The sequence below is a fragment of the Niallia sp. FSL W8-1348 genome (genome assembly GCF_038006745.1).
GTDB lineage: Bacteria > Bacillota > Bacilli > Bacillales > Cytobacillaceae > Niallia > Niallia alba.
On the sequence record NZ_JBBOVV010000001.1, the window covers coordinates 3,611,270 to 3,726,612 of the forward strand.

Annotated in this window: 118 protein-coding genes and 2 riboswitches (1 of these 120 cut by a window edge); of the genes, 75 read left to right on the plus strand and 43 right to left on the minus strand. The window is 35.4% G+C overall.

All coding sequences use genetic code 11. The features are described from left to right. The 3 genes from NST60_RS16960 to NST60_RS16970 form a co-directional block, all read left to right on the plus strand. A protein-coding gene (locus NST60_RS16960) for a glycoside hydrolase family 43 protein (protein WP_341099548.1) crosses the window boundary here: on the plus strand, positions 1 to 84 show its end. Its footprint begins 822 nt before the window's first position; only the last 84 of its 906 coding nucleotides appear in the window; its start codon lies beyond the left edge, outside the window; its stop codon occupies positions 82 to 84. Between the two features lie 249 nt (positions 85 to 333). Continuing rightward, positions 334 to 1,620, plus strand: a complete 1,287-nt coding sequence (locus NST60_RS16965) for a Gfo/Idh/MocA family protein (RefSeq protein ID WP_341099551.1) — start codon at positions 334 to 336, stop codon at positions 1,618 to 1,620. A 59-nt stretch (positions 1,621 to 1,679) separates the two neighbouring features. Then, on the plus strand, positions 1,680 to 2,318 hold the full coding sequence (locus tag NST60_RS16970; protein ID WP_341099553.1) for a YesL family protein: 639 nt from the start codon (positions 1,680 to 1,682) through the stop codon (positions 2,316 to 2,318). Positions 2,319 to 2,659: 341 nt separating this feature from the next. Here NST60_RS16970 and NST60_RS16975 read toward each other — a convergent pair whose 3' ends face one another. Next, a complete protein-coding gene (locus NST60_RS16975; RefSeq protein ID WP_341099555.1) occupies positions 2,660 to 3,640 on the minus strand; it encodes a LacI family DNA-binding transcriptional regulator in 981 nt (326 codons plus the stop codon). Between the two features lie 216 nt (positions 3,641 to 3,856). Between NST60_RS16975 and NST60_RS16980 the strand changes: the two genes are divergently transcribed. After that, positions 3,857 to 3,994 carry an RAxF-45 family protein gene (locus tag NST60_RS16980; protein WP_341099557.1) on the plus strand — a complete coding sequence of 46 codons (138 nt, stop codon included), beginning with the start codon at positions 3,857 to 3,859 and terminating at the stop codon, positions 3,992 to 3,994. Between the two features lie 314 nt (positions 3,995 to 4,308). Further along, positions 4,309 to 6,195: a ribosomal protection-like ABC-F family protein gene (gene abc-f, locus NST60_RS16985; RefSeq protein ID WP_341099558.1), complete on the plus strand. Its 1,887-nt coding sequence runs from the start codon at positions 4,309 to 4,311 to the stop codon at positions 6,193 to 6,195. 387 nt (positions 6,196 to 6,582) lie between these two features. Here abc-f and NST60_RS16990 read toward each other — a convergent pair whose 3' ends face one another. Then, positions 6,583 to 7,284 carry a YoaK family protein gene (locus NST60_RS16990; protein WP_016202477.1) on the minus strand — a complete coding sequence of 234 codons (702 nt, stop codon included), beginning with the start codon at positions 7,282 to 7,284 and terminating at the stop codon, positions 6,583 to 6,585. A gap of 512 nt (positions 7,285 to 7,796) precedes the next feature. On the opposite strand from NST60_RS16990, the gene NST60_RS16995 reads away from it, so the two are divergent. Together NST60_RS16995 and NST60_RS17000 are read left to right on the plus strand one after the other, a co-directional pair. Continuing rightward, positions 7,797 to 8,378 carry a class D sortase gene (locus tag NST60_RS16995; protein WP_040343070.1) on the plus strand — a complete coding sequence of 194 codons (582 nt, stop codon included), beginning with the start codon at positions 7,797 to 7,799 and terminating at the stop codon, positions 8,376 to 8,378. 261 nt (positions 8,379 to 8,639) lie between these two features. After that, the gene (locus tag NST60_RS17000; RefSeq protein ID WP_016202475.1) at positions 8,640 to 9,554 is read left to right on the plus strand and encodes a hypothetical protein; all 915 of its coding nucleotides are present in this window, start codon (positions 8,640 to 8,642) and stop codon (positions 9,552 to 9,554) included. A gap of 69 nt (positions 9,555 to 9,623) precedes the next feature. Here NST60_RS17000 and hxlB read toward each other — a convergent pair whose 3' ends face one another. Together hxlB and hxlA are read right to left on the minus strand one after the other, a co-directional pair. Next, positions 9,624 to 10,181, minus strand: a complete 558-nt coding sequence (gene hxlB / locus NST60_RS17005; protein ID WP_101729240.1) for a 6-phospho-3-hexuloisomerase — start codon at positions 10,179 to 10,181, stop codon at positions 9,624 to 9,626. Between the two features lie 4 nt (positions 10,182 to 10,185). Continuing rightward, positions 10,186 to 10,818 (minus strand): 3-hexulose-6-phosphate synthase, encoded by a 633-nt coding sequence (gene hxlA, locus NST60_RS17010; protein ID WP_101729239.1) that lies wholly within the window; start codon positions 10,816 to 10,818, stop codon positions 10,186 to 10,188. A gap of 174 nt (positions 10,819 to 10,992) precedes the next feature. Here hxlA and NST60_RS17015 point away from each other — a divergent pair, with 174 nt between their 5' ends. The 3 genes from NST60_RS17015 (at position 10,993) to NST60_RS17025 (ending at position 14,676) form a co-directional block, all read left to right on the plus strand. Then, positions 10,993 to 11,352: a winged helix-turn-helix transcriptional regulator gene (locus tag NST60_RS17015; RefSeq protein ID WP_016202472.1), complete on the plus strand. Its 360-nt coding sequence runs from the start codon at positions 10,993 to 10,995 to the stop codon at positions 11,350 to 11,352. Between the two features lie 577 nt (positions 11,353 to 11,929). Beyond that, positions 11,930 to 12,955, plus strand: a complete 1,026-nt coding sequence (locus NST60_RS17020; RefSeq protein WP_101729238.1) for a LacI family DNA-binding transcriptional regulator — start codon at positions 11,930 to 11,932, stop codon at positions 12,953 to 12,955. A gap of 56 nt (positions 12,956 to 13,011) precedes the next feature. Continuing rightward, on the plus strand, positions 13,012 to 14,676 hold the full coding sequence (locus NST60_RS17025; RefSeq protein ID WP_101729237.1) for a glycoside hydrolase family 13 protein: 1,665 nt from the start codon (positions 13,012 to 13,014) through the stop codon (positions 14,674 to 14,676). Positions 14,677 to 15,310: 634 nt separating this feature from the next. On the opposite strand, the gene NST60_RS17030 is transcribed toward NST60_RS17025, so the two are convergent. After that, positions 15,311 to 15,712 carry a hotdog fold thioesterase gene (locus tag NST60_RS17030; RefSeq protein ID WP_016202468.1) on the minus strand — a complete coding sequence of 134 codons (402 nt, stop codon included), beginning with the start codon at positions 15,710 to 15,712 and terminating at the stop codon, positions 15,311 to 15,313. Positions 15,713 to 15,921: 209 nt separating this feature from the next. Here NST60_RS17030 and NST60_RS17035 point away from each other — a divergent pair, with 209 nt between their 5' ends. Both NST60_RS17035 and NST60_RS17040 read left to right on the plus strand, forming a co-directional pair. After that, positions 15,922 to 16,377 (plus strand): MarR family winged helix-turn-helix transcriptional regulator, encoded by a 456-nt coding sequence (locus NST60_RS17035; protein ID WP_341099561.1) that lies wholly within the window; start codon positions 15,922 to 15,924, stop codon positions 16,375 to 16,377. Between the two features lie 17 nt (positions 16,378 to 16,394). After that, positions 16,395 to 19,520: an MMPL family transporter gene (locus NST60_RS17040; RefSeq protein WP_341099562.1), complete on the plus strand. Its 3,126-nt coding sequence runs from the start codon at positions 16,395 to 16,397 to the stop codon at positions 19,518 to 19,520. A gap of 167 nt (positions 19,521 to 19,687) precedes the next feature. Here the strand turns inward: NST60_RS17040 and NST60_RS17045 are convergent, their stop codons facing one another. After that, a complete protein-coding gene (locus tag NST60_RS17045) occupies positions 19,688 to 20,917 on the minus strand; it encodes an IS110 family transposase (protein ID WP_100525939.1) in 1,230 nt (409 codons plus the stop codon). 328 nt (positions 20,918 to 21,245) lie between these two features. Continuing rightward, a complete protein-coding gene (locus NST60_RS17050; RefSeq protein ID WP_016202465.1) occupies positions 21,246 to 22,637 on the minus strand; it encodes an amino acid permease in 1,392 nt (463 codons plus the stop codon). A gap of 338 nt (positions 22,638 to 22,975) precedes the next feature. Between NST60_RS17050 and NST60_RS17055 the strand changes: the two genes are divergently transcribed. After that, positions 22,976 to 24,010 carry an AI-2E family transporter gene (locus NST60_RS17055; protein WP_169189036.1) on the plus strand — a complete coding sequence of 345 codons (1,035 nt, stop codon included), beginning with the start codon at positions 22,976 to 22,978 and terminating at the stop codon, positions 24,008 to 24,010. A 63-nt stretch (positions 24,011 to 24,073) separates the two neighbouring features. Here the strand turns inward: NST60_RS17055 and NST60_RS17060 are convergent, their stop codons facing one another. Further along, positions 24,074 to 24,910, minus strand: coding sequence for an undecaprenyl-diphosphate phosphatase (locus NST60_RS17060; protein WP_016202463.1), 837 nt, complete (start codon positions 24,908 to 24,910; stop codon positions 24,074 to 24,076). Between the two features lie 368 nt (positions 24,911 to 25,278). Between NST60_RS17060 and NST60_RS17065 the strand changes: the two genes are divergently transcribed. The 5 genes from NST60_RS17065 (at position 25,279) to NST60_RS17085 (ending at position 29,651) form a co-directional block, all read left to right on the plus strand. Then, positions 25,279 to 26,214, plus strand: a complete 936-nt coding sequence (locus NST60_RS17065; RefSeq protein WP_254415634.1) for a carbohydrate kinase family protein — start codon at positions 25,279 to 25,281, stop codon at positions 26,212 to 26,214. A gap of 370 nt (positions 26,215 to 26,584) precedes the next feature. Further along, positions 26,585 to 27,130: a hypothetical protein gene (locus tag NST60_RS17070; protein ID WP_016202461.1), complete on the plus strand. Its 546-nt coding sequence runs from the start codon at positions 26,585 to 26,587 to the stop codon at positions 27,128 to 27,130. Positions 27,131 to 27,353: 223 nt separating this feature from the next. Next, positions 27,354 to 28,175: an amino acid ABC transporter substrate-binding protein gene (locus NST60_RS17075; protein ID WP_254415633.1), complete on the plus strand. Its 822-nt coding sequence runs from the start codon at positions 27,354 to 27,356 to the stop codon at positions 28,173 to 28,175. Next, positions 28,162 to 28,863, plus strand: a complete 702-nt coding sequence (locus NST60_RS17080; protein WP_254415632.1) for an amino acid ABC transporter permease — start codon at positions 28,162 to 28,164, stop codon at positions 28,861 to 28,863. The genes NST60_RS17075 and NST60_RS17080 overlap by 14 nt, the downstream gene beginning before the upstream one ends. A 53-nt stretch (positions 28,864 to 28,916) precedes the next feature. After that, complete coding sequence (locus tag NST60_RS17085; RefSeq protein WP_101729231.1) at positions 28,917 to 29,651, plus strand: amino acid ABC transporter ATP-binding protein; 735 nt, start codon at positions 28,917 to 28,919, stop codon at positions 29,649 to 29,651. A gap of 328 nt (positions 29,652 to 29,979) precedes the next feature. On the opposite strand, the gene NST60_RS17090 is transcribed toward NST60_RS17085, so the two are convergent. Further along, on the minus strand, positions 29,980 to 30,171 hold the full coding sequence (locus tag NST60_RS17090; protein WP_040343056.1) for a hypothetical protein: 192 nt from the start codon (positions 30,169 to 30,171) through the stop codon (positions 29,980 to 29,982). Positions 30,172 to 30,623: 452 nt separating this feature from the next. On the opposite strand from NST60_RS17090, the gene NST60_RS17095 reads away from it, so the two are divergent. The 4 genes from NST60_RS17095 (at position 30,624) to NST60_RS17110 (ending at position 35,672) form a co-directional block, all read left to right on the plus strand. Then, entirely contained in the window at positions 30,624 to 31,916 is a 1,293-nt protein-coding gene (locus NST60_RS17095) for a methyl-accepting chemotaxis protein (RefSeq protein WP_016202456.1), read from the plus strand. A 737-nt stretch (positions 31,917 to 32,653) separates the two neighbouring features. Then, on the plus strand, positions 32,654 to 33,799 hold the full coding sequence (locus tag NST60_RS17100; RefSeq protein WP_016202455.1) for an FtsW/RodA/SpoVE family cell cycle protein: 1,146 nt from the start codon (positions 32,654 to 32,656) through the stop codon (positions 33,797 to 33,799). 353 nt (positions 33,800 to 34,152) lie between these two features. Beyond that, complete coding sequence (locus NST60_RS17105) at positions 34,153 to 35,268, plus strand: IS4 family transposase (RefSeq protein WP_100525938.1); 1,116 nt, start codon at positions 34,153 to 34,155, stop codon at positions 35,266 to 35,268. 155 nt (positions 35,269 to 35,423) lie between these two features. Then, positions 35,424 to 35,672, plus strand: coding sequence for a DUF2573 family protein (locus NST60_RS17110; RefSeq protein ID WP_016202454.1), 249 nt, complete (start codon positions 35,424 to 35,426; stop codon positions 35,670 to 35,672). Positions 35,673 to 35,760: 88 nt separating this feature from the next. Here NST60_RS17110 and NST60_RS17115 read toward each other — a convergent pair whose 3' ends face one another. From NST60_RS17115 to NST60_RS17125, 3 genes are all read right to left on the minus strand, one after another. Further along, the gene (locus NST60_RS17115; protein WP_016202453.1) at positions 35,761 to 36,096 is read right to left on the minus strand and encodes a spore coat protein; all 336 of its coding nucleotides are present in this window, start codon (positions 36,094 to 36,096) and stop codon (positions 35,761 to 35,763) included. A gap of 173 nt (positions 36,097 to 36,269) precedes the next feature. Continuing rightward, positions 36,270 to 36,542 carry a hypothetical protein gene (locus NST60_RS17120; protein WP_101729229.1) on the minus strand — a complete coding sequence of 91 codons (273 nt, stop codon included), beginning with the start codon at positions 36,540 to 36,542 and terminating at the stop codon, positions 36,270 to 36,272. A 21-nt stretch (positions 36,543 to 36,563) separates the two neighbouring features. Beyond that, positions 36,564 to 36,698 (minus strand): YuzL family protein, encoded by a 135-nt coding sequence (locus NST60_RS17125; protein WP_016202451.1) that lies wholly within the window; start codon positions 36,696 to 36,698, stop codon positions 36,564 to 36,566. Positions 36,699 to 36,920: 222 nt separating this feature from the next. Here NST60_RS17125 and NST60_RS17130 point away from each other — a divergent pair, with 222 nt between their 5' ends. The 28 genes from NST60_RS17130 to NST60_RS17265 all read left to right on the plus strand — a co-directional run bounded on the left by NST60_RS17130 (position 36,921) and on the right by NST60_RS17265 (position 65,607). Beyond that, positions 36,921 to 39,293 (plus strand): 3-hydroxyacyl-CoA dehydrogenase/enoyl-CoA hydratase family protein, encoded by a 2,373-nt coding sequence (locus NST60_RS17130; protein WP_341099571.1) that lies wholly within the window; start codon positions 36,921 to 36,923, stop codon positions 39,291 to 39,293. Between the two features lie 53 nt (positions 39,294 to 39,346). After that, complete coding sequence (locus NST60_RS17135) at positions 39,347 to 41,101, plus strand: acyl-CoA dehydrogenase family protein (RefSeq protein WP_341099572.1); 1,755 nt, start codon at positions 39,347 to 39,349, stop codon at positions 41,099 to 41,101. 419 nt (positions 41,102 to 41,520) lie between these two features. Next, entirely contained in the window at positions 41,521 to 41,877 is a 357-nt protein-coding gene (locus NST60_RS17140; protein WP_016202448.1) for an arsenate reductase family protein, read from the plus strand. Positions 41,878 to 41,943: 66 nt separating this feature from the next. Then, a complete protein-coding gene (gcvH, locus tag NST60_RS17145; protein WP_016202447.1) occupies positions 41,944 to 42,327 on the plus strand; it encodes a glycine cleavage system protein GcvH in 384 nt (127 codons plus the stop codon). A 205-nt stretch (positions 42,328 to 42,532) separates the two neighbouring features. Beyond that, positions 42,533 to 42,886, plus strand: coding sequence for a toprim domain-containing protein (locus NST60_RS17150; protein WP_016202446.1), 354 nt, complete (start codon positions 42,533 to 42,535; stop codon positions 42,884 to 42,886). Further along, positions 42,883 to 43,194 (plus strand): thioredoxin family protein, encoded by a 312-nt coding sequence (locus tag NST60_RS17155; protein WP_016202445.1) that lies wholly within the window; start codon positions 42,883 to 42,885, stop codon positions 43,192 to 43,194. Before NST60_RS17150 ends, NST60_RS17155 begins: the two co-directional genes overlap by 4 nt. Before the next feature lie 541 nt (positions 43,195 to 43,735). After that, the gene (locus tag NST60_RS17160) at positions 43,736 to 44,071 is read left to right on the plus strand and encodes an SCP2 sterol-binding domain-containing protein (protein WP_145999652.1); all 336 of its coding nucleotides are present in this window, start codon (positions 43,736 to 43,738) and stop codon (positions 44,069 to 44,071) included. A gap of 283 nt (positions 44,072 to 44,354) precedes the next feature. Further along, positions 44,355 to 44,460, plus strand: a riboswitch (SAM riboswitch). Positions 44,461 to 44,605: 145 nt separating this feature from the next. Beyond that, the gene (locus tag NST60_RS17165) at positions 44,606 to 45,628 is read left to right on the plus strand and encodes a methionine ABC transporter ATP-binding protein (protein ID WP_016202443.1); all 1,023 of its coding nucleotides are present in this window, start codon (positions 44,606 to 44,608) and stop codon (positions 45,626 to 45,628) included. Beyond that, positions 45,625 to 46,293 (plus strand): methionine ABC transporter permease, encoded by a 669-nt coding sequence (locus NST60_RS17170; protein ID WP_016202442.1) that lies wholly within the window; start codon positions 45,625 to 45,627, stop codon positions 46,291 to 46,293. The genes NST60_RS17165 and NST60_RS17170 overlap by 4 nt, the downstream gene beginning before the upstream one ends. A 12-nt stretch (positions 46,294 to 46,305) precedes the next feature. Continuing rightward, positions 46,306 to 47,154, plus strand: coding sequence for a MetQ/NlpA family ABC transporter substrate-binding protein (locus tag NST60_RS17175; protein WP_016202441.1), 849 nt, complete (start codon positions 46,306 to 46,308; stop codon positions 47,152 to 47,154). Between the two features lie 535 nt (positions 47,155 to 47,689). Then, positions 47,690 to 48,484, plus strand: coding sequence for a Fe-S cluster assembly ATPase SufC (sufC, locus tag NST60_RS17180; protein ID WP_016202440.1), 795 nt, complete (start codon positions 47,690 to 47,692; stop codon positions 48,482 to 48,484). Positions 48,485 to 48,503: 19 nt separating this feature from the next. Next, a complete protein-coding gene (gene sufD, locus NST60_RS17185; protein ID WP_016202439.1) occupies positions 48,504 to 49,811 on the plus strand; it encodes a Fe-S cluster assembly protein SufD in 1,308 nt (435 codons plus the stop codon). Continuing rightward, positions 49,811 to 51,040: a cysteine desulfurase gene (locus tag NST60_RS17190; protein WP_016202438.1), complete on the plus strand. Its 1,230-nt coding sequence runs from the start codon at positions 49,811 to 49,813 to the stop codon at positions 51,038 to 51,040. The genes sufD and NST60_RS17190 overlap by 1 nt, the downstream gene beginning before the upstream one ends. Continuing rightward, positions 51,030 to 51,467, plus strand: a complete 438-nt coding sequence (gene sufU / locus NST60_RS17195; protein WP_016202437.1) for a Fe-S cluster assembly sulfur transfer protein SufU — start codon at positions 51,030 to 51,032, stop codon at positions 51,465 to 51,467. The genes NST60_RS17190 and sufU overlap by 11 nt, the downstream gene beginning before the upstream one ends. A gap of 39 nt (positions 51,468 to 51,506) precedes the next feature. Further along, the gene (gene sufB, locus NST60_RS17200; RefSeq protein ID WP_169189030.1) at positions 51,507 to 52,904 is read left to right on the plus strand and encodes a Fe-S cluster assembly protein SufB; all 1,398 of its coding nucleotides are present in this window, start codon (positions 51,507 to 51,509) and stop codon (positions 52,902 to 52,904) included. 207 nt (positions 52,905 to 53,111) lie between these two features. Then, positions 53,112 to 54,299, plus strand: coding sequence for an IS200/IS605 family element RNA-guided endonuclease TnpB (gene tnpB, locus NST60_RS17205; protein ID WP_341099582.1), 1,188 nt, complete (start codon positions 53,112 to 53,114; stop codon positions 54,297 to 54,299). 316 nt (positions 54,300 to 54,615) lie between these two features. Further along, positions 54,616 to 54,996, plus strand: coding sequence for a VOC family protein (locus tag NST60_RS17210; RefSeq protein ID WP_341099584.1), 381 nt, complete (start codon positions 54,616 to 54,618; stop codon positions 54,994 to 54,996). 34 nt (positions 54,997 to 55,030) lie between these two features. After that, positions 55,031 to 55,591 (plus strand): sugar O-acetyltransferase, encoded by a 561-nt coding sequence (locus tag NST60_RS17215; RefSeq protein WP_212117261.1) that lies wholly within the window; start codon positions 55,031 to 55,033, stop codon positions 55,589 to 55,591. 23 nt (positions 55,592 to 55,614) lie between these two features. Beyond that, positions 55,615 to 56,409 carry an HAD family hydrolase gene (locus tag NST60_RS17220; RefSeq protein ID WP_328019706.1) on the plus strand — a complete coding sequence of 265 codons (795 nt, stop codon included), beginning with the start codon at positions 55,615 to 55,617 and terminating at the stop codon, positions 56,407 to 56,409. Positions 56,410 to 56,546: 137 nt separating this feature from the next. Continuing rightward, the gene (locus NST60_RS17225) at positions 56,547 to 57,305 is read left to right on the plus strand and encodes an IclR family transcriptional regulator (RefSeq protein WP_341099587.1); all 759 of its coding nucleotides are present in this window, start codon (positions 56,547 to 56,549) and stop codon (positions 57,303 to 57,305) included. Positions 57,306 to 57,573: 268 nt separating this feature from the next. Next, a complete protein-coding gene (locus NST60_RS17230) occupies positions 57,574 to 58,221 on the plus strand; it encodes a bifunctional 4-hydroxy-2-oxoglutarate aldolase/2-dehydro-3-deoxy-phosphogluconate aldolase (RefSeq protein ID WP_169189027.1) in 648 nt (215 codons plus the stop codon). Positions 58,222 to 58,223: 2 nt separating this feature from the next. Continuing rightward, positions 58,224 to 59,228, plus strand: a complete 1,005-nt coding sequence (locus NST60_RS17235; protein WP_016202427.1) for a sugar kinase — start codon at positions 58,224 to 58,226, stop codon at positions 59,226 to 59,228. 22 nt (positions 59,229 to 59,250) lie between these two features. After that, positions 59,251 to 60,081 carry a 5-dehydro-4-deoxy-D-glucuronate isomerase gene (gene kduI, locus NST60_RS17240; RefSeq protein ID WP_016202426.1) on the plus strand — a complete coding sequence of 277 codons (831 nt, stop codon included), beginning with the start codon at positions 59,251 to 59,253 and terminating at the stop codon, positions 60,079 to 60,081. Between the two features lie 163 nt (positions 60,082 to 60,244). Next, the gene (locus NST60_RS17245; protein ID WP_341099588.1) at positions 60,245 to 61,048 is read left to right on the plus strand and encodes a gluconate 5-dehydrogenase; all 804 of its coding nucleotides are present in this window, start codon (positions 60,245 to 60,247) and stop codon (positions 61,046 to 61,048) included. 566 nt (positions 61,049 to 61,614) lie between these two features. Beyond that, complete coding sequence (locus NST60_RS17250) at positions 61,615 to 62,460, plus strand: DUF72 domain-containing protein (RefSeq protein WP_224427993.1); 846 nt, start codon at positions 61,615 to 61,617, stop codon at positions 62,458 to 62,460. Between the two features lie 68 nt (positions 62,461 to 62,528). Next, the gene (locus NST60_RS17255) at positions 62,529 to 63,887 is read left to right on the plus strand and encodes a bifunctional metallophosphatase/5'-nucleotidase (protein ID WP_169189022.1); all 1,359 of its coding nucleotides are present in this window, start codon (positions 62,529 to 62,531) and stop codon (positions 63,885 to 63,887) included. A gap of 95 nt (positions 63,888 to 63,982) precedes the next feature. Beyond that, positions 63,983 to 64,285: a YunC family protein gene (locus NST60_RS17260; RefSeq protein WP_016202422.1), complete on the plus strand. Its 303-nt coding sequence runs from the start codon at positions 63,983 to 63,985 to the stop codon at positions 64,283 to 64,285. Positions 64,286 to 64,512: 227 nt separating this feature from the next. Then, positions 64,513 to 65,607 carry an HD-GYP domain-containing protein gene (locus NST60_RS17265; RefSeq protein ID WP_169189021.1) on the plus strand — a complete coding sequence of 365 codons (1,095 nt, stop codon included), beginning with the start codon at positions 64,513 to 64,515 and terminating at the stop codon, positions 65,605 to 65,607. Between the two features lie 72 nt (positions 65,608 to 65,679). Here the strand turns inward: NST60_RS17265 and NST60_RS17270 are convergent, their stop codons facing one another. Further along, entirely contained in the window at positions 65,680 to 66,654 is a 975-nt protein-coding gene (locus NST60_RS17270) for a M23 family metallopeptidase (RefSeq protein WP_016202420.1), read from the minus strand. A 258-nt stretch (positions 66,655 to 66,912) separates the two neighbouring features. On the opposite strand from NST60_RS17270, the gene lipA reads away from it, so the two are divergent. From lipA to NST60_RS17295, 5 genes are all read left to right on the plus strand, one after another. Further along, positions 66,913 to 67,830 carry a lipoyl synthase gene (gene lipA, locus NST60_RS17275; RefSeq protein WP_040343046.1) on the plus strand — a complete coding sequence of 306 codons (918 nt, stop codon included), beginning with the start codon at positions 66,913 to 66,915 and terminating at the stop codon, positions 67,828 to 67,830. 337 nt (positions 67,831 to 68,167) lie between these two features. Beyond that, positions 68,168 to 68,440 (plus strand): YutD family protein, encoded by a 273-nt coding sequence (locus NST60_RS17280; protein ID WP_016202418.1) that lies wholly within the window; start codon positions 68,168 to 68,170, stop codon positions 68,438 to 68,440. Positions 68,441 to 68,707: 267 nt separating this feature from the next. Beyond that, positions 68,708 to 70,003 (plus strand): EAL domain-containing protein, encoded by a 1,296-nt coding sequence (locus tag NST60_RS17285; protein ID WP_016202417.1) that lies wholly within the window; start codon positions 68,708 to 68,710, stop codon positions 70,001 to 70,003. A 22-nt stretch (positions 70,004 to 70,025) separates the two neighbouring features. Further along, positions 70,026 to 70,463 (plus strand): DUF86 domain-containing protein, encoded by a 438-nt coding sequence (locus NST60_RS17290; protein WP_016202416.1) that lies wholly within the window; start codon positions 70,026 to 70,028, stop codon positions 70,461 to 70,463. 28 nt (positions 70,464 to 70,491) lie between these two features. Then, complete coding sequence (locus tag NST60_RS17295; RefSeq protein ID WP_341099596.1) at positions 70,492 to 71,268, plus strand: TIGR01457 family HAD-type hydrolase; 777 nt, start codon at positions 70,492 to 70,494, stop codon at positions 71,266 to 71,268. Between the two features lie 80 nt (positions 71,269 to 71,348). Here the strand turns inward: NST60_RS17295 and NST60_RS17300 are convergent, their stop codons facing one another. Then, positions 71,349 to 71,840, minus strand: a complete 492-nt coding sequence (locus NST60_RS17300) for a phosphatidylglycerophosphatase A family protein (protein ID WP_101729214.1) — start codon at positions 71,838 to 71,840, stop codon at positions 71,349 to 71,351. A 192-nt stretch (positions 71,841 to 72,032) separates the two neighbouring features. Between NST60_RS17300 and yutH the strand changes: the two genes are divergently transcribed. After that, entirely contained in the window at positions 72,033 to 73,034 is a 1,002-nt protein-coding gene (gene yutH / locus NST60_RS17305) for a spore coat putative kinase YutH (RefSeq protein WP_016202412.1), read from the plus strand. Positions 73,035 to 73,691: 657 nt separating this feature from the next. On the opposite strand, the gene NST60_RS17310 is transcribed toward yutH, so the two are convergent. Continuing rightward, positions 73,692 to 74,807: an IS4 family transposase gene (locus NST60_RS17310; protein WP_100525938.1), complete on the minus strand. Its 1,116-nt coding sequence runs from the start codon at positions 74,805 to 74,807 to the stop codon at positions 73,692 to 73,694. 284 nt (positions 74,808 to 75,091) lie between these two features. Here NST60_RS17310 and NST60_RS17315 point away from each other — a divergent pair, with 284 nt between their 5' ends. Genes NST60_RS17315 through thrB form a run of 3 tightly spaced genes read left to right on the plus strand, consistent with a single transcriptional unit; the run spans position 75,092 to position 78,365 of the window. Then, entirely contained in the window at positions 75,092 to 76,387 is a 1,296-nt protein-coding gene (locus NST60_RS17315; protein WP_169189019.1) for a homoserine dehydrogenase, read from the plus strand. Next, positions 76,387 to 77,448 carry a threonine synthase gene (thrC, locus tag NST60_RS17320; RefSeq protein ID WP_101729212.1) on the plus strand — a complete coding sequence of 354 codons (1,062 nt, stop codon included), beginning with the start codon at positions 76,387 to 76,389 and terminating at the stop codon, positions 77,446 to 77,448. Before NST60_RS17315 ends, thrC begins: the two co-directional genes overlap by 1 nt. Beyond that, entirely contained in the window at positions 77,445 to 78,365 is a 921-nt protein-coding gene (gene thrB, locus NST60_RS17325) for a homoserine kinase (RefSeq protein WP_016202409.1), read from the plus strand. The genes thrC and thrB overlap by 4 nt, the downstream gene beginning before the upstream one ends. A gap of 57 nt (positions 78,366 to 78,422) precedes the next feature. Here the strand turns inward: thrB and NST60_RS17330 are convergent, their stop codons facing one another. Then, entirely contained in the window at positions 78,423 to 78,659 is a 237-nt protein-coding gene (locus NST60_RS17330; RefSeq protein ID WP_016202408.1) for a NifU family protein, read from the minus strand. A 212-nt stretch (positions 78,660 to 78,871) separates the two neighbouring features. Here NST60_RS17330 and NST60_RS17335 point away from each other — a divergent pair, with 212 nt between their 5' ends. Then, positions 78,872 to 79,195, plus strand: a complete 324-nt coding sequence (locus tag NST60_RS17335; protein ID WP_016202407.1) for a YuzD family protein — start codon at positions 78,872 to 78,874, stop codon at positions 79,193 to 79,195. Positions 79,196 to 79,247: 52 nt separating this feature from the next. On the opposite strand, the gene NST60_RS17340 is transcribed toward NST60_RS17335, so the two are convergent. Further along, positions 79,248 to 80,321, minus strand: a complete 1,074-nt coding sequence (locus NST60_RS17340; protein ID WP_016202406.1) for an NAD(P)/FAD-dependent oxidoreductase — start codon at positions 80,319 to 80,321, stop codon at positions 79,248 to 79,250. 203 nt (positions 80,322 to 80,524) lie between these two features. On the opposite strand from NST60_RS17340, the gene NST60_RS17345 reads away from it, so the two are divergent. Continuing rightward, positions 80,525 to 80,761: a YuzB family protein gene (locus NST60_RS17345; protein WP_016202405.1), complete on the plus strand. Its 237-nt coding sequence runs from the start codon at positions 80,525 to 80,527 to the stop codon at positions 80,759 to 80,761. Positions 80,762 to 80,819: 58 nt separating this feature from the next. Here the strand turns inward: NST60_RS17345 and NST60_RS17350 are convergent, their stop codons facing one another. Continuing rightward, positions 80,820 to 81,506, minus strand: coding sequence for a DUF2225 domain-containing protein (locus NST60_RS17350; RefSeq protein ID WP_169189018.1), 687 nt, complete (start codon positions 81,504 to 81,506; stop codon positions 80,820 to 80,822). Positions 81,507 to 81,821: 315 nt separating this feature from the next. Between NST60_RS17350 and NST60_RS17355 the strand changes: the two genes are divergently transcribed. Further along, positions 81,822 to 82,187: a HesB/IscA family protein gene (locus NST60_RS17355; RefSeq protein ID WP_016202403.1), complete on the plus strand. Its 366-nt coding sequence runs from the start codon at positions 81,822 to 81,824 to the stop codon at positions 82,185 to 82,187. A 158-nt stretch (positions 82,188 to 82,345) separates the two neighbouring features. On the opposite strand, the gene NST60_RS17360 is transcribed toward NST60_RS17355, so the two are convergent. Further along, entirely contained in the window at positions 82,346 to 83,338 is a 993-nt protein-coding gene (locus NST60_RS17360; RefSeq protein WP_016202402.1) for an NAD(P)/FAD-dependent oxidoreductase, read from the minus strand. Positions 83,339 to 83,654: 316 nt separating this feature from the next. Here NST60_RS17360 and NST60_RS17365 point away from each other — a divergent pair, with 316 nt between their 5' ends. Further along, a complete protein-coding gene (locus tag NST60_RS17365) occupies positions 83,655 to 84,362 on the plus strand; it encodes a 3D domain-containing protein (protein ID WP_101729210.1) in 708 nt (235 codons plus the stop codon). Positions 84,363 to 84,994: 632 nt separating this feature from the next. Here the strand turns inward: NST60_RS17365 and NST60_RS17370 are convergent. Further along, on the minus strand, positions 84,995 to 85,471 hold the full coding sequence (locus tag NST60_RS17370) for a divergent PAP2 family protein (RefSeq protein ID WP_101729209.1): 477 nt from the start codon (positions 85,469 to 85,471) through the stop codon (positions 84,995 to 84,997). A gap of 407 nt (positions 85,472 to 85,878) precedes the next feature. Here NST60_RS17370 and NST60_RS17375 point away from each other — a divergent pair, with 407 nt between their 5' ends. Continuing rightward, positions 85,879 to 87,381: a leucyl aminopeptidase gene (locus NST60_RS17375; protein WP_169189017.1), complete on the plus strand. Its 1,503-nt coding sequence runs from the start codon at positions 85,879 to 85,881 to the stop codon at positions 87,379 to 87,381. A 348-nt stretch (positions 87,382 to 87,729) separates the two neighbouring features. Then, positions 87,730 to 88,197, plus strand: coding sequence for an IS200/IS605 family transposase (gene tnpA / locus NST60_RS17380; RefSeq protein WP_100525941.1), 468 nt, complete (start codon positions 87,730 to 87,732; stop codon positions 88,195 to 88,197). Between the two features lie 135 nt (positions 88,198 to 88,332). Here tnpA and NST60_RS17385 read toward each other — a convergent pair whose 3' ends face one another. From NST60_RS17385 to NST60_RS17395, 3 genes are read right to left on the minus strand one after another with little or no spacing between them, the layout of a single operon-like run. Further along, the gene (locus NST60_RS17385; RefSeq protein WP_169189016.1) at positions 88,333 to 89,346 is read right to left on the minus strand and encodes an alpha/beta fold hydrolase; all 1,014 of its coding nucleotides are present in this window, start codon (positions 89,344 to 89,346) and stop codon (positions 88,333 to 88,335) included. Between the two features lie 2 nt (positions 89,347 to 89,348). Beyond that, complete coding sequence (locus tag NST60_RS17390) at positions 89,349 to 89,837, minus strand: hypothetical protein (RefSeq protein ID WP_016202398.1); 489 nt, start codon at positions 89,835 to 89,837, stop codon at positions 89,349 to 89,351. Positions 89,838 to 89,880: 43 nt separating this feature from the next. Further along, positions 89,881 to 90,648 (minus strand): glucose 1-dehydrogenase, encoded by a 768-nt coding sequence (locus NST60_RS17395; RefSeq protein WP_205835646.1) that lies wholly within the window; start codon positions 90,646 to 90,648, stop codon positions 89,881 to 89,883. Between the two features lie 244 nt (positions 90,649 to 90,892). On the opposite strand from NST60_RS17395, the gene NST60_RS17400 reads away from it, so the two are divergent. After that, a complete protein-coding gene (locus NST60_RS17400) occupies positions 90,893 to 91,084 on the plus strand; it encodes a hypothetical protein (RefSeq protein ID WP_016202395.1) in 192 nt (63 codons plus the stop codon). A 194-nt stretch (positions 91,085 to 91,278) separates the two neighbouring features. On the opposite strand, the gene NST60_RS17405 is transcribed toward NST60_RS17400, so the two are convergent. The 9 genes from NST60_RS17405 to NST60_RS17445 form a co-directional block, all read right to left on the minus strand. Next, the gene (locus NST60_RS17405; RefSeq protein ID WP_205835645.1) at positions 91,279 to 91,659 is read right to left on the minus strand and encodes a hypothetical protein; all 381 of its coding nucleotides are present in this window, start codon (positions 91,657 to 91,659) and stop codon (positions 91,279 to 91,281) included. 172 nt (positions 91,660 to 91,831) lie between these two features. Then, complete coding sequence (locus NST60_RS17410) at positions 91,832 to 92,014, minus strand: hypothetical protein (RefSeq protein ID WP_016202393.1); 183 nt, start codon at positions 92,012 to 92,014, stop codon at positions 91,832 to 91,834. 108 nt (positions 92,015 to 92,122) lie between these two features. Continuing rightward, a complete protein-coding gene (mnhG, locus tag NST60_RS17415) occupies positions 92,123 to 92,485 on the minus strand; it encodes a monovalent cation/H(+) antiporter subunit G (RefSeq protein WP_016202392.1) in 363 nt (120 codons plus the stop codon). Beyond that, entirely contained in the window at positions 92,466 to 92,753 is a 288-nt protein-coding gene (locus NST60_RS17420; protein ID WP_016202391.1) for a Na(+)/H(+) antiporter subunit F1, read from the minus strand. Before NST60_RS17420 ends, mnhG begins: the two co-directional genes overlap by 20 nt. Next, a complete protein-coding gene (locus NST60_RS17425) occupies positions 92,753 to 93,229 on the minus strand; it encodes a Na+/H+ antiporter subunit E (protein ID WP_016202390.1) in 477 nt (158 codons plus the stop codon). Before NST60_RS17425 ends, NST60_RS17420 begins: the two co-directional genes overlap by 1 nt. Positions 93,230 to 93,234: 5 nt before the next feature. Next, the gene (locus NST60_RS17430) at positions 93,235 to 94,707 is read right to left on the minus strand and encodes a Na+/H+ antiporter subunit D (protein ID WP_016202389.1); all 1,473 of its coding nucleotides are present in this window, start codon (positions 94,705 to 94,707) and stop codon (positions 93,235 to 93,237) included. Beyond that, positions 94,700 to 95,038 carry a Na(+)/H(+) antiporter subunit C gene (locus NST60_RS17435; protein ID WP_016202388.1) on the minus strand — a complete coding sequence of 113 codons (339 nt, stop codon included), beginning with the start codon at positions 95,036 to 95,038 and terminating at the stop codon, positions 94,700 to 94,702. The genes NST60_RS17430 and NST60_RS17435 overlap by 8 nt, the downstream gene beginning before the upstream one ends. Continuing rightward, the gene (locus NST60_RS17440) at positions 95,038 to 95,463 is read right to left on the minus strand and encodes a Na(+)/H(+) antiporter subunit B (protein ID WP_016202387.1); all 426 of its coding nucleotides are present in this window, start codon (positions 95,461 to 95,463) and stop codon (positions 95,038 to 95,040) included. The genes NST60_RS17435 and NST60_RS17440 overlap by 1 nt, the downstream gene beginning before the upstream one ends. Continuing rightward, on the minus strand, positions 95,450 to 97,840 hold the full coding sequence (locus NST60_RS17445) for a Na+/H+ antiporter subunit A (protein ID WP_224427627.1): 2,391 nt from the start codon (positions 97,838 to 97,840) through the stop codon (positions 95,450 to 95,452). Before NST60_RS17445 ends, NST60_RS17440 begins: the two co-directional genes overlap by 14 nt. A gap of 227 nt (positions 97,841 to 98,067) precedes the next feature. Between NST60_RS17445 and NST60_RS17450 the strand changes: the two genes are divergently transcribed. Continuing rightward, complete coding sequence (locus NST60_RS17450) at positions 98,068 to 98,274, plus strand: hypothetical protein (RefSeq protein WP_224427628.1); 207 nt, start codon at positions 98,068 to 98,070, stop codon at positions 98,272 to 98,274. 315 nt (positions 98,275 to 98,589) lie between these two features. Next, entirely contained in the window at positions 98,590 to 99,204 is a 615-nt protein-coding gene (gene kapD, locus NST60_RS17455) for a 3'-5' exonuclease KapD (RefSeq protein ID WP_101729204.1), read from the plus strand. A 246-nt stretch (positions 99,205 to 99,450) separates the two neighbouring features. Here kapD and NST60_RS17460 read toward each other — a convergent pair whose 3' ends face one another. Beyond that, the gene (locus tag NST60_RS17460) at positions 99,451 to 99,840 is read right to left on the minus strand and encodes a kinase-associated lipoprotein B (RefSeq protein WP_016202383.1); all 390 of its coding nucleotides are present in this window, start codon (positions 99,838 to 99,840) and stop codon (positions 99,451 to 99,453) included. 129 nt (positions 99,841 to 99,969) lie between these two features. On the opposite strand from NST60_RS17460, the gene NST60_RS17465 reads away from it, so the two are divergent. Then, complete coding sequence (locus NST60_RS17465) at positions 99,970 to 100,485, plus strand: superoxide dismutase family protein (RefSeq protein ID WP_016202382.1); 516 nt, start codon at positions 99,970 to 99,972, stop codon at positions 100,483 to 100,485. A 183-nt stretch (positions 100,486 to 100,668) separates the two neighbouring features. Here NST60_RS17465 and NST60_RS17470 read toward each other — a convergent pair whose 3' ends face one another. The 9 genes from NST60_RS17470 to NST60_RS17510 all read right to left on the minus strand — a co-directional run bounded on the left by NST60_RS17470 (position 100,669) and on the right by NST60_RS17510 (position 108,543). Beyond that, positions 100,669 to 100,908 (minus strand): hypothetical protein, encoded by a 240-nt coding sequence (locus NST60_RS17470; RefSeq protein ID WP_169189011.1) that lies wholly within the window; start codon positions 100,906 to 100,908, stop codon positions 100,669 to 100,671. Positions 100,909 to 100,985: 77 nt separating this feature from the next. Beyond that, entirely contained in the window at positions 100,986 to 101,849 is an 864-nt protein-coding gene (locus tag NST60_RS17475) for a hypothetical protein (RefSeq protein ID WP_341099608.1), read from the minus strand. Beyond that, positions 101,786 to 102,940 (minus strand): hypothetical protein, encoded by a 1,155-nt coding sequence (locus NST60_RS17480; RefSeq protein WP_341099610.1) that lies wholly within the window; start codon positions 102,938 to 102,940, stop codon positions 101,786 to 101,788. Before NST60_RS17480 ends, NST60_RS17475 begins: the two co-directional genes overlap by 64 nt. Next, on the minus strand, positions 102,933 to 103,184 hold the full coding sequence (locus NST60_RS17485; protein ID WP_341099612.1) for a hypothetical protein: 252 nt from the start codon (positions 103,182 to 103,184) through the stop codon (positions 102,933 to 102,935). The genes NST60_RS17480 and NST60_RS17485 overlap by 8 nt, the downstream gene beginning before the upstream one ends. Before the next feature lie 379 nt (positions 103,185 to 103,563). After that, positions 103,564 to 104,838: an Nramp family divalent metal transporter gene (locus NST60_RS17490; RefSeq protein ID WP_341099615.1), complete on the minus strand. Its 1,275-nt coding sequence runs from the start codon at positions 104,836 to 104,838 to the stop codon at positions 103,564 to 103,566. 377 nt (positions 104,839 to 105,215) lie between these two features. Then, positions 105,216 to 105,764 (minus strand): polymer-forming cytoskeletal protein, encoded by a 549-nt coding sequence (locus tag NST60_RS17495; protein ID WP_224427632.1) that lies wholly within the window; start codon positions 105,762 to 105,764, stop codon positions 105,216 to 105,218. 247 nt (positions 105,765 to 106,011) lie between these two features. Then, positions 106,012 to 106,833, minus strand: coding sequence for a MetQ/NlpA family ABC transporter substrate-binding protein (locus NST60_RS17500; RefSeq protein WP_016202379.1), 822 nt, complete (start codon positions 106,831 to 106,833; stop codon positions 106,012 to 106,014). 29 nt (positions 106,834 to 106,862) lie between these two features. Continuing rightward, positions 106,863 to 107,540 carry a methionine ABC transporter permease gene (locus NST60_RS17505; protein WP_016202378.1) on the minus strand — a complete coding sequence of 226 codons (678 nt, stop codon included), beginning with the start codon at positions 107,538 to 107,540 and terminating at the stop codon, positions 106,863 to 106,865. Further along, the gene (locus NST60_RS17510; protein WP_212117217.1) at positions 107,530 to 108,543 is read right to left on the minus strand and encodes a methionine ABC transporter ATP-binding protein; all 1,014 of its coding nucleotides are present in this window, start codon (positions 108,541 to 108,543) and stop codon (positions 107,530 to 107,532) included. Before NST60_RS17510 ends, NST60_RS17505 begins: the two co-directional genes overlap by 11 nt. A 156-nt stretch (positions 108,544 to 108,699) precedes the next feature. Next, positions 108,700 to 108,806: riboswitch (SAM riboswitch) on the minus strand. A gap of 173 nt (positions 108,807 to 108,979) precedes the next feature. Here NST60_RS17510 and NST60_RS17515 point away from each other — a divergent pair. From NST60_RS17515 to NST60_RS17535, 5 genes are all read left to right on the plus strand, one after another. Next, positions 108,980 to 109,240 carry a DUF1871 family protein gene (locus NST60_RS17515; protein WP_016202376.1) on the plus strand — a complete coding sequence of 87 codons (261 nt, stop codon included), beginning with the start codon at positions 108,980 to 108,982 and terminating at the stop codon, positions 109,238 to 109,240. Between the two features lie 327 nt (positions 109,241 to 109,567). Then, on the plus strand, positions 109,568 to 110,068 hold the full coding sequence (locus tag NST60_RS17520; protein ID WP_016202375.1) for an Lrp/AsnC family transcriptional regulator: 501 nt from the start codon (positions 109,568 to 109,570) through the stop codon (positions 110,066 to 110,068). Next, positions 110,068 to 111,237 carry an aminotransferase gene (locus NST60_RS17525; protein WP_016202374.1) on the plus strand — a complete coding sequence of 390 codons (1,170 nt, stop codon included), beginning with the start codon at positions 110,068 to 110,070 and terminating at the stop codon, positions 111,235 to 111,237. The genes NST60_RS17520 and NST60_RS17525 overlap by 1 nt, the downstream gene beginning before the upstream one ends. Positions 111,238 to 111,483: 246 nt before the next feature. After that, positions 111,484 to 111,888, plus strand: a complete 405-nt coding sequence (gene yugI / locus NST60_RS17530) for a S1 domain-containing post-transcriptional regulator GSP13 (protein WP_169189009.1) — start codon at positions 111,484 to 111,486, stop codon at positions 111,886 to 111,888. Between the two features lie 412 nt (positions 111,889 to 112,300). Continuing rightward, complete coding sequence (locus NST60_RS17535; RefSeq protein WP_101729564.1) at positions 112,301 to 113,512, plus strand: ornithine--oxo-acid transaminase; 1,212 nt, start codon at positions 112,301 to 112,303, stop codon at positions 113,510 to 113,512. Positions 113,513 to 113,585: 73 nt separating this feature from the next. On the opposite strand, the gene NST60_RS17540 is transcribed toward NST60_RS17535, so the two are convergent. Continuing rightward, positions 113,586 to 113,819, minus strand: coding sequence for a DUF378 domain-containing protein (locus NST60_RS17540; protein WP_016202371.1), 234 nt, complete (start codon positions 113,817 to 113,819; stop codon positions 113,586 to 113,588). A 217-nt stretch (positions 113,820 to 114,036) separates the two neighbouring features. Here NST60_RS17540 and NST60_RS17545 point away from each other — a divergent pair, with 217 nt between their 5' ends. After that, positions 114,037 to 115,200 carry an iron-containing alcohol dehydrogenase gene (locus NST60_RS17545; RefSeq protein ID WP_224427633.1) on the plus strand — a complete coding sequence of 388 codons (1,164 nt, stop codon included), beginning with the start codon at positions 114,037 to 114,039 and terminating at the stop codon, positions 115,198 to 115,200. The last annotated feature ends 143 nt before the right edge of the window (positions 115,201 to 115,343 follow it).

The following is a 115,343-nucleotide window of genomic DNA, read 5'->3' on the forward strand; positions in this document are numbered from 1 at the left end:
CCAAATGAACGCCCATTGTTCTTAGATATAGCAATAGATAGTGATGGAAGAATCCAAGTGATGGGTAAGAGTGAGTCTAATTAATATAGAAGGTTGTTTATAATAGGCTGTTAAAAATATTGTTATTAACTCAAAAAATAATAGAAAGAACTACTGAGCAGCCTGAATCCACGAAGACTGCTGTGGAAGTTGCGAGACAGTTAAGACCTCACAGACGAAGCCGAGGAGGCTTATGTGTAGCCCCACGGAAAGCGAAGTGTATTCAGGTTGCGGGGATAATTGTAAAAATACTTTGAGGCTTACAATAAAAGGTTAAATGGAGGAGGATGAACCATGACTAAAAAAACATATGCATTAGTAGGAACTGGAGGCAGAGCAGAGTTTTTTTATGGAGCAATTGCACGTGATTTTAGAGAAACAGCTGATTTAGTAGGCTTTTGTGATATGAATCAAACTAGAATGAATTATGCCAATCATTTATTAAAAACGAAGTACGATTATAAAGATGTTCCAACATATAAAGCAGATCAATTTGAACAAATGCTGAAAGAGCTAAAACCAGATTATTGTATCGTTACAACGATGGATCGGACGCATCATACATATATCATAAAGGCAATGGAATTGGGTTGTGATGTAATCACAGAAAAGCCATTGACGATTGATGAAGAAAAAGCTCAATCAATTTTAGATGCGGTTGAACGCACAAACAGAAAACTTCGTGTAACATTTAACTATCGCTATGCCCCACATAATACAAAAATAAGAGAGTTAATTGAAGATGGTGTAATTGGGGATGTACATGCGGTGCATTTTGAATGGCTCCTTAATACCGAGCATGGAGCTGATTATTTTAGAAGATGGCATCGAGACAAACGAAATAGTGGTGGTTTACTTGTTCATAAATCAACTCATCATTTTGATCTTGTAAATTTCTGGTTGCAGTCTTACCCAGACACTGTTTTAGCAATGGGTGACCTAATGTTTTACGGAAGAGAAAATGCCGAGAAGAGAGGAAAAACGCAGTTTTATCAAAGAGCTTACGGAAGTGAGTACGCAAAATCAGATCATTTTGCCTTGCATTTAGAGAAAAATGAACATTTAAAGGAAATGTATTTGCATGCCGAAAAAGAAGATGGCTATCAGCGAGACCAAAGCGTATTTGGTGATGGAATTAGCACAGAAGATACTTTAGGGCTAATTGCTAAGTTTAAAAATAAAGCAATTCTTACTTATTCCTTACATGCTTACGCACCTTGGGAGGGCTTCAACGTTGTCTTTAATGGAACAAAAGGCAGAATTGAAGTCAAAGTCGTGGAAAAGTCATATGTTAATTCCGGTGGCAATAAAGAAGAGGAAGGTGCACTATCCACTATGAGCATTACGGTTCATCCAATGCTAGGTAAGCCTTATGAAGTGGAGATAGAAACAGGAGAAGGTGGCCATGGAGGTGGAGATCCAGTATTACTTCGGGATATATTTGGTGAGCCAGTAGAGGATCGATTTAATCGAGCAGCCACCCATATTGACGGTGTGAAATCTATCTTAACAGGAATTGCAGGGAATATTTCCATTAAAACAGGAATACCTGTGAAATTAGATGCCTTAGTGAAATTTTAGCAATAAATTAATATAGAATATAGTGATAGCTTTTGGATGTGAAGGGGGATGAAAAACAAGTGAGCGGATTTGCAAATAGTATCTATCGTGGATCAGATATAATTATGAAATTAGCCTATTTAAATCTTTTATGGATTGCTTTTTCGCTGTTAGGTGGCATTATTTTAGGAGTGTTGCCTGCTACAGTGGCACTTTTTACCATTGTAAGGAAATGGATAATGGGAGATAAGGAGATTTCTATCTTTCAAACGTTTTGGCAATGTTATAAGAGTGATTTTGTCACCATAAATGTCATTGGCCTTGTATTAGGAATAATCGGCTTTATATTAGCTGTAGATATATATTATTTTAGTACCATAAATTCGCTCCTCTCTAAAAGCATCCTAATCCTTTTTGGTGTTTTAGGTCTCTTTTACTTAATCACTATTTTATATCTGTTTCCGACTTATGTTCATTTCGAGCTCAAAGGCTTTCAATATGTGAAATATGCGCTAATTTTAGGAATAACTAATATTGTTGGGACTATACTAATCGTTTTAGGCTGTGTCGCTGTTACCTTTGTATATATCAAACTTCCGGCAACTTTATTATTTTTTAGTATGAGTGTTATGGGAGTAATTGTCATGTGGCCCGCATATCGAGGATTTATAAGGGTAAATAATCAGGGGCAAATGGATTTAGTGAAAACAAATAAATAGTATCTTTCTAGATAAGTAAAAACGAGGAGATTTCAGTCTCCTCGTCAGACTGTAGACAAACTCCTGAATTTTAGATATAGAGGTTTGTCTATAGTATATTTATTAGTCCCTTTGAATAGGGATGTTGCTTTTCGCTCCATGGGTTCGCTTTCCGTGGGGCTCGCGCTTAGCCGCGGTCTGCTTACAGCCTGCAGGGTCTAAGCTGTCTCGCTAATCCCACAGGAGTCTCACCCCTTCCACTCCAAGCAACGCATGAAAATTCAATGTAAGTTTCTAAAAATCTTTTTGTCGACAAACTGACGAGGAGATTTCATTCTCCTCGTTTTTACTTGGGGAATTATTCAATATGGAGGAGACGTACATGAAGTAGTTATTCTTAATTCCGGTTCAAGATAAATGGTAGTTTCTATTTCTTCCCCATTTATAACATTCATTAGTACCTCGATTATCTTATCACTAATTTTGTCTAATGGTACCCCTACTGTCGATAATGGAGTATCGAAACGTTCTAGTGCTGAAATATTATCATAACTAATAATAGAAATATCATTAGGGATTGATAGCTTTTTTTCATTAATGGCTTGCAGGGCACCTCGAGCAAGATCATGACTGCCAGTGAGAATAACAGTTGGTAGTTTAGTAGAAGCTAGTAATTGTTTGGTAGCCTCATAGCCATCGTATTGGTCAAAATCTTGTACCTTCACTATTTGAGCTGGAAAGGCTGGTAATCCTAATTCGGAAATAGCTTGTTTAAAACCTTTTACTTTTTCTTTCTGTAGCTCTTCATTTTCTACTTCCCCAATATAGCTAATGTAACGATGCCCAATTTTGTGAAGGTATTGTACAGCGGTGTAAGTAGCTTTTTGACGATTCACATCAATGATTGGATAAGTCGTTTTTGTGTTTGCTAGTCCATAGGTGATAATGGGAACATCTGATGTAAAGGAATCGATTGATTGACTGGAATCAAATGCTAAAATGGCATCCACTTGATAACGATTAAAGATTTTTAAAGCTGACTCTACTTCATTAATGGAGATTAATGTCGTATAAGATAGCTGCTCAAGTTGTTTGTTGATGGTTGTAATAAGAGTAGAAAGAACGGTTTGCTCTATCGTTGGCCAAACAACTCCAATTGCAAAGGATTTTTTTGATACAAGACTTCTAGCGGCAACGTTTGGCTGGTAGCCTAATTCATTGGCAACTGCTTTAATGCGATCTTTCGTAGGTTTTTTTACTAATGGACTATCACGAAGTGCCTTTGATACTGTAGAATAACTTACACCAGCAGTTTTAGCTATATCTTTAATGGTGACACTCATCTTCATTCCTCCGATTCACCAAAGTGAATAAAATAACAACGTTGTTATTTTATTATAGCTATTATTTATTCTTTTAACAAGAGTGTTAGCTCAATGTCACAAAAAATATAAATATTGCATGATTCGAATATTACTGATTTTTCTTTTTTTTTCTTGTGTGATAGATCTGAAAAAGATATAATAAAAATAACTAATAAAGAAAAGAGGTGGGGAAGGATGTTAAGTTCAACTGTTTTAGTGCAAGGTTATATGATGGAAAGTCTTTATATTAACCGTGCAAAATTTGCGATGGTAGTTGTTAACGGGATAACTATGCCCTTTTTTAAACAACTAAATAGCAAACTAAAACAGTGAAAACATCTCTTACCCACATCTATATGGACGGTTAAAGGAGTGCATTTTCATGCGCTCCTTTTTAAATGGCTTAAATGAAGGGAATAGTCATTTTTTATAGAAGGAAGTCGTGTATGCTTATGCAAAAGCATCTTTCTAATTGTACATTTAGAGGTATTTATATTTGATGAAAAAGTGAACGAACTTTTCTAAAGAATAATGTGCCATGGAGAACTTGTTTTCCCATGGCTTTTTTGTGTTGTTTTTTGTGGAGACAAAATCGTCCATTACAGACGGAGGGGAAAAGAGATAATCATAATAAAAGGAGCGGTAATATGATTATTTGCAGTGTAAATAATATAGGGAAAATGTACGGAGGAAGTTCCATTTTTGAAGATATTTCGTTAGAAATCAAAGAAAAAGAAAAAGTTGGATTAGTTGGTAGAAATGGAAGTGGAAAAACAACATTATTTCGGCTTCTAGCGGGAAAGGAAACTCCTGATTCAGGACAAATTCATTGGAAAAAAGGACTGAAAATTGGATATTTAGAGCAAATACCTGACTTTGAGCAATCATTAAAGGTTAAGGAAGTTTTAAAAAGGGCCTTTTCAAGTCTCGTTACTTTAGAGGAAAAGATGCAGCAAATAGAACAAGAAATGGCAAGAGACAATACCCTAGAGCAATTACAGCTATTAATAGATGAGTATGGTAAATTGCAGGAATTTTTTACGAATGCTGGAGGATATGAAATAGATGCAAAGATTGAAAAGATTGTTAACGGCTTAACTATCCAGCATTTAGTTACAAAAGAGTATGGAGCATTGAGTGGCGGAGAAAAAACAAAGATTGGTCTAGCAATGATTCTTCTTAAGGAACCTGATTTTCTTTTGCTGGATGAACCAACGAACCATTTGGATTTAATGGCAGTAGAATGGCTTGGGAAATATCTTAAGGAATATGATGGCACAATTTTAGTCGTTTCCCATGATCGCTATTTTTTAGATGAGGTTATCGGGAAAGTCATTGATTTAGAAGATGGGGAAGTAATTACCTATTATTCTAATTTCACCAATTATACGAAGGAAAAGGAAGAAAGACTCTTAAGAGAATTTCAGGCATATGAAGAACAGCAAAAGAAAATCAAAAAAATGAGGGAAGCAATTAAACGCCTTCGCGAGTGGGCAAATCGGGCAAACCCACCTAATGAAGGACTTCATAAACGTGCAAGAAATATGGAGCGTGCGATAGAGAGAATGGAGAAGTTATCTCGTCCTATTCTTAATAGGAAAAAAATGAATTTTGAAATGGAATCAAGTGAGCGAAGCGGGAAGGATGTTATTCAGCTTCGCAATGTATCTAAAAGCTTCGGAGAACAACTCTTATTTAATGATGTGCATATGCGGATTAGCTATAGAGATAGAGCTGCAATCATTGGAGAGAATGGGTCGGGGAAATCAACCTTATTAAAGATGATTCTTCAACAGCTGGAAGCAGATGAAGGAGAGATTAGGATAGGAAGCAATGTGAAAATCGGTTATCTTTCTCAGCATGTATTGGCAGAAATGGAAGGAGAAACAGTGATTGAAGCATTTCGCAATGAAGTGCAGGTGACAGAGGGAGCGGCGAGGCATATCCTAGCACAATTTCTGTTTTACGGACATTCCGTTTTCAAAAAAGTCTCCAATTTAAGTGGTGGAGAGAGAATGAGGCTTCGTTTGGCACAGCTTATGCATCAAGAGATAAATCTGTTGATCCTCGATGAGCCAACGAATCATTTAGATATTGATTCTCGTGAAGTATTAGAAGAGGCACTAGAGGATTTTGATGGTACTATACTTGCAGTTTCCCATGACCGTTATTTTCTAAATAAGCTTTTTCAAAAGATTTATTGGATTGAATCCCAAGGCCTGCACTATTTTGAAGGGAATTATACGTATGCCCGAGAAAAATCTAAGGAAATGCAACGGATAAAGGGGAAAGTAATCACTACTGCAAAATCAAAAAAGGAAATGCCGGTGGTTTCGAAAGACCAAAAGAGAGAAGTAACATTTAAGCAAACCTATTGGGAAAAAGAGTTAGATGTATTAGAAAAACAGATAACAGAATTAGAAACAAGAATGAAAAAGGAGTCAGAATGGGGTAAATTGGAGCAGTTATTTTCTGAGAAGGAAGAGCTCGAGAGAAAGTGGGAGGAACTATATGGACGAATAAATGAAAAGTAAAAAGAAGTTGGGACATAACTAAATAGATATGCTGTAAAGACGAACAATCTCTAATTTAGCTAGTAAATGTGGCTGCTTTTGCACACTTTTTACAAGAGGAAATATGATTAGTTGGTTAAACGGAGCAGCCGGAATACACGAAGACTCCTGTGGGATTAGCGAGACAGTCTGAGACCCCGGAGGCGAAGCTGAGGAGGCTCAGCGCGAGCCCCATGGAAAGCGAAGTGTATTCCGGCTGCGGGTAATCGCACTAAACTTCATGGGAACATCCTTTAAAAAAACAAATAAAAAACCAAACAATTATACGGAACTTTCATTAGTAGCTTCGTATAATTGTTCGGATTTATCCTTGGCTGGAATACTTATGTCCCAGCCCCTTTTATTTCATTATGATACACAACGTTTGCGTATATAACCTTTGTCTTTATGATAGAGGGCTAGTGCGATAATTAAGATGAAGGCAGATACCCATATGGCTTTATTGCCAAATTGTGTTGTAGTAAATGTGCCTAATAGTGCTCCAAATAAAAAAGAGCCGATAATAATGGAAAACTCTTTAAATTGAATCTTTGCTTCTTGACTTTGCTTTGTAAATGCAGCATAAGCAGCTTGAGTAGCAGTCCGTAAATTTCCAGTAGTCATGGTCGAATTATACGCCCATTTATCAAGCTTATTAAAGGTAGATATTTGTAATGATGACACAAAAGATATGCTAGTTGTAACAATAATATTCGGTACAGATGTTGGCAAGAAGCCGACAATAATTAAGACAATACACTCTAGAATAAGGATGGAACGTCGGTAGCTATGCAAGATTTCCCTAATGGAAGGAATTTTTACAATTTCTGAAACTAAAACTCCTAATATAAAAGCAATGAGTGGAGGAATAAAGATAAGCGATTCCTTCCATTCACCAGTTGCCGCATTGACCGCGAATAACACGATATTCCCTGTTTGTGCATTAGCGAATACCCCGTCTCTGCTTATAAATGTATATGCATCTAAAAAACCGCCAACCATCCCTAATAAAGCTGCTAAGAATACGGAGTTGGAAGATAAAGAAGGGATCGGTTTAATTTTATCAATCATATATATTACTCTCCTTGCAGGATAATTCTTTCCTGAATAAGTGCTAGGAAAACATAACTATCTTAACATAAATAACTTCATGATAATTTGAACAAAAACCGAATTTTTAAATTAGCTGTTAGAATAGCTTTTCCTCTTTTTTCTACTAATAGTGAAGTTTCCTTAAGGAAACTTCTTTTCAGAATAACGAAATATCTCCATTCCATTAATTAAATTTACAAAAAGATAGTGTGGATTTTACATTAGTCAGTTATTTTTATATAGTACCTTGCTTCTATTAAAGGGGTAATAGAGCAGAAGAAACAAAAAGGAATACAGAAACTCTTGATAAAAAAAAAGAAGAATCTTTGCCTAACAACAAAGATACGGTAAAACAGTCAGAGCTTGGAAAAGGAAATCTATTGTCAAATACTGCGACAATGACTTACAATTTAATCATAGCAGGATTGTTATTGTTCAATATAGGAATTATGGCTTTTTATACAAATAATAGAAGAAAGGCATAAGATAATATGAAGTGGACTAAATGGTTATCTCTTCTACTTATAGTAGGAGGAGTGCTTTTTATTGGTTATGGTGTTTGGAATATCATGGACACGAAAGCACAAACGGAAAATTCTTTATCAGAAGCTAAGGCGGCCATAAACAACAAGGAAAATGAAAAATGGGTGGATAAAGAAAGTGAACGATTTGTACCACCCATTGGCGATGCAGTAGGACTATTAGAAATTGAGAAGATCGATGGAGTGTTACCAATTGTAGAAGGTACCGACCCAGATGATCTTGAAAAAGGAGTCGGCCATTATAAAGGCAGTTTCTATCCCGATGAAAATGGACAAATTGTCTTATCCGGTCATCGAGATACGGTCTTTAGGAGAGCAGGAGAATTAGAAATCGGGGACGAGCTGAAAATTATTTTACCTTATGGTGAATTCTCTTATCAAATCACTTCGACTAAAATAGTAGAAGCAGATGACCGATCGATAATTACATTAGATGATTCAAAAGAAGAACTTATACTAACGACATGTTATCCTTTCCGATTTGTAGGAAATGCTCCACAGCGTTATATTATTTATGCAAAAAGAATGTAAAGAGCTAAAAATAAAGATCGATTATTGTAAAAATCAACTGAAATGTCACAAATAGTATTTATTGGTGCATCACTCATTATTAGTGATGTACCTTTTTTTATATCGCGAACTATCTTTGTAACCTTTCGAATAATAATCAGTGTTGCTAAATATTAAAAAAATGTAAAGATGGAAATTTATATAATGAAAATCGTAATAGTAATAACCAAGGTAAATAACTTTATTTAATTTTTTGTTTTTAATAGGAAGGGGAGAAGTTGGATGGCATGGTTACTTTTACTTGCGGTTATTATTATTTGGTTTATTCTATTTTTACGCAAAAAACTCATCTTTAAATTTAGTGTATCTCCTAAAGTATTAGAGATAAAGCCACTTAAAGGATTAAAAAAATTAAATGATAATCTAGAACGCTCCCTTACAAGAAGTTACATGGAAAATGTAGAAGAGAGAGTAAGGAGAGAGAATAGATTAAAAGAAAATGAATATGAATGGCGTTTGCTTGATTTAAAACGTTATTTTGTTTTAACATCCGTTCTAAAAGAGTCACCAATGTTTAGTAAGAAAGTCGATGAATTATGGCATCAAATGCTCATGTTCACTCGTGAATACGATGATTTTTCCAGGAAATATCTTGGCACTACCCTACATCACAGCCCTAATGTCAAGGTAGAGTCTAATTCCGATTTGCGAGGATTCTTTGATTGGGTTTATGCAGAGCTTTTTCTTATACGAAGAGAGAATATCTATTTGTATAATGGTTTTTTCCGGCATCCTGTCCATCCAATTATTATTGAGGACTTTAAAAATTTATCAGAAGATGAACTGATTAACCTATATTTTAAAAGTGATACGAAATATCCAAATACGGTACTTGCACTTATCGCATCCATGAAAAAAACAGTAAAAAAGGTAAGAGATTATCAAAAAAGCGTTATCTATGACAGAATGAAAAAAAGCAAAAGCGAACAAAAATTCAACTCCATGCTAGTTCCTTTTTTGTCCGTTTCTTATTTTCATTATGAGGAATTTTCAAGTTATATGAGCAGTAGTAATGGTAATTCGTCAAGCTGCACAAGCTGTGGATCTGGATCAGTTTCCTCTTGTAATTCTTGTTCGTCCGATAACTCTTGCGCATCAGGTAGCTCCTGTTCTAGCTGTGGTGGGGGTTCTGATTAAAAAGGTAAAAGGGATAGAGAAAGCATATAGAAAATGCTTTTATCTATCCTTTTATTATATGAAAAAATATTATTCTAAATTAGCGTGCTTTCCATACATCTTATTGGAATCTAGTTCTTTTATGTCCATATATTTTAAGATCACACTATCCAAGACAATTAGGAGTAACTGCTCGAATAAGGAACCCATTGGTTGAATGCTTTTTGCTTCTTCCTTTCCTCTATCTTTTGGAGAACCAGGCAATTTAATAACTTGATCAGCTAATTTTCCAACAGTAGAATCAGGAGAAATAGTAAGAGCTGTAATCCTCCCACCGATGTTTTTTGCTTTTTCCACTATGGTAAGAATACTTCGTGTTTCTCCAGAACCTGTTCCTACGATAAGAAGATCGCCCTTTTCATAGGTTGCAGTAACCGTTTCTCCTACCACATAAGCGTCAATTCCCATATGCATCATTCGCATCGCAAATGCTTTAAGCATAAATCCAGAACGTCCAGCTCCATAGACGAAAACTTTTTTTGAATGAAGAATATGCTCAACTAGCATTTCTAAATCCTCATTTGCAATAAGTGATCCAGCTTGAGATATTTCGAGAATAACTTGGTCCAGATAATTGCTTGTTTTCATAGTCTTATCCTTGAGCAATTAGTTCTTTAAATTTAGAAGCAGCTTCACTTAGATTTTTTTGGCTAGTAATTCCTCCACCAACAATAACTAAATCAGGTTGTGCAGCAATAACTTCAGCTAATGTTTCTAATTTAATTCCACCAGCTACAGCAGTTTTTGCATTTTTTACAACGCTTTTAATTGCTTTTAAATCTTCAAAAGAGTTTTTGCCAACAGCTTGTAAATCATAGCCAGTATGAACGCAAATGTAATCAACACCGAATTCATCAAGTTGTTGCGCACGTGCTTTAATATCTTTAACAGCGATCATATCTACAAGAATTTCTTTGCCAAGTTTCTTTGCCTCTGCAACAGCGCCTTTAATGGATTCATCTTCTGCAGCAGCTAAAATTGTGACAATATCTGCACCAGCATTAACAGCTTGGCTTACTTCGTATCCAGCTGCATCCATAATTTTCAAGTCCGCTAAAATAGACACGTTAGGAAACGCTTCTTTTACTTGCTTTACAGCATGAAGTCCTTCGTTTATTACAACAGGAGTTCCAATTTCAACGATATCAACGTATTGTTCAACCTGTGAAACAACCTCAATTGCTTGTGGGATATTAACTAAATCTAATGCTAATTGTAATTTCATTTTGATTTGCTCCTTTTCTTTTTAAGTTTTGTATGGCACTTAGATGTTTTTGAAATATGGTTAATTTCTGTACAATCGTCATTATACGTTTTATAATCCTTTTAAGTAAGTACGCACTTTATTTTTATATAGTGTTAAAAAGTATACTTAGTATCTTTTGAAGGGGGTTTTTTGTTGGAACGAATGGCAGGCAAGGAATTTAATTGTGAGAAAGAACTGACCTTAAGCATAATAGGCGGAAAATGGAAAATGCTTATTCTCTGGCATTTGGGAAAGGAAGGAACAAAGCGATTTGGAGAATTGAAAGCTTTGATACCTGGGATAACACAACGTATGCTTGTGAATCAATTGCGCGAATTAGAAAATGATTATATTGTAAAAAGAGTTGTCTACCCTGTTGTCCCACCAAAAGTGGAATACTCCTTAACAAAGGAAGGGGAATCTCTCATGCCTATATTAGATGCTATGTATAGCTGGGGAAAAAACTATATGGATACAGTACTAGAGAATCCTCCTGTGATAAAGGAACTGTAATCATGGAAGAAACGATGAGGATGGGACATAACTAAATAGATACTCTGTAAAGACGAACAATTTCTAATATAGCTAGTAAATAGCGGCTGCTTTCGCATACTTTTTACAAGAGGAAATATAATTAGTTGGAAAAACAGAGCAGCCGGAATACACGAAGACTCCTATGGGATTAGCGAGACAGTCTGAGACCCTGCAGGCCACAGGCCGAAGCGGCTCAGCGCGAGCCCCATGGAAAGCGAAGTGTATTCCGGCTGCGGGGAATCGCACCAAACTTCATGGAAACATCCTTTGAAAAACAAATAAAAGCCCGAACAATTATACGGAACATTCATTAGCATCTTCGTATAATTGTTCGGAATTATCCTTGGCTGGAATACTTATGTCCCAGCCTCAATATTTAACCTTAGATTTCTTGTTCCTCAAGTTTAATTTATTATTGATATTAACTTTTTCCTATGGTATATTCTACATATGTTAGTGCAATCGTTTGCATGAAAAGGTGTATAAATATATAATTTTTTTGATAGTAAATGATAGCGTTTACCATAATAGTGCTAAAAATGATGGAGGTGCAAATATGGTAGTAACCATTAAAGATGTTGGTAAATTAGCAAATGTTTCTCCCTCCACAGTTTCAAGAGTACTTGCAAATCATCCTAAAATTAGTGATGAAACAAAGCGCAAAGTTCGAGAAGCAATGGAGGAACTAGGATATCATCCGAACCTACAAGCAAGAAGTTTAGTTGTAAAGAGCACGAAAACCATTGGTATTGTTATGCCACATTCAACGGAAAGAGTGTTAGAAAACCCGTTCTTTCCAGAAGTACTAAGAGGAATTAGTCTAGAGGCAAGAAAAAGCAAGTTTGGGATTTATTTGACAACTGGGGCATCTGAAGAGGAAATACTGCAAGAAGTAGTCGAGATGGTACAGGGAAAAAGAGTAGATGGAATTATTCTTTTATATAGTAAAACCAATGATCAGATTATGGATTATCTGTTACACAATAAATTTCCGTTTACGGTCATAGGTAGACCGTATCAAAATGCTGAAAGAATTACATTTGTTGACAATGATAATGTGTTTATTACAAAACAAATTACCGAGCATTTAATCCAATTAGGCCACAAAGAAATTGCTTTTATTGGCGCAAATATGGAAATGGTTTTTACAATTGACCGTTTGAAAGGTTTTAAACAAGCATTGAAGGAAAATGGAATTGCCTATCAAAAGGAACTGATTATTTATGACAAGGAGCTAGCTGGCCGAACAAAAGAAAAGCTTACTGAGATATTGAATTTAGAGAATCGGCCGACAGCACTTGTTGTCTCTGACGATTTTATAGCTATAAAGTTAATTAGCTATGCCGAGGAACTATCTATATCTATTCCAGAAAATTTGTCCATAGTAGCGTTTAATAATATTTCAACAGGGAAGTATATGAAGCCATCGTTGACAAGTGTTGATATTAATATTTTTCAGCTTGGTGTCGAAGCTACAAAATGCTTACTAGATGATATAAAGTATCCAAATTCGGTAACGAAGCGAATTACAGTGCCGGCGAAAATGGTGGAAAGAAACTCTTGTTGTAAAGCGGCGGAGTAATACAAGCCTTAAAGTGGTAATAAAACAGAAACTAGATATAGAAAGGGAGAAAAGTTTTGACACAAAAGTGGTGGAAAGAAGCAGTAGCATATCAGATTTATCCTAGAAGTTTCATGGATTCAAATGGAGATGGAATTGGGGATTTAAAAGGGATTATTACAAAATTAGATTATTTAAAAGAACTAGGTATTGATTGTATTTGGATTTGTCCAATGTATAAATCGCCAAATGATGATAATGGCTATGATATTAGTGACTATCAAGATATTATGGATGAGTTTGGAACGATGGAAGATTTTGATTTGCTTCTTTATGAAGTGCATCAACGAGGAATGAAATTAATTATCGATTTGGTTATTAATCATACAAGTGATGAACATAAGTGGTTTTTAGAATCACGTTCTTCCCTTAATAATCCAAAAAGAGATTGGTATATTTGGAGCGATGGTGTCGATGGAAAAGAGCCTAATAACTGGGAGAGCATATTTGGAGGCTCTGCATGGAAATTAGACGAGACAACGGGACAGTATTTTATGCATATTTTTTCTACGAGACAACCTGATTTAAATTGGGAAAATGAAGAAGTAAGAAAAGCGTTATACGACATGATTAATTGGTGGTTAGACAAAGGGATTGACGGATTCCGAATTGATGCTATTAGTCATATTAAAAAAGAAGCAGGATTTAAGGATATGGATAATCCTTTAGGGTTAGACTACGTTCCTTCCTTTGATAAACATATGAATGTAGAGGGAATTCAACCATTTTTAGAAGAATTAAAGAATGAAACATTTGCGAAGTACGACATTATGACAGTTGGAGAAGCAAATGGAGTAAAGGTTGAAGAAGCAGAGCTATGGGTTGGAGAAACTAAAGGGAAATTTAATATGGTTTTCCAATTTGAGCATTTGGATTTATGGGATAATGAAAAAAATTATGGCGTAGACGTCATGGAGCTAAAACAAGTTTTAAATAAATGGCAGAAAGGTTTAGAAAACAAAGGATGGAATGCTTTGTTTATCGAAAACCATGATAAAGCTAGATCTGTCTCCACATGGGGAAATGACAAGGAATATTGGAAAGAAAGTGCCAAGGCTTTAGGAATGATGTATTTCTTTATGCAGGGAACTCCATTCATTTATCAAGGACAAGAAATTGGCATGACGAATGTTCAATTTCCAACGATCGAGGAATATGATGATGTAGCAACGAAAAATCTTTATAAACTGAAACGTGAAGAAGGCGTCAGCCATAAAGATATAATGGAGATAATTTGGTCCACTAGCCGTGATAATTCCAGAACACCGATGCAATGGTCGAGTGAGGAATATGCCGGATTCTCTAAACACACACCTTGGATGGGAATCAATCCAAATTATTTAGATATAAATGTAGAAAGCCAAAAGAAAGATACGGATTCTATCTATCATTTTTATAAGAAAATGATTGAGTTGAAAAAATCAGGTCCAATTTTGACATATGGAACATTTGATTTAGTTGATGAAGATAATAAACAGGTTTTTGCTTATACTCGTACCTTGGATGATAAAAAGATGGTGATCATTACTAACCTATCAGCAGAAGAGGCAGTATTTGAAAATCGTGTCGTTGAGTTAGAGCATGAAAATTTACTGTTAGCGAACTATCCAGTAGAAGAACATGAGCCAACTACATCGATTTCCTTAAAACCATACGAAGCAAGATTATATATTTGCAAGTAATATTTAGTTTAATGGCAAAAGTGTATCTAAAAGTCAGATTAACTGGCATTTTAGATGCACTTATTTGTGTGTTAAGTGAAATTAATCAGTAAATTGCGTGGGATTAAAGCTTAATAGTGGAGATATCAGCCAAAAAAGAAATAAATCAGCCAAAGCGAACAGGATATCAGCCAAAAAGGAAATAAATCGGCCAATGCAAGCGGGATATCAGCCAAAAAGGAAATAAATCAGCCAAAGCGAGCAGGATATCAGCCAAAAAGGAAATAAATCAGCCAAAGCGAGCAGGATATCAGCCAAAAAGGAAATAAATCAGCCAACGCGAGCAGGATATCAGCTAAAAAAGAAATAAATCAGCCAAAGCGAGCAGGATATCAGCCAAAAAAGAAATAAATCAGCCAAAGCAAGCGGGATATCAGCTAAAAAAGAAATAAATCAGCCAAAGCGAGCAGGATATCAGCCAAAAACCAAATAAATCAGCCAACGCGAGCGAGATATCAGCCAAAAACCAAATAAATCAGCCAACGCGAGCGAGATATCAGCCAAAAACCAAATAAATCAGCCAACGCGAACAGAATATCAGCCAAAAACCAAATAAATCAGCCAATGTGAACAGGATATCAGCCAAACTAACGAATCACTTTTCTAAACAAATTACCGACATCGTACAACGTGAGATGCAAATTAGTTCCTCTTTCTCATTCACTATTTTTATCTCGTAAACCATGCTAGATTTTCCTTGATGTATAACTGAAGCAGTTGCAGTCACAATACCTTCTTTTACCGACCGAATATGGTTTGCGTTTATTTCTTGCCCAAAGACTACTTGTTTTTGCCCATCAATGAGGCTTGCTGCTCCAACGCTAGCAGCTGTTTCTGCTAAAGCTACTGAAGCTCCGCCATGTAGGTATCCAAAGGGCTGTTTTGTTTTTTCATCAACTGGCATTGACGCAATACACACCCCATTTTTTTGAACTTCCACTATTTTGATTCCTAGGCTTTCCATAAGCGTATTTTTCATTGAAATGTTTGGAAACATAATCTTATTCTCCGTTCATTTTTTTCCTTATTATAGCATAGCCAATCTTTAAAGATAGGTGCTATTGCTACAACCATTTCCTTCGCTAAGAGATAAAGGAAAATCCTATCCATTCTTATCTTTTTGGAATGAAATTTTTTTGTTGACATAAAAATAGCAATAAAGTTAAAATGTTTAATAGTTAAACTCTTTAACTAAAAAGACAAGAGGTGACCGTTATTAATCGAACAGATATAGATCTAATCATCGACCGATATGTCAGTATAAATTTTTCGGTTAATCGTAAATTTGATCAGTTAATTAGGAAGGAAATAGGAGATGTTCTTACAACAGAACAGCATTTTACAATGCGTCATATAAACAATGTGGGAGTATGCACATCTTCAGAACTTTCGATCGTCTTCGGTGTGAAGAAAAGCGCCATTACCCCCATTATCAACCGCCTAGTTGAAAAGGGATGGGTAGAAAGAACAAGGGATGAAAAAGATAGACGTGTAATTTATTTAACTTTAACATCAGCAGGAAAAATAATTTTTGGCGAAATGGAGAAAAAAATCCAAAGTGTGATTGAATCTGTCATCTCAAAATTTGAGCATGTTGAAATCCAAAATTTCTTAGATACTTTTGCTAAATTAGATAGACTCATAGAAGAAAATAAGGAATAGAAGTTGGAGGGAATAAAGTGAATGCTATTTTAAAAGGAAAATGGTTTATTCTTGGAGCATGGATTATAGCGATAGTCGGTTTATTTATCATAGCTCCAAATATGGGAGATCTAGTTAAGGAAAAAGGGCAGATTACGATACCTGATGAATATTCCTCTTCCGAAGCTGGAAAAATTCTAGATGAAATCCAGAACCAGAAAAATGTAGGAGAACAGTCAACGGTAGCACTAGTCTTTCATAATGAGAAGAAGTTGACTGATAAAGATATAGCGGAAGCGAAAAAAGCGGTTGAGGCATTAGAAGCTAATAAGGAAGAGTTAGGGATTACCGATATTCTTTCGTCATTTAAAGATGAAGATTTAAAAGATCAATTAGTTTCAGATGATGGAAAAACGATTCTAACTTCATTAACCATCAGTTGGAATGACCGAGAAGCAGATGAGGTAAGTGACGCATTATATAAAACGATTGAGAAATATGACGTAGATCACTATTATACGAGCAATTGGATGATCGATCAGGATTTAGTAAATAGTTCACAAGAAGGATTAAAGAAAACAGAAGGGATAACAGTTGTCTTTATTCTTGCAGTATTGTTAATTGTTTTTAGATCGGTAATTGCCCCATTCATTCCATTAATTACAGTAGGGCTTACGTACTTAGCATCCCAATCTATTGTGTCTATTCTAGTGGATCAATTCAATTTCCCGATTTCCACTTATACACAAATATTCTTAGTTGCTGTTCTCTTTGGGATAGGGACGGACTATTGTATTCTTTTATTAAGTAGATTTAAAGAGGAAATGATGCATAGAGAAAGTATTTGGGAGTCGGTAGTAGAAACGTATAAAAACGCAGGAAGAACAGTCTTTTTCAGTGGTGTTGCTGTAATGATTGGCTTTGCTGCTATTGGATTTTCGAAATTTGTGCTTTACCAATCTGCTTCTGCAGTAGCGGTTGGGGTAGCTATTTTATTAATTGCTTTATTTACAGTAGTGCCAATTTTCATGCTGCTATTAGGCAATAAATTATTCTGGCCATCAAAAGGGTCAGCAGAACACGGGGATAGCAAGATCTGGGAAATGGCAGGTAATTTCTCGTTAAAAAGACCGTTGTTATCCTTATTAGTTGTTGCGTGTATCTGTGTACCATTCCTAGTGACATATGACGGGGACCTTTCATTTAATTCTTTAGAAGAAATTAGTGATGATTATCCGTCTATTAAAGCATTTAATGCGATTGCTGACAGTTTTGGTCCAGGGGAATCGATGGCAACAACTGTGATCATTAAAAATGATGATGAATTAGACACAATCGAATATTTAGCGTTAGCAGACTCGATTACAAATGAACTAGCTAAAGTAGATTTAGTCGATAAAGTTCGTTCTGTAACAAGACCAATGGGAGAATCGATTGAAGATCTTTATATTTCTAACCAAGCTAAGACATTGGAAGAAGGTTTGGGGCAAGGAAAAGAAGGAATTGATCAAATAAGCGATGGTCTTCACAGTGCAGGAGATGAGCTGCAAAAGTCAGAACCACAGTTAAATGAAGCGGCTGATGGAATTAATGGACTCATTAAAGGAACAAATGATGTGAAATCTGGATTGGGAGAAATTCAAACCAATCTGGAGAAAATTGAACAAGGTATCCGCCAAGGCTCTGCGGGTTCTGATCAAATAAAAACGGGATTACAAGAAGCAAAATCAGGGGCAGAAGCATTATTAGCTGCACATAAAGATTTGCAGAATGGTTATAATCAGATGGAAACTAATCTTTCAACTATTCTAGGGGGATATGAGGAAATTAGTTTAGGTATAAAGAATTTTTCAGAAAAACTAAATCTAATTCAAAACAGTACCTTTGACATTTTAGAAAGTAATCATGCTGGATTAGCTAAGGATCCCGTATATAATGGTATAAAAGAAGGTTACCTAGGAGCACAGCAGCAATTACCTGTAATTAGTGCTGGGATAGATAAATTGAATAAAGGATTAGCCGAATTACAAACTGGAATGAGTAAAGCAAATGCCGGCTATGCAGAAATCCTAAAAAATCAAAGCAATATTTCGACTGGACTACAGCAATTAATTGATGGTATCGACCAACAGCAAAAAGGGTTAGACCAATTAGCAGATGGTCAAGGTCAAATTGTTAGCAATATGCCTAAATTAACGAACGGATTAAGCAGTATTAATGATGGGCAAAAACAATTATTAGATGGATTTAGTGATATTGGCGGACAGCTTGGTCAATTAACAGATGGACTTACACAAAGTGCAGATGGATTAGATCAAGTTTCCGATGGGCTCGGTTCAGCAACTGATTATTTATCAGGTTTATCAAAGAATGAAACAAATAGTTTCTATATTCCAGAAGAAGTATTAACAAGTGATGAATTTAAAGGAGCATTAGATACGTATCTATCTCCAAATCGCAAAATCATGACGTTTGATGTGATATTCGCTGAAAATCCTTATTCAAATGAAGCAATCGATCAAATTGATACGATAAAGGATAGCGTCGATCGAGTGACAAAAGGAACGAAGTTAGAAAACGCAGCGATTGCTATTTCGGGAATTACAAGTACGAATGCCGATCTTCAGGCGATGTCAAATGCTGATTACACCAATACCGTTATTTGGATGATGATCGGAATTTCGATTGTACTAATCTTTTTATTCCGCTCCATCATTATGCCAGCTTATATTATTGGATCATTGATTTTAACTTTCTACACAGCGCTTGGAATAAATGAAGCTATTTATGTCAATATGCTTGGTTATACAGGAATCAGCTGGGCAGTCCCATTTTTTGGCTTTGTTATTCTAGTAGCTTTAGGGGTAGATTATAGCATTTTCCTTATGGATCGCTTTAATGAATATAAGGACTTAACGATAAAAGATGCAATGTTAGAAGCAATGAGGAAGATGGGAACTGTTATTATATCAGCAGCGATCATTTTAGGTGGAACATTCGCGGCGATGATGCCTTCGGGAATGCTCTCATTATTGCAAATAGCTAGTATTGTATTGGTTGGATTATTCTTATATGCATTTATCATTTTGCCATTGCTTATTCCTGTACTTGTAAAGAACTTCGGAGAAGCAAATTGGTGGCCATTTAAACGAGTAAAAGATTAATTAAGAAAGAGGAAGACCACTAGGTTATGAACCTTATGGTCTTCCTCTTTTTATTTGACTGTTTGTATGAAAACTCTTTAGGTAAAAGGCAACACTAAGCTGAACCTTCTAAATTTGAACTTTTTTAAAAGGCTAGGAATGATTAAATATAGTGCTTTTGTTATTCATTAAGCAATTTGTTCATTAGTGGGTTCAATACGATACCCTTTCCTTTTTAAGTATTGAATCATTTTTTGTTCTTTACTTTGTTCGAGATCAACATAATCAGGGCCTAGTTCCTGATATGGTTGCCTTGTTTTTAAAATATTGTAAGCAATTGTTAGGATTAAATGAGCGGAAGCGATCCGTGCTTTCGATTTTCCTTGTCGTTTCATAATTCTTTTTCTATGTGCAGATATGCGATTATACTGTCTATCTGTAGCCATGGAACATTCAACAGCGGTGGTTCTTAATGATTTGTTTCCGTACTGAGTTTTACCTGTTTTTTTTTTACCGGCACTCTCATAATTTCCTGGACTCACTCCAGCCCATGAGGCTAGATGTTTAGAACTTTTAAATACTGACATGTCTACACCCATTTCAGCTATAAAGATTGCGGATGCATTTTTATCCACACCCGGTATGGTATCTAGTAGTTCGCACTCCTCTTGATAAGGAATAAGCGCTTGGTCTATGCGTTCAACTACTTTTTCGATTGTTTCATCGATGTGATTGATATGGTCCCAATGGAAACGTAACATATCAATATGATGTTTACGTATTCCACCGTTAAGGGCTTCTGCAATATCTGTTGTGCTCGCCTTAACTCTTGAATCAACCATTTGTTGAAGTTCAAACACACCTATTTTTTCGCCGTTTATTAGGGCTTCAATAATGCGACAACCAGTGACACCAAAAATGTCAGATAAAACAGAAGTTAGTTTAATATTTGCATCCTGTAGAATTTTGTGGATTCGATTGCGCTCAGAAGTTCGTGTATGGATGAGTTTTTTACGATACCGGGTTAAATCTCGCAAATCACGAATTTCTTTGGGCGGTACAAAATTTTTTTCAATTAGTCCAGAACGCAAAAGTTTAGCTAACCACTCCGCATCTTTTACGTCTGTTTTCCTTCCGGGAACATTTTTAACATGTTGGGCATTGGCGAGGATTAATTGGAAGTCACATTCTATAACATTCCAAACGGGCTTCCAATATACACCGGTACTTTCCATTACAGCATCCGTTATTTTGTGTGAGGATAGCCAGTCGCTAAGTGCCAAAAGGCCACTTGTGGTTGTTGGAAAGGTTTGAATCTCTTTATTTGGTTTTTTATCTAATGAACCAAATAAAACACAAGCAACTACTGTTTCTTGGTGTACATCTAGGCCTGCACACCGTTCAATCATAGCTTCCATATAATCACCTCAAAGATTTTTAATACAATACAAGCGACAGAAGTCATCATACAAAATTTTTGTATTCGTGTTTATAAACACATTAGACGGTTCTTTTAAACTGTCACAACCAGTTTTTCTAACGGGGTATCAACTTGTATTGATCCACCAAACAGTCTTCGGACTGGTCGTATTGTACTATTAATTATGGTCAGGTGTTAAGTGGTTTAGACTTTCTATCATGGGATAGGAGCAAGTTTTCATGATAGACGGTGGCGGCGGGTAACGCCGCCATGAGAGTTTTTCTAAAATGTTTTTTTAAAATGGAAAATAGCCTTTTATTGAAGCGTTAATGAATTGATTTTTCGCTGGAGTCATTTAATTTACTATGCTTATAACCATATGCAATATAAATAATTAAGCCGATAGCTAGCCAAATGACGAATCCTTTCCAAGTAAAGCTGCTTAATTGAAGCATTAAATAAACGCAGAAAATAACAGCTAGTGCCGGGATAAATGGTACGAAAGGTGTTTTAAATCCGCGTTGCAGGTCTGGTTGTGTATAACGTAATACAACGACACCGAGTGAAACCATTGTAAACGCAAATAATGTACCGATATTGGTTAGCTCTGCTAATCGATCAAGTGGCACAAAACCTGCAAATATCGCTACTAAAGCAGAGGTTATCCATGTGCTAACAATCGGAACTTGCGTTTTCTTACTAACCTTTTGCATAGATTTTGGAAGTAAACCGTCTCTACTAATAGCGTAGAAAAGGCGAGTTTGTCCAAACATCATTACCATTAGGACAGTCGTTATCCCGATAATGGCACCAAGAGAAACAAATCCGGCTACCCAATTTTGATTAATAAAGCTGAGCGCAAAGGCAACTGGATCCTTTACATTTAATTGATCATAAGGAACAATTCCCGTTAATATAAGGGAAACGATAATATAAAGTACCGTACATATCGTTAAAGCAGAAATAATCCCGATAGGAAGATTTCTTTGTGGATTTTTTACTTCTTCTGCGGCAGTGGAAACAGCATCAAAGCCGAAATAAGCGAAAACGACAACAGCAGCCCCTGTTGTAACACCAGAGAAACCATATGGTGTAAAAGGTACCCAGTTATCAGGCTTAACATACCAAACGCCAACAAATATAAATAGTAATACCACTGCAAGTTTAATAAATACCATAATGATATTCCATTTAGAGGATTCTTGAATTCCTCTCGATAATAAAAGAGTAATGATAAAGACGATAATAATGGCTGGGACATCGACAAATGTTCCGTTAGCTGGGTTAAAAGCGCTTGTCATAAAGGTAGGTAAGTGAATACCAAACCCTGATAATAGGCTTTGAAAATAACCGGACCAGCCACTTGCAACAGCTGCAGAAGCAAGTCCATATTCTAATACTAAATCCCATCCCAAAATCCAGGCGATGACTTCTCCAAATGCTACATAGCTATAGGTATAGGCACTACCGGACTGTGGAATCATTGAAGCAAACTCAGAATAGCATAAAGCAGCAAAAGTACAGGCAAGACCTGCTATTATAAATGAAAGAATAAGAGCAGGTCCCGCATATTTAGCGGCAGCAACACCTGTCAATACGAAGATACCAGTACCAACAATTGCACCGACCCCTAACATTGTTAAATCAAATGCTCCAAGAACACGATTTAGCGACGTGTTAGTGTTTGCAGTTACTGTCTTTTTTCTAAAGATATTCATGTAAACCTCCTGTTGAAAAAATATTGCGAAAGTTCCCTAAAAATGTCGACTGAATGAAAACGACTTTCCTATATTACTAATTATCGACTAAACTGTAAAGAAAGATTTTTCAAAAAAATAAAAAGTTCTATCATAAAACAGTATATTTTTGTTACAATTTCGTGAAAATGAAAGGATAATGTACAATGTTCCTAAAACACGCAAAGAGAAAGAAAGTAATAAAAAATTCAGTCGTTTTTTCTTGTTATTTTTCATTATTGGATTGATAATAAGTTATAAAGGAAAAAAAGAAAAATTTCCTCTTAGGTAGGTATTTTAAATCGTCAGGGGTCTTTAGCATGGAAACGGTGCTTCAATTTTTTCAGAAAAAAGGGATTAAAAGAATTTTTATTTTGTTTTTAATTGGTTTGTGCCTTTACTTTGTTCGGAGTATGATAAATCTGATTTTATTTACTTTTATTTTTTCTTACTTAATGGATAGACTTGTTCAGTTTTTTACAAGCAAGTTTGCCATAAAACGGACTATTGCTGTTATCTTGCTTTATTTTTCTGTTTTATCATTGCTTATATATGGGATTTCCACTTATCTGCCTGTTATCATTCAACAGATTTCGGTGTTAGTCATCCAAATGACAGATTTTTATATGCAGCCACATGAAAATGCTGTATTAAATTTTATCGTAAACACCTTAAATAATTTTAGCGTTACGACTTATTTGCATCAGGGCTTTACTTTTATTTTTAAGTATTTTACAAATATTTGGGGGAATTTACTTCAAGTATTTATGGCAATTGTATTAAGTCTTTTCTTTCTGTTGGAAAAAGAAAGACTACGGTTATTTGCTAAACGTTTCCATAGCAGTAAAATAGCATCGATATACTTTGAATGTAAGTATTTCAGCAAGAAATTTGTGGCTACTTTTGGAAAAGTAATAGAAGCACAATTTATTATCGCCATCATTAATTGTGTTTTAACAACAACTTCTTTATATTTTCTAGGCTTTCCTCAATTGTTTGGCTTAGGTATTATGATTTTCTTACTGGGGCTTATACCAGTGGCAGGCGTAATTATTTCTTTTATCCCGTTATGTATTATCGGATATACGGTCGGGGGAATAACACACGTCATTTCAGTGATTATTTTAATTATGGTTATCCATGCGATAGAAGCATATATACTAAACCCAAAATTAATGTCTTCCAAAACGGATTTGCCAGTATTTTTCACCTTTATTGTGCTAATTTTTTCTGAGCACTTTTTCGGCGTATGGGGCTTAATTGTAGGAATCCCTATTTTCATATTCTTGCTTGATCTATTAGAAGTAAAAAGTGATAAAACGCGATTAAAAAAGGGAGAAAGTATTTTACCCTAATCAAAAAGTCATCTCAAGTTTGAGATGACTTTTTGATTTAGGATTACATTATTAGTAAGGTTTTTAAAAGAACACGACCATGATAATAATAGCGATAATAATACGATAAATCGCAAATGGTGTTAATTTAATTCGATCAATTAGTTTTAAGAAGAATCGAATGGATATTAGCGCAAAAATAAACGCACTGATAAATCCAACAATAAAGAACGGAAGAGCCGCTGATGTGATATATTCCCAATTGTTTAATAAAGAAATAAAGCTAGCACCAGCCATGATCGGAACAGCCATGATAAAGGTAAAGTCTGCTGCAACACGGTGGCTTAGTCCCATCAAAACCCCACCTGATATAGTGGAGCCAGATCTTGAAAACCCTGGCCATAAGGCAATACATTGAAATAATCCAATGAAAAATGCTTGTTTATTTGTAATTTGATCCAAAGAAGTAGTTGTCGGTTTTTTCTTCTTTTGCGTATAGTCTGCGAGAATCATCAAAATCGCTCCAACAATTAAAGCATACGCAACTGTTTCAAAATTAAATAAATGTTCATCAATGTAATCATCAAACAGTAGTCCTAATACACCTGCTGGGATTAACCCGATAAGAATTTGTACTAAGCTTAATTTATGTCCCGTTACTTTTTCACCATTAATCGTTTTTTTCAAACCAAGAATATTTAGGAAACGATCTTTGAAGATAATAACCACAGCTAAAATTGAACCTAGTTGGATAACAACCTTAAAGGTATTCGCTACTTCAGGTGAAAATATCTCTCCTGATTTCAACCACAAATCATCAACAAGTATCATGTGACCGGTCGACGATACCGGTGCAAATTCAGTCAAACCTTCTACTATGCCTAAAATAAAGGCAACTATTAATTCCCATAACTTATCCAAACTTTGTTCACTCCTATTTATCCATTAATTTAAAAATTATCTTCTTTTTAAAAGGCTGTTTTCGTAAAGTTTATTGCGATTACCCGCAGCTCCATTTTTCCAACTAATTGTTTTTTCCTATTGAAAAAACAACACTCCTTTAGAATACAGCTTTTTAAAACATACGCTTATCTATCATATCAAATATTTAGCAAAAGCTGAACGCTAAATATTTGATTTTCCAGTTTGAAAAAATACATAAAGTATAACGCATAAATAGATAAGTAAGTTTCACCATTTTAATGAAACTATTTTTATTGTCTAAACTCTGCTGGTGGAATAAAGGAGATATACTATAAAGGTAGAACTGATAGAGAGGAAGATAACATATGGCTCGAAAAGGAGTTTTATCTCTTGGCGATGCATTTATCGATTATGTTTCACGATCGAGTGATAATAATCGTTTTGAAAGAAAATTAGGTGGAGCTTCTGTAAATGTTGCTGTACATATAAGTAGATTTGCAATTCCGAGTTTTTATATGACGAAGCTAGGGGAGAGAGAAGATAGTCAATTTGTAGAAGCAGAGATGATAAAAGAAAAAATATATTTGGATGATAGTGTTCGTACACCAACAAAGCAAATATCGAAAGTATATGTTCATCTAGATACTTCAGGGGAGAGATATTTTCATAAATATGAAAATGAAACCCCTGATGAAGTTGTATTCGAAACAGATATTAAAGAATCAGCTTTTGAAAACAAAGCCATTTTTTATTTTGGGTCAGGTACACTTTTTCATCCAAGAGCGAGGGCTGCGACAAAAAAGGCAATAGGCATTGCAAAGGAAAAAGGATTAATCATTGCTTTTGATGCAAATATTCACATCAAAAGGTGGAATAGTGAAGAAGAATGCAGACAAGTGATTATGGAATTTTCGTCTTTAGTTGATGTCCTAAAATTATCAAAAGAAGAACTCTGCTTTCTTTTAGAGGTGAGTTCAGTGAAGGAAGGATTGGCAAATTTGGAGAGAATCCAGATACCATTCAAACTAATCACCTTAGGCGAAAAGGGTGCCGTTGGCCAATTGTATGAGCAAAAAGTATATATACCTGGTGAGGTGGTAAGTACGATAGATACTAATGGTTCCGGCGATGCGTTTATGGCAACAATTTTAGCTTGTATTTATGAAAAGGGCTTTCCTACTTCTGAAGAAGAGCTGAAGAATTATATAGTTCGTGCAAACAAGCTGGGAGCAATGGTAGCAACTAAAGCTGGTTCATTGCCTAAACTTCCTGATTATCAAACTATTACTAAGAAGAGTTGATTAAGGGCCAGACTATAGATATTAACTGCAGTTCAAGGATTTAGATATCCTTTTGTGAAGCAAAACGAGCAAGGTAATCCTGAACACTTGTTAACAAGTGGTGGATTCGAAACAGAATTATTTAAAAGCTAATTGACAAATGGAAATATATAACCAAAAGCATACTTTCTTAGAAGGAAGAATCATCTGAATGGCAGAATTCTAAGGGAAGTATGCTTTTTTGTAACCTTTTTAAGTCTAAAGACGTAGATAAAAATAATCCAAGAGTTTGTTACAAGTTTTGGCTAATCTTTATATGATAGAAAAGAGGAAAGTAAGAAGAACACAAGTGAGTGATTAGTAATTTTAAATGAAAGAAGGGAATGTTTGTGTGACTAGTAAAAAAGTATATATCATATTAACGGATACGGGCACTTTATTCACTCGCTGCATTAAATTATTCACAAGAAAGCCCCATAATCATGCATCTATTTCCTTTGATCCGCAATTAAATGAGGTCTATAGTTTTGGAAGAAGGAAGCCCAGCAATCCTTTCATCGGTGGATTTGTGAAAGAAAACGTACAGCATGATTTTTTTCGAAATAGCCGTTGTATTATTTATTCCATTTCCGTGACAGAAGCTCAATATGAAAAAATGAAGAATAAAATTGAACAGATGGAGATAGAACAAAGAAATTATCGTTATAATTTACTGGGACTTTTATTTATTTTGTTTAAAATCCAGTATAATCGAAAGAATGCTTATTTTTGTTCTCAGTTTGTTGCATCAATTTTGCATGATAGTGGGGTATTACTTTTTAATAAACCACCGTGTTTGATTACTCCGTATGATTTATTAGACGAATACAAAATGGAAAGAGTTTACGAAGGAAAATTACATCTCTATCCACTTGTGTTTAGAAAAACAGCAGCGTAAAGCAATTATTATCATTTTTTTTTTTTTTTTGATTCTTATAAAATTGGAAAAAAGTGACCGTTTAAAAGGTCGCTTTTTTTGGTATGAAATGGATATATCAATCATGGTTAATTTCAGAACTTTTGGTGAAAATAAAAAGGAGAATGAATGCTTTGACAAAAGGTATTCCCATATAATATGATAGCAATTGCTGACAAGTCTTATCGGAATTAGGAGGAATAATATGAAAAAATTAAGTATAATATTTAGTTTATTATTGAGTCTTACCATTGTTTTAGCAGCTTGTGGTAGTAAATCAGATAATCAATCAAATGATTCTGCAGATAAAAATGCTGATAATAACACAGATTTATTAGCACAAATTAAAGAAAATGGAAAATTAGTAGTTGGTACGGAAGGTACATATCCTCCCTTCACTTTTCATGATAATTCAGGAACGTTGACTGGTTTTGATGTGGAAATTGCACAAGAGGTTGCGAAACGTTTAGGTGTCGAAGCTGAATTTAAAGAAACGCAATGGGATGCAATGTTTGCTGGTCTTGATGCAAAGCGATTCGATATGATTGCAAACCAAGTAGGGATAAATGATGAAAGAAAAGCGAAATATGCTTTCTCTGATCCATATATTTCTTCTGCTGCTGTTCTTATTACGAGAGAAGATTCAGATGTGAAAAGCTTTAAAGATATTAAAGGATTGAAGTCAGCACAGTCATTAACAAGTAATTACGCAGAAATAGCAAAAACTAACGGGGCAGAGTTAGTTGGGGTTGATGGTTTCAATCAAGCGATTGAACTTCTGAATGCTAAGCGAGTAGATGTTACAATTAATGACAAATTGTCTTTCTTAGATTTTAAAAAGCAAAAGCCTGATGTAAAAGTTGTGATTGCTGATACTGCTGATGATGTAGCCCAAAGTGGATTAATGTTTAGACAAGGAAATGATACGTTAGTAGAAGCGGTAAATAAAGCATTACAAGAAATGATTGACGATGGTACGTATAAATCAATATCTGAGAAATGGTTCGGAGAAGATGTACTTAAATAATATCTTCACAGACCCAGAAGCATTTCAGCGATATTATGATATTGCAGTTAGTTCCCTTCTCCCTTTGGTGAAGGGGGCTATTTTATATACGATACCACTATCGATTATTTCCTTTATTATTGGGCTAATTTTAGCTATTTTAACCGCTTTAGCTAGATTATCAAGTATTAAAATTTTGCAAATTATTGCTGGCATTTATGTTTCCATCATTCGTGGAACACCTTTACTTGTTCAGTTATTCATTATTTTTTATGGGCTGCCGAATGTTGGTATTACCCTTGAACCGTTTGTAGCAGCAATTATAGGTTTTTCCTTAAGTGTAGGAGCGTATGGATCAGAAATAGTGAGAGGCTCCATTTTAAGCATTCCTAATGGTCAATGGGAGGCTGGTTATTCCATCGGAATGAGCTATGTTCAAAATTTAAAGCGAATTATTTTGCCGCAGGCCGCTCGCGTTTCGATTCCTCCATTGTCGAATACATTTATAAGTTTAATCAAAGATTCGTCTTTAGCAGCCTTAATTCTGGTGACAGAAATGTTTCGAAAAGCACAAGAAATTGCAAGCACTAATTATGAATTTCTACTGTTATATTCAGAGGTTGCCTTCTTGTATTGGCTCATTTGTTTCCCTCTTTCTATTATTCAGCAGGGACTGGAAAATCGATTCGGACGTCATTTAAGTAAGTAAAAGGGAACTTCCATTGTCCAGAAAGATAAAAGACATAGAAAGGAGTGTACAGTATGATTTCGATCAAGGGGTTGTCTAAACATTTTGGTGATTTACAAGTACTAAAGGACATTAATCTTGAAGTGGAAAAAGGGAAAGTAATCGTTGTTATCGGACCGTCTGGTTCGGGAAAAACGACGATGCTTCGTTGCTTAAACATTTTGGAAACGCCAACGACTGGTCATATTACGATTGAAAATAAACAATTGGATTTTTCGAAAAAAGTAACGAAGAAAGCTGTCACAGATTTTCGGAAATTAACCGGTATGGTTTTTCAAAGCTATAATCTTTTTCCCCATAAAACAGCAATTGAAAATGTGATGGAAGGTCCAATCACAGTGAAAAAGCAATCAAAGGAAAAGGCGAGAAGTATCGCGGCTGACTTATTGAATAAAGTGGGACTCGGTGACAAAATCGATTACTATCCATTTCAATTATCAGGTGGCCAGCAACAGCGTGTTGGTATTGCGAGAGCACTTGCGATGGAACCAGAAGTAATGTTGTTTGATGAACCAACTTCTGCTCTGGACCCAGAGCTTGTTGGCGAAGTATTAAAAGTAATAAAACAACTTGCTAATGAGGGCATGACAATGATTATCGTTACACATGAGATGAAATTTGCACGAGAAGTTGCAGATGAAGTAATTTTTATGGATGGTGGATATATTGTGGAAAAAGGAAATCCACAGGCTATCTTTTCTGCACCCAAAGAAGCAAGAACGCAGCAATTTCTGCAATTAATTCAATAAAAAAAGAGTTGTTAAGGAATCTCGGTAAGGAGATTTGTTTCCGTAACAACTCTAAAACAAAAGGGGGAATTACACTTTGTAGTATCATTGTGGACCCCTTTTTCTTTTTTTATACATAAGTTGATCATTTTTTTTGAAGGCTGTTTTAAAGAATTGTTGTTTTTTCAATAAGAAAAAGAATTAGTTGGAAAAATGGAGCAGCCGGAATACACGAAGACGCCACGGGAATTAGCGAGACAGCTTGAGACCCCCACGGAAAGCGAAGTGTATTCTGACTGCCGGTAATCACGACAAACTTTACGAAAACAGCCTTTTTGAAAAAAGTAAATTATTGTTCATCGTGAATTTTCTTATGTATGACCTCCTCTTCTAATAAACTGAAGAAAGCTACGATTACTCCTGAAATCAAGGAAGCAATGGTGTAAACCGACAAACCAGTCATGGCATAGAAAAGAAACGTTGTGAAGATGGTCAATAGACAGCAATAGATGATGGAGTTTACATATAAGGTATTTTTCATTTTGAACCTTCTTTCCGCTATTCATATATTTTAGTATATGTAGAGAATAGGAAATATACTACCGCGAAAGGATGATTGCCCTTTTTTATAGATAAAGGGGGATAAGCCCTCACTGTTTTTGCAAAAAAGCATATCTAATAAGTATAAAGAATAGCTTGTATCACCTTCTTAGAAGCTGAATACACAGTTATATTCTTTATACCGTAACCCCATAACCTCCTCTCACTTTGGGTATAGCCGTTCGTTTGGCTATACCTCTTTTTTTATTTACGTTTAAAATTGCTTAAAACAATTATCTTTTGTAAAATAGGTATAAACCACTATTTTTGTGAAAAGTTATTTGGATTTATGAATCTTTTATCACGATATAAATATTTATAAATAAAAAAGTGGGATGGTAATAAGAATGATAGGGTATAAAGAACTATAAAAGGTCAGGAAGGAATATTTTTATGAAGAAATATAGAATTTTTCGTAGTTTAAGAACAAAAATGATTGTCATCATATTTTTTGCTACATTATTTAGCACAATGATCTCCTTTAAGCTTCATGAAATGATAAGAGAATTTGGGATGATTCCTCCAGAATTCAGTATTTTTGTAAATACTATCATTAATCTAGTGTTTGTAACTGTTATTGTTGCATTATTTACGCGACGAATTATCATCTCTCCACTAAAAAAATTATTGCATTCTACAAAGAAGATTACAGAAGGCGAACTGGATATTGAAATCAGCAAGACTTCCAATGATGAAATTGGTCAATTAACAGATGAATTTATTTTGATGAAAGAATTTATTAGAAACTTAGTTCAGAAAGTAAATGAAACATCGGAACACATAAATACTTCTGCTGAAAAGCTAACTGCCAATACAGTGGAAACAAGCTATGTATCGGAGCAAATTTCTTCCGCTATCCAAAGTGTTGCAGCAGGTTCTGAAGAGCAAACAAAAGGAATGGAATTTATAGTTGATGCAGTAGCAGTTGTTAATGACGAAATTAAAGATATTACGAAGAATACAGAAGAAATGGTAAAAAGCACGAATAATACTGTTTTGAAAGCAAAAGAAGGACAAGCAGTTGTGGATAACACTGTAACTCAAATGAGCTTAATCCAAAATTCAGTGAAAGAATCCAATAACTCCATCGTATTATTACAGGAGCGTTCCCAAGAGATTGGTCAGTTCTTAAATGTTATAACGGAAATTGCTGATCAGACAAATTTATTGGCATTAAATGCGGCCATTGAGGCAGCAAGAGCTGGTGAGGCGGGCAAAGGTTTTGCGGTAGTAGCAGAAGAAGTAAGGAAGTTGGCTGAGCAATCCAATGAGTCTGCTAAGCAAATTGCTGTATTAGTAAATGAAATTCAAAAAGATACTCTTTCTTCCGTTAAAACGATGAAAAGAGTAACAGAAGAAGTAAAAGATGGGATTAATATCACCAATGATACAAAAGAAAAGTTTACGATTATTTCTGAATCTATGTTAACAATGAGTGACCAAATGAAAAATATTCTAGAGGCTGCCAATAAGATTTCGACAAATATAGTCGAGGTCGCAGGATCTGTAGATCAAGTTACTGGTATTGCGAAGGAAAACAGTCAAAATTCCATGAACGTATCAGAAGCTTCCCAAGAACAATTAGCTGCGATTGAAGAAATAACTTCCTCCACGAAATCTTTAGCTAAAATTGCTGATGATTTAGTGGAATTAACAAAAACAATTCATGTAAATGAAAGTGCCTAGAAAAGAAAAAGTTTACATAAAAGGCTGTTTTCTAAAAGATTGTTATTTTTCAATCGAAAAAAAGAACTAGTTGGAATAATGGATCAGCCGGAATACACGTAGACGCCACGGGGATTAGCGAGACAGTCTGAGACACCCCGGAGGCAAAGCTGAGGAGGCTTAAGCTTAGCCCTACGGAAAGCGAAGTGCATTCCGGCTGCGGGGAATCGCAACAAACTTTACGAAAACAGCCAAATAAAAAAGAATGATTAAAAGAGACAGTTAATATCTCCCAGAAACATTTTCTGGAGATAAACTCTTTTGATCATTCTCTTTTTTTGGGGGAGAATAAAAATGAATCGTTTTATTCCCGTATTAATGGACAGTAAGACTCAACCATGAGATTATGAGAATTCGAGGAAGATAGGTAGGAGGTCCACTGTAAGTAAAGGTCCGAATGGTTCAACTAACCATCAGTAGGGGATGAAGGAAAAGCCCCACTGATGGAAGTTTCAATTTATGACAATTTAAACAGTTTTCATTCAATTTGGTTAAAGTTAGGAATCAAAATAATTAATTTTGCGAAAATGATTGTCGAAAGTTGTTATTTTATGCAAATACAAATATAATGAAGAATTGTAAATATGTGAATTATGCTATTCATTTAGTGTAAATACAAATGAAAAAAATTGGTATTTTTAGAGTGAAAAATAATAGCCTACTGTTAAAAGTTTTACTGAACAAGGAGCAATGACAATATGTCCCCAAAAAATTCATCGAAAATAGATTATACACTTGTTCTAATATTAATGCTTTTATGTTTAACAAGCCTTATTGCTATATATGGAGCAAATTCATCTTATGTGTTAAAGCAAGTTTTGTTTTATGGAGTTGGTATAGGAATTATCATTGGAGTGATTCGTTTAGATTCCGATCAGCTAAAAAAACTGACTTGGTATTTATATGCATTTGGTCTTGTCTTATTAATATTACTTATTCTGGCACCAGAAAGTATTGCCCGAGAAATTAATGGTGCAAAAAGCTGGTTTACACTACCTGGTTTTTCCCTGCAGCCATCTGAATTTGTTAAAGTGTTTTTAGTACTAGCGCTCTCCCGATTAATTGTGGATCATCAAGAAAAATATATCGTAAAGACGATAGAAAGTGACTTTTTTCTTTTATTCAAAATTGGATGTGTAACAGCACTTCCGTTATTTCTAGTAATGCTGCAACCTGACTTAGGAACATCCTTAGTATTTCTCGCTATTATGCTAGGAATGGTTTTTATCTCTGGTATCTCTTGGAAGATATTAATGCCTATTTTCTCAAGCTTTGCTGTTATTGCAACAGCAGTTCTTTATCTTGTCATTTGGCATCCTGATTGGATTACAGCGTACTTTGGCGTAAAGGAATATCAAATGGGAAGAATCTATTCTTGGTTGGATCCATATACGTATCAAAGCACAACAGGCTATCATTTAACACAATCCTTACTGGCAATCGGATCTGGACAAACGACAGGGAAGGGAATTGGTACTAGTGAAGTAGTGCTTCCAGAGAATCATACGGACTTTATTTTCAGCGTAGTTGGAGAAGAGTTTGGGTTTATAGGTGCTAGCATTATTATCAGTTTGTTTTTTCTGCTTATTTACCATATTACAAAAGTAGCATTAGAAACAAAAAATTCATTTTATACTTGTATGAGTGTTGGAATCATTAGTATGCTTTGCTTTCATGTTTTCCAAAATATTGGGATGACAGTAGGTATTCTGCCGATTACAGGAATTCCACTCCCTTTCATCAGCTACGGTGGTAGTTCTTTAATGGGGAATATGCTATCAATGGGATTGATTTTTTCGATTAGATATCATTATAAAAAGTATATGTTTTCAAGCGATGAATAATCGTTTTAACTTTTACGACAAAAAGAGGCTGACAGGGAGCAGCCTCTTTTCGTTTATTCTTTCTCGATTCTTAAAATGAGGGGGTAAGAAAAGGAAAGAATATCAATATGGGAAGTTAATGATATTGATAATCATTATCATTAGGTGTAATCTTATAATAAAACAATTTATTATCGTTGTCAACGCAAATAGTAAGGAGGAAAATAAAAAATCACTAGTGTTGCATTAATTTAATTTCATTATTAAAAATACTCGAAATGTTCACTTTTATTATTTTATGCATAGAAAAAGTCCTTTATAATGGATAAGTCAGGTGGTAACCCGTCCAAATCCACTAAAAAAGGACCAATCTCATGGACAAGATTACACGAAAAACTTCATTTGGACAATGGTTTTCACCAATAAATCTTCAATTATTTGAAGAAAACGTGAAAACGTTGAAATTAGATTTCTATACGAAAAAACTAACGACAGAGTCATTTCTAAAATTATTACTTTTTGCGCAGCTAGAAGAAGTCGAAAGTCTGCATGCGCTGAGCGATTGTCTTTTCGATGATCAACTGCAAAAGGGCATTGATCTTGATTCTATCAGTATTTCCCAACTCTCACGCCGTTTAAATGGCATGAATCCAGACTTATTCCAAAAGCTTTTCCTTGATTTAGTTTCACAAATTCATGCCAAAACGCACAACACGAAACTTGTGATGCCATTAAAAATCATTGATTCAAGCACATTGCCTCTCAATTTGACTAATCATAAATGGGCAAAATTCCGCAAAACAAAAGCGGGTGTTAAATTGCACTTACGCCTTGTGTTTATGGAAAAAGGTATATCCTATCCCGAAAAGGCCATTATGACAACGGCCAAAGAACATGACCGCGGTCAGCTTGAAGTAATGGTTGATGACAAGGAATGTATGTATGTGTTTGACCGTGGTTACTTAGACTACGAACGCTTTGATCGGATGACAGATGACGGCTACTTTTTCCTTTCTAGGCTGCGAAAAAACGCAGTCATACGGGAGGTTTACGATTTTAAACTACCCGAGAATACATCTGTTTTGTCGGATCAAATGGTGTTGATTGGTACGACGCAAAACCGTGCCGAAAATTACTTTCGTCTTCTAAAAGTGATTGATTCAAAAGGAAATGAGCTTCATTTAATCACAAATCGTTTTGATTTAAGTGCTGAAGAAATCTCAAAGATGTATAAATCACGCTGGGCGATTGAGTTATTTTTCAAATGGATTAAACAACATCTCCATATCAAAAAGTTTTACGGCCAAAGCGAATGGGCAATTCAGAATCAAGTGTTTATCGCACTTATTGTTTTTTGCCTGCATGTTCTCGCACAAATCGAGACAAAAAGTAAACGAAAAACCCTACAAATTAGCCGATATTTACGGGCAGCTTTGTGGAAACCAGCACATATTTGGCTTCGAAAGATTGAAGGAAAAACCATTCCTTAATAAACAAATTGTCGTCGTCTCTTAAGTCTAATTGTAAAAAAATTTCCAAATGGATGGATCCACCTTTAGTTGGGTATTTACTTTTTTGGCTCTTAACAGGGGACATATTTAAACTGAATATTCTAACAACATTTATGCAACACTAGTGATAAAAAATGAATGAAAAATTTATGGCGGAATTTGATTCTTTGTTAAGTAATTATACGGAATTACTACTTGGAGAGGAGGATGACGAGTTAAAAGAAAAAGTGCAAGTATGGATGCTCTATACTTTTATGTCGAAAAATATGCCAGGCTTAGTGAAGCATTGGAATGCTAAATTCCCAGATGGCAAACAAACGATTATTCAAATTATTACTGAAATAAAAAAAATGAACGAGATGAGCAAACAAAATCGAGAGTGAAAACATATGCTATAAGGAGAACTGGACAAAGCGTAAAAAAATCATACCACCTGTACGATGCCGTTTGGGTGGTATGATGGAAAAAGGGTTACTGGATATTCGTATTTCCGTATGGGAATTGGTTGCTATATCCTTTAAATTGCTGATAAGACTGCTGAAGCTTTTGTTGCTCAGCAGCTTCAAGCTTATACCAACCTTTTTGAAACATTAAATCATACAATTCTCTTTGCATATTTTGTGTTTCTGTAAAAATCGCTAATAAATCTTGATATAGTGGTTCATTACTAGCTTCATTTAAGGCTGTTGAATAAGAGTCAGTCATATATTTTTCTGTTGAAAGCAGATCATTAGTATAATCGCGGTCATTCATTTGTGGCGTTTTTGGAACTTGTGCCTCAGGATTTTGAATTGGTTGTTGGTTCATTTTATTTGTCCTCCCTCACAAGGTTATTATTTAAAAAGTCTATTGCTAATTCATATCCTTCCACTATGTAGAAGGTGCCCATTCTGCAAAAGGCAATGTCAACAAAGAGGTTTGGCATTCTCTTTAGCAGAATGAGCATGATAAATTAACAATCACAAATTTTTTGTAAATACTTATTGTGGTTGTTGTGACACTGGCTGACTGTTAGCATTTAGGTGATTAAGTATTCTTTCATAATGGTGCTGATGCATTTGTCCACATTTTTCAAGCTGTGCTTTTATTGCCGGGTCTTGGGCATTTTGGGCAAAAAAATGTGCCTTTTTCATTGCTAGTAAATTCCAAGAAAGCATATCTGTTAAGTAAAGGGAATCTTTGACTGTTACCATAATAGGTGGTTTCATCATCATTCCATTTGGTTGAGTCATATTATTTGGTTGTTGTTGCATTAAGTTCGACCTCCTAAAAATCTATTGCTTTTTATATTGATTATTTTGACTATTAACTTTTCCACCACCATCATTTTCAACGGTTGGACCAGCATTTCCTTTAACACTTGCTGCACTAACTCCTGCTTTAGAAGGGTTCTTTTTAAGACGAGCCATCTTTCTATTCACCTCCCTTTTCTTATTCCATACTAGCATTTCCTATTTTTCTTATTTAATGAGTGCTCAGCTTGGAGAAATAAATGAATATATTGTTTGTTATAGCTGTTTATGTACAGACTTGTTAAAAGTCATATGTACGTATGAAAAATCAATGAGTCAATAAATAGTCATTTAAACTTAGAAAATTCCATTTAATCTAATTTTCAAGGAGGATGTAAGGTGAAAGAGATAAAATCTGCTGCGGTTATTGGTTCTGGAGTAATGGGTGCAGCGATTGCAGCACAGTTTCTTAATGCTGGGATAGCGACGATTCTTTTGGATATTGTGCCAAATCAGCTAACAGAAGAAGAAAAAGAAAAGGGGTTAACAATAGAGGATAAGGTGGTAAGAAATCGATTTGTTCAGCGGGCCGTCGAAAGAATGAAAACAGATTTGCCAAGTCCACTCACCTCCGTCCATAATTTATCAAAATTAACGATAGGAAATCTAGAAGATGATTTCGCTTTATTACAGGATGTAGATTGGATAGTGGAAGCAATTATTGAAGATATTAGCATAAAAAAAGAGCTCTTTAAAAAGATAGATCAACTTAGAAAAAAAGGCTCTATCGTAAGTAGTAATACTTCCGGTATATCAATAAATAAAATGAAAGAAAATCTTTCTCCTGATTTCCAAGCACATTTTTTAGGTACACACTTTTTTAATCCGCCTCGGTATATTACATTACTTGAAATAATTCCTACAAAAGAAACAGCCCCGATTGTTGTCAAAACCATAAGTGAATTTGCGGAAGAAACGTTAGGAAAAGTGGTAGTAAAAGCAAGTGATACCCCTAATTTTATTGCTAATCGTATTGGTTCCTATGCTTTTTTAAATATTGTTAACGAAATGATAAAAGCTGACTTAACGATTGAGGAAGTAGATCAATTAACTGGTCCACTTATTGGCCGGCCTAAAAGTGCTACTTTCCATACTTTAGATATGGTAGGGCTAGACACATTTTATCAGGTAATCCAAAACATGAAAGGAAAAATGAAGAATCCAGAAGAAATAGAGACATTTAAACCCCCAGCATTGTTAGATGAAATGATTAAGAAGAAAATGCTCGGTAGAAAGACGAAAAAGGGATTTTATCAAAAAACGAAAGAAGGACTAAAAGTATTAGATTACCATACAATGACATACAAAGAGCTAACTCGAATGAAAGAGAAAGCAGAAGGTAAATCACTGACTTTGTTTTTGCAAGAACCAAATAAAAAAGGACAATTTCTTTGGAAAGGAATTGCACCATTTTTACTTTATTCTGCAAAAATGGTCGGAGAAATCACCGACTCTATTTTTGAAATAGATCAAGCTGTTCAGTCTGGATTCAATTGGAAAAATGGACCGTTTCGCTTATGGGATGAATTATCTTTAAAAGATACAGTGAAACGGATGGAAGAAGAGTCAATGGATATTCCTAAATGGATTAAAGAAATGATGAATGCTGGTTTTGAGCAATTTTATAAAGAAGTGAATGGTGTCATTCATTATTATCACCAAGGAGAATATTTGCCTATTCCCAAAAGTGTAGACCAAATAGATATTCAAGAAAGTAAAAAGCGAAGAGGCGTACTTCTTTCTAATAATGGAGCAAGTTTAATCGATATAGGGGATGGCGTATTATTACTTGAATTACACAGTTCAAATATGAGCATTGGTATGGATATCCTTTCGATGATTGAAAAATCGATAGAAAAAGTAGAGTCAGAAGCATATAAAGGGCTCATTATCGGCAGCGAAAAAAAGAACTTTAGTCTTGGAGCTAATTTAGCTTTAATGCTATTAGAAGCCCAAAATGGAGATATTGTAGAACTACAAATAGCCGTCCGCCGTTTTCAACAAGCGATGAAGCGCATAAAATATTGCCAAAAGCCAATTGTAGCTGTCCCATATCAAAGAACTTTGGGGGGAGGAGCAGAAATTTGTCTAGCGGCAAGCAAAGTGCAAGCATCGCTAGAAACTTATATTGGTCTTGTAGAAACAGGGGTAGGACTTATCCCAGGTGGGGGAGGTACAACGGAATTATATTGTAATAAGATTAAGCAATTCCAAAACCCGTCACAAGAAGAAATATTACAGCTTACCGCAGAGATCTTTCAGACGGTATTAACTGCGAAGGTTGCTACCTCTGCTGCTCATGCAAAGGAACTGGGATTCTTAACTAATAAAGATGGGATAACAAATAATGTCCGATTTTTATTAAGAGATGCTAAAAAGGCGGTTTTGCAATTAGCTAATGAGCAGTATCAACCACAGCAAAAAGAAAAGATAGTAGTTGCAGGAACAGTTGGTTATGAATTTTTAATGAAAGAAATTAAAAAGCTAGGAAAACTTGGTTTTATCTCCGAATATGATGCATTTATTGCGAGTAATCTTGCAACCGTCCTTACAGGAGGCAAGGTAGAATGTGGCACATTGGTGGAGGAGGACTATTTATTAGATTTAGAAAGAGAAGCGTTTATTCGATTAATTCAGGAACAGGAGACACAAAAAAGAATGCTACATCTATTGCAGACAGGGAAGCCATTATTGGCTAGAAAAAAGATTTAACCATTTCTTTAAATGAAGATTAAGTGGATATAGAAAGGAAGGAAAAAAATAATATGCAAAAGGGTGGAAGTTTTTTAACAGAACAAGTCACCGAAGAAGCTATTTTCACACCAGAAGATTTTACGGAAGAGCATCAGATGATTGCAGAAATGACGAGTGAGTTTGTTCAGAAAAGAGTATTACCACATTTGGCCGAAATGGAAAATCATCAATTTACTATTACGAAACAATTGATGGAAGAGGCAGGAGAACTAGGATTATTAAGTTCAGATATTCCAGAAATATATGGTGGTTTGGGCTTAGATAAAATCAGTACTGCTGTTATCTCTGAGATGATGTCTGTTGCAGGTGGCTTCTCTGTCACTCATGGAGCGCATATAGGAATTGGTTCATTACCGATTGTTTTATTCGGAAATAAAGCACAAAAGGAAAAGTATTTACCAGATTTAGCTACAGGTAAAAAAATAGCATCCTACGCACTAACAGAACCTACTGTTGGATCAGATGCACTTAGTGTAAAAACAACAGCAGTTTTAAATAAAGAGGGTACACATTATTTATTGACTGGTGAAAAGCAGTGGATTACGAATTCAGGAATTGCGGATATCTTTGTCGTATATGCAAAAGTAAATCAACACCATTTTACTGCCTTTATCGTTGAAAAAGTCTTTTCTGGGGTTTCAGTAGGAAAAGAAGAAAATAAATTAGGAATTAAGAGTTCGTCAACTTGCGCTGTCCGTTTTGATCAAGTAGAAGTACCTGTGGAAAATGTGTTAGGAGAAGTAGGAAGAGGTCATTTAATTGCATTAAATATTTTAAATATTGGACGCTATAAGCTTGGCCTTGGAGCAATTGGTGCAAGTAAGGAAGCATTAAAAAAGACGATAGCCTATACAGATAAACGAATCCAATTCTCGACCCCGATATCTCGCTTTCCGCTTACTATGGATAAATATGCAACGATGGCATCCTATATATATGCTGCCGAAAGTACTGTTTACCGAACAGCAGGATTGCTCTCAGAAGCAATGGATGGATTGCCAGATGAAGTAGATATGAAAGAGATGGCAAAAATAATGAATGAATACGTTATTGAGTGTAGTCTAAATAAAATTTTTGCATCTGAAGTGTTAGATATGGTAGTAGATGAAGGTGTTCAACTCCATGGCGGTAATGGTTTTATGGAAGATTACGATATTGCTAGAATGTATCGCGACTCTAGAATTAATCGTATTTTTGAAGGAACAAACGAAATAAACCGATTACTAATACCTCCTACCTTGGCAAAGAAGAGCTTGAAAGGGGAACTCCCATTATTGTCACTCGCTGCAAAAATGGAAAAAGAAATGATCTCTTTTCTTCCAGAAGAACCAGATGGGAAGCCCTTATCCCAAGAAAGAATGCTTCTATCAAATTCTAGAAAAATAAGTTACATCTTATTTGGAATGATGCTTAAAAAATATAAAGAGCAGTTAGAACAACAACAAGAGATTATGGTGAATCTAGCCAATATTATCAATGCTATCTTTTCGATGGACTCTTGTATAGTAAGAACACAAAAAGCAATGGCAAAGAGTGGGCAAGAGGAGAAGCAAAAATTACTTTATACAGAAATATATTGCCAAGAAGCATTTCAACAAGTGATTGGAGAAGCAACAGATACTTTAGCATATATGCTTAGTGGCGATGAATTAAAATTAGCCCTTTCCGTATTGAAAAAATATACTAGATATACGCCAAAGTCGCTGATTGCAAGTAAAAGAGAGGCTGCAAAGAGTCTATTAAGGGCTGGAGAATATCAGGTATAATAGTTGTTTATCCGAATCTTAACGGACGGTAAGACTCCCATCTCAAGCTCTGAGAATACGAGGAAGATAGGTGGGAAAAGATCCGATTGGTTCAATTACCATCAGTGGGGAGGGAGGCCCCCACACTGATGGATGGTTCACTTTATGATGAAAAGGGTTCTTGTCACTAGTTGAAAAGAATGAAGAACCTTTTTCTTTTAACATGACGATAGAGAATTTTAAGATAGTACAGTCAAAACAAGAGAATCCAGTAATTTCGAATAGTATATACTCTTCTTGGATGAGGAGAAAAGAACGGAGAAATCCAGAAAAGGAAATAACTGACCGAAAAAGTGGACAGTAATCGAAGTTTTACTTTATACAAAATTGTGATAATATTTAGTTGAATGTTTCAAAATACATAGATTATGGGTGATGGAATGAAAGTTACTTTTTATTGGTATCCAAAATGCTCAACCTGTCGAAAGGCGAAAAAGTGGCTCGATGAAAATCATGTGTCATATGAAGAAGTACATATTGTAGATAATCCTCCTTCCCGTGCATTATTAGAGGATTTGTATAAAAACAGCGGTCTTGAATTAAAGAAGTTTTTCAATACCTCTGGCCAGAAATACAGAGATCTAGGATTAAAGGACAAAATAAACGAAGCTTCAGAAGGTGAATTGCTAGATTTGCTTGCTTCTGATGGCATGCTAATTAAACGCCCTTTAACAACAGATGGAAATAAAGTAACATTAGGGTTTAAAGAAGAAGTGTTTGAAGAAAGTTGGGGATAAGAATCCTGCTTTTTTTAATAGTGACTCTGTTTAACAGAGTAATATGATAAATACGGAGGGGTTATAATGGCAGTACCAAAGGATTTACGATATTCAAAAGAGCATGAATGGGTTAAAGTTGAGGGAGAAAACGCACGTGTAGGAATTACATATTTTGCGCAATCTGAATTAGGCGATATCGTATTTGTTGAACTACCAGAAGTAGGCGATGAAGTAACGGCAAATGAGCCTTTCGGAAGTGTAGAATCTGTTAAAACAGTTTCTGAATTATATGCTCCTATCAGTGGAAAAGTAGTAGAAGTGAACGAAGAACTTAGCGACAATCCAGAGTATGTTAACGAATCTCCTTATGAAAAAGCATGGATGGTTGTTATCGAACCAAGCGATAAAGCGGACATTGAGGCACTTATGTCATCAGAACAATACGAAGAAATGACGAACGAAGGTTAATTGACTATTAAAGACATCGGTAATTTGCCGATGTCTTTTTCTTGAGAGAATTTCTAGTTAAAGGGTAAAAATAGTGGACTTAATGAGGTTTTACAATGGCCAATTATATCGTTCTTTTTCAAACCTCATACCATAAAATCTACTTCTTTCTTTTCTTGTTTGAAATATGTTAAAGTAAATGAAATAACTCCTTTAGGTGATCAAAATGAAAAAAGTAATCATTGTTGAAGGCAAATCAGATAAAAGAAAAGTAGAAAAGATTGTGCGTGAACCAGTTGATATCATTTGCACTAATGGAACAATAGGTGTATCGAAACTGGATGAATTGCTAGAAGAGTTAATGGATAAAGATGTGTATATTTTAGTGGATGCAGACAAGTCTGGAGATAAGTTAAGGAAGCAGTTTAAAAGAGAACTTCCAGAAGCAGAATTTCTTTATATAGATCGAAAATATAAAGAAGTGGCCGCCTCACCAGAACATCATTTAGCAACACTCTTATTGCAGGCAAATATCGAAATTGAAGCCAAATATTTAGATATAAGGATGAATGGTTTATGATAGAATGGAAGCCCGATCAGTGGGAGAAACAAATAAAAGATGCATCAACTGCCTTTTTTTATTTATATACTCCTCTTTGCGGAACATGTATGGTTGCTTCTAAGATGCTAACGGTATTACATACAATGAAGCCAGATTTAAACTTAGGAAAAATGGATTTGAATTATGCTCCAGATTTAGCAACAAAGTTTGAAGTTGAAAGTGTTCCTTGTCTATTGATTATCGAAAATGGGGAGTTAAAGGAAAAAGTATATCGCTTTGAATCGGTTCCTCATTTACTGGAAGTGATTAATAAATACACGAGGTAGAAAGACCCTTTTCCGTGGATGAAAGGGTCTTTCTTTTATTTGCGATTATAATACAAAGTATTTTAATCAGTGAAAGCCAATTTGCCTTGAATGGGAGAGAAGAAGGGAACAGAGAAGCCTGATCAGAGCCCGTTTACTCACAAGAGAAGGGAAGAAGGGAACAGAGAAGCCCGATCAGAGCCCGTTTACTCACAAGAGAAGAGAAGAAGGGAATAGAGAAGCCCGATCAGAGCCCGTTTACTCACAAGAGAAGAGAAGAAGGGAACAGAGAAGCCCGATCAGAGCCCGTTTACTCACAAGAGAAGGGAAGAAGGGAACAGAGAAGCCCGATCAAAGCCCTTTTGCTCACAAGAGGAGCAATAAGGTAATAGATCGGCTCTTCTCAAAATGCTACCCTTTGAAATCCCCGACTACCAATATTGATTCCAAAACAGATTTTCCAAAAGATTGTCCTTAACAAAAAAGGTTTTTTTCTATTCTTGCAAGAATAAGTAATATAAGATTGTTCGGCAGAAAGTAGGAGATGCTTTTGCAGGAGTGGATGAAAAGTTTTGTAGATAAGTTGAATCGTAAAGAGTCTTTAAAACCATTATTTCGAAACACTTCGCTTTCATTAGCGATATCATGCCAAAATGATGTCTATATAATGGAGTTAAGGGACAATCGTTTTTCATGGAGAAGGATGACAGATGAAAATCCAGATGTATGGTTAACGGGAGAAAGAGATAGTATAATGAAGGTTTCGACGGGTGAGATTCTTCTTAGAAAAGCGAAAAAAAGTGAATTGATTCAACTAGAAGGTTCTTTAAGAAAAATTCTTTTACTGGAATCTTTGTTTTTCTTAAGTAATTCACAGCCTGTAAATCGAACCGGTTAAAGATGGAAATCTAAACTGAAAATAAGAGTTGATGCTCACCTGGAAGCTCATTTTCGCACAGAAAATGAAGTATATTTCAGGTTGTTTTTTTAGGGGAATCTTTATCAGCTTCATCACTAAATCCAACTGTGCTTCCCTGATTAATTATGTTAGAAAACCTTACGTAATAAATTGAAAATTCAGAAAAAAATATTATATTAAAAAATGTATTGACACTAATATCGGGAAATGGTAAATTACATCTATCATATTAACGAATTTAAAATTTCATATAGATAAAGAACTCTTATCAAGAGAGGTGGAGGGATGTGCCCTATGAAACCCGGCAACCGTCAGTATACTGAAACGGTGCCAATTCACACAAAGCGTTTAGCTTTGATAGATGAGAGAAAGGGATATTATTAATAAAAAAACCTTTCTGCTCATCTTGCAGAAAGGTTTTTTTATTATTTGGAATGATATGATGTGCTTTGTTAAAAACTATTTTAATATAGTGATCGATAGAGTAATTTTAAATAGAAGTAGGTGAACACATTGATTAATGTCAACTCAGTAAAAAAAATATACTCCTCTAGAAGTGGGAAGGTCACTGCAGTTGATCATGTGGATTTAAATATCCATTCAGGAGAGATATTTGGAATAATAGGATATAGTGGTGCAGGTAAAAGTACATTAATCAGAATGCTGAACGGATTGGAGATTCCTACTGAAGGAAGTGTTTCGGTTGCAGGTCACGAAGTTTCCAAAATAAAGGGAAGCAAGCTTCGTAAGGCGAGACAAGAAATCAGTATGATTTTTCAACATTTTAATCTGTTATGGTCAAGAACGGTAAAAGAAAATATAGCTTTTCCTTTAGAAATAGCAGGAGTAAAAAAAACAGCAAGAGACAAGAAAGTATTGGAGTTAATCAAGTTAGTTGGATTGGAAGGACGAGAGGACGCTTATCCTTCTCAATTAAGCGGTGGGCAAAAGCAGCGAGTTGGTATCGCAAGAGCACTTGCTAGTGATCCGAAAGTACTTCTTTGTGATGAAGCAACATCTGCATTGGATCCACAAACAACAGATGCAATCTTAGATTTGTTAGTAGACATTAATAAACGTCTTGGTCTTACTATCGTTCTTATCACTCATGAAATGCATGTTATTCGAAAGATTTGTCATCGAGTAGCCGTGATGGAAGATGGGAAAGTAGTAGAAACGGGGCCAGTGATTGATGTCTTTAAACAGCCGAAGAAAGAAATCACGAAACGTTTTGTTCAACAAGTAATTGAACCAGAAGATGCGAAGGATACAATCGAACATTTAATAGCACAATATAAAACAGGAAGCATCGTCATGTTAGGATTTGTTGGCGAAAGTGCTGAACAGCCTGTTATTACTAATCTTATTCGCGCTTTTTCGGTTTCTGTGAATATCATTCAAGGTAAAATTTCTCCGACTCAAAATGGCTCATATGGAACATTATATATCCATCTGGATGGAGAGCAAGAGGAAATAGATAAAGCAATTCAATACCTGCATGCACAAGAAATTAGTGTGGAGGTGATTGAAGGATGATGGAAAGCTTATTACCAAATGTAAATTGGGAAATCATGTGGAATGCCACTAAAGAGACCCTATTTATGACTGGATTCTCGATTATTTTTACCTTTATACTCGGAATTATTCTCGGAATTACGTTGTTTTTAACGGATAAAGGAAATATGTGGAATAATGTCTTTTTTAATAGAATCATCAGTGCAATCGTAAATATTTTCCGGTCTATTCCTTTTATTATTTTATTAGTTTTATTAATTCCATTAACGACCTTACTAATTGGGACAATGATTGGACCAAAAGCTGCTTTACCTTCTCTAATAATTGGAGCTGCTCCATTTTATGCAAGGCTTGTGGAAATAGGACTTCGAGAAGTGGATAAAGGTGTTATTGAAGCGGCAAAGTCAATGGGGGCAAAACCAACTACTGTTATCTTTAAAGTTTTATTACCAGAATCCATGCCTGCTCTTGTGTCTGGGATTACTGTTACGACAATTGCATTAGTAGGATCTACTGCAATGGCTGGAATTATTGGTGCAGGAGGGCTTGGGAATCTAGCCTACTTACAAGGATTCCAAAGAGGTAATGGTGATGTGACACTTGTTTCAACTGTTATTATATTAATCATTGTTTTTATCATCCAATTTATTGGTGATTTTATAACAAACAAAATAGATAAAAGATAAGGAGAATAACACATGAAAAAATTATGGTCTTTACTTATTGCGTTAACATTTGTATTTGTTCTTGCTGCATGCGGAAGCTCTAACGATGATAGCAAGGAAAGTGGTGCTTCTAACACAGACAAAGAAACAACTAAATTAGTAGTAGGTGCTTCCAATGTACCACATGCAGAAATTTTAGAAAAAGCGAAGCCAATTCTTGAAGAAAAAGGAATTGATTTAGAAATCGTTCCTTTCCAAGATTATGTATTACCAAATAAAGCTTTAGAATCAAAAGAAATCGATGCAAACTATTTTCAACATATTCCATATTTGAACCAACAAATTAAAGAGAATGGTTATGAGTTTGTAAATGCTGGTGGAATTCATATTGAGCCAATGGCTGTTTTCTCTAAGGAATATAAAAGTTTAGATGAGCTTCCAGATGGAGCAACTATTATTCTAAGTAACTCTGTTGCCGAGCATGGTCGTGTGCTTTCTCTTTTAGAAAAAGGTGGATTAATTAAACTTAAAGATGGAATCGACAAAGTAAATGCAACAATCGAAGACATTGTTGAAAATCCAAAAAATGTTCAATTAAAAGCAGATTATGAGCCAGCTCTACTTCCACAAATTTTTAATAATAATGAAGGGGACGCTGTTGTTATCAATGCAAACTATGCATTAGATGCAGGTCTAAACCCTGTGGAAGATTCCATTGAAATTGAAGGAAGCGAATCTCCGTATGCGAATATTATTACGGTTCGTAAGGGAGACGAAAATAGAGAAGATATCAAAACTTTAGTAGAAGTATTACATTCAAAAGAAATTCAAGATTTCATTAATACGGAATATAAAGGTGCGGTTGTACCAGTTAATGAATAATGATTAAAAAGATGTTCCTATAAAAGACCAAAACACAAAGTGTATATCCAATTGAGAATTAAGTCAGTTCTATCAATAATGGATATAGCATGTGTGCAGGTCTTTATAGGGGCATTTTTTTTATTTTGAAAAAGATTATTGGCAACATATGTTTCTTTACATAGGAATGAGTTTTCAGGATTACTTTTCCAATAAGTACTAGGGCTAAATTTAAAGGGTGTATAAATACTAAAACGAAGCTGTTGATAGAAAGAATTTAACGGAGTTTATTAAATAAATCTAAGGCAAATCATTTATGCAAGTATATTGTTTTATTTATAATAAGGGAAGAAGTTGTTTCATTTTTAAAGAATACATATTTTTTTGAAAGTGAATCAGGGGATTTATTTGTTTTAGGTGAATTTTCCTTATGTAACAGGAATCAATAGGTTGCTATCAGATTTTATTTGTTATAAGATTAGAATGATAATAAATTGATAATGAAGTTTCGACAATTTTGTGAACAAAACTTCTTTTTACTATGGAGGTATATAATATGAGTCAACCTAAATTAGTCATTAATGATTTACATGTTTCAATCGAAGAAAAAGAAATTATTAAAGGTCTTAACTTAGAAATAAAGGGTGGAGAAATTCACGCAATCATGGGACCAAACGGAACTGGTAAATCTACTTTATCTTCTGCAATCATGGGTCACCCAAAATATGAAGTAACTAGCGGTGATGTAAGTCTTGATGATGAAGATGTATTAGAAATGGAAGTAGATGAGCGCGCTCGTGCAGGTTTATTTTTAGCAATGCAATATCCAAGTGAAATTAGCGGTGTAACAAATGCTGACTTTTTACGTTCAGCTTTAAACAGCCGTTTAGGTGAAGGTAATGAAATTTCATTAATGAAGTTTATCCGTAAAATGGATGAAAACATGGAATACTTAGAAATGGATCCTGATATGGCTCAACGTTATTTAAACGAAGGTTTCTCTGGTGGGGAGAAAAAACGTAATGAAATCCTTCAATTAATGATGTTAAATCCAAAAATTGCTATTTTAGATGAAATCGATTCTGGTTTGGACATCGATGCATTGAAAGTTGTTTCAAAAGGAATCAACAAAATGCGTGAAGAGCGTAAAGAAGATTTCGGTTGCTTAATTATTACTCACTACCAACGTTTATTAAATTACATCACTCCTGACTACGTTCACGTAATGATGCAAGGTCGTGTTGTTAAATCTGGCGGTCCAGAACTTGCTCAACGCTTAGAAGCAGAAGGATATGATTGGATTAAAAAAGAGCTAGGTATTGAAGACGAAACTGTTGAACAAGAAGCGTAATCGTTAGGAGGATTGACCAATGACAACGGATATTAAATTACCATTTGACCAAGAGTATCTTTCCTCTTTTTCGAAAGATATGAGTGAACCTTCTTGGCTAACGGAGCTGCGTGTAAATGCTTTACAACAAGCAGATGCCCTCCCAATGCCAAGACCGGACAAAACAAATATTAAAAACTGGAACTTTACACAATTTGAAAAACACATTGTAAGCAGTGAGGATTTTTCTGATGTAAATGATTTGCCAGAACAAGTGAAAGCACTTATTGATTTAGAAAAAAATAAAACACTTTATATTCAAAGAAACAATCGTCCAACTTTCTTAGCTGTTTCTAATGAGTTAAAAGAAAATGGCGTAATTTTTACTGATATATTTACAGCTGCAAGAGAATATAGTGACTTATTGCAAAAATACTTTATGAAAGATGCTGTTAAGGTAGATGAGCATAAATTAACTGCATTACATGCAGCGCTTCTAAATGGCGGAGTATTCTTGTATGTTCCTAAAAATGTAGTAGTGGAAGAACCAATTCAATCTATTTTCTTACATGATGATAAAGAAGCGAACCTTTTTAACCACGTTATTGTAGTGGCAGAAGATAATAGCTCTGTTGTTTATGTAGAAAACTATATATCTACTGTTGATCCTGAAGAAGCAGTGTTCAATATTGTAACGGAAGTAATCGCAAATGCAAATGCAAAAGTTCAATATGGTGCTGTAGATAATTTAGCGCATGGCGTTACTACTTATGTAAATCGTCGAGGTATTGCAGGTCGTGATGCAAAAATTGAATGGGCATTAGGCTTCATGAATGATGGTAATACGATTTCTGATAATACAACTTACTTGATGGGCGATGGATCTTTTGGTGATACAAAATCAGTAGTAGTTGGTCGCGGTGATCAAAAGCAAAATTTCACAACTAAAGTTGTACATTATGGTAAAAGTTCTGAAGGCTATATCTTAAAACACGGTGTAATGAAAGATAAAGCTTCTTCTATCTTTAATGGTATTGGAAAAATTGAACATGGTGCAACGAAAGCTAATGCTGAACAAGAATCTCGTGTTCTTATGTTAAGTGAAAAAGCTAGAGGCGATGCCAACCCAATTCTTTTAATTGACGAAGATGATGTAACTGCAGGTCATGCTGCATCTGTTGGTAGAGTAGATCCTTTACAATTGTATTACTTAATGAGCCGTGGTATTCCACAACATGAAGCAGAAAGATTAGTTATTCACGGATTCTTAGCGCCAGTTGTAGAACAATTGCCAATTGAAGGCGTGAAAAAGCAATTAGTTGAGGTAATTGAAAGGAAAGTAAGATAATGGATAGCAAACATATTCGCTCTTATTTTCCAATTTTAAACCAAGAAGTCAACGGACATCCATTGGTTTATCTTGATAGTGCAGCTACCTCTCAAAAGCCTGTTCAGGTAATTGAAACGATAGAGAAATACTATCGAGAATATAATTCCAATGTTCATCGTGGCGTTCACACCTTAGGAACTAGAGCAACAGATGCATACGAAGGAGCAAGGGAGAAGGTAAGAAAGTTTATCTCTGCTTCTTCTATAGAGGAAATTATCTTCACTCGTGGAACTACAACTGCGCTGAATACAGTTGCTCAAAGTTATGCGATGGAAAATGTGAAAGAGGGAGATGAAATAGTCATCACCCCGATGGAACATCATAGTAATATTATTCCTTGGCAGCAAGTTGCCAAAAAAACGGGAGCAACACTTAAGTATTTGCCCCTTCAAGCAGATGGCACAATTGCCATTGCAGATGTAGAAAAAACAATCACACCAGCTACTAAGGTAGTATCCATTGCTTATGTTTCCAATGTACTCGGAGTTATCAATCCAATAAAGGAAATTGCAGCTATCGCTCATAAGAATGGAGCTGTACTCGTCGTAGATGCAGCACAAGGAGCTCCACATGTGAAAATAGATGTGCAAGATTTGGATTGTGATTTCCTCGGATTCTCAGCCCATAAAATGTGTGGTCCAACCGGAATTGGGGTACTTTATGGAAAGAAACATCTTTTAGAAAATATGGAGCCAATTGAATTTGGCGGGGAAATGATTGATTTTGTCGGTTTATATGAATCTACTTGGAAAGAACTTCCTTGGAAATTTGAAGCTGGTACACCGATCATTGCAGGAGCAATTGGTTTAGGTGCAGCAATCGATTTTCTAGAAGAGATTGGGTTAGAGAATATAACAGAACATGAGCATAAATTAGCAGCCTATGCGATCGAGAAAATGTCTTCTATAAACGGTTTAACTATTTATGGTCCACAAAGTGCAAATAATCGGGCTGGCGTTATCACGTTTAATATTGAAGATGTTCATCCGCATGATGTTGCAACAGTGTTGGATGCAGAAGGAATTGCTGTACGTGCAGGACACCACTGTGCACAACCATTAATGAAATGGCTAAATGTTTCTGCAACCGCTAGAGCAAGTTTTTATCTATATAATTCGGAAGAAGATATTGATAAGCTTGTGGAAGGGATTGGCAAAACAAAGGAGTATTTTAGCGATGTCTTTTAATAACTTAGATTCACTTTATAGAAGTGTTATCATGGATCATTATAAAAATCCTCGGAACAAAGGTGTTCTTGAAGGTAGCTTGACCGTCAATATGAATAATCCAACATGTGGGGACCGCATTCTTCTTACGATGAAAGTAGAAGATGGGATTGTCACGGATACAAAATTCGATGGAGAAGGATGCTCCATTAGCATGTCTTCTGCATCGATGATGACGCAAGCAATTAAAGGAAAAACAGTCGAGCAAGCGTTAAAAATGTCTGAAACATTCTCTGAAATGATTCAAGGGAAAGACTACGCTGAGGATATTGACTTAGGGGATATTGAAGCACTTCAAGGTGTTAGTAAATTCCCTGCAAGAATTAAATGTGCAACATTAGCTTGGAAGGCTATGGAAAAAGGGGTAAACGAAGGATTGAATTCGTAACTTACCACCAAGGTTGCATGTAGAATGGAGGAAAATGAAATGGCAAAAAAGATGCCCGATATTGGGGATTATAAATATGGATTTTCAGATAAAGACGTTTCTATCTTTCGTTCTAAACGTGGATTAACGAAAGAAATCGTTGAAGAGATTTCAAAAATGAAGGCTGAACCACAATGGATGTTAGACTTCCGCTTGAAATCATTAGAGCATTTTTACAAAATGCCAATGCCACAATGGGGTGGAGACCTGTCCGCTTTAAACTTTGATGAAATTACGTATTATGTAAAGCCGTCAGAGAAAACAGAGCGTTCTTGGGATGAGGTACCAGATGAAATTAAACAAACATTTGATAAACTTGGTATTCCAGAGGCTGAACAAAAATACTTAGCAGGTGTATCTGCTCAGTATGAATCCGAAGTTGTTTACCATAATATGCAGGAAGATCTAGAGAAAATGGGAATTGTTTTCAAAGATACGGATTCTGCATTAAGAGAGAATGAAGATATTTTCCGTGAGCATTGGGCAACAGTTATCCCGCCTACGGATAATAAGTTTGCTGCATTAAACTCAGCTGTATGGTCTGGTGGATCTTTCATCTATGTTCCAAAAGGAATTAAAGTAGATACGCCATTACAGGCATATTTCCGCATTAACTCAGAAAATATGGGGCAATTTGAAAGAACGTTAATCATCGTGGATGAGGGTGCAAGTGTTCATTATGTAGAAGGATGTACTGCACCAGTATATACAACGAACTCTCTTCATAGTGCGGTTGTAGAAATCATTATCAAAAAGGACGCATATTGCCGTTATACTACGATTCAAAACTGGGCAAACAACGTATACAACCTAGTTACAAAGCGCGCTGTTTGTGATGCGAATGCTACAATGGAATGGATCGATGGAAATATTGGTTCTAAATTAACGATGAAATATCCTGCTGTAATCTTAAGAGGTGAAGGTGCAAGAGGGATGACTTTATCGATCGCACTTGCTGGTAAAGGTCAACACCAAGATGCGGGAGCAAAAATGCTTCATTTAGCTCCAAACACATCTTCTACGATTGTTTCTAAGTCTATTTCGAAACAAGGCGGAAAAGTAACATACCGTGGTATTGTTCATTTTGGACGTAAAGCAGATGGTGCTCGTTCCAATATCGAATGTGACACATTAATTATGGATAACAAGTCTACATCTGATACAATCCCATACAATGAAATTTTAAATGACAATATTTCATTAGAGCACGAAGCAAAAGTTTCGAAAGTATCAGAAGAGCAGTTATTCTACTTAATGAGTAGAGGTATTTCGGAAGAAGAAGCAACTGAAATGATCGTAATGGGCTTTATCGAGCCATTTACAAAAGAATTACCAATGGAATATGCAGTAGAAATGAACCGTTTGATTAAGTTCGAAATGGAAGGTTCTATTGGTTAATATTTTTAGTGAAGAAGGTGGACTTTTGAAGTTCGCCTTCTTCTTTTTAGTTTTTTTTATCATTTTCCGACAGAAGACTCCCTCTTCCATTGTGGGCAGGATTGTAGCCCAACGATAAGAGGGAGATGAATGTCGGTTGGCAATAGCCAAAACACATCCTCTTATAGTAAAATAAGAACATATATTCTTGTTTAGGGAGTGAGCGCAATGATCGTTAATAAAGCATATAAGTTTCGTATCTATCCCACTAAAAAACAAATGGAACTCATCCATAAAACGATTGGTTGTGTGAGGTTCACATTTAATTTCTTTCTAGGTAAGCAGAAAGAGAAAGACGCTTATTGGTATATTGTTGAAGAAATGGTTCAAAATAGTCAGCTTCCAACGAATAATTGGAAAGGAAAATGGTTGAACAAATATGAAACAATAAAGGCAATTCCAGAATTAAAGCAACACTATTCTTTTCTGAAAGAAGTGGATAGTATTGCTTTGCAGAAATCGGTTGAAAACTTGGCTGATTCTTTTGAACGATACTACAAAAAACAAAATAAGTATCCACGCTTTAAATCGAAGAAGAATTCTGTGCAATCCTACACGACAAAACATACAAACGGAAATATTGCGGTTGAAGGTAAGTATATTAAGCTTCCTAAACTTGGTTTTGTTCGCTTTGCCAAAAGTCGTGAAGTACATGGTCGTATCCTTCATGCTACTGTTAGACGAAATTCTAGTGGCAAATACTTCGTATCCATTCTTGCCGAAACAGAAGTACAGCCATTGAAAAAAGCTGAATCGTCTATCGGTATAGACTTAGGCATCACTGACTTTGCTATTCTTTCTGATGGTCGCAAGATGGACAATAATAAGTTCACATCCAAAATGGAAAAGAAACTAAAACGGGAACAGCGAAAACTTTCAAGACGGGCATTACATGCTAAAAACAAGGCTATTAATCTTTTTGATGCAAAAAACTATCAGAAGCAAAAACGTAAAGTCGCTAGATTGCACGAAAGAGTCATGAATCAGCGTGACGATTTCCTTAACAAATTCAGTACAGAAATCATCAAAAACCACGATATTGTCTGTATCGAAGATTTGAATACGAAAGGAATGTTACGCAATCATAAGTTAGCAAAATCAATCTCTGATGTATCGTGGTCTGCTTTTGTATCGAAATTAGAATACAAAGCCAAATGGTACGGTAAAACAATCGTAAAAATAAGCAGATGGTTTCCGTCTAGTCAAATATGTTCCGATTGTGGACATCAAGATGGCAAGAAATCTCTTGAAATAAGAGATTGGACTTGTCCTGTTTGCCACGAACATCACGATAGAGATATAAATGCCAGCAAAAATATCTTAGCTGAAGGCTTAAGAACTTTAGTTTTGGCTTAAACAAAATATAGAACCATAGGAATCTATGGGGATAGCTTGGTCAATAAGAGAAACCTCTGTTGGCAAAGAAATACGTCAACAAGTACGCTCTGTTCCCAAGAATCTCCCACTTCAATCAGATCGCAAGGTCGATAAGTGGGGGTAGTTCAATGCTGCCCACTCGACAATAGGAATTTTTCCATTTATGATTGCAGGCTTTATTGCCATGATGTTATGGGGTACTGAAAAATTAAATGCTGTATTAAATAAAAAGGATTATAAAAAGGTGAAAAAAAGTAATTCTACAGCCATCTAATTATTTAAGGAGTGAAAAGGGATGAAAATAGAACATATAGCCATTTGGGTACATGATTTAGAGGAAATGAAAAAATTCTATACGACATACTTTGATGGGATTGCAAACTCAAAATATCACAATACAGAAAAGAAATTTGAGTCATATTTTATTTCATACAAAGGGGGAGCTCGCATAGAACTTATGCGCAAATCAGGTATAGATAAGCCGGATGTTAATGGTAGGGTTGGCTTGGCTCATATTGCTTTTTCTGTAGGAAGTAAGGAAGCTGTAAATCAGCTGACTGAACGCTTACAAAAGGATGGGTATCTCCTAGTTAATGGTCCAAGAATTACAGGGGATGGCTACTATGAAAGCGTAATAGAAGATCCAGAAGGAAATCTTTTAGAATTGACTGTGTAAAGAAGGTAAATTAAAGAAAAAGGGGATGAAACGAATGAAATCTGAAAAAGAAAAGATGGTAAATGGAGACCTTTATAACCCTGCAGATCCAGAACTGGTACAGGGAAGAATGAATGCTAGAAAACAAACGAGAATATTTAATGAATCACTCGAAACGGATGAAGGCAAAAGGACAGTATTATTAAAACAATTATTTGGTTCTACTGGAAATAATTTATTCATAGAACCTACTTTTCGTTGCGACTATGGTTATAACATCCATGTAGGAGAAAATTTCTTTGCTAATTTTGATTGCGTATTTTTAGATGTTTGTAAGATTAGAATTGGTGATAATTGCTTCATCGCTCCAGGGGTACATATTTATACAGCTACACACCCATTAAATGCGCAAGAAAGGATAGCGGGAGTCGAATACGGAAAGCCAGTGAATATCGGCGATAATGTCTGGATTGGCGGAAGATCTGTTATCAATCCTGGAGTAAACATAGGAAATAATGTTGTTATCGCTTCCGGTTCTGTTGTAACAAAGGATGTACCAGATAATGTCGTTGTAGGTGGGAATCCAGCAAGAATTCTTAAACGAATCGAAGAATAAATACTAGCTTAGGAGGAATTCCGATGATTAAATTAGTTCTAACAGATATGGATGGAACATTTTTGTCTAATAGCGGTGATTTTAATAGGGAACTGTATAAAGATGTAAAAAAAATAATGAAAGATAAAGGTGTTGCTTTTGCTCCTGTTACTGGCAAACAATGTGAACGCATCGAAGAGCTATTTGGAGAAGATGCAAAGGATATATGGATTTTAGGGGATAGTGCAACTCGAATAAAACATAATGGGAAATTTGTCTATGAATCTCTGTTAAGTAATGAGCTAGGATTAGAAATTATTCGTTTACTAGAGGAAATCAGTCTAAATTATACTATTATTGCTTGTACTAGAAATGGTGCATATATAAAGGATAGCATTGCACCTGAAGAAGCATCAATTGTCAGAAAATCTTATGCGCAAGTAAGCAAAGTATCTGACTTTGAAGAAATAACAGATGATTTTGTGAAAATAACGATTCATGATCCACTACTTAAATGTTTTGAAATAAAAGAAAAACTATCTTCCTTTTTTGAATCTGCTTATATTGTAGCATCTGAAGCAGCATGGATTGATATAGCTAATGCAAATGTTCATAAGGGTACAACGGTCGAGCACTTACAGCGGATATTGAATGTTACACCTGAAGAAACGATGGCATTTGGCGATGGTTATAATGATATTGAACTCATGACGCGTAGTACCTATAGCTTTGCTGTGCGGAATGCAGTGGAAGAATTAAAAGATGCAGCAAATTTTATTACCCGTACGAATGAAGAGGATGCTGTAATGAAAACAATTATTCGAATGTTGACCTTATGATAAAAATATTTTCAATATGTCCTTGTAGATACAGTTATTTCTTCACGAAAATTTTTCTGTCTTACATTTTGGTTAAGAGGACTTTTATTTTACCCACTTTTCGTATATAATTTCTTTATTGGAAAAGAGGGTGTATAATGGAGAAAACGAAACCGTATGGAACTGTCCTATTAAGAGCTGCAAAAATTATGGATCATCTTTCAGAAAATCCAAATCAGTCTTTGCAAAACATTGCCCAAAATACAGAGATGACCACTTCTACTACATTGAAAATATTGGATACTTTATTGTTAATTGGCTTTGTTAGCAGGGATAAAAATAAAAATTATCGATTAGGATCGAAGCTTATTCGATATGCCAATCAAGGTGTAGACCAACTGGACTTAGTAGAGCTAACATTGCCGTATTTAGAAAAACTGCAAAAGATGATTGATGAAACAATCCACCTAGGTGTTCTCGTAGACAATGAAATTTTATATGTTAATAAGTTAGAGGCTAAACATCAGACAATAAGAATGTCATCAAGAGTAGGGATAACAAGACCTTTGTATAGTTCCGCAATGGGAAAAGCAGTTCTTGCAGAATTAGAAGAAGAGGTATACTTAAATTATATAAAGGCAACCACATTAGTTCCGTATACAGAACATACAATAACTAACTCTTTAAAATTAGCTTCTGAATTACAGAAAGTTAGAGAAACTGGCATTGCCTTTGATGATGAAGAAATGGAGAAAGATATTTTCTGTATTGGAGCTTCTTTAAAAAAAGATGGGAAAATCATCGGAGCATTTAGTGTAAGTATGCCAAAATATAGGCTCACAGAAGATTTTAAAAATCAAATAATTAAGGCTATCGTCGAGACAAAAAATGAGTTAACGCAAGCTGTGACTCACTAAATCGTTTCGACGATTTTTTTTATCCCGCTCTTAACGGACAGTAAGACTCCCCTCTCAAGCATATGAGAATACGAGGAAGATAAGTGGGAGATCAAAGGTCCGATTGGTTCAACTAACCATCAGAGGGGGAGGAAGGATAACTCCCACTAACGGAAGTTTCACTTTATTTGAGGAATAGCGTTTACATTTTTCAAAAAAGTATGTATAATCAAGTTGTATATTTCTTAATAATAAATTTGTATTTCTAAATAAGAAAAGAGTGGTGGAAATGAAACGAGTTGAAACGTTACAACGTTTAAAGAGTGCTGGAGTTATCGCGGTAGTTCGCGGTAATAGTAAGGAAGAAGCAGTGAAAGCAAGTAGTGCAGTCGTCAAGGGAGGCATGAAGGGAATCGAATTAACTTTTACCGTTCCCAATGCGGATAAAGCGATTAGTGAATTAGTGGAAATGTATAAGCATGATTCGGATATTGTAATTGGTGCAGGTACTGTTTTAGATGCAGTAACGGCTCGTCTAGCAATTATGGCTGGAGCAGAATACATTGTTAGCCCGAATTTTGATAAAGAAACGGCCGAACTATGTAATCTTTATCAAATACCCTATCTTCCTGGATGTTTAACGATTACGGAGATGAAAGAGGCATTAAAGGCTGGAGTAGATATTATTAAGCTATTCCCTGGTAGTGCTTATGGACCGAGTATCGTTTCCGCTTTCAAAGCGCCGATGCCTCAATTAAATATTATGCCAACTGGCGGGGTAAGCTTGGAAAATATGGAGAACTGGTTCAATGCTGGGGTAGTTGCTGTAGGGGTTGGAGGAAATCTATTAGCACCCGTAGCAAATGGAGACTTTGATAAAGTTACAGAGGTTGCTGGTCAGTATATGGAAAAATTTCATCAAATTAAAGGAGCATAAATATGGGGAAGGTTGTCACATTAGGTGAAATCATGCTTCGTCTTTCGACTGATTCTGGAATTCGCATTGCACAGGCCGAAAATCTACATGCTCACTATGGCGGGGGAGAAGCAAATGTAGCAATTTCACTTGCTAATTTTGGCCACGATGTCTATTTTGCAAGCAAAATTCCAGACAATGGTGTAGGAGAAGGAGTAAAAAAGCATTTAAGTCGTTATGGCGTTCATACCGATTTCCTCTTAAGCGGGGGATCTAGATTAGGAACTTATTATATGGAAGCGGGAATTGGTGAAAGAGCAGCGAATGTCATTTATGATCGAGCAGGTTCGAGTTTTGCGGAAATAGCTGAAAGTGAATGGCAAAAGGAAGAACTATTTAAAAATGTCGATATCTTTCATATTTCAGGTATTACTCCTGCTTTATCCTCGAATTGGAAAAAAACAACTATTACGCTCATAAAAGCGGCAAAAGAGGCTGGCTGTAAAATCAGCTTTGATATTAACTATCGAGGTAAATTATGGTCGCAAAAAGAAGCAGGAGAGACAATTACAGAAATTTTGCCGCTGGTAGACTACTGTTCAGCGGGTAAGCTTGATGCTATCTATCTGTTAGGAATTCCTGAATACACTGGCGATGATAATGAATTAGTATACTACTATCAAGAAATACAGAAGAAGTTTCCAAATATCGCTATTTTATATTCTACGAAAAGAAAAGTACTTTCAGCTAGTAGCAATGAATTAATAGGAACATTATGGATGAATGACAGCTACTATGAATCTCAAAAACATCTAATTAATCCCATTGTTGATAGAGTAGGAGGAGGGGATGCTTTTGCGGGAGGCATTCTTCATGGAATATTAGTTCAAAACACTCCTCAGGAGATTATTAATTTTGCTTCAGCTGCATCTGCTTTAAAACATACTATTTATGGTGATTGTAATCAATTTAGTGAACCAGAGGTCAAGAGCTTTTTATTAGCTGGCTCTGGAAAAATAAATCGATAGGAGTGACTTAAAAATGCAAAATATGGAAACTCGTTATACACATAGCCCAGAGGATATTCGTCATTACTCTACAGAACAATTACGAAAAGAGTTTTTAGTAGAAAAAGTGTTTATACCTGGAGAAATTAGTTTGACTTATACACATAATGACCGCATGATTTTCGGTGGAGTTACGCCAACGGAAATGTCATTGGAAATTAGTTTAGATAAACAATTAGGTGTAGATTATTTCTTGGAACGTCGCGAGCTTGGAGTCATTAATATTGGAGGCCCTGGTTATATCGAAATCGATGGAGAAAAAGAAGAAATGAAAAAGCAAGATGGTTATTATATTGGCAAAGAAACACGTCATGTAGTCTTTTCTTCTGAAGATCCAAAAAATCCAGCTAAATTTTACATTAGTTCTGTGCCAGCCCACCACAAATATCCAAATGTGAAAATTAGTATTGATAACATTAAACCGATGGAAACCGGTGAACCGTTAACATTAAATCAACGAAAAATATATCAATACATACATCCAAATGTATGTGAAAGTTGCCAATTGCAAATGGGTTATACCATTTTAGAACCTGGTAGTGCATGGAATACAATGCCTTCTCATACACATGAAAGACGTATGGAAGCATATGTCTATTTTGATATGGAAGAGGATACGCGTATTTTCCACATGATGGGCAAGCCAGATGAAACAAAGCATCTAGTTATGAGTAGTGAGCAAGCAGCTATTTCGCCAAGCTGGTCTATTCATTCCGGAGTTGGTACAAGTAATTATTCCTTTATATGGGCAATGTGCGGGGAGAATATCACCTATACGGATATGGATATGATTCCGATGGATAAATTGAAATAAAGTGAAACTTCCATCAATGGGGGGGCCTTCATCCCCCACTGATGGTTAGTTGAACCAATCGGGCCTTTACGGACAGTTGATCTCCCTAGCTTCCTCTTATTCTCATAAGCTTGAGGGGGGAGTCTTACTGTCCGTTAAGAGTGGGATAAAAGGAGAGAGAAAAATGACATTTGGAATGGATAAATTCCGCATAGACGGAAAAGTTGCATTAGTAACAGGAGCAGTTTACGGAATTGGTTTTGAAATTGCAAGCGCCCTATCAAAAGCGGGAGCAAAAATTGTATTTAATTCTTTAAATCAAGAATCTGTAGAGCAAGCTCTTCGAAGTTATGAAGAAGCTGGAATAGAAGCGAAAGGCTATGTTTTTGATGTAACAGACGAAGAAGCGGTGCAAGCAGCGATTGTGCAAATCAAAGAAGAGGTTGGTCCCATTGATATTTTAGTAAACAATGCTGGGATCATCAAGCGTATTCCAATGGTAGAAATGTCAGCAGAAGACTTCCGTCAAGTAGTGGATGTAGACCTGAATGGACCGTTTATCGTTTCAAAAGCAGTTATTCCCGACATGATTCAAAATGGTGGCGGTAAAATCATTAACATTTGCTCCATGATGAGTGAGCTTGGTCGTGAAACGGTAAGTGCCTATGCTGCCGCAAAAGGAGGACTAAAAATGCTCACAAAGAATATTGCTTCTGAATATGGAGAATACAATATTCAAAGTAATGGAATTGGACCTGGTTATATTGCGACACCACAAACAGCGCCATTACGCGAAAAGCAAGCAGATGGATCCCGTCATCCATTTGATCAGTTTATTATAGGAAAAACACCTGCTGCTCGTTGGGGAAATCCTGAGGACCTAGCTGGGGCAGCTGTATTTTTAGCATCCGAAGCATCAAACTTTGTTAATGGGCATATTCTCTATGTTGATGGGGGAATATTGGCTTATATTGGTAAACAGCCTTAAATGATAAAAGAGATAAAATAATATTACTCTAACATTTGTTTAATCAATTAAATTTATAAAACGCAGTAATCAATAATCTTGCTGATTTTGTGGCATATATAATAGATAAAACAAATTTGTCTCCAAATAATCTATATAAGCATCCCGTGTTTCATCCTCTGACGTTAACACGAGCTCAATCTGTTAATTTCTTGTGTTCTTAATTGTATAAAAAAACTTCCATCAGTGGGGGATGAGCCCCCGATTGATGGAAGTTTTTTTATCCCACTCTTAACGGACAGTAAGACTCCCCCTCAATCTGATGATAATTAAGATGTGTAAGTATATTGAAACTAGATAAAAAAATATCCCAACTTCTTTTGTACTAATTCATTTATCAAAAAAGGCGTACAACAGGTATAGAGCAATGCAGTTATGTCCATTTGCTTTTTATTAGTTATTTAAGGTAATTATGATATGATATTTAGTATGGAAGATTAAATAATATTGTTTTGATTTTAAACGTAATTATGTCTAATCCATATAAATCCCACCTAGAGAAAGACATTGTTATAGAGGTGATTTAATTGATTCATATTGGTTTAACAGGTTGGGGAGACCATACTAGTCTTTATGGAAAAAATATTTCATCACAAAATAAGTTATTCGAATATGCCGGTTATTTTCCTACTGTAGAAGTGGATGCTTCTTTTTATGCGGTGCAATCAGTGCATAATGCAGAAACTTGGGTAAGGAAAACACCTGATTCTTTTCAGTTTATTGTAAAGGCATATCAAGGAATGACGGGACATAATCGCGAAGATACTCCGTACTCCTCGAATGAAGAAATGTTTTCTGCATTTATCGATTCCTTAGTACCGTATAGAAAAGCAGGGAAACTAGCAATGGTCTTGTTTCAATTTCCACCTTGGTTTGATTGTACAAAGGGAAATGTCCAGTATTTAAGAGCATGTAGGAAAAAGATGGGAGATATTCCTCGTGCTCTTGAATTTCGACATCAGTCTTGGTTTGAGCCTAAGTATCGAGAAGGAACGCTTCGGTTTATGAAGGAAGAAAATTGGATTCATAGTATTTGTGATGAACCGCAAGTAAAGCCAGGTTCTGTTCCTACTGTACTGGAAGTTGGCGGTGAAGAAAAAGTACTGATTCGTCTTCATGGTAGAAATCATTATGGATGGCAGCAAAACAATAATCCAAACTGGCGAGAAGTTCGTTATTTATACCGATATAATACTGTTGAATTAAAAGAGTGGGCAGAAAATATTCGCCAGCTTGAAAAGATATGTAGGGATATTTATGTTGTTTTTAATAATAACTCTGGTGGAGATGCTGCCGACAATGGGAAAGAGCTTATTAAATTGCTAAATATAGAATATACGAATTTAGCTCCAAGACAATTAGATTTATTTTAAATGGGAGAAAAGGCAAAAGGAATCATCTCCAACAAATAGAGAAAATACAAAATAAGGAAGGCGAGAAGATGGAAGTCATCCACATATATCATACCAATGATTTACATAGCCATTTTGAAAATTGGCCAAGAATATATGAATTGCTGCGTGAAAGAAAAAAATGGCATAAAGAGGCTGGCGAAGCTGTTTATTTATTTGATATAGGTGACCATTTGGATTTGTCTCATCCTTATACTGAAGCGACGAAAGGCAGAATTAATACGAAGCTTTTAAATAAAGAACAATATGACGCTGTGACAATAGGAAATAATGAAGGAATTACCCTCTCCTATGAGGCATTAGATCATTTATATGATGATGCTTTATTTGATGTAATTGTTGCTAACCTTTATATGAGTGATGGGAAACGACCAGCTTGGGCGATTCCTCATCAAATATACGAGACGGACCAAGGGACAAAAATAGGCGTGATTGGAATTACTGCCTATTTCGAGCGGTTATATGAGCTCTTAGGCTGGAAATTGACTGAGCCAATTCAAGAACTTTCTCAACAAGTAGAAGCGCTTAGAGGACATGTTGATATCATAGTATTGCTATCCCATTTAGGAATAAACGATGATGAAGTTATTGCAACAAATTATCCAGAAATTGATGTGATTTTAGGTGCACATACGCATCATATTTTTCACCAAGGGAAATTAATCAATAATAATCTTCAAGGTGCTGCTGGTAAGTACGGCTATTATATTGGTCATATTGAATTAAAGGTCGATGACTCAAAAAATATAATCGATAAAAAAGCGATATTATATGATACAAGCAAATTACCAATTGCGCATGAAGAGAAAGCTATTATAGAAAATTATTATTTACAAGGAAAGCAAGCATTAGCTGAAAAAGCAGTCACAACAGATGCGCATATTTCTCGAGAAGTCCTAGCAAAAATGCTCTGTGAGAAATTAGTTTCTTGGTGTCATTCAGATTGCGCCATTATTAATGAAGGGTTAATACTAAATGGATTGGATGAAGGAGATGTCACTTACTTTGATTTATTATCGATTTGTCCACATCCAATTAATCCGTGCAATGTTACTTTAACAGGAGCTGAATTAAAAGAAATTTTGCTCGATATGAAAGCAGCAAAATGGGAGACATTGCCTGTAAAGGGTCTTGGATTCCGTGGAACATTAATGGGCAGAATGATATCAGCAGGAATTACACGCGAGATAATTGGAGAAAGAGAAAAATTTTATATACATTCCAAAGAAATACAGGCTGATCAGGAATACATCGTTACAGTTCCTGATATGCTTACGTTCGGTAATTTTTTCCCATCTATTTATCGTGCAACAAAGAAAGATTATTTTCTTCCAGAATTTATGCGGAATATTCTTGCTGATACGTTACGCGATAAGGTAAAAGCTTAAAATTTTTCTTGAGACATAATAATCACTGAATCAATTTCTTCTCTCTTGAATATAATTACCATGAAGGTAAAGAGAGGAGTTGAGCACGAAGTATTATGATTGATGTGTATCCTGTTGATATCAAGGGACATACCTTTATTGCGGTCTCAGTACTATTGCCTAAAACTACTTTACTTGCTGTGAAAAATGATAAAGGTTATATCATGTGCGGAGCGCTAGATGTAGGATTATTAAATGATAAGCTGAAAGACCGAAAAATAATTGCTGGCAGAGCTGTTGGTGTTAGAACGATTGAACAATTGCTGGAGGCACCTTTAGAATCAGTGACAATAGAAGCCGAAGCGTATGGAATCCATAAAGGTATGATTGGAAAAGATGCATTGTTACAAATGGTTTAAATAAAAGCTGTAAAGAAGGTTTAACGAATGGAGGATATTTATCTTTTCGTTAAGCCTTCTTTTTTTATTGCAACAAACTTTATGAAAATAGTCTTTTCTAAAGAAAGAAGCACACTACGATTTAACTACTTAACATTATTTTTAATTTTCTTTCTATAGGTATAAAGAAACAGGAGAGAAAGTACGGTATAATAGTTTGTATACAAATTATTAGGAGCCAATAAAGCATGAGATTAGTTGGGACAAAGAATATAAAAGAGGGTGCAATCTTAGCTAAGCCCATATTAAATAATCATGGAAAAGTGTTAGTAAATAGTGGAGTCCGATTAGAGCAAAGAATTATAAAAAGGTTGCTTGATTTTGGTGTCAGCTATGTTTATTTAGAAGATAAGCACACACAGGATATTAAAGTAAAGGATATTATTTCAGAGCAGGTTAAGATAGAAGCGATGCAAACCATTGAAAAAAGTTTCGATATGATAAAAAGTGCTGATTCTACAAATATTTCAATGGTAATGGAGAAGAACACTCCTGCTTTTAAGAAACTAGTTGGAAAAGTATTGTCAGAATTAAAAAATTATGAAGGTCTTTCATCCATTATGTCTGATGTATATCTTTATGATAATTATATTTTTTCACACAGTTTAAATGTAACTATTTATACATTGGCATTAGGGTTAGAGTTAAAACTTTCACCTAAACAGATGGAAATTCTAGGGTTAGGTGCTATTTTGCATGATATTGGCAAAACAACCATTCCTTTAGAAATTCTTACGAAGCCTGGAAAACTAACAGCAGAAGAATTTGAGATAATAAAGAACCATGCAGAAGCAGGCTTTGAGATTTTAAGAAAAGTGGAGTCCTTGCCACTATTAGTTGCCCATTGTGCTTACCAGCATCATGAACGCTTAAATGGTTCTGGTTATCCAAGAGGTTTGGGAGAAGAGGATATACATTTATTTGGAAAAATCATTGCTGTAGCAGATGTTTTTGATGCGATCACTTCTAATCGCGTTTATCATGATGCCTTATTGCCCCATGAAGCGCTAGAAATTTTATATACAGGGTCTAATCGTTTATATGATGCAACAATTGTCGAGGCTTTTAGAAGATCTATTGTTCTTTATCCTAATGGTTTAAGTGTAAAGTTATCTAATGGAGACAAAGGCATTGTTTGCAAACAAAATAAAGGAATGAATGAAAGGCCAATTATACGAATTGTCGAGAGCCAAGGAAGAGAAATTCCTCCATTTGACTTAGATTTAAAAGAACATCTTTCTATTGTGATAACGGAATGCGATACCATTCAACATCCTTTCTAAAAGTTAATAAGGAGATGAGAATGAAATAACTTCATTCTTATCTCCAAGGAAGTAAAGAGTAGTCATTATTTTTTATTTTTTTGCTTTTATCTGTTCTTGTTTTTCCCATAATCGTAAGTGGGCATATGGATCAAAAGACCATTCTGTATACCCATTATCTTTATAAATCCCATAATGTAGGTGAGGTGGGAATTTCCCAGAAGTACCTGGTGGTCCATATCCCGAACTTCCAACTCCACCTATAATCATACCGGGCTCAACAATCATTCCTGCCTTAATCTCTTTCGAGAATCCACTTAAATGGGCAAAATAATGATAGTTATTATTAATGTCCCGTATTCCTATTCGCCATCCACCATAATTATTCCATCCTTTCATTTCTACAATTCCATAAGAAGTCGCTTTTACAGGGACTCCATAGTCTGCAAAAATGTCTGTTCCTTCATGGATTCGCTTTCCTCCCCATCCTCGAGCATCACCCCAAGTACTGCGATAGCTGTGATTACTTCTTAGAGGAAGAGGGAAGGCATGAGCATCTAAATTTAGCCTACCAAAATTCTTGTATATGGCAGCTTTACCCATTATGATACTTACTGTTTTATCTCTTTTATAGTAATTCCATAAACCAATTTTGAAGTTTTCCTCATCAATTCCGTATTGGCTTATATAATTAGAGAACGCGATAAGGATATCTTCATCATTAAATCTATCTGCTTTTCCATCCCCATCTCCATCCGCTCCAAGCCCTCCAAATAATGGGATGGTTAAAGGGTTCGTGTCCTCTGAATTTGGATTGATAATACCGGCCCACTTTTCTTTCGTAAAATATATCCCAGTCCATCCTTTTGCTTTAGGGATATCTTTTCTTGAGATGCGTATATTTCGTTCATATTGATCGACAGCAGCTATATAATACCAAGGAATTTGATATAATGTTTCTACTTTTTTGTAGAGTTCCATCCTTTTGGTATAAGGATCATCTGTATTTTCATTCGCATATGTGACAGTGTTAGATAGTAAAAACATAAGTATAATGATTAAAAACATTAATCTGTGCAAAGATTAGTCCCTCCCTTCATATTCTGTCGTTATATTTTGTGAGTTATAGCGAAAAAAATAATTATCAATTAATGGTAATCTTTAAAAGGAATAACTTGTAGAGGCATTTCCATTATGTTAAAGTGACAAATGAAAGCGAGGCAATCTTTTTATTGTGTATAACATACAAAGTTTTGTGATTTGAGACTGTTATACAATACTGTTTTTAGGTAAAAATGATGAAAATTATTTTACTAGGAGATGAATATGGTGTCAGAGAGAAAACAAGAATATTTACGCAAACCTGAATGGCTGAAAATTAAATTAAATACGAATGAAAACTATACAGGTTTGAAAAAAATGATGAAGGAAAAGCAGCTACATACGGTTTGTGAAGAAGCGAAATGTCCAAATATTCATGAATGTTGGGCTGTAAGAAGAACAGCTACTTTTATGATTTTAGGAGATATTTGTACAAGAGCTTGTCGTTTTTGTGCGGTAAAAACAGGCTTGCCAACAGAACTAGACTGGCAGGAGCCAGAAAGAGTGGCTGATTCTGTTTATACAATGAATTTAAAGCATGTTGTTATTACTGCTGTTGCCAGAGATGATTTAAAAGACGGCGGAGCAGCTGTTTTTGCAGAAACGGTTCGTGCCATTCGTAGAAAAAATCCATTCACTAGCATTGAAGTATTACCTTCTGATATGGGAGGCGTAGAAGAAAACCTACGATTATTAATGGATGCTAAGCCTGATATCTTGAACCATAATATTGAGACAGTAGAAAGATTGACCCCTAGAGTACGTGCAAGAGCAAAATACCAACGTTCCCTTGAGTTTTTACGTAGAGCAAAAGAAATGCAGCCTAATATTCCGACTAAATCTAGTATTATGATTGGGTTAGGGGAAACGAAAGAAGAAATTATTGCAACAATGGATGATCTACGAGCAAATAATGTAGATATTATGACAATTGGTCAATACTTACAGCCAACTGCAAAACATTTAAAAGTTCAAAAATATTATCATCCAGATGAATTTAAAGAATTGAAAGAAATTGCATTAAGTAAAGGATTCAGCCATTGTGAAGCTGGACCATTAGTACGTTCTTCTTACCATGCAGATGAGCAAGTAAACGAGGCAAAAAAGAATCAGCAAATGGCTGAACATGCAAAAGAAGCATAAAACATTGAGATCCCTTACAGAGGGATCTTTATTTTTAACTCCTATTGATTCCTTCCTATTCTTACGTTAAGAAAATTTCCCATTTATTAATAAATATTTAATCGTATAAAATAAAAATTCTGTATTTTATAGGAAGATTTTATTGTTAGTGCTATGTAAATATCATTCCTAGGGTTATAATGATAGTGGACGAATGTTATGATTTGACTATTTCTCCCAATAAATACTGTCCGTAAAGGTCCGAATGGTTCGACTAATTAGTGGGGGATGAAGGAAAACTCCGACTGATGGAAGTTTCACTTTATATGAAATATATACAGGTTTTGAGGTGATACGATTGGTTTGCATTAATAACCATTGTTATGAACTGATTGAAGAAAGAAAATCAGGTTTTAATGAAGAAGCATTTAAAAATAGATTTAGTGATATATTGACGAAATACGATTATATTGTTGGAGATTGGGGTTATGGACAATTAAGATTACGTGGCTTTTTTGATGACCATAATCAAAAATCAAGCTTTGATACGAAAATTAGTACATTAACAGAATATTTGTATGAATATTGTAATTTTGGATGTGCTTATTTTGTCGTGAAAAAAACAAAATAATAATACGGTAATCCTTCGTTTTGATCTTGAAGAAGGAGCTTCCATTCTGTAAGAAAACAAGAAATGGCTCTGTTTAGCAGGGGAAGGACTTTCTCCCTAAACAAAGCCATGCATGTTTTTCTTTTTACATTTAAAAATTCCTAATGTGACTTTTTGCTTCTAAATTAAATGTTAGCTTTGTAAGGGTAGAAGTAAAGGGAAGTCCATCTATAGAGAAATAATTGCTTTAGTGACAGAAAAAGTTGGCTTTTTGAGAGGAATGGAGCTATGAAATATCAAGAGACTGTATATGCTAGGTTATTGAATTGGGGGAAATTATTCCTTCCAGCAAAATGTATAAAGTATTTTCCCCCATCATTTGTTCTACGAGACCCGATCATTCATCAAGTAGAAAAAGCGATGAATAATGGATATGAAGTAGCCGTTATTGTGATGGATATAACGAATTTACATAGGATAAAGCAACAGTTAGAGACAGAGGATTTTTTTCATTATATCCGAGTGCTAAAAAAATCGTTTCGTACAACGATACAATCAACTGTTTCTAATGAAATCATTGCTATTCATGATTATAATCCGAACGGATTGACCATGTTTATTAGATGGGAGCAAGGAACTGAGTGTTTGGCCATGCTAGATGGCTTAGTAAAAAAAATTATACATAATGTTGAAAGTGGCTTGCGTGCCTCGGGAAGTATTCACCCAGTATTTAATACAGGGTACATGTTTATTGAGAAAAAATATACCTATCTTTCTGAAGCCATTCAAACCGCTCATGAATTTGCGCTTGCCATGGCTCATAAAAGATCAGATACAGAATTCAATAAATTAGTCTATACATTAAGCGATATTGTAGCCAATAAAAGCATCCACTTATTGGCCCAACCTATTATGGATGTAGAAACAAATAAAATTCATGCCTGTGAAATGCTGACGAGGGGACCTAAAGGAACTTCATTAGAAAATCCTCTTCAACTCTTTTCCTTAGCAAGGCAAACGAAGTTTTTGTACGAGCTTGAAATGATTGTTCTCGAAAAAGCTTTTGAACAAATTCAGCAAACAAAATGGCGGCATAATATCTTTATTAACTTCACACCGGTTACAATAGGGAATCCTCGGTTTATTAAAGATATTAAAGCAGTTATTCGTCGATTTAAAGGGATTTCTCCCCAAAAAATTACGATTGAAATTACAGAAAGAGATTCTTTTGAAGGGTTAGAGCATTTTACTAATAATCTCAAAGTATTAAGAATGCTTGGTTTTTTAATCGCAGTTGATGATACAGGGGCAGGGTATGCAAGTTTAAATTCAATTAGTGAAATTATGCCAGATATTATCAAAATCGACCGCTCTGTTATTCAAAATATTGATAAAAATTCAGTAAAAGAATCGATGTTAAAAGGACTGCTTCTTATAGCAAAAGAAGTTGGATCTGTTGTGGTTGCAGAAGGAATCGAAAGTGCAGAGGAAGCCTCTATTTTATCGAAGAATAAAGTCGACTTAGCTCAAGGATATTTCTATGCCAAGCCTACTAGTTTAAGCAATCATTTACAAATCTCATAAGGCACGAAAGGAGTAATGGAATATGTATTTTGTGGACCGAGAAAAAATAGAAGAACAGTTAACCTATTACCATGAGCTTATCAGTCAGTTTGAAAAACAAGATACTTGGAGTACATTTCTGGAAAAGGTGGCACTTGAGAGGATTACCCATATGATGATTGAAGTCATTTTGGACGTGGGAAATAGTATGATTGATGGTTTTATTATGAGAGATCCCGGAAGTTATGATGACATTGTAGATATACTTATCGATGAAAAAGTTATTACACAGGAAATAGGGGAAGATATTAAGGGACTAATTCTTTGGAGAAAACAGCTTGTTCATCAGTATACGAATATTGATCATACGGGACTAGTTTCTGCATTTGAAGCGAAGATGCTTTCCATAAAAGCATTTCCCCCATCTGTAAGTAACTATTTAACGCATGAACTAGGGCCTGTTTCTGCATTTAAAAATTAATATCTAGCAGTGAAAGGATTTTTTATCAATGAAAGCATATAGAGGATATTTAATTGATTTAGATGGTACTATGTATAGAGGAACAGAGGTTATTGCGGAGGCAGCTGAATTTGTCAAACAATTAATTGCGGCGCAAATTCCCTATTTATATGTAACGAACAATTCAACGAAAACACCAGAACAGGTAGCGCAAAAGCTGAGAGAATTTCAGATACCAGCAAAAGCGAATGAAGTATTTACTTCCGCCATGGCATCCGCTAATTATATTGCTGAAAAATCCCCAGGAGCAAGAGTATTTATGATTGGGGAAGAAGGCCTTCAACAAGCATTAGTGGATAAGGACTTGAAGCTAGTGGAAGATTCAGAAGATGTTGATTATGTGGTTGCTGGGCTTGATCAGCAGATTACCTATGAAAAATTAACAGTAGCATGCTTGGCTGTTCGAAATGGAGCAAAGTTTGTGATTACAAATGGTGATACAGCGTTGCCAAGTGAACGGGGTTTATTGCCAGGAAATGGGGCTTTAACTTCTGTCATTTCTGTAAGTACACAACAACAACCAGTCGTTGTTGGAAAACCAGAATCTATTATCATTAACCAAGCAATAAAATTATTGAACTTACCTAAAGAGGATGTTTTAATGGTAGGAGATAATTATCAAACCGATATTATGGCAGGTATCAATGCAAATATGGATACTCTTCTTGTCCATACAGGTGTTACAACGAAAGCGCAATTAAGTAGTTATTCCGTCCAGCCGGCTTATACAGTAGATAGTTTAAGTGAGTGGGTCATAAAAAAATAATGACAATAATAAAAAGAGGACGTTTCAATACCATACAGGGTTTGAAACGTCCTTTTTTGTAAAGCATTCAACTTCTTGACTTATTCCTCCCCTTTAGCACGGTGGGCTAGTCTACTTGAAGCAGCTGCTGCTATGGCACCGACAATGTCATCTAAAAAAGTATGACATTCACCAGTACTCTTATCATTTAACTTTTGTAAAATACCCGGTTTTAATTTATCTACATATCCGTAATTTGTAAATCCAATTGAGCCATAGACATTCACAATAGAAAAGGCAAGTACTTCATCTACCCCATAAAGACCTTCATCAGTTTCCACTATTTCTTGAAGGGGAGATTCTAAAAGCTTCTTTTCTGCCAGCACATCTAATTGAATTCCTGTAATAATAGCATTTTGAACCTCTCTTTTTGAAAGTACTCTTTCCACATTGTGAATACAGTCTTCCATTTGTAAATCTTTATGATACTTCTCTTGTAAAAGAAAAACAAGCTTCGCAATATCTTCTATGTCAACTCCGCGTTCATGTAACCACTTTCTAGCTGTTTTTTCTGTTAGGTCTTTTAATGACATGAACTTCACCTTTTCTTTATTTATTCACTATGTATTCACAGTGTTTATTATTATATGCACAATCATTGATAAATGTTCCTCTACTCCTATTGTTTCCAGGAACTTACTTTTCATTAATTTAATCCTCTTAACAAGTTTTAACAGTCTCAATCATATACTCCTAAAAGAGAGGGAAATGAGGAGGAGGAGAAATTGATTCAGAATATTTTATCTTCAAAGTATGGGATTGATGTGGAAGAGGAAACTAGAATTGGCCACTACGAAGCTTGTATTAGTCAAGGGAGACTATATACACTTGTTCCTGTAGGGAGTATAGACGAAGAAGAGCTAGACGAAAGAGACCAAATAGCTGCACATATATATCAGACTGGAGATCGACATGTCAGTATGTTATTAGAGACTAAAGAAGGCACAAAACAAACAGAAATGAATGAGCAACACTTTTGTGTACTTATTAATGATCGAATACGTCCATTTCAATCTCGACAATTAGGACGGAAACTGGGAAAGTTTCATTTTAGAGGAAGAACCGTTCAATTTGGTGTCCAAAAAATAAGTAGGATGGGACAATGGAAAAGTATGTGGGAACAAAGAATGGATCAAATGGAAGGTTTCTGGAACAGTATGTTATATAAACAACCAGAAAGTGACTTTGATAAATTATTTTTAGAGTCTTTTCCCTATTATATGGGAATTGCTGAGAATGCCATTCAATATCTTGTGGACACAGAATTAGATGATGATCCGAGCGCTGTAGATAGTGGTACGATTTGTTATAACCGTTTTACCAAAGATACATGGGCAGGAGAATATTATATCAAAAATCCATTTGACTGGGTTTTTGATCACTGTGGTAGAGATCTTGCTGAATGGACAAGAGATCGCTATTTTAGAAATATTAAAACATATCATAGAGAAGTGAAGACGTTTTATGAGGAATATCAAAGTGTCATGCCATTAAGCTCTTTTGCATGGAGATTAATATATGCCAGACTGTTATTCCCTATCCATTATGTTGAATGTGTAGAAAATTATTATTCTGCTACACATGAAGCAGACCAATTATTCTTAGAAGAAAAGTTAAAGAAAATGCTCAATCAATCAAGGGATTTAGAAATTTTTCTAAAGGAATTTTACCAAAATACAGAAGTACCAGTTAAAACAATGAAAATACCTATTGTTTCCTGGCTGTGAATAATGGGGAGAAGCAATGGTTATAGAAGATCTTGTTAAAATCACATTTTATGTTTTTAATAAGGTCTTTTTATATTTCATTAGGCTGTTTTCTAAAGGATTGATGTTTATTCGATAGGAAAAAAGAATTAGTTGGAAAATGGAGCAGCCGGAATACACGAAGACGAAGCGGAGGTGGCTTAAGCTTAGCCCACGGAAAGCGAAGTGTATTCCGGCAGCGGGTAATCGAAACAAACTTTATGAAAACAGCCTTTCATTAAAAGAATATATAGATTAGAGTGCGTTATATCTAGGGAGAAGAAAAGGTAACAGCAAAGATGATTAATCTAAACCTTCGCTCACATGTAAACATAATAGAGCGGAAAAACCATTAAAAAATATAAAATGTAAATAAAAATCTAAATATACATAAAATTTATAATTTTCCTTTTAGATTATTATCATCTTCCTATATAATGGATTCAATAAGTAAACGAGCATTCTTTTGATTTTTTTTAGAATAAATACATCACTAGTGTTGCATAAATTTTGTTAGAATATTCAGTTTAAATATGTCCCCTGTTAAGAGCCAAAAAAGTAAATACCCAACTAAAGGTGGATCCATCCATTTGGAAATTTTTTTACAATTAGACTTAAGAGACGACGACAATTTGTTTATTAAGGAATGGTTTTTCCTTCAATCTTTCGAAGCCAAATATGTGCTGGTTTCCACAAAGCTGCCCGTAAATATCGGCTAATTTGTAGGGTTTTTCGTTTACTTTTTGTCTCGATTTGTGCGAGAACATGCAGGCAAAAAACAATAAGTGCGATAAACACTTGATTCTGAATTGCCCATTCGCTTTGGCCGTAAAACTTTTTGATATGGAGATGTTGTTTAATCCATTTGAAAAATAACTCAATCGCCCAGCGTGATTTATACATCTTTGAGATTTCTTCAGCACTTAAATCAAAACGATTTGTGATTAAATGAAGCTCATTTCCTTTTGAATCAATCACTTTTAGAAGACGAAAGTAATTTTCGGCACGGTTTTGCGTCGTACCAATCAACACCATTTGATCCGACAAAACAGATGTATTCTCGGGTAGTTTAAAATCGTAAACCTCCCGTATGACTGCGTTTTTTCGCAGCCTAGAAAGGAAAAAGTAGCCGTCATCTGTCATCCGATCAAAGCGTTCGTAGTCTAAGTAACCACGGTCAAACACATACATACATTCCTTGTCATCAACCATTACTTCAAGCTGACCGCGGTCATGTTCTTTGGCCGTTGTCATAATGGCCTTTTCGGGATAGGATATACCTTTTTCCATAAACACAAGGCGTAAGTGCAATTTAACACCCGCTTTTGTTTTGCGGAATTTTGCCCATTTATGATTAGTCAAATTGAGAGGCAATGTGCTTGAATCAATGATTTTTAATGGCATCACAAGTTTCGTGTTGTGCGTTTTGGCATGAATTTGTGAAACTAAATCAAGGAAAAGCTTTTGGAATAAGTCTGGATTCATGCCATTTAAACGGCGTGAGAGTTGGGAAATACTGATAGAATCAAGATCAATGCCCTTTTGCAGTTGATCATCGAAAAGACAATCGCTCAGCGCATGCAGACTTTCGACTTCTTCTAGCTGCGCAAAAAGTAATAATTTTAGAAATGACTCTGTCGTTAGTTTTTTCGTATAGAAATCTAATTTCAACGTTTTCACGTTTTCTTCAAATAATTGAAGATTTATTGGTGAAAACCATTGTCCAAATGAAGTTTTTCGTGTAATCTTGTCCATGCGATAGTCCTTTTTAGTGGATTTGGACGGGTTACCACCTAACTTATCCATTATAAAGGACTTTTTCTTTGCATAAAATGATAAAATTGAACATTTCAAGTATTTTTAATAGTTAAATTAAATTAACGCAACACTAGTGTAAATACATATATATTCTATTTATAAAATAGAAATTTTTAAAGAATGTATAAACACCCCTTGTAAAAAAAGGATTCAAACACTATAATGTCTACTATACAAAGACAGTTGTTCTCGTAAAAAGAACATCAGCGGGAGGTAAACAGATGGAGACAATCTCAATTGGACTACTCGGATTAGGAACTGTTGGATCGGGTGTTGTGAAAATTATTGAAAATCATCAGGATAAAATTATGCATCAAGTTGGATGCCCAGTGAAAGTGAGAAAAATTCTTGTCAAAAATATCAATAAAGAGAGAGATGTTGAGTTAACAGATATTCTCTTAACGGGTGATGCAAATGACATTTTGGATGATCCTGAAATAGATGTGGTAATTGAAGTAATGGGTGGGATTGAAGAGACAAAGAATATCTTACTTAAAGCGTTAAATAACAAAAAGCAAGTAGTGACAGCCAATAAGGATTTAATGGCTGTACATGGGGCGGAACTTTTACAAGCAGCGTCCCATAATAATTGTGATTTATTTTATGAGGCTAGTGTTGCAGGGGGAATTCCGATTCTAAGAGGTTTAGTTGATGGATTAGCCTCAGATCGAATCGTTAAATTAATGGGAATTGTCAACGGGACAACTAATTTTATATTAACAAAGATGAGCCAGCAACAAAGAGCGTATGAAGATGTCCTAGCAGAAGCACAAGAATTAGGATTTGCAGAAAGTGATCCTACGTCAGATGTGGAAGGCCTAGATGCAGCAAGAAAAATGACTATTTTGGCAACACTTGGTTTTTCTATGAATATTGGCTTAGAAGATGTAAAAGTACAGGGGATTTCTAATGTAACAGATGAAGATATCCTGTATGGAAAGCAGTTAGGCTATACAATGAAGCTCATTGGCATTGCACAAAGGAACGAAGAAAAAGTAGAGGTTAGTGTGCAGCCAACTTTTATTGTAGATAGTCATCCATTGGCATCTGTTCATAATGAATACAATGCTGTATATGTGTACGGGGAAGCGGTTGGACAAACAATGTTTTATGGGCCAGGAGCTGGTAGTTTGCCTACAGCAACTGCTGTTGTATCTGATTTAATGAATGTATTGAAAAATATGAGATTAGGTGTAAATGGAAAAGGTGCCATTGCTCCACAATTTAAAAAGAAGCTAAAAGAACCAGATGAAATGTTCTCAAAATATTTCTTACGGTTACAGGTGAAAGATGAGGTTGGTGTGTTTGCTGAAATTACCTCCATCTTCTCGCAACACGGAGTAAGCTTTGAAAAGATTCTTCAATTGCCAGTGAAGGAAAAAGGATTAGCGGAAATTGTCTTAGTTACCCATCATGCTTCTTTATTAAACTATGAAAATATTTTATTAGAATTAAGCGATTTAGCATCTGTGCGAACAGTAAAAAGTTCTTATCGAGTTGAGGGAGGAATAAAGTAATGAGATGGAAGGGCCTTTTAGAAGAATATAAGGAATATTTACCAATAAATGAATCTACACCAATGTTAACACTGAATGAAGGAAATACTCCACTTATCAAGCTGGAAAAGTTGTCTGCAGAATGGGGAGTAGAGTTGTACGTAAAAACAGAAGGAACAAATCCAACTGGCTCATTTAAAGATAGAGGTATGGTAATGGCTGTTGCCAAAGCAAAGGAAGAAGGAAACTCAACAGTTATCTGTGCATCTACTGGAAATACATCAGCAGCAGCAGCAGCTTATGCTACACGTGCAGGAATGCGCTGTATTGTTGTTATACCTGAAGGGAAAATAGCGATGGGGAAACTCGCACAAGCCGTCATGTATGGTGCAGAGATTATTGCCATTGAGGGGAACTTTGATCAAGCTTTGCAAATGGTTCGAAAAATAAGTGAAACAGAACCAGTTGCACTTGTAAACTCTGTAAATCCATACCGATTAGAAGGGCAAAAAACAGCTGCATTTGAATTATGTGATCAATTGGGAGGAGCACCGGATATCTTAGCAATTCCAGTTGGAAATGCTGGGAATATTAGTGCCTATTGGAAAGGATTTAAAGAATATCACGAAGTAAAGCAAACGGGACTGCCTAAAATTCATGGCTTTGAGGCAGCGGGGGCAGCAGCGATTGTGCATAATCGGGTGTTTGAGAATCCAGAAACGATTGCTACAGCAATTCGTATCGGTAATCCAGCAAGCTGGAAGTTAGCTGTTCAAGCGCAAGAAGAGTCAAATGGAATTATAGATGAAGTAACAGATGAAGAGATTGTGGCTGCATATCGTGCGATTGCTGCTAAAGAAGGCGTTTTTGCTGAACCAGGTTCCTGTGCGTCTATTGCAGGTGTGTATAAACATATCCAAAATGGAAAAATTCCAAAGGGCAGCAAAATAGTAGCCATTCTTACAGGAAATGGCTTGAAGGATCCAAATACAGCTATCGATGTGAGTCCATTAAAACCAGTAGTGCTGCCTAATGATGAGAAAGCAGTCGCTAATCATATTAAAGGAGTCGTTCATATATGAACGAAGGTGAGATGTTACTGATTAAAGTTCCGGCAAGCACCGCAAACTTAGGTCCAGGCTTTGATAGTATTGGATTAGCGTTAAACTTATATTTAACATTGGAAGTTGCTCGAAGTGAATGTTGGGAGGTTATTCCGTTAACAGAGGAGCTGAAGGAATTTCCAAATGATGAAAGTAATTTCATTATTCGAACAGCAATCGAAGTTGCGAAGACATTTGAAACTATTCTTGCCCCTTGTCAGATTAAAGTTGACAGCAATATTCCTTTAGCAAGGGGACTAGGATCTAGCGCTTCTGCTATTGTTGCCGGAATTGAGCTAGCTGATCAAGTGGGGAATTTGCAGCTGACTAAACAACAGAAGTTTGAAATTGCCTCCAAAATGGAGGGTCATCCAGATAATGTTGGTGCGAGTATTTTTGGTGGATTAGTTATTGGCTGTCAAATAGGAGAAGAAGTGGATGCAGAAATCATTCATTCCATAGATTTAGATGTGTTGGCGGTCATTCCAGAAGAAGAGCTCTTAACGAAATCATCGCGGGGAGTATTGCCAAGCTCTCTTTCTTTTGGAGAAGCTGTTTCAGCAGGTGCCGTCTCCAATTTGCTAGTTGCAGCTCTGTTAACAGGCAATTTAAAGCTTGCAGGCAAGATGATGAAACAGGACAAGTACCATCAACCATATCGAAAAGAGCTTGTTCCACATTTGCAAATAATGGAGGAACAGGCCTATAAGCTTGGTGCATATGGTGTGGCTTTAAGTGGGGCAGGACCAACGGTGTTATGCTTTGTAAAGCCTGGAGAAATGGATTCGTTAATGGAAGGATTAACGGCTATACTACCTGAAATGTGTTTTCTACCTTTGGAAATAGATAAGGAAGGAAGTATTTGTTCTGGAGCTATTGCAACAGAGATTAAATAAGGAAAAGAGGATGCAATCGCATCCTCTTTCTCTTTCTGCTTTTCAATGTAGGAAGGATTAAAATACTTGCTCTACTTCATAAACGCCTGGTACTTCTTCTAATAAAGCACGCTCAATACCAGCTTTTAAAGTAATGGTAGAGCTTGGGCAGCTTCCGCAAGCACCTAGTAAGCGTAGCTTAACAATACCATCCTCAACATCAACTAATTCACAGTCTCCACCATCTCTTAAAAGGAATGGACGTAATTTATCTAGTACTTCTTGTACTTGTTCTTTTATTTCAACTTCTTGCATACATATCGACTCCTTTCCTATTATTTATTATAATCACATTAGGATAAAAAATCTATAATCAAGGAACACGAATTAAATAAACAATAAATGGATAGGTTGCAGATAATAGCAACAAACTTTACGAAAACAGCCAATGGATAAATAAAAAGGCACTATTATGAGTGTTGAAATATAGGATTAGCAAGCGTGTCTATATAAGGGGGAGATTTTATTTGAAAAAAGAAATTGAAGTAAGTATATATGGTGCAGATCAAATTTGTGCAAGCTGTGTTAATTTGCCATCCTCTAAAGATACATATGAATGGCTACAAGCTGCCTTAAGTAGAAAATTTCCAGAACAAACTTTTCACATTAATTACTATGATATTTTTCAAGCTAATTACGAGGAAGATAAAAATGAATTTTGCCGGAAAATTATTGATGAAGATTTGTTTTATCCAGTAGTCGTAATTGAAGGAGAGATTGTTGGTGAAGGCAATCCAAAATTGAAGAAAATATATGAGGAATTTAAGAAATACGGATATACGAGTATATAAATAGAAATAAAGAGTGCTGTTTTCCTATTGAAAACAGCACTCTAGTGCGTTATTAGTCAGTAATTTTATTTTTTTTATTTTTATCTTTCCATAAGACTCCGTGTTTAATTAAACGGGGAATTCTTCCTGTTAAAGCAGTTTTGGCAATGAGACCAAAACCGACTTTTTTTCCTAATGATCCAAGGACTCCTTTTAGCTTTATTGGAGGCAAATGATCTGGAAGTACTTTCCCTTTCCATCTTGATGTCAGGACAAAGGCAATTTGTTCTGCTTGACCTTCAGCAAGCTGTGCACTTGGGGGATGCTTTAAACTAGCACAATCGCCGACAACAAACACACGATCATTATTAGGAAGGTGATGATACTTTGATAAGGTAATTCGTCCTTTCTTATCTTTTTCCACATCTAGTGTACGTACTATTTTATTTGGCTGTATGCCAGCAGTCCAAACAATGCAGTCAAAAGGAATCGGGCTTCCATGGTTATAAACGATATCCTCTTCTATGCGCGTAATTACACTGTTTTTAATAACAATTACTTTTTTGTCCTTAAACCATCGTTCTACATAATTTCTTACTTTTTTAGGATAGGAAGATAGTATAGCATCCCCACGATCGAAAAGTGATATTTGTAACTTACTACTTTCAGCTAATTCAGCTGCTAATTCCACTCCACTTAATCCACCGCCAATAATAGCTATCTTTGCTCCCTCAGGTAAGTGGCGGAGCTGCTTATGTGTACGTTTAGATTTACTTATGGTTTGAATGCTATGAGTGTATTTTTCTGCACCTTCGACTTGATGATAATTGTCTTCACAGCCAAGTCCAATAATTAAATCATCGTATTCAATTGGATTTTTTCCCGTCAACCAAACTTTATTATTGTGTAAATCAATTTTTTCCACTTCTGCTTGTATTAGGCTTACTTGAGGGTGATTAGGAAAAGGAATTTGTAGGCTCTTATCATGAACAGTACCAGCGGCAATTGCATAATATTCTGTCTTAAGAAAGTGAAATGGTACTTTATCTATTAAGATGACCATTAAATCATATGGTAAATGAGGTATGATGGAGGATAAAACGCGCATACCGCCATATCCACCACCTAATATTACTAATTTTTTCATTCTTTCCCCCCTTTAATATAAGCGCAAAGATATCTATAGCGATATAAATCGTCCATAAAAGTCGGAGCTTCTCCTTAGAGTATATTAAAAGATTAGGACAGTTTATTCGTTTTTACAGTAGGAAAATGGCTTTTTCTCTTTAGTATTCTTTGCAACAATTCCAAGAAAAAACTAGTATAATTTACAGGAGAGAGGTGAGACGTTTGTTTAAACCATTGATCGAATTTTGTCTTAGTAACCTTTCATCTGGTGCTTACGAAGCGAAAGAAATGCTTGAGCAGGATGAAACGGTAGATGTTATTGAGTATGGCTGCTTAAGTTATTGTGGACAATGTGGAGAAGCGTTATTTGCTCTCGTAGATGGAGAAGTAATAACAGGAGAAGATTCGAAAGATCTGGTGAAAAATATTTATCAATATTTAGAAGAAAACCCTTTTTAATAAAAACAGTTTAAATCAGCGGCGAGAAGAAAAAATCAACCCACTGATTTAAACTGTTTTATATGAAAGTTTTTTGGTAATCTCTCATTTCCTGCCAACTTTCTTTGGCAAGCTTCACAATTTGTGTTTCCACTGTTCTACTTTGTTGCTCGATTACTTTCGAAAAATATTTAGTAGCCTTTTCAAGATTATTCGTACGCTTAGAAAGATCTGCTATTAAATAAATCGTTCTTAATTCTGATACTTGGGTCCCTTGGTAATCACCAACCGAATAGGAGGTCTCATATTCTGATAATGCAAGGTTTATAAAACGCATTTCCCGGTCTGTATTATTTAACATCCGATAATGCCATGCAATTCGCAGATGAAGACCTGCGAGGGTAATATGCTTGTCCTTCCGTAAAGATGCGCAATAAGCGGCTAACTTATAAGTTTTAACACTATCTTCTATACTACGCACCTCACCAAATGAATGAGGAATCCATTGGGAACATACTTTTTCAATCAGCATCATTTTACTATCGGGAGAAAAAGAAGGAACTGTATCATCACTGTAAGAAAAGCCACAAGCTGGGCAAACATTTATGAAATAAAGGAGAGGATTATGCTCAGCGTAAATAGGAAAAAAATCTGTATCTAATTTCTCCAATTTAACAAATCTTGAACGTAATTTTTTTGTAGTAAATTTAGTATGACAAAGCAAACAAGTGCATTGTTTATCATATAATGGTTCAATTTTGTTCAAGTTGCTCACTCCTTTGTTTGATGGGTAATAAGGCGCATTCGCTATATTTACTATTATACATTACAGTGAGTAATACTTCCTATACAAATATTATAAATAGGTAAAAAGTCTTTGTTTTGAGTATCTGTCGGTTTTAGTGGGAAAGGAAAACGGATAAATTTGTATTTATGATGAGGTAACAAATGATTATTTTGCAAATACTTGCAACAATACGTAACCTTTTGTTACCAGGTTTTACACAAGTCCCTTCAGTTGAGTAGTTGGGAATAGAGGTATATAATAAAAAATAATGATACGTTGAAAGGAGAATGGACAGTGACAGAAGAAATTGTACACATAACAGAAGCCGCTGCTCTTCAAATAAAAGAAATGATGAAGGAAAATGACGAAGAAAATTCTTATTTAAGAGTAGCAGTAAAAGGTGGAGGCTGCAGTGGTTTATCTTATGGAATGGGCTTTTCACCAGAAAAAGAAGAGAATGATCAATTGTTTGAGCAATTTGGTATTCGTGTTTTAGTAGATCAAAACGATGGTCCAATTCTAAAAGGAACAAAAATTGATTACAAACAATCTCTAATGGGCGGAGGCTTCACCATCGATAATCCAAATGCGATTGCTTCATGCGGTTGTGGGTCATCTTTCCGTACAGCAAAAGTGGCTGGGACACCTGAAGAGTGCTAATTACGAAGAGCTGAATAATGAACACGACTATTCAATTAGATGATAGTCGTGTTTTTTGTTAGCAACAAATAAAATACTGTTATCAATCTTTGTTTTTTCAAGAGCAATTCAATGAATTGTGAAAAAGAAGCAAAAGATTGTCCTCCGTCTTAGTAGGTTTATTTAAATAAAGAAGTACTATGAAGCGGTTGTACTCGCGCTTTCGGATCCATATATGTTTTGGCATTATTAACAGCTGTAGGTGCTTCGCCGAATCCAGTAGCAATTAATTTTACTTTTCCGTCATATGTGCAGATATCGCCTGCAGCATAGATACCTGGAATATTCGTTTCCATTTTGCTGTTAACAACAATGGAGTTCTTTTGAATATCAAAGCCCCATTCTTTAATTGGACCTAAGGAAGAAACAAATCCGTAGTTTACAATGACTGCATCTACATCAATAATTTCTTTTTCTTGTGTTGTTACATTCTCAAGAATAACTTGTTTAATCTCCTCATCTCCCACTAATTCAGAAGGAATATAAGGTGTTTTAATGTTAACTTTTGAATTTTTAAGGTTTTCTACGCTATGCTCATGTGCACGGAATTTATCGCGTCTATGTGCTAGATAAACGGTATCAGCAATAGGCTCTAGCATTAATGCCCAGTCTACGGCAGAATCCCCACCGCCAAACACCATTACTTTTTTTCCTGCAAATTGATTTAAGTCATTGATAAAGTAATGAAGGTTTTTTCCTTCAAATTCTTTTGCTTGCTCCAATTCTAATCTACGAGGTTGGAATGCTCCGTTTCCAGCTGTAATAATAATTGTTTTGGAATAATGTACTTCTTTATCTGTAGTGATTTTGAAAATACCATCCCCTTGTTTTTCAACCGTTTGAACAGCTTGTTCTAGCACGATAGACTGTTCAAATTTTTTCATTTGCTCTTCTAAGTTATCAACTAACTCTTGAGCGCGAATTTTCGGAAATCCAGCAATATCATATATATATTTTTCAGGATAGAGTGCTGTAAGCTGACCGCCAAGTGCAGGGAGACTTTCAATGATTTTGACGGTTGCTTGTCTCATCCCTCCATAGAAAGCAGTGAACATTCCAACAGGTCCACCACCAATAACTGTAATATCATAAATGGTTTGATTTTCTTCCAATTTTCCTAAACCCTCCTAATAAAGATTGATTCTACAAGCTATCATATCACAATGATTATGATTTCTCACTTTTTTAATCTTCAGCAGAACCACATCCTACTTTTTTAAAATGGTATAGTTAAAATTTGGTAGTTTTCCTCTGTTAACATCGATTATTGACTAGTGGAAGGAATAAGAAACAATCGATTAGTGTATCCTAACTGATATTTTTTTGCATTATTTGGTATTTTACTAGGGGAAAAGTTCCGCTTTTTAACTATTTATGAATAAATTCTTTGAATATGGGAAATGAATAGTTTTGGGAGGAGTGAAAAATATGAATTTTTATAAAAAGTTTTTTAGAAGGGTAGGCATGGTTCTACTTTTTATGGCAGCACTACTAACCACATTTCAGTCAATTTCAGGTGTAAAGGCTAGTTCGATAAATTATAGCAGTTACGAACAAGTAGAAGCAAGCGAAGATAACGATCAGTTTGATCATACAATAAAGCAAATTGGTGTAGCATTAAAAAGCTTTAAAAAAGTATTAGTGGACAAAACACAAATTTCATCAAGTAAAGAGGTTGCAGGTAAACCTCCTTTGCTAGAAAATATGAAAGATTGGTCACAATATCCAACAAAAAGAGTCGTTGCAACTGGATATACAGCTGGATATGAATCAACAGGTAAGAATCCTGGGCATCCCCAGTTTGGAATCACTTATTCAGGAGTAAAAGTAAAAAGAGATTTATATAGTACAATTGCTGCTGATACTAGTGTATTTCCAATCGGTACTATTCTTTTCATCCCTGATTATGGATTTGGAGTAGTTGCTGATACTGGTTCAGCGATTAATGGAAATAAACTAGATTTATACTATGAAACCGTAGATGACGTCTATAGTCAATGGGGCAAGAAAACAATCGATGTATACATAGTGGAAATGGGTAAAGGGAAATTAACAGAAGAAACATTAAGTTCATTAAATGAAGAAGAATCTATGCAAGTATTCCGTCAACAGTATACTAAAGCAGAAAATAAATAATTACATAGATAAATCGAAAACCGATGTCTTATAGAAAGTGTTTTTTACAAGAATCAAGAAGGTTTGTGTGAGCCTTCCTTTAGGATATCCACATTTTTATACTAGAATTAAAGGCTGGAACAACAGTATTCTAACCAAGGATAAATTCGAACAATTATATGGAGATGTTAATCAAATTTTCGTATAATTGTTTGTTTTTTTCATTCTGAATGGGTTTTGTGGTAGTCACCCGCAGACTGAATACACTTCGCTTTCCATGGGGCGAGCGCCGAGCCGCTTCGGCTTCGCCTGCAGGGTCTCGGACTTTCTCGCAGCTCCCATAGGAGTCTACGTGTATTCAGTCTGCTCCGTTTTTCCTAATAATTATATTTTCTTTATTAAAAAATGATGGAACGAAACAACCTTTAAAAACGGGGTGAAATGGAGCGGAGGACACTCGACTCCTGCGGGAAGTAGAGCAAAGCCTAAGACCCCACAGGCTTTAGCCGAGGAGGCTTAGGTTGCTCCCCGCGGAAAGCGAGGGTCTGTAGCGCAATGGAACGAATTGGTTTTACTACTAAATGAGAGATTGTTCGTCTTTACGCATTATATATTGGTTTTGTCCCAGCGTCTTTATTATTCAAATAGCAGTATTAATAAATTAACATATGTAAAAGTAGTGTTAATAGAATTCCTGTTAGTCCACCAAAAAATACCTCAATTGGTTTATGTCCCAATAATTCTTTTAATTCTTTTCTTTTTTCTTGTTCTGGTTTGTTTTGCCATCCTTTTGCTTCGTTTAAGAACTTATTAAAATCATTTACTAAACGATTTAAAACAATGGCTTGTTCTCCTGCTTGCCTTCTAACCCCTGTTGCATCAAACATAGTGATAATCGCAAAGATTGCAGCAACAGCAAATATTGGTGAATCAAATCCTGTTTGAAGTGCAATCCCTGTTGAAAGGGCGGTCACAGCGGCTGAATGAGAACTTGGCATGCCTCCAGTACTAGTTAACAAAGACCAATCAATTTTTTTTGTAACAAAAAAGGTAATCGGTACTTTGACAAATTGTGCAAAAAAGATTGCAAATAAGCTCGCAAGTAAAGGGAAGTTAGCTAGTAGTTCCATAAAAAAACACCTCGTCATTTCTTGGTAGAATCTGTAGTACTTTTAGTATGTATACCTTATTTAACTCATTATTAATCTTTCATATAAGGAATGTTAATGGAAATAAGGAGGTAGACAGTGGAGTTAATAATAGAGTGTAATGATTTTCTTTATGTATGTATATTTTTAAAGCCATCGAAGAGTAATAAATGCCATTATGGTTGCCTATTAGGATAGCATTGACTACGCCTCTAATTTTTGCGTTTCCACTTATCTTATTATAACATAACCAATTATCGAGCTTTCTACTTAAATTCGAAAAAATCTTTTTATATTTGCAGAATAGATGTTAGAAAATTTAATTAGCTATACGAAATGATGAATAAATTCGTTATAATGGAAGAAGAAATGAATGGAGGAATGAGTATATGTTTTCATATCAGTCAGAATGGGAATTGCAAAATAACCATGAAAGTATCATTGTCGGGTTATTTGATAAATCAATTAAATTAGAAGGAAAGCTTCAACAATTAGATGAACGCTTTGATGGAGAGTTAACCAATCTAGTAAAAGATGGCGATATTTCAGCAAAGAAAAAATCCATTACGGTTATACATACTTTTGGGAAAATTGGAGCAAAAAGAATTGTTTTTGTTGGATTAGGCAAGGAAAAAGAACTTTCTTTTGATGAACTAAAAGAAATCTTTGGAGCAACATTTAAACGTATTAAAAGTGAAAAATGGGTGGAAACAGCTATTTATTTGGATTCCTTTGTAACAGAACAGAATGAAGCACAGGATGTTGCGCATGCATGCAGTGAAGCATTTGGGCTTTCTACGTATGAATTTGCAGGCTATAAGCAAAAGTCTAATGAACCAGAAAAGGAAATTATGGAAATTACCGTCTATAGCAATGCGGAAGGTGAAGAAGTAAAGGCATCACTAACGGTAGGTTATGTATATGGACAAGCAACAAACTCTGCTCGTACGCTAGTTAATCTACCAGGAAATATGTTAAAGGCAACAGATCTAGCTAATTTTGCTTTAGAATTAGCAGGAAAATATGGATTTGAAGCAGAAATCTTAGAAAAAGAAGATATGCTAAAGCTTGGGATGGGTGCGTTACTGGCAGTAAACCAAGGTTCTACCGAGCCTCCTAAAATGATTGTTCTAAAATATCAAGGAAAAGAAAACTGGGAAGATGTCATTGGCTTAGTAGGAAAAGGGATTACGTTTGATACAGGTGGCTATTCTATTAAGACAAAAGCAGGTATTGTTGGCATGAAAACAGATATGGGTGGAGCTGCAGCAGTACTTGGGGCAATGGAGATTATTGGAGAATTAAGACCAGAACAAAACGTTGTTGCCGTTATTCCATCTACTGACAATATGATAAGTGGTCATGCATTTAAACCAGATGATGTTATCACATCTATGAGTGGAAAGACAATTGAAGTATTAAATACGGATGCAGAAGGTCGGTTAGTTTTAGCAGATGCAGTAACCTATGCTAAACATCATGGAGCTAATTATCTTGTTGATGTTGCAACACTAACAGGTGGGGTAATCACTGCATTAGGGATGGAGACAACTGGTGCCATGACGAATAATGAATCATTATTTGAACAAGTGCTAGAAGCATCCTATGAAGCGGGCGAGCAAATGTGGAGATTGCCTATTTTTGATAGTCATAAGAAATTAGTACGCAATAGCCCGATTGCTGATTTAAATAATTCACCAGGTGGAGCAGGGCATGCAATTATGGGTGGTGCATTTATTGGAGAATTTGCAGAGGAAACTCCATGGGTACATCTAGATATTGCTGGAACGTCAACGCAAAGTAAAACAACTGATTTAGGTCAAGCAGGTGCAACGGGCGTCATGACAAGAACTTTAGCACTATTTGTGGAAAGATTTGAAGGTGCAAAATAAAGATATTTTATCTCGCTCTTAACGGACAGCAAGCCGCCAGCTCAAGCTGTGGAAAATCGAGGAAGCTACTAGGTGTTGAAATTCCCCTGTAAAGGTCCGATAAGTGCAACTAACTATCAGTGGGAGAGGATAAAAAACCACTGGTGGAAGTTTTCTAATATATGTAATTTGCCAAAGCCCCTATAAGAAACGGGACTTTGGCATCTTTTTTTGATGGTTTCGAAAACCCCTGGCTATTCCGGGGGTTCCGGAGAGCTTATAGCGAGGTAACAAAAAAACCTCCTTTCATGGTAGGATAAAGTTGGTTTCCCGACCACTTTATCTCACGCAAGAAGGAGGTATGCCCTTATGAAGGACATGAACAGTTTAGCACATACAACATGGAATTGTAAGTACCACATAGTCTTTGCCCCAAAATACAGAAGGCAAATTATTTATGGCAAATACAAAAAGAGTATTGGACAAATCATAAGAGAGCTATGTGAAAGAAAAGGTGTCATCATCCATGAAGCAAATGCCTGTCCAGATCATATCCATATGTTGGTTAGTATCCCACCAAAATTAAGTGTATCGCAGTTCATGGGTTACTTAAAAGGAAAAAGTAGCCTGATGATATTTGATCGACATGCGAACTTGAAATATCGCTATGGGAATCGGAAATTTTGGTGTCGTGGTTTCTACGTTGATACGGTGGGGAGAAATAAGAAACAAATACAAGAATATATAAGAAATCAGCTGAAAGAAGATTATATGGCTGATCAGCTAACATTGTTCGAAGAATTTGATCCGTTCACGGGTGAGAAAAATCGGAAGTAAATAAAGAAATTCTTTAGAATTAGTGAGTGAATGTGGTGCAGAAGGGAAACCTTTTCAGTGGGCCTTTAAGGCCGAGGCCGGTAAGAGAGGCTTTTAGCCGCAGAGCAAACCACCAGTTCACACTGGTGGTTTTGATTAAATAGACGTACTATGAGCTCTCAGCCAAGATTCCATCGGCTCTGGCATATGTGATTTCGCAACAAGACCAGCATGCCCTCCTTCAAATAAAACGAAGGATTTATCTTTGCTTGAAACAAGATTCATGATTGGTTCGCAAAGTGAACTAGGAACAAGAGGATCATTTTTGGTGGAAAATACGAGTAGATTGGATTGGATGTTAGAGAAATCAATTTCTTCTCCATTGATTGTTAATCCACCCTCAACCATTTTATTATCCCTTACAAAATCATTCATAATTTGTTTAAATGTTTCACCAGCAACTGGAATATGATCAAGTGTCCATTTGTTCATTCTTGCCCATTTCTCGGTGTAATTCTTTTCTCCAGAACGATTGAGAAGTGCTAAATAATGACTGAATGACAAGGGGGCAACAAGTAATCTTGTCCCGTATTTTACCGATTCTGGTGGAATGATCCCCATTTTATCAATAAGTTCGTCAATCTGTAATTCATTTTCGCGAAGGGCCATCAGCCAATTATTGTAATCAGGAAAAGCAGAAAAATCGATAGGCGAAACAGCTAGAATTAAATTTTTTATATGACGATTATCTAATGCAGCAAATATGGTAGCAAGTGTTCCTCCTAGACAAAAACCAATGACTGTAAAAGAATCCGTTCTGGCATGTCGAATTGCCCTTTTAAATCCTTGCTGAATGTACTTTGTTATATAATCATCTATTGTTAAGTGGCGATCTTCATATGCAGGTATACCAAAATCGATTAAATATACATCATATCCTGCAGTATTAAACGCCTCGATTAAACTCATAGAAGGACCTAAGTCGAGAATATATGGTTTATTTACGATAGAATAAATAAGGTAGATGGATTCTTTGTATTTTCTTCTTTTAGCAGGGTAGTACCACAACGTTGCTTTATTTTTCTTCCATATTGCATATCTTTCTGATTGCCCGACAACTGGATCGTACGATAAGGTATGAATGAAATTAGCTAGATTTTTTTTTGCCATTTTTATATCGCCTGATTAGTAAAGTTGAATTCTTCTTTTTGGGAATCCAATTGTTGTCTTGCTTGCACTAATTCATTTTGTAGAGTAGAAATTCTTTGCTCTTGCTCGGTGATTTTATTGGTCAATTGATTGGAATAATCATCAGAAGGGTTACTGCCTAGTTGTTCGATTAGTTGTTTAACTTCCTTCATCATATTTGTTAATTCAAATAATTGATCATCTAGACTATCAATTTTTTCTTCAGATTGAAGAATTAGTTGGGTTGCATTCGCTAAATCTGTTTTAGTAGGAAGATTAATATAATTACTTAATTGTTCTGTGTAATTTTGAATTTGATCTATTTTGTTGGTTAATGGATTTGCTTTTGAATTAGTTAAATCAATGATAGACATTTGATTTAAGCTATTTTTAATTCGATTATTTAATCGATATTGTAGCAATGTTCCACCTTTTTTTAATAACTCATAAAAGTCGATTGTAACATGAGCCATTTTCCTATCCCTCTTTCTTTTCTTTTTTTAGCTTGCACTTTACTTATAGACTTGAAGAAAGTCCACCATCAATGGCAATAGTTTGTCCGGTGATATAATTGGATGCTTCTCCGGACAAGAGAAGAATAATTCCGTCTAAATCAGTTAGTTCCCCTAAACGTCCTGCCGGAATTCTGGCAGTAATTTGTTTATAATGGTCTTCAAATACTGTCGTTATTTTTGTCGGGAAAAATCCTGGTGCAATCGCATTTACTTGTATATTGTAGGGGGCTAATTTTATAGCTAATTCCTTAGTTAACGTAATAAGTGCACCCTTACTTGTGTTATACGCAATCGCATCTAATAATTGTGGTGGTGTACCATTAAATGCTGTAACGGAAGAAACATTGATAATTTTGCCTTGTTTTTGCTCCACCATTTGTTTAGCGACTGCCTGTGAAAATAAAAAAGAACCTTTAAGATTAACCTCGAGCACTTTGTCCCATTTGTCCTCTGGATAATCTAGAAAAGGTGCCATCCAGGAAGTACCACTGTTATTAATTAAGATGTCTATCGTTCCGAATTTGGCGATTGTTTTACTTATAACACGGTCTATCTCCTCTTTTTTGGATACATCGCAAGGAAGGGCTAATACGTTTACCCCTTTATTCTGTAACTTAGTAGCTGTCTTTGTACACTGTTCTATGTTTCTCGAACAAATGACGATATTAGCACCTGCTTCCCCTAATGTAGTAGCCATCTGTTCTCCTAATCCTCGACTCCCTCCAGAGATAATTGCTGTCTTATTCGTGAAATCCAAAAGTGAATTCATTTTATTTACCATTCCTCCTGCGACATCTATTCCATATAGTATAGACAAGCAATGTCCTAAGGGTGAATAAATTAATGGATTTACCTATGCCTATCCTAATTCTTCCTTATTTACAAATAGTGATGGCTTTGTCCTATTTGGAAATTTAGGATTAACAGGCGATAGCCCAGTCCAAAAAGAGGGCATTCGCATAGAAAATAGAGAGAGAGAAATAAGTCTAAAAAGAGAGTGGAGGTAATTGTGAATGATGCATGGATATCCTTATCAATATCCGCAGCAAGATTCCAGAGCTTGGTTTGCAGCACCATTTGTGGGCGGTTTATTAGGCGGAGTATTAGGCGGAGCTTTAGTTAGACCTAGACCGTTTTATGGCCCGGTGCCATATGGTCCAGTCCCATATGGCCCAGTACCATACGGACCTTATCCTTATTACTAAAATATCGTGGTTATATGTAGCTTTTACCATAAATGAAGATCCTACTTGATAGAGGTAAAATCAACGAGCTTCCTAAGAGAAAGTAATAACGAGTATTGAGAAAAAATTTAAAAAATAAATAGCGTTTCGTTTAGATTATTTCAGGCTGAACTTATGTACAGTCTGAAATAATCTATTATTCATGAAAAGAGGGTTTAGCGCCATCTTAATTGAACAGACAAATAGCAGCAATGTGGGGGCTTATTTTTATGGTCAAAATTTAACGTTATTCCATCTGGATTATAAGATATCTTCGGAATTTCTTTTATACCAATTGATTTAATTAATTGTTCAACCGTTGCTGTTTTCGATAATTGGGCGGCACTCATTAAGTTTTTAGAAAAGTCAGGGGAATTAACTAATTGATTTAAACATGCTTCCACGTCGGGTAAAAGTGTTAATGTATCCTTAGCAGAATCCATAAGTTTAGCAGGATTTACCTCGGGAAATTCTCGAAAATAAATTGGGTAATGAAGATATGGATGGAATGCTGCTGAAGTAGTAGTATTGCGATGATAATAAAGAGCTTGGTACATAGTAGCCATTCCTTTCGTACATAAAATTCTAACTTCTTCCATCATATTCTCTATAGAGGGAGAATATGATTAGCGCTAAAAAATAAAGACTTGAAATCACTTAAAGGGCAAATTTGCCTTTGATTTCAAGTCTTTAAAATGGGATCGATTATTCAACGCGCTTTCGCTTTTCTTAAAATTTATTGCGATGTTCGACTAAGTCAATTGCTCCTAAGACAACATGCGCTAGTCCGAAACCGAAAACAGTATTGGAAATCATGGAATCAATTTTCCGATTTTGCTTCATTACGATACCAGCAGTTGTAACGGCTGTTCCTAGGACGGTGGGAATTAATCCTTCACGAATATTCTTCATATGTTATTCTCCTATGATGTTTTGGTCCAATAGAAGGACGTCCTTATTATTCACTATTTTGTACAAGCTAAACCCACCGAAACAATGGTTCATTAGGCAAATCATGGCTTATTTGCTTCTTTCTGCTGCATCTTTTGCCTGTTTTAAATCATCTCTTATCGTTTCCTCTGCCATTGGTACTTCACTATTATAAGCAGAGCGAATAATAAGTTGCCCAGCTACGGGAGATGTTAAGAAAATAAAAGCAATCGCAAGAATTAAACGAGAATTAAAAATTTGTTCTAATTGGAAAAAATACAGACAGGCACCAAGGAGAATAAACATTACTCCCAGCGTCGCTGATTTCGATGCTGCATGACTTCTTGTATACACATCTGGTAGCCTCAATACTCCAATGCTTGCAATTAGACTTAATAAGGCTCCTAAGAGAATAAGAATCGCTATAATAATATTAATGATTGTCTCGGTCATTGTCGATAATTACTCCTCTCTCCAGGTACTTAGAAAAAGCCACCGTACCAATAAAGGCTAAAATACTAATAAGAAGAATAACTTCCAAAAAGGCCGAAGTTTTTAATACTACTGATAAAATAGCAGTAATAGCAACAAGATTAATTCCGATTGCATCAAGTGCAACCACTCTATCAGGGGTGGATGGTCCCTTTACAACTCGATAAATGAATAAAATAGTCGAAATAGAAATGATAAGTAAAGATATATGCATGATCGTTTGGAACATTAAAGACTCACCTCTTGGATCGCTTTTTCAAAGCTATTTTTGATACTGCTGATTGTAGCCTCTTTATCACGAATGTCCATCGCATGAATATAGAGAATTTTATTGTCCTCAGATATATCCACAACAAGCGTTCCAGGTGTGAGGGTAATAAGGTTACAAAGGATCGTTATTTCCCAATTCTTTGTTAAAGCTGTTTCTAGGGCGAAAATTCCGGGTGTCACTCTTAGCCTTGGTCGAAGTATAATTTTTAACACCGCAATATTGGAAAGTACTAGTTCTCTTAGAAAAATACCTAAAAGTTTTATAATGGAAACAACTCGATATAAATAAAACTTATCGGTGAAAAATCTTCTTGTAATATAAATGAGCATTAATCCGATAATAAACCCGATTAGAAATGTGTCTGGAGCGAAGGAACCTTTCAGAAACATCCAAACAAAACTGATTAAGAAATTTAATAATAATTGAAAAGCCATTGTCATCACTCCTTTAATACGGCATGTATGTAGTTTTCCGGTTGCAACAGGCTCTCAGCAGCTAGAGAAATATATGGTAAAAGCATCTCTACTCCAATGCCTATAAGGAAGGAAAGAAGAACTAGTATACAGCCAGGGAATAAAAGTGTCTTTATAGGCTTTTTCGTAACATTATCTGATTCATCTCCCCAAAATGCTTTAACAAAAATCTTGATAACAGAAAGTAATACGAGGAGACTAGATAGAACAATAATAAAGCCACCAATATAATTACTTTCTTCAAAAGCCCCTTGGATAATGAGTAATTTACCGACAAATCCACTTAATGGCGGAATTCCCGCTAGCCCAAGTGCTGCAATAAAGAATGTCCAAGCAAGTAGAGGATATCTCTTTATTAATCCACTCATAGATTTTAAATTACTAGTTCCGGTAATATAAATTATGATTCCGATTAATAAGAATAGAGCTCCTTTAATAATCATGTCGTGTATCAGATAAAAAATCGCTCCAGTTAGTGAAGCTGTATTAAATGTCGAGAATCCAAATAAAATAACGCCAATCGCCGTAACAATATTATAGATAATTATTTTCTTTACATCATTATAAGCAATGGAACCGATAGCCCCTAAAATGATCGTAATAAGAGCAAGAGTGCCTAATAACGCAAAGACATATGAATCCTCGTAAAAGAATAGGGAGTATGTTCTAGCAATTGAATAAACGCCAACCTTCGTTAATAAAGCTCCAAATAATGCAAGTATCGGTATTGGAGCGGCGTTATAAGATCCTGGAAGCCAGAAGAATAATGGGAAAATCGCGCCTTTTAGTCCGAAAACAATTAAAAACAAGACCGCAATAACGGTTAATATTCCAGTATCACCCAATCCACTGATTCTCTCTGAAATAAACGCCATATTTAAAGTACCAACAACAGAATAAAGATAAGCAACTGCAATAACAAAGAGTGCTGAAGCGACAACATTTATAATAATATATTTTACTGTTTCTCTTAACTGTATTTTGGTATTTCCAAGCACAAGTAGTACATAGGAAGCCATTAACATCACTTCAAAGAAGACAAACAGGTTAAAAATATCCCCCGTAGAAAAAGCACCAATAACACCGACTAAAAGAAATTGAATCATGGAGTAATAAAAGTAATTTTCTCTCTCGCTATCGATTCCTTTAAAAGAATAGAGGATGCAGCAGAATGCGATAATGTTTGTTGTTAACACAAGAAGCGCTGATACCATATCTGATACAATCGTTATCCCAAACGGTGCATCCCAATTACTTAAATTAACTGTTTGAATTCCTGCATTTTTAATTTTATCAATCATAAATAGTGCAACAATAATGCAAGTACTAGTACTCAACAAGGAAAAAATGCGTTGTAAAATGATTTTCTTATGAAAGAAAATCAAGATAATTCCCATAAATAAAGGAATTAAAATTGGAAGTAGAATTAGATTAATCATACTTTTTCCCTCTCAACTTCTCCATATTATCCGTTCCTAATTCCTGATAAGTTCTGTATGCGAGCACTAACAAGAAAGATGTAACTCCAAAGCTAATAACAATGGCAGTTAATATTAATGCTTGGGGTAATGGATCAGTATACCTTTCTGCATGCTGTCCTAAGAGAGGGGCAGCACCTTTTTTTAATCCGCCCATCGTTAATAATAATAAATGAACCCCGTGGCTCAAGAGTCCTGTTCCAATAATAATTCGTAAAAGACTCTTAGAAAGAATTAAATACGTTGCACACATAAATAGAATGCCGATGATGAATGCCATTAAAAATTCCATTAGTCATCCTCTCCAATCGTTTGAATAATGGTCATTGTAACGCCAACTACTACTAAGAAAACACCCAAGTCAAATAATGCAGCAGTATGAAGAGACGTTTCTCCTAATAAAGGTAGGTGCACATGTTTATTAAAAAAATGGGTTAAAAATGGTTTGTTAGAAAGTACAGCAATCATTCCTGTTAAAAAGCTTATTAACAGTCCTATTGCGGTAACGTAAATAAAATTTACAGGGAAGATTTTCTTCACAAATTTTAAATCGTAAGCAATAAGTAATAAAACAATCGCTCCACTTGCCATTAATCCACCGATAAATCCTCCACCTGGTGTATAATGTCCAGCAAAAAAGAGATCAACAGAGTATAGGAGTATTAAAAAGACAATGACTTTAGTAATCGTTTGTAAAACTAAATTATTTATTTTCATTTTTCTTTCCGCCCATTCTTAAGGTTATCATCGAATAAATACCAATTGCAGCAATAGCTAGTACTGTAATTTCAAAGAGAGTATCAAATCCTCTGAAATCAACTAAGATAACATTGACCATATTTTCTCCTGCCGCTTTAATATAGGTATTATCCACATAATATGGAGAAATGGAATCGAATAATTTTGTGCTATAAGAGGCAATGGCAATCAGCATTACAACCAGCCCTACTAGCACAGAAATTACTGCATTTGATATTTTGAAAGGAATACTTTCCTTTTTCCTTGCGTTTCTAGGTAAATGATAAAAACATAGTAAAAATAAAGCGACAGAAACTGTTTCAATGACCAATTGAGTTAACGCAAGGTCAGGTGCTCGAAATACTACATAGAATAAAGAAACGGTATAACCGACTGCACCTAAAAGAATAATAGAGGTCAAACGTGATTTAGAGAACAATATCGCTATAGTCGAAATAACAAGAACAAGCGATAGAACAGCTTCATATCCTCCAATTGGTGCTAGTAGGGAAGTGTCTATTTTAAATCCATCCTTCGCAAATAAAGTATAAAAAAGGATAAGGGTAAAGAAAGAAAAGATATAAATCAAATAGGTACGAAGGGAACCAGTCATATATTTATTCGTCAGTTTGTTAAATGTATTTTCTGTTTCTCCAAATAACCAATCATATATCCGATTCCAAACAACAGGAATAGCTTGATAAATAACAGACCATTTCGTCACTGATAAATAAAGGATTGTTCCAAAAACGATAACGCCAATTGTCATAAATAATTCTGGTTGGAATCCATGCCAATGATAGATATGCAAATCATAAACGCCTCCACCATAAATAGATGTAATGGCAGGGGATAGAATAGTATTAGATAATACCCCGGGAAATAACCCGAAAATCACAACAAGAGATACTAATATAATTGGTGAAATTAACATTCCCATTGGTGCTTCATGTGGCTTAGTAGATAATTTTTCTGGTTGATATTTTCCGGTAAAAGTCTTAAATACAAGAATCATACTATATACGAATGTAAAGATACTACCAACCCAAGCGATGATTGGTAATAGAACTCCCCAAGTATCTAAATGAAACATATTGAAATCACGAATATTCAACATGCTCGCAAAGAACATTTCCTTACTAAGGAATCCGTTCAATGGTGGGATACCAGCCATTGATAGCGAACCAATCAATGCAATAGCAAATGTGATCGGCATAATTTTCATAAGGCCGCCCAAACGACGAATATCTCTTGTACCTGTTTCGTGGTCAACAATCCCAGCCATCATAAATAAACTACCTTTAAAGGTTGCATGATTGACAAGATGAAAGACTGCCGCAGCTGTTGCGATATAATAAATACTTTCATTGTCATAATGAACACCTGCAGCACCAATCCCTAGTAAAGACATAATCATTCCGAGCTGACTGATTGTTGAGTATGCAAGAAGTCCTTTTAGGTCTACTTGTTTTACGGCAAGAAATGATCCGTACAATAGGGTAATAATCCCGACAAGTGATACAATCCAAAGCCAATAACCAGATACTGCAAAAACAGGACTTAAACGGGCAATAAGATAAATTCCCGCCTTAACCATCGTAGCTGAATGCAAATAGCTGCTGACTGGAGTTGGAGCTTCCATCGCATCCGGCAACCAAATATGGAATGGGAATTGAGCAGATTTTGTAAATGCTCCTAGTAAGATACAAATCATCCCTAACATAAATAAAGGATGAGAGATAATAGAGTTTTGTTGAACAGAAGTAATAATTTCTGAAATATTGAATGACCCTGTCATTAAATATAGGAGTACAATTCCAGCTAATAAGGAAAGACCACCAAATACAGTAATAACCATCGATTTAATTGCTCCATATCGAGAGTTACTTCGGTTATTCCAAAAGCCTATTAAAAGAAACGAAGAGATACTTGTAATTTCCCAAAACATATATAAAACAATCAAATTATCGCATAATACGACTCCAAGCATAGCTCCCATGAAAAAGAGAAGATACACGTAGAATTGATTAAGCTTTTCTTTATCTTTATCTAAGTAATAGATGGAATATAAAATAACAAGTGAACCGATACCAGCTATTAATAAGGAGAAAAGCATCCCAAGACCGTCTAATTTTACTGCGAAATCAATTCCTAATGATGGGATCCAAGGGATTGATGCTATTTTTGCCTGTAAACTGGAGGTTGTCCCAATATTACTGCAAAAATAAACAAATAGTAGAATTGGAAGTGGAAGTACGAACCATCCTGTATGTACCCTTTTCAAAAGTTTGTATGTGATAGGAATCAATAGGGTGTATATAAAAGGCGCAAGTACAGCCCAATGAAGAATAGACAAATTAAACCCTCCTTAATTATTCTGAAAAAGTCGCTTGATAATGAATGAACATATTAAAGTATAACGCAAAAAAAATGACTGTGCACAGAGGAAACATGAAATATATTGGGCGATAAACTTTGCTATTAAATAGGAAGAAACCGATCAAAAAACGGGAAAATTTTTTTTGCTTTTTGGTGTAAAATAACCACCTTTTTGCTCAAACTAATGATGAGGTGGTTATAAACATGCATATGAAAGCAAAGATATGGATGTCTATTTGTATATTTACTCTTTGTCTTTTAGTAGGAATCTTCTTGAATGACTTGCAAAAAAGGGAGTTTTATTCATTAACGGAGCTCCTACTAATAGAAGAAGACGACTCTCTTATTCTCGAAGAAACAATGATTCCATTTGAGCCAAGAGAATATATCCGGAAAATGGCAGTAGAATAAATAAATGAAAGAGAAGGACAACCTTGATATTAGGGTTGTCTATTTTTAATGTTTTACAGTAAAAGTAAAAATATGCGCAGGAAGAATAATACTTTTGATAAATGATCATAAAAATAAAGCTTTTTATCTCGCTAAAAAACACGATGAAAAAATACAGAAAATTAAAAAGGTTAAGTGATATTCTGTTATAATATAGATAGATAAATAAGGGAAACCAGCTTGTGTGAAGAAACATAGTTTGGAATTATTTTTGAAAAGAAAGAACAAATTGAACACGCGATCATGTGAAATATTGATGAAAAAGAAGGTGAAAGAATGGAAAAGCAACATTTATTTATTGACTTTGAATTCACCATGCCGGAGAAAAGTAGTAAGTTTAAGGGGTTTTATCCAGAAATTATTGAAGTAGGTATTGTCGCTGTTGTAGGTGATTCAATAAGGGAACAGTTTTCTTCTTACGTTGTACCCCGTAAGTTTTCAACACTTTCAAGGAGATGCAAATCTTTTCTACATATTTCACAAGAACAAGTCAATAACGGGATATCTTTGTATGATTTAATGAAAAAGCTTGAAACAATTTGCGGAGGATACCAAAATATCATTGTTACATGGGGAAACATGGATATGAAAGTGCTTAAGGACAATTGTCAAAAGGCACAGCTTCCCTTTATCGTGTCATGTAAAGAAGTGGATTTATCGATGGAATATAAGCGTTTTTTTGGTGATAAAAACCAAACTGGTTTATGGAAAGCGGTTAGGGAGTACGGAAGAGAAGGAACTGGAAAACATCACCGGGCACTAGATGATGCTTTAACCACCTATCACATTTTTAGACTAGTTGAACAAGACAAGAAATATATGGGCAAATCAAATCAACCAACTATTGGAGATTTAATTGATATGTCCAAATTACTGAATAAGTTTGCCTAAAAAGACGAAGAGGTCAATCTTCGTCTTTTCTGTTTAGGCTATTTTCGTAAAGTTTGTTGCTATTACCCGCAGCCGGAATACACTTCGCTTTCCATTGGGCTCGCGCTTCGCCTCCGGGGTCGTAGAATGTCTCGCTAATCCCACAGCAGTCTACGTGTATTCCGACTGCTCTATTTTCCAACTAATTCTTTTCTCCTGTTGAAAAAACAACAATCTTTTAGAAAATAGCCTTTGTTCACATGCATTTTAAGGTAGCTTATAGTATTCCGTATTTAGTATGTCTAAATTTTTCATACTTTGAATAGCGAATGCAGACTCGTCTGCTTGGAGTTCTTGGCGCATTTTTTCTAAGGCAACTTGTAATGATTCATTATAAGAAGGGATTGAATCCTCTTTATACAGTTTGACCATTTTCTTTGGAGCATTCATCTGTTCCCGATAAGAAAGAGCTTTTCTTTCATGGAATATTTCAACCATTGCTTCTTTCGGCTGATGCAAATCACCTTGCATCGGATGCTTTAAGACTGCAAGAACTCGTACTAAATAACTCTGAGGACGGATTTCCGTAATTTCTCCGATGTATTTTCCTGTTTTATAAAAGGCGGTTACGATAGAACCGATAGATAGTTCTGACAATCAAATCCCTCCAAGTATTATTTCCTTTTATAGTATCACAAATAGACTGTATATGATAAACGAGAAGAGCTGTATAATAATGAAGGCTTTTTCAAATAATAATACCAAACCGTCCATGGAGGAAAAAAGATGAAAAAACTGAGTTTATTGGCATTTATAACCCTTTTCCTAACCGGCTGTGCGGAAGGTGAAGTGACGAAATTAGAGGTAGAAATGTTTAATGATGTTGGAGACTCTTTAGGAACAATTGAGCTACAAGAACAGTCTAAGGGAGTAAAATTATCTTTAAATTTAAAAGGTTTAACTCCAGGGATCCATGGTATTCATATACACGAGACGAATAAATGTGATGCTCCTGATTTCCAATCTGCAGGTAATCACTTCAATCCAGATAATAAAGAACATGGTTTACTTCACCCAGAAGGTGCCCATGCTGGTGATTTGCCCAATATCCTAGTAAAGGAAGATGGAACAGTAAAAGCTGAGCTAATGGCACCACAGGTAACTCTTAGAGATGGAAAAACATCATTGTTTACAAAGGATGGGACGTCTATTGTTATTACTGAACAACAAGATGATGGAATGACTCAACCAGCAGGCGATTCTGGGGAAAGAATTGCGTGTGGAGCAATTAAGAAGAAATAGTTCTTGGTGAAGAAAAAAGACAGGCGACTCTTGAGTTAACGGGTTCGGTTTTGAAGTACAAAAATTAAATTAACAATAAAAAAAACGTACCGATTAACACATTTTTCAACCGATAATTATCAGTTAAATTAGCATTAAAAATCGCAAAAAGAGGGATGGAAACCATCCCTCTTTTAATGTTATTTATGCTCTTTTCTTACTTCGCCAAAATACTATTGTGAGTATAAGAAGTAGAATTGGTATAAACCCAATTAGCCTCAATCCGTTTTCTGCACCAAGAAAGTAATAAGCGACTGGTAGGAACGTTACAGAACTGATAAGCATTGATACCCAAGACCGCTTTACTAATCCAATTAGTAATGTAATTATTGAAACCCCGAAGGAGACCTGCCAAAGAAAAACAATCCAATTGAATGTATCCAACACTCCTCACCCCTTTATGATTTATATTATAATTTTAACATATATTTCCACTATCCTTTGATAACTTTTCAGAATATTTATCTTAGATAAATAATGTCGTTTAATTCATATTGTTTTTTAGCTATTCCTAATCGTTGAGCAGGTGTAGCGATTGTTTCAGTTTTTCCTTCCTTTGTCTTATAAGCCAAACAGAAATTGTAATAAGTCCGAAGGATGGTTAAAGCCATTTGAGCATACTTTGGATTGAAGTTTGAGTAAATATAGCTCTTTCCATCGCCACGAGCCGTTGTCAGTGGTCTTTCTAAAATGGATAACCTTCTCCGAATGTGTTGAATGAAGGTGTTCGTGGCATTATCATTCACATTTACAATTAATGCCGCAACATCTTTTGCCTCAAGAAAGGAGACATCCGTTGTGCAATCACCTGACCGAAACCCTCTGTCAGGTGTAGCTAAAGGATGTTCAATTGGATTATCGGCATACTCGTTATGGGAACTCACCCCATCTGATTCGACTTTATGGAATTTGTGAGTTTCAAATAATTCCGTAAGGTATAGATATGCCAATTTGCGTAAAGAATTTGTTCCTATATCCCTTACTGAGCCCCACTCCAATAAATTCGCTTTTGCCTCCTTAAATTCCTCATAGGCTTTCTTGCGAGATTTGGTCTTATCCGTTTGGCATAAAAAATGGTGTCCATCTGTACGGCGAATTTCCTGCGAAAATACACGATGGATGGAGTTGATTAATGATTTATCATCATCGGTGACAAAACGCCATTCAGAAGTCTTTACAAGCTGTTTAATCAACCAAAAATGAGCGATAGTGGTGTAGGCTGCCTGAACGTGCAGTCCGTCAATATATTTCTCCCGACGTTCTATTTTAAGCAGTTCTTTATGGTAATCCGATTGTGTTTGTGTATCATTTTTAGATGGTGGCATTGGGAAATGAGAATATGCATCAAACCGAGCGTGTTTTTAGCAAATAAGTTTAAATGGTCTTCTTTCAACAATGCCGTATCAAGGGCAATGTCACTTAAGGTAATATCCCAATCATATGCCACATCACATCGAAACACATACCTGGAGAGAACATCAGCGGAAATAACTACACTTGTTGGTAGTTGAAGTTCCTCGATTCCATCAAATTGAGAACTGCCTTGCCCCTTTTTGCGGACATTATTTAAATAATAGGTCATCTTATCCGTATTCAACCACATTTTCTTGAATTCAGCGTTTATTAAAGGCTTGGTTTCGTGTTTTTCTAGAAACTCCAAACACCTTCGGTATAAGATTTCGAGCTTATCATAATAAGTACCTCTGCCAATCCCTAAGATTTCACAGGTTCTACTCACTGGCGTTCGATTAAGCAGGAGTTTAGCAAATAACGGCATTATCTCGCTTCTTTTCTGGTGGTAGGTGGATGATTGCCTTTGGTTTGGGAGCACATTGGTAAACTTCTTACACTCCTTACATTGGTATCGTTGAGAGTTAGCCGTACTTTTTCCTCTTTTATAGAAAGTTTTTGGTTCGATAAAAGGGGTTAAATCAGAAGCAATACACCCTTCCTTATGAAAATCATAATCTGGTTCAATATCCTCAACCGTTTGAATACGGACCAATCGTTCAATTTCTTCCGCCACAGACCAATTCGAAACAACATAAGTCCTAGAGTCCAAAACTGCACCGTATCCTATTTTGATGGGGTCTGGATTACAATTTAATGATTTATCATCACCCGCACCAGAAAGTTTATATCGGCTCGGTTTACCCTTTACATCAAACTTCTCTTGAGGCAAACCGAACCACTTACAATAAGGATTGAGGCAATGATTGTACTGGAATTGGAGTAGTTGTCCATTCCAAGTTAACTCAGCAGGTTTAAATAACAACTCTTTATATTTTGTGCCAAACTGTTTTGGTGTGAGTTTGTCGTAATCTTTCAAACGGTTCGTTAGCCCCTCGTTTGACAAAGGGGAATGGACAATAACAGGATTATCATCTTTAGTAGCTAACCGTTTTAACTTAGCCAATTACATCCTCCTCCAATGAATGTTCCAATTCTAATTGTTTCACGATACGGCGATTATTTCGCTTCTTTTCAATCCAACCAATGAAATCTTTGTCTTCAAGGATGTTCAACAAGAACTTATCAACAATGTCACTTTCGCTGTATTCCGTATATTCGGCATAGTATTTAACAATGGCTCTGGTCCGTTCTGACAACAGCCAATCGACTTTTTCAACATTCTTGTTTTTCGGTTTAATAAAGTTCATCCTTGTTTCACCTCTATATTTGACTCAATTTTAGCAATTATTTTGGGATACATTTTAGCATACTTTTCGAATGTATGACATTAGCTATTGTCTTCCTGTTAATTAGTATGCTAATTTATGTGCTATTTTATACGTCAATTGCGATTAAACCCTTTTAAATCAACAAAAATAAAAGGTTCAAATCATATGCGATTTGAATCTAAAATTGATATGCTATTTAAGTTTTTGTACTCTTAATCCGAACCCGTTACTCTTGAGTCTCCCGTCTTTTCTTTGTTTTTTCTGGAAAAATGTTTTCGATAGCGGCAATTACTACTCATGCTACGAGTTACTTGCATCAAACTTTATAAAAATAGTTTTTAAAATATTTTCTATGTCATTACTGAAATGTTTGAACAAGAATAAAGAGGTTTAATGCGACAATTAAAATAGCCATTATCCATGAAATAACCGTAATCCATTTCGTATTAACTAGATTTCCCATGATACGTTTTGAACTAGTAAACATTATTAGTGGAATAAGAGCAAAACCAATTCCAAACGATAAGATTACTTGACTTGCGACAAGTGCGGTCGTTGGATTAATTCCGAGTGCTATGATAGCAATTGGTGGTACCATTGTAATAATTCTTCTAACATATAATGGAATACGAAAATGGATAAACCCTTGCATAATCACATCACCGGACATTGTACCAACAGATGAGCTAGATAATCCGGCTATTAATAATCCCAATCCAAATAGAATGGCTGAAAGGGGGCTAACTAATTGTCCGAAATAGTTAAAAGCTACATCTAAATCTTCCACAAATAATCCATTCTTATGAAATAATGCACTAGAAACGATCAACATCGCTCCGTTAATAAAACCTGCAATCAACATGGCAATGAGAATATCGATAAATTCAAAGCGGAAAATTTGCTTTTTCTCTTTATCTGTTTCCCCAACAATTCTTTTTTGTGTTAATGCAGAATGTAAGTAAATAGCATGGGGCATAACAGTTGCGCCAAGGATTCCTGCTGCTAAAATAACACTATCCATTCCATCAAATTGAGGGGTAAATAATCCGTGAAGTAAAGATGGAACATCCGGCTTCGCAAAGAACATTTGTACGATAAATGAAAGGACAACAATGAATAACATGCCGGTAATTCCCGCTTCTAGGGATCGATAGCCTCGTCTTTGTAATTCAAGAATAGCAAAAGACCCGACAGCTGCAATTAGACTAGCCTCCAATAGAGGAATGCCAAAAAGGAGGTAGATACCAAGTGCTGCCCCAATAAATTCTGCTAAATCTGTTGCCATAATAACAAGTTCGCCTTGTATCCACAAACCGATAGAAACTGGTTTTGGAAATTCTTCTCTAGCTACTTCAGCTAAGTTTTTGCCTGTAGCAATTCCTAATTTTGCTGATAATGATTGAATGACTAATGCCATAATATTGGAAAATAGAATTACCCATAATAATAAATAGCCGTATTTTGATCCAGCAGCAATATTCGTTGCGAAATTTCCTGGATCAATGTATGCAATTGCTGCAATGAATGCTGGACCTAAAAAGGGAAGGATTCTTTTTAGACCTTTAACTTCCCCATTTAAAATACTTTTTGCTGATTTAGAAGGGATATCTTCTATTGATTGGTTTCTTCCCATTTTTCTCACCTGATTTTACTTTGGTTTAAAAAGTTTCTCTAATGCAACTTTTATATAAAAGATATTCCTAAATTAGAAAATTGTCAATCTATTTGTGTTAAATAATTTATGAGAAATTTTGTGAATTTATCCTATTCTTAACGGGCAGGAAGATTCCTGCCTCAAGCTGTAGAAAATAGAGGAGGCTAGGCTTAGACGTTGAAACTCGCCCATAAGGGACACTAATCATCAGATAGGGATAAGGAAAACCTCCCAATGATGGAAGTTTTCTTTAAATAGAGAATAATATGGGAAGATTTTTTTGTAGGAGGAGAGGAAGAAGGATGAAAAAATAAAATAAAAAAACCTAGCTGAGTTTCAGCTAGGTTTATAGGCTATTATTGTACTTCTTGTTCACCAGTTACTTCTCCATCAATTACAGCAGATGCTTTGAATTCATCGCTCTTGTAGTATACATTACCATCAACTTTTGCAGTTGCGTCTACAGTAAATCCGTTAGCTTCTACATAAACATCACCAACAAATGTACCACCTTGAATTTTGAAGTTTTCACTTTGTACTGTCATTTTAGGAGCAGTTAAAGTGAAAGAATCAATGATGTTATGATCTTCATCTTGTGTATAAAGACCAAGTTTACGATAAAGTGGATTTGCAGCATCACCTTTATCGTGGAATTCACCTGCAACTACGATATCACTGTCAACTGTTAAATCTTGAAGTGTTGCAACAATCCAAGTACCGTTTTCACTTAATCCATTAACTAATGCATCTGCTTCGTTAACGATAGAAGCAGTTGTTACTACATCAGCTTTATCCTCAGCTTTATTATCTTCTTTTTTTGGTTCTGTGTCTGTATTTCCGCAAGCAGTTAAAAGCGCTCCTGCTAAGATTGAAGCAAGTAAAACTTTTGGTGTAATTTTCATCATTTGTTCCCCCTATAATTGTTCTTTTTTATTGTCTGTGAATGGATTCACAATACAACATTATATTAACACACACATTGCAGTTGTAGAGAGGGGAGGTGTGTCCAATTTGTGAAAGAAATAAGGTAAAAATGTGACTTTATTTTAATAATCAGAAAATAAAAATAATTTAAAATAAGAAAAAAGCAAGCTAGGCTGAGATAGAGTTTCTCAGTCTAGCTTGCTTTACTACGTTAGAGCAAATATTTGTTTACTTCATCCACTCTGGTTTCCCAAAGCCTTCAAATTCTTCATCAATTACTTTTTCAAACTCTGCTGATTCAACAGCTGCTTTAATGTCTTTAGCAAATGGAGTATCTAAATCTTTTGTATTAACAACAACACGGTTACGATATTGGTCCAGCATATTTTCTAATTGAAGGGAATCTAATAAATTCATTTTAGCTGCTAGTGCGAAGTTCCCTGGAACAGCAGATAAATCTACACTGTCTACAGCACGTGGTAATTGTGCTGCTTCAATTGGTTCGAATTTTAAGTTTTTAATATTTTTCGTTACATCTTTATCAGAGACAGTAAGTGGATCGGCAGCTGAATCAATTTCAATTAAACCTGCTTCTTCTAAAATTAAGAAGGCACGAGCTGCATTAGTTGGATCATTAGGGATAGCAATTGTCGCACCATCTGTAATGGCTTCTAAACTGTCAAATTTATTTGAATAAATGCCCATTGGAGCAGTTGGAACAGAAATTAGTTCGGATAACTCTAAATTATTTTGTGCAGCAAAAGATTCCAGATAAATTTTGTGTTGGAATAGGTTCGCATCAATACTTCCTTCAGCTAATGCATTATTTGGTTGCACATAGTCAGTAAACTCTGTAACTTCTACTTTATAGCCTTTATCTTCAAGAATAGGTTTAATTGCTTTTTTTACCATGTCTGCATAAGGGCCAGAAGTTGCCCCTATATTAATCTCTTTTTTCTCTCCTGCGTCCGCATTGTCTTTCTCTTGTCCACAAGCGCTAAGTACACTAAATGATAGTAGTAAAAGAAATCCGATAAGTATTTTTTTCATTGTTTTTCCTCCTAAAGTATTATTTCGATTTAACGTTTATCCAATGTTTTTGAAATTTTGTCTCCGAAAAATTGAATGATTTGAACTAAACAGATAAGAACAACTACGGTTGTAATCATGACAGTATTATCATAACGATAATAGCCATATTGAATCGCAAGATCGCCAACACCGCCGCCGCCGACTATTCCGGCCATGGCAGAATAGGCTATTAAATTGATTATCGTAATAGTAATCCCTTGAATGATTCCTGGTCTCGCTTCTGGAATTAATACTTGCCAAATAATCATCAAGGGGGAAGCTCCGATAGCGACTGAAGCTTCAATAACCCCTTTATCAATTTCTCGAAGAGCTTGTTCTACTATTCTCGCAAAAAAAGGAATGGCAGCGACTGATAGAGAAACGGAAGCCGCAGTTGGACCGATTGTTGTGTTTGTAATCCATTTTGCTAAAGGTAAAAGAGCTATTAATAAGATAATAAAAGGGATCGAGCGAACCATATTCACAGCAAAGCCAACAATGTTTTTAATAAATGGGTTTTCTAGAAATAACCCTTTATCGGTAACAAATAAAAGTATTCCTAACGGTAAACCCACAATAATGGCCACAACAATAGAGATGCCTACCATATATAAAGTTTCAAAAAAAGCAGAATTTAAATCAGGAAGTAATTCTATAATATAATTCCAATCAATGCTAAGAGGCATGATGGATCACCTCCACGTTTTTGGTGCGATCTTTAATATACTGAATCGCTTTTGTAATCTCATCGTCCTCACCTGTTAATTCCATGATGAAAATACCAAGTGGATTGTTTTGGATATATTCAATCTTGCCATGTAGAATATTTCCTTTCACTTTGTAGTGCTGAAAGGCATCAGAGATAATTCCTTCTTCTGCAATTGGTCCCTGAAAGGTAACCTTAATAATTTTTCCTTTTCTTTCCTCTAATAAGTGGTTTGGTAATTCAAACTGAAGAATGCTGTTCACAAAGTTTTTAGTAAGCTCCTGCTTCGGATTAGCAAACATATCATAAACTGACCCTTCTTCAATGACCTTTCCTGCTTCCATTACAGCCATTCGATCGCAAATATCTTTTACGACTTCCATCTCATGGGTGATGAGAACGATAGTTAAACCAAGTTCTTTATTAATTCTTTTTAATAATGCAAGAATAGACTTTGTGGTTGTTGGATCAAGTGCTGAAGTTGCTTCATCACAAAGCAGTACTGCTGGATTGTTAGCAAGTGCCCTAGCAATTCCAACCCTTTGTTTTTGTCCACCGCTTAATTGTGCTGGAAAGACATCTTTTTTATCTGCTAACCCTACCATCTCGAGCAATTCTATTACCCGTTCATGAGTTTTCTTCGCTGGAAGATTTGCTGCTTTTAAAGCAAAAGCGATGTTTTCATAAACTGTTTTACTACTTACAAGATAAAAATGTTGAAAAATCATTCCTATTTTTAACCGGGCAGCTCTTAATTGCTTTTGATTTAATTTTGTTAAGGAAATATTATCGATGATAACTTCGCCGCTTGTAGGCTTTTCCAATAAATTGAGACATCGAAGAAGAGAGCTTTTTCCTGCACCACTGTAGCCTACAATTCCGAATATTTCTCCTTTTTTAATGGATAAAGAAACATGGTCAACGCCTACGACTTGGTCTTTTTTCGTTTTATATACTTTTACTAAATCGTTTATTTGTATCATTAGAAATTACTATCCTCCTTTGCATAACCATTTGCTTGTTTAATGCCGTCTTTAAAAGATCGTTTTCTTTAAGCAGATTTATGAAATATTTTTTTAAAATATCTGGAAAATAAAAAAACTTCTTTCATTTGAAAGAAGTATCGTATATATATACCGATCTTATCTTTCAGAATAAGTCATTCTGCAGGAGTTAGCACCTTCCTTTAGGAAAGGAGGTTGCTGGATGTCATCGGGCCTGTTCCCTCAATCTCTCTTGATAAGTAAATATGAAATTTTCACTAAATGAATAATAAAGCTAAAATACTGAATTGTCAATATAAATTTACAATTTAAAACGGTCTGATTCTATCCGATAATCCCTTCTTTTCGCTTATGTTCTTTAAAGGGATATATGATAGAATGTTCTTTAGCAAACAGGAACAAAGGGTGGCAACGAATGAATAGTCAAGAAATGAATTTAGAATTTATCCGTTTATTAAATGAATGGGATCCTTTTTCAATAGGTGAGGGGAATTATGAAACAGAGATTGCGGACAGTCTTCAAGCTTTATATGATTTGGATTCGGAAGAAGAACTAGCGAATGCTATCCAAGCTATTTATGAATTTTCTTTCGAAGAAGTCATTCCATTAGAAAATTGCTTAGCAATCTCAAATAAACTAATGTATGTAAAACGAAGTAGTTCTTGTTCTTTTTAAAGGGAAAACTGAATTTTTGTGCATTTATCCAACTCTTAACGGGCAGTAAGTCCCCGAGCTCAAGCTGCGGAAAAGCGAGGAAGTCAGATGGTGAAACTCGCCCGTAAAGGTCCCTATCATAAGTGGTGGGGGCGGAAAAAAAACGTTACAGATGTAAGTTTATATAAAAGATTAGTCTAAATGTTCATTCCTGTTGGGGGTTCCCTTTTTAATTCATTATGGCGGAAAAAATCATTTAAATAACAGAATCAAAAAATGAAATTAGTACGATGAATTTAGCGATAATTTGGTATAATGAGAATATTTCAAGCGAGCAGGAGGATAAACATGAGATTAACAGATAAGGAAATTGAAATTGCGGAAATTCTAGAAAAAGATGCGAGGATTTCTGACGAAGATATAGCAAAAATGATTGGAGAAAATATAGAGAAGACGAAAGAAATGATCACGAAACTAGAAGAAATTAATGTGGTTGTTCGCTATACATCGATTGTAGATTGGTCAAAAGTAGAAGGCCATGAAGGAGTAACGGCAATGATTGATGTCAAAGTGACTCCGAAAAGAGGAGTTGGCTTCGATGAGGTTGCGCAAAGAATTTATCGTTTTAAAGAAGTTAAGTCATTATATTTAATGTCTGGTGCATATGATTTATCTGTCATTATTGAAGGGAAATCGATGAATGAAGTAGCTAGATTTGTTTCCGAAAAGCTTTCAACGCTGGATTCGGTTATCTCCACTACTACTCATTTTATTTTAAAACAATATAAGCATGATGGAACGATTTTTGAACCATCCGATGATGATAAAAGAATAGTGGTGTCCCCATAATGAAGCAAACCAAAAGTTATGTCGCACAAAAAGTAGAGGAAATGAAGCCATCTGGAATCCGCAGATTTTTTGATTTAGCTTCTGGGATGGAAGGCGTAATTTCTCTTGGGGTAGGAGAACCAGACTTTGTAACTTCCTGGTCTACAAGAGAGGCGGCTATTTTATCGTTGGAACAAGGATATACCTCTTATACAGCAAATCCTGGACTACTAGAGCTTCGCGAGGAAATTAGTCATTATATGCAAAAAAGATTTTTTGTTTCATATAACCCTGCATCCGAAATAATCGTTACGGTTGGAGCTAGCCAGGCAATTGATATTGCTTTACGAGCTATTCTTAATCAAGGAGAAGAAGTAATTGTTGTAGAACCGTGTTTTGTTTCCTATGCACCGTTAGTGACGCTTGCTGGCGGGGTTCCAATTACGGTTCAAAGCTTAAAAGAAAATGATTTTAAAATCAAACCATTTCAGCTAGAAGAAGTTATAACGGACCGCACAAAAGCAATCATGCTTTGTTCACCTAATAATCCAACTGGAACAACACTTTCCAAAGAAGAGCTTGCAGCAATCGTGGCAGTTGCAGAAAAACATGATTTACTTATTCTATCCGATGAAATTTATGCAGAGCTTTGCTATGATGAAGAATATACAAGTACAGCGGCGATAGAGGGAGCATGGAAGCGGACGATTCTTCTTTCGGGTTTTTCTAAAGGTTTTGCTATGACAGGCTGGAGACTAGGTTTTGTATGCGGTCCAGAAGAATTAATCCAAGCGATGTTAAAGATTCATCAATACAGTTTAATGTGTGCCCCAACAATGGCACAATATGCTGGACTTGAGGCATTAAGAAGTGGTCAAAACGATGTAGAAGAAATGAAGAAAAGTTATAGACGAAGAAGGAATTTTATTGTTCAGTCATTAAATGACATGGGGTTAACTTGTCATATACCTGGCGGAGCCTTTTATGCCTTTCCTAATATAACCGCAACAAAAATGAACGCTGAGACGTTTGCTGAAAAGCTTTTGATGGAAGAGAAAGTAGCGGTTGTACCTGGAAGTGTATTTGGAGAAAGTGGAGAAGGGCATGTTCGTTGTTCTTATGCAACTTCTTTGCAACAATTACAAGAGGCAATGAAACGGATGAAACGCTTTGTTGATAAATATGCGTAATAGGTAAAAAAGAGGTGTTTATATAAGTGGAACAACTCATTGATTGGCGTAAAGTTGTTGTTCTTCCTTTATAACATCTCTTTTTATTGTGTTAATTTTATCCCTTTAAAGACATAGTTTATGCAATTGATAAACGGGAATCATAAATACAATAAATAAATCCTTTTGTAAATATGCCGATATTGTGATATAATCTTATAATGCGTATAAAAGGAAAAATTAATATAAACAATTAGGAGTGTTCTCATGTCAGATAAAATCGAAGTTGGAAGTGTTATTAAAGGAAAGGTTACAGGTATTCAACCTTACGGAGCGTTTGTTTCTTTGGATGAAAATACACAAGGTTTAGTTCATATCTCTGAAGTAACACATGGTTATGTAAAAGATATTAACGAATTTTTAAAAGTTGGAGATGAAGTGAACGTTAAAGTTCTTTCAATTGACGAAAACGCAGGAAAAATTGGTCTTTCTATCCGTGCAACAGAAGAAGCACCTGCACAACCGGAAGCTGCTAAAGCAAAAAAACCTCGTCCTAAGCGTCAAACATCTACTGTAGTTGAAACAGAAAACGTACAAGGTTTTAATACGTTAAAAGATAAATTACAAGAGTGGATTGATCAATCCGACCGTAACGATTTAATTAAAAAATAATTAATATTTATAAAAAGGCTGTCCATTATGGCTTTAAACTTCATTTGTATTAATCAGATGAAGTTTGCGCTTATGGGCAGCTTTTTTTGATGAGAAATTTGCTTTTTTCATAAAACCTTTAAATGGAACTAGGTCATCGAATAAAATAACGAATTATTAGAAAATATCGATAAGAAAATCTATCCTTCCACTGAAAAATCGGCTAAAGTTAATCTATAGAAGTTTCATTTTATCCCACTCTTAACAGACAGTAAGACTTCCCCCTCAAGCTTAGGAGAACACGAGGAAGATAGATGGGAAATCAGCTGTCCGTTAAGGTCCGATTGGTTCAACTAACCTTCAGTGAGGGAGGAAGGAAAACCCCCCACTGATGGAAGTTTCACTTTATACAACGAAATGGAAGGATGATTGGATGGTACAAGAAGTCAATAAATCAATCTCGTTAATTGAACAGTCTGAGAAATATGGAGCAAAAAATTATAATCCACTCCCAATAGTCATTTCGGAAGCAGAAGGTGTGTGGATTAGCGATCCTGAAGGAAATAAATATATGGATATGTTAAGCGCATATTCTGCTCTAAACCAAGGTCATCGTCATCCCAAAATAATTGAAGCGTTAAAAAGACAAGCAGATCGTGTTACGTTAACATCCCGTGCTTTTCATCATGATCAATTAGGTCCTTGGTATGAAAAAATCAGTGCACTAACTAAGAAAGAAATGGTTCTACCGATGAATACAGGAGCTGAAGCGGTAGAAACTGCTATTAAAGCTGCAAGAAGATGGGCGTATGATTGTAAAGGAGTAGAAAAAGATAAGGCAGAACTAATCGTATGTGAAGGGAATTTTCATGGAAGAACAATGGGAGCCGTTTCCCTTTCCTCTGATAACGAATATAAGCGGGGGTTTGGGCCACTGTTGCCTGGAATTAAAATTATTCCTTATGGAGATATAAATCAATTGAGAGAGGCTATTACAGAGCATACAGCCGCATTTATTGTTGAGCCAATTCAGGGAGAGGCAGGTATTATCATTCCTCCTCAAGGTTTCATGGAAGAAGCATATGAATTATGTAAAGCAAAAAATGTTTTGTTTATTGCAGATGAAATCCAAACAGGCCTATCAAGAACAGGCAAATTATTTGCGAGTGAATGGTACGGTATTGTACCAGATATGTATATATTAGGAAAAGCGCTTGGAGCGGGTGTGTTTCCTATCTCTTGTGTAGTTGCTGATTCAGACATTCTAGGAGTATTTAATCCAGGCTCTCATGGATCAACATTTGGTGGAAACCCATTAGCTTGTGCTGTATCGATTGCTGCGCTAGATGTCATTATAGAAGAAAATTTAACCGATCGTTCGCGACAATTAGGAGATTATTTTCTACAAAAATTAACAGAAATTAAAAACCCTATTATAAAAGATATTAGAGGAAGAGGATTATTTATTGGAGTTGAGCTTACGGTAGAAGCAAGATCCTACTGTGAAAAGCTAAAAGAAGTGGGATTATTATGTAAAGAGACTCATGAAACGGTAATCCGTTTTGCTCCTCCATTAACGATTACAAAGGAAGAGCTAGATTGGGCGCTAGAACGTATAAAACAAATATTAAATAGTCCAATTTAAAATACGCTCTTATAGATAAAAGCTGACATTTAATAAAGAAGGCATGTCAGCTTTTATCTGTTAAATTTGTTAATTATCGAGTCGATCTAGGTTCGGGGTCTCGAACAACCTCGGCAGTTGGCTTAAATAGCAGCCCAAGGTTTATTAAGCCGGCAATTCCAACAAGACCATAGATAATTCGGGAGATTGCAGCTCCTTGACCACCGAAAATGCTTGCAACTAGATCAAATTGAAAGAAACCAATTAGTCCCCAATTTATTGCTCCTACTATTGTTAAAACCAATGCAATTCTTTGGATTGCGCTCATATTGTATCCTCCTTATAGTAGAATCCCTTTTATTTTTTGTTAAATCCATAAAACTATACATACAGAAAAGTTGTACGAATAATTCATAGTTGAGAATACACATACTATCAGTCGGTGCGAAGTTTAATCTTTTGATTTTCCGAGCAGTTTGATTAATAATTAGGCATACAAATTAGTTTTTGTTACTAATTTTAAAAAGAAATGGGAGGCGTTTTATTTGGAAAACTTTGTTTTTTATAACCCAACAAAACTTATTTTTGGTAAAGGGCAATTGGCGCAATTAAAAGATCAATTAGCTTCCTATGGAGAGAAAATCCTGCTTGTTTACGGGGGAGGAAGTATTAAAAGAAATGGTCTTTATGATAAAGTAATGGCTATCTTAAATGAAAATGGTAATGAGGTATTTGAATTATCTGGTGTAGAGCCAAATCCTCGCTTAACTACTGTACAGCGTGGAGTAGATATTTGCAAAACAGAAGGAATTGATTTCATTTTAGCAGTTGGTGGAGGCAGTGTTATTGACTGTACAAAGGCTATAGCTGCCGGTGCAAAATTTGATGGAAACCCATGGGAGTTCATTACGAAAAAAGCAGCTCCAAAAGCAGCTTTACCGTTTGGAACAGTTTTAACGCTTGCTGCAACTGGATCAGAAATGAACGCTGGATCTGTTATAACAAATTGGGAAACACAAGAAAAAGTTGGCTGGGGAAGTCCATTTACATTCCCTGTGTTCTCTATCTTGGATCCGGAAAATACATATACAGTTCCAAAGGATCAAACGATATATGGAATTGTGGATATGATGTCTCATGTTTTTGAACATTATTTCCACTTAGAACAACATACAGAACTTCAAGATTATATGTGTGAATCTGTATTAAAAACTGTCATAGAGTTTGGACCAAAACTTGTTAATGACTTAGAAAATTATGAATATCGAGCTGCTATTTTATATTGCGGTACGATGGCTCTAAATGGAATGCTCAATATGGGATACCGTGGTGATTGGGCTTCGCATAATATTGAGCATGCTGTTTCAGCAGTATATGATATTCCTCATGGTGGTGGACTTGCAATTCTATTCCCTAATTGGATGAAACATAATTTATCTGTAAAACCAGAACGTTTTAAACAATTAGCCGTTCGTGTATTCGGCGTAGACCCAGAAGGGAAAACAGCAGAAGAAAGTGGGCTTGAGGGAATTGAAAAACTTCGTGCTTTTTGGAATGAGTTAGGAGCTCCTTCCCGTTTAGCTGATTACGACATTGATGATAGCAAGTTAGAATTAATGGTTGAAAAAGCAATGACAAATGGTGGATTTGGGAATTTTAAAGTGTTAAACGAAAAGGATGTTTTAGCAATTTATAAAGCATCTCTATAAAAGAATAAAAACGTACAAACATTTCGTATGAATTGTTTGTACGTTTTTATGCAACAGAGAAGGAAATTGAATAATTGGTGAAAAATGAAAAAAAAAGATATTGTATTCGCTTTCATAACGAGTTCTTTCTTGATTCCTTTTTC

Excerpts from the sequence above, each read along its gene's own strand:
- NST60_RS17390 (WP_016202398.1), bottom strand. The coding sequence starts at position 89,837 with ATGGCTCATGTTACAATCGACTTTTATGAGTTATTAAAAAAAGGTGGA.
- NST60_RS17295 (WP_341099596.1), top strand. The coding sequence starts at position 70,492 with ATGAAAGCATATAGAGGATATTTAATTGATTTAGATGGTACTATGTAT.
- NST60_RS17030 (WP_016202468.1), bottom strand. The coding sequence starts at position 15,712 with ATGTTTCCAAACATTTCAATGAAAAATACGCTTATGGAAAGCCTAGGA.
- NST60_RS17435 (WP_016202388.1), bottom strand. The coding sequence starts at position 95,038 with ATGGAATTTTTAATGGCATTCATCATCGGCATTCTATTTATGTGTGCA.
- NST60_RS17495 (WP_224427632.1), bottom strand. The coding sequence starts at position 105,764 with ATGATGAAAATTACACCAAAAGTTTTACTTGCTTCAATCTTAGCAGGA.
- NST60_RS17535 (WP_101729564.1), top strand. The coding sequence starts at position 112,301 with ATGGTACAAGAAGTCAATAAATCAATCTCGTTAATTGAACAGTCTGAG.
- NST60_RS17510 (WP_212117217.1), bottom strand. The coding sequence starts at position 108,543 with ATGATACAAATAAACGATTTAGTAAAAGTATATAAAACGAAAAAAGAC.
- thrC (WP_101729212.1), top strand. The coding sequence starts at position 76,387 with ATGAGATGGAAGGGCCTTTTAGAAGAATATAAGGAATATTTACCAATA.
- NST60_RS17315 (WP_169189019.1), top strand. The coding sequence starts at position 75,092 with ATGGAGACAATCTCAATTGGACTACTCGGATTAGGAACTGTTGGATCG.
- NST60_RS16980 (WP_341099557.1), top strand. The coding sequence starts at position 3,857 with ATGTTAAGTTCAACTGTTTTAGTGCAAGGTTATATGATGGAAAGTCTT.
- NST60_RS17405 (WP_205835645.1), bottom strand. The coding sequence starts at position 91,659 with ATGTACCAAGCTCTTTATTATCATCGCAATACTACTACTTCAGCAGCA.
- NST60_RS17065 (WP_254415634.1), top strand. The coding sequence starts at position 25,279 with ATGGCTCGAAAAGGAGTTTTATCTCTTGGCGATGCATTTATCGATTAT.
- NST60_RS17190 (WP_016202438.1), top strand. The coding sequence starts at position 49,811 with ATGGATAGCAAACATATTCGCTCTTATTTTCCAATTTTAAACCAAGAA.
- NST60_RS17110 (WP_016202454.1), top strand. The coding sequence starts at position 35,424 with ATGAATGAAAAATTTATGGCGGAATTTGATTCTTTGTTAAGTAATTAT.
- sufC (WP_016202440.1), top strand. The coding sequence starts at position 47,690 with ATGAGTCAACCTAAATTAGTCATTAATGATTTACATGTTTCAATCGAA.
- NST60_RS17100 (WP_016202455.1), top strand. The coding sequence starts at position 32,654 with ATGTCCCCAAAAAATTCATCGAAAATAGATTATACACTTGTTCTAATA.
- NST60_RS17340 (WP_016202406.1), bottom strand. The coding sequence starts at position 80,321 with ATGAAAAAATTAGTAATATTAGGTGGTGGATATGGCGGTATGCGCGTT.
- gcvH (WP_016202447.1), top strand. The coding sequence starts at position 41,944 with ATGGCAGTACCAAAGGATTTACGATATTCAAAAGAGCATGAATGGGTT.
- NST60_RS16995 (WP_040343070.1), top strand. The coding sequence starts at position 7,797 with ATGAAGTGGACTAAATGGTTATCTCTTCTACTTATAGTAGGAGGAGTG.
- NST60_RS17080 (WP_254415632.1), top strand. The coding sequence starts at position 28,162 with ATGTACTTAAATAATATCTTCACAGACCCAGAAGCATTTCAGCGATAT.
- NST60_RS17475 (WP_341099608.1), bottom strand. The coding sequence starts at position 101,849 with ATGCCACCATCTAAAAATGATACACAAACACAATCGGATTACCATAAA.
- NST60_RS17105 (WP_100525938.1), top strand. The coding sequence starts at position 34,153 with ATGGACAAGATTACACGAAAAACTTCATTTGGACAATGGTTTTCACCA.
- NST60_RS17285 (WP_016202417.1), top strand. The coding sequence starts at position 68,708 with ATGAAATATCAAGAGACTGTATATGCTAGGTTATTGAATTGGGGGAAA.
- hxlB (WP_101729240.1), bottom strand. The coding sequence starts at position 10,181 with ATGAAAACAAGCAATTATCTGGACCAAGTTATTCTCGAAATATCTCAA.
- NST60_RS17160 (WP_145999652.1), top strand. The coding sequence starts at position 43,736 with ATGAAAAGTTTTGTAGATAAGTTGAATCGTAAAGAGTCTTTAAAACCA.
- NST60_RS17055 (WP_169189036.1), top strand. The coding sequence starts at position 22,976 with ATGGAAACGGTGCTTCAATTTTTTCAGAAAAAAGGGATTAAAAGAATT.
- NST60_RS17075 (WP_254415633.1), top strand. The coding sequence starts at position 27,354 with ATGAAAAAATTAAGTATAATATTTAGTTTATTATTGAGTCTTACCATT.
- NST60_RS16975 (WP_341099555.1), bottom strand. The coding sequence starts at position 3,640 with ATGAGTGTCACCATTAAAGATATAGCTAAAACTGCTGGTGTAAGTTAT.
- abc-f (WP_341099558.1), top strand. The coding sequence starts at position 4,309 with ATGATTATTTGCAGTGTAAATAATATAGGGAAAATGTACGGAGGAAGT.
- NST60_RS17290 (WP_016202416.1), top strand. The coding sequence starts at position 70,026 with ATGTATTTTGTGGACCGAGAAAAAATAGAAGAACAGTTAACCTATTAC.
- NST60_RS17085 (WP_101729231.1), top strand. The coding sequence starts at position 28,917 with ATGATTTCGATCAAGGGGTTGTCTAAACATTTTGGTGATTTACAAGTA.
- NST60_RS17465 (WP_016202382.1), top strand. The coding sequence starts at position 99,970 with ATGAAAAAACTGAGTTTATTGGCATTTATAACCCTTTTCCTAACCGGC.
- kapD (WP_101729204.1), top strand. The coding sequence starts at position 98,590 with ATGGAAAAGCAACATTTATTTATTGACTTTGAATTCACCATGCCGGAG.
- NST60_RS17490 (WP_341099615.1), bottom strand. The coding sequence starts at position 104,838 with ATGGGAAGAAACCAATCAATAGAAGATATCCCTTCTAAATCAGCAAAA.
- NST60_RS17450 (WP_224427628.1), top strand. The coding sequence starts at position 98,068 with ATGCATATGAAAGCAAAGATATGGATGTCTATTTGTATATTTACTCTT.
- NST60_RS17175 (WP_016202441.1), top strand. The coding sequence starts at position 46,306 with ATGAAAAAATTATGGTCTTTACTTATTGCGTTAACATTTGTATTTGTT.
- lipA (WP_040343046.1), top strand. The coding sequence starts at position 66,913 with ATGGTGTCAGAGAGAAAACAAGAATATTTACGCAAACCTGAATGGCTG.
- kduI (WP_016202426.1), top strand. The coding sequence starts at position 59,251 with ATGGAAACTCGTTATACACATAGCCCAGAGGATATTCGTCATTACTCT.
- NST60_RS17150 (WP_016202446.1), top strand. The coding sequence starts at position 42,533 with ATGAAAAAAGTAATCATTGTTGAAGGCAAATCAGATAAAAGAAAAGTA.
- NST60_RS17225 (WP_341099587.1), top strand. The coding sequence starts at position 56,547 with ATGGAGAAAACGAAACCGTATGGAACTGTCCTATTAAGAGCTGCAAAA.
- NST60_RS17265 (WP_169189021.1), top strand. The coding sequence starts at position 64,513 with ATGAGATTAGTTGGGACAAAGAATATAAAAGAGGGTGCAATCTTAGCT.
- NST60_RS17370 (WP_101729209.1), bottom strand. The coding sequence starts at position 85,471 with ATGGAACTACTAGCTAACTTCCCTTTACTTGCGAGCTTATTTGCAATC.
- NST60_RS16965 (WP_341099551.1), top strand. The coding sequence starts at position 334 with ATGACTAAAAAAACATATGCATTAGTAGGAACTGGAGGCAGAGCAGAG.
- NST60_RS17095 (WP_016202456.1), top strand. The coding sequence starts at position 30,624 with ATGAAGAAATATAGAATTTTTCGTAGTTTAAGAACAAAAATGATTGTC.
- NST60_RS17000 (WP_016202475.1), top strand. The coding sequence starts at position 8,640 with ATGGCATGGTTACTTTTACTTGCGGTTATTATTATTTGGTTTATTCTA.
- NST60_RS17525 (WP_016202374.1), top strand. The coding sequence starts at position 110,068 with ATGAAGCAAACCAAAAGTTATGTCGCACAAAAAGTAGAGGAAATGAAG.
- NST60_RS17440 (WP_016202387.1), bottom strand. The coding sequence starts at position 95,463 with ATGAAAATAAATAATTTAGTTTTACAAACGATTACTAAAGTCATTGTC.
- tnpB (WP_341099582.1), top strand. The coding sequence starts at position 53,112 with ATGATCGTTAATAAAGCATATAAGTTTCGTATCTATCCCACTAAAAAA.
- NST60_RS17310 (WP_100525938.1), bottom strand. The coding sequence starts at position 74,807 with ATGGACAAGATTACACGAAAAACTTCATTTGGACAATGGTTTTCACCA.
- mnhG (WP_016202392.1), bottom strand. The coding sequence starts at position 92,485 with ATGACCGAGACAATCATTAATATTATTATAGCGATTCTTATTCTCTTA.
- NST60_RS17485 (WP_341099612.1), bottom strand. The coding sequence starts at position 103,184 with ATGAACTTTATTAAACCGAAAAACAAGAATGTTGAAAAAGTCGATTGG.
- NST60_RS17420 (WP_016202391.1), bottom strand. The coding sequence starts at position 92,753 with ATGTTCCAAACGATCATGCATATATCTTTACTTATCATTTCTATTTCG.
- NST60_RS17220 (WP_328019706.1), top strand. The coding sequence starts at position 55,615 with ATGATTAAATTAGTTCTAACAGATATGGATGGAACATTTTTGTCTAAT.
- NST60_RS17045 (WP_100525939.1), bottom strand. The coding sequence starts at position 20,917 with ATGGAAGCTATGATTGAACGGTGTGCAGGCCTAGATGTACACCAAGAA.
- NST60_RS17090 (WP_040343056.1), bottom strand. The coding sequence starts at position 30,171 with ATGAAAAATACCTTATATGTAAACTCCATCATCTATTGCTGTCTATTG.
- NST60_RS17300 (WP_101729214.1), bottom strand. The coding sequence starts at position 71,840 with ATGTCATTAAAAGACCTAACAGAAAAAACAGCTAGAAAGTGGTTACAT.
- NST60_RS17410 (WP_016202393.1), bottom strand. The coding sequence starts at position 92,014 with ATGAAGAATATTCGTGAAGGATTAATTCCCACCGTCCTAGGAACAGCC.
- NST60_RS17515 (WP_016202376.1), top strand. The coding sequence starts at position 108,980 with ATGAATAGTCAAGAAATGAATTTAGAATTTATCCGTTTATTAAATGAA.
- NST60_RS17255 (WP_169189022.1), top strand. The coding sequence starts at position 62,529 with ATGGAAGTCATCCACATATATCATACCAATGATTTACATAGCCATTTT.
- NST60_RS17385 (WP_169189016.1), bottom strand. The coding sequence starts at position 89,346 with ATGGCAAAAAAAAATCTAGCTAATTTCATTCATACCTTATCGTACGAT.
- NST60_RS17520 (WP_016202375.1), top strand. The coding sequence starts at position 109,568 with ATGAGATTAACAGATAAGGAAATTGAAATTGCGGAAATTCTAGAAAAA.
- NST60_RS17215 (WP_212117261.1), top strand. The coding sequence starts at position 55,031 with ATGAAATCTGAAAAAGAAAAGATGGTAAATGGAGACCTTTATAACCCT.
- NST60_RS17050 (WP_016202465.1), bottom strand. The coding sequence starts at position 22,637 with ATGAATATCTTTAGAAAAAAGACAGTAACTGCAAACACTAACACGTCG.
- NST60_RS17210 (WP_341099584.1), top strand. The coding sequence starts at position 54,616 with ATGAAAATAGAACATATAGCCATTTGGGTACATGATTTAGAGGAAATG.
- yugI (WP_169189009.1), top strand. The coding sequence starts at position 111,484 with ATGTCAGATAAAATCGAAGTTGGAAGTGTTATTAAAGGAAAGGTTACA.
- NST60_RS17125 (WP_016202451.1), bottom strand. The coding sequence starts at position 36,698 with ATGGCTCGTCTTAAAAAGAACCCTTCTAAAGCAGGAGTTAGTGCAGCA.
- NST60_RS17260 (WP_016202422.1), top strand. The coding sequence starts at position 63,983 with ATGATTGATGTGTATCCTGTTGATATCAAGGGACATACCTTTATTGCG.
- NST60_RS17425 (WP_016202390.1), bottom strand. The coding sequence starts at position 93,229 with ATGGCTTTTCAATTATTATTAAATTTCTTAATCAGTTTTGTTTGGATG.
- NST60_RS17140 (WP_016202448.1), top strand. The coding sequence starts at position 41,521 with ATGAAAGTTACTTTTTATTGGTATCCAAAATGCTCAACCTGTCGAAAG.
- sufB (WP_169189030.1), top strand. The coding sequence starts at position 51,507 with ATGGCAAAAAAGATGCCCGATATTGGGGATTATAAATATGGATTTTCA.
- NST60_RS17330 (WP_016202408.1), bottom strand. The coding sequence starts at position 78,659 with ATGCAAGAAGTTGAAATAAAAGAACAAGTACAAGAAGTACTAGATAAA.
- NST60_RS17135 (WP_341099572.1), top strand. The coding sequence starts at position 39,347 with ATGCAAAAGGGTGGAAGTTTTTTAACAGAACAAGTCACCGAAGAAGCT.
- tnpA (WP_100525941.1), top strand. The coding sequence starts at position 87,730 with ATGAAGGACATGAACAGTTTAGCACATACAACATGGAATTGTAAGTAC.
- thrB (WP_016202409.1), top strand. The coding sequence starts at position 77,445 with ATGAACGAAGGTGAGATGTTACTGATTAAAGTTCCGGCAAGCACCGCA.
- NST60_RS17115 (WP_016202453.1), bottom strand. The coding sequence starts at position 36,096 with ATGAACCAACAACCAATTCAAAATCCTGAGGCACAAGTTCCAAAAACG.
- NST60_RS17120 (WP_101729229.1), bottom strand. The coding sequence starts at position 36,542 with ATGCAACAACAACCAAATAATATGACTCAACCAAATGGAATGATGATG.
- NST60_RS17395 (WP_205835646.1), bottom strand. The coding sequence starts at position 90,648 with ATGAATTCACTTTTGGATTTCACGAATAAGACAGCAATTATCTCTGGA.
- NST60_RS17155 (WP_016202445.1), top strand. The coding sequence starts at position 42,883 with ATGATAGAATGGAAGCCCGATCAGTGGGAGAAACAAATAAAAGATGCA.
- NST60_RS17020 (WP_101729238.1), top strand. The coding sequence starts at position 11,930 with ATGGTAGTAACCATTAAAGATGTTGGTAAATTAGCAAATGTTTCTCCC.
- hxlA (WP_101729239.1), bottom strand. The coding sequence starts at position 10,818 with ATGAAATTACAATTAGCATTAGATTTAGTTAATATCCCACAAGCAATT.
- NST60_RS17430 (WP_016202389.1), bottom strand. The coding sequence starts at position 94,707 with ATGATTAATCTAATTCTACTTCCAATTTTAATTCCTTTATTTATGGGA.
- NST60_RS17400 (WP_016202395.1), top strand. The coding sequence starts at position 90,893 with ATGATGCATGGATATCCTTATCAATATCCGCAGCAAGATTCCAGAGCT.
- NST60_RS17245 (WP_341099588.1), top strand. The coding sequence starts at position 60,245 with ATGACATTTGGAATGGATAAATTCCGCATAGACGGAAAAGTTGCATTA.
- NST60_RS17270 (WP_016202420.1), bottom strand. The coding sequence starts at position 66,654 with ATGTTTTTAATCATTATACTTATGTTTTTACTATCTAACACTGTCACA.
- sufU (WP_016202437.1), top strand. The coding sequence starts at position 51,030 with ATGTCTTTTAATAACTTAGATTCACTTTATAGAAGTGTTATCATGGAT.
- NST60_RS17230 (WP_169189027.1), top strand. The coding sequence starts at position 57,574 with ATGAAACGAGTTGAAACGTTACAACGTTTAAAGAGTGCTGGAGTTATC.
- sufD (WP_016202439.1), top strand. The coding sequence starts at position 48,504 with ATGACAACGGATATTAAATTACCATTTGACCAAGAGTATCTTTCCTCT.
- NST60_RS17375 (WP_169189017.1), top strand. The coding sequence starts at position 85,879 with ATGTTTTCATATCAGTCAGAATGGGAATTGCAAAATAACCATGAAAGT.
- NST60_RS17365 (WP_101729210.1), top strand. The coding sequence starts at position 83,655 with ATGAATTTTTATAAAAAGTTTTTTAGAAGGGTAGGCATGGTTCTACTT.
- NST60_RS16990 (WP_016202477.1), bottom strand. The coding sequence starts at position 7,284 with ATGATTGATAAAATTAAACCGATCCCTTCTTTATCTTCCAACTCCGTA.
- NST60_RS17540 (WP_016202371.1), bottom strand. The coding sequence starts at position 113,819 with ATGAGCGCAATCCAAAGAATTGCATTGGTTTTAACAATAGTAGGAGCA.
- NST60_RS17235 (WP_016202427.1), top strand. The coding sequence starts at position 58,224 with ATGGGGAAGGTTGTCACATTAGGTGAAATCATGCTTCGTCTTTCGACT.
- NST60_RS17500 (WP_016202379.1), bottom strand. The coding sequence starts at position 106,833 with ATGAAAAAAATACTTATCGGATTTCTTTTACTACTATCATTTAGTGTA.
- NST60_RS17170 (WP_016202442.1), top strand. The coding sequence starts at position 45,625 with ATGATGGAAAGCTTATTACCAAATGTAAATTGGGAAATCATGTGGAAT.
- NST60_RS17505 (WP_016202378.1), bottom strand. The coding sequence starts at position 107,540 with ATGCCTCTTAGCATTGATTGGAATTATATTATAGAATTACTTCCTGAT.